We start from the raw sequence: 115,343 nt of genomic DNA, 5'->3' as shown, positions 1-115,343 counted from the left end.
TATTGCAACATCTGCAAGCAGGTATGAATCTTCGGCAGGATCGTAGACATCCTCATCAAGTTCGATGTCTGCATCCCTATATGTTATGGTCACCATGCTTTTAGGAGGTAGCTTTCATTTTAAAGATATGGTTAGCGATCTCCGCTAGTTCGTGCGGTTCAAGGTTTTCGGCTCTCTTGGACATGAACTCATCAGGCAGTTCGGCCACTATCTGCTTGATGTTTGGAACATTTAACAGATGATTACCCTTTATGATAGCATTCCTTAGCTTTTTCCTGCGCTGGAGGAATACTGCGGTTACCAGATCAAGGAAGAATTGAGGATCTTCAACGTGGAAAGAAGACGGCCTTGGAACTACTTTCACAACGGCGGACCAGACTTCCGGAGGCGGTGAGAATGCAGATGGTGGTATCTTCATGATAATATCTGCATCGGCAAAATAATGCGTGTTCACTGAAAGCCTGCTGTAGTCTTCAGTATTTGCTTTAGCCACCATGCGCTGTGCAAATTCATACTGATACATCAGTATCCCCAGTTCAAACTCGTGCTTAAAGAGCTTGAAAGTTATAGGAGATGATATTGAATATGGAAGATTTGCGACAACCTTGTTGAATTTCGGAAGATCCAATTTCAGGACATCGCCCGATATTATCTCTATTTTCTCATTATCAGAAAAGCGGTCTTTGAGGACATGTACAAGTGCAGGGTCGAGTTCGATGACGTAGACCTTACCCGCCTTTTCAAGAAGACGCTCGGTAAGATTTCCAATACCCCCTCCGATCTCCAGCACGACATCTTTTTCAGAAAGCTCCGCTTGATCGACAATGGAATCAAGTGATCGTTCATCGATCAAAAAATGTTGGTCATGACATCCACCGCGGATGCCATATTTTTGTAATATTTTTCGGACCAAGTTAATGACACCTTATAATCAGTCACGCTTCTGTTGCTGCATTGCTGTTGTAAAGAGCCTGTATTTGATGTTATCATCTTTAAGCTCGTCAAGTATGCGGTTTACGATGATCTTTTGTGGAATATGCACTCCACCCACACGATCGTGGAGGTCCTGCAGACCCTTGAACTCACCTTTCTTGCGTTCATCGATTATAGCCCACATCAGCTTCTTTCCGATACCAGGCAGAAGCTCAAGCATGTGCAGTCTTGTTGTTATTGAATGTGCATCGTTGAAGAATTTAACGAATTTCTCTTCCCGATCTTTGACACAGATCTCAAGAACAAAAGGTAGCTCAAGCTGTGCTCCGTGGCTTAGGTCATCAAAGTGGATCCTGTGTTTAACGTGATCAATGACATCCCGATCCCCATCGCCGACATAGACTTTGGACTGTATCTCAGGGTTTGCTCCTTCCTTAGGAACCAGCTCCACAAGAACGAAGTGTTTGTCACCAATTGCCTGTACGAGAGGTTTCTTTTGATATGCTGGGCGTTTGTCAGTATTACTTCCGTACGGAAGGTAGTCAAGAACCCATGCATAATCCTCTTTCTCAGGCGGCGTGCCCCTCTTACTCATAGATATCCTCCAGTATGTTATGGATTAATGTTGAAAACTTACTGTTTCCACTAAAAAAAGTAAAGTATGAGATATAAATTTATTCCATTGCCTCGAGCACAAGAGTCAATATTGCGTCCAGCTCTTCTTCGGTCAATGTGAATCTTTCTTTTGCATAGACTGTCCTGAGCTCATCTCTTGTCAGAGGTGCGATATCAGCAATGTGTATTGCGATCTCAGGCTTCATCTTCTCCATCTCAAGGAGCTTATTAACAAGTTCTCTGGATCGGCTTGCATCCATCTTTGCAAACATGTCCGCATGGTTGATAGCTTTGCGAAGTTCATACCCAAGCTCTTCTTCACGTGCCACACGCTCTTCCATTATATTGTTAAGTATTTCCTTGACCTCAGGAACGGTCAATAATTCTTCGCTCTGAATGTGTTTGACTATCATTAAAATACACTCTTTGGAATTAGTATGTTTAACGTTTTAGTACCTGCTAAATTAATAGCAAATGCTATCTGCCAGATGGACTTCCGCACAGATATAACTATCGACAATAAAAGATCAATTCCAGGCTATTACTAGCCCGGATGTTGAATTTAGTATTTCTGTGGTTTCAAGTGCTGGGACAGGGAGATGACCTCTTTCTTAGAGTTTCCATCTGTTACCTGTAAAAGATAAGCCCTTCCGCGCTTTCCAAGTACCTTACCGGTCTTGCCCTGGAACTTTGCGTTTGGCATTCCTTTCTGTACGCTTGGATCGATATCGATGTGGACCATCTGGCCTTCTTCGAAATCCTGAATTGCCTTGCTTATAGGGGAGAGACCTCGTTCCCTTACTGTCTTCTTCAATTTGTACCTAGTACAGCTACGTTCACCGTGTGATGTTGGCATTGTTTTCCTCCGTTATTTCAGGTCATGGATAGACCTGTATTTGATAAATTTGATATTTGGGCGACTTATATGTCGACCCCGACAACATCCAGTTCTGTAACGAAAGCCTGTGAACCGAGAAGCCCTGTAAGGCTTGGTATGGTCCTTCCTTCGTCACTGGATATCAGTTCCTTTACATACAGGCCGCCTTCACAATGAACTTCGATCATTGCGCAGTCATCTGTTAATTCGTTAAGCTTCATGTCGTGAACAGTTCGCTTACGAACCAGATCAGCCCTTCTGTGTGATACACGCTGTGGTGTTCTCTGTTGGATCTGCGCACCAGTAAGTTCGTTGATGGCAGTCCTGAGTTTATCTTCTGGAATTTGCTCTTTGAATGTAACTTTAAGTTTATAAACTTTATCCGCCTTTACGGTCTTAAGGCTCTCGACAGTACTCTTCGGAGTGAATGTTAACCCTTCCACCTCGATCTTTCCACCTGCACGCTCATTGATCTCTTTTTCAACCTTTGCAAGATCGCATGTGCGGAGCATAGGTTCAACCGCTTCGACCACGAACGGCCTACCGGTTCCAAGCATCAGAGCATCGATATCCTCACGCCCTGCCCCATGGAACTTCGTGTCCTTTGACGTAAGGGCTTCCACGACAGGGTCCTTGATAAGTTCATCAACAGATTCAGGATATTGCTTTCCTGTGAAGTTACAGGTCTCACAGCCCCTCCCTCTGCATGTCCGGCATGGCCAGCGTGTCTGTGGGATGGTACGCACCATTTTCCGGTACCTGCCAAGAATATAGACCGAACGTACCTGCAGATGAACTTTTTCTTCAGCAAGATCGAGCGTCACAAGAATGTCTGGATTTTCGAGTTTGACCTCTTTGCCGGTCCTTTCTGCAATGAGCTTTCCGACCTCACGGTTCATCTCGGATTTGAACTGTTCCGCATAGGTGGTCCCGGATTCGGTCCAGATGATCTCCTCATTCTCGCTCAAAAGCCCGCTCATCTTCGTCCCGACAAGAAAAGTGGAATGCTCATAGTCCTTCAATGCAGTCTCTGCTCTTTCTGCCCATGTATCAAGCTTTTCGAAAAGACCAAGGCACACCCAGCATTTTTCGTCCTCGCCTTTAAGTCTAAGGGATTTGCGTGCATTCACACTTGAAGTGCTCAGGTCTTCCAGTATCCCCTTGTCACCTTCGTCCTTGTTAATGCGGTCCCCTTCCATAGCAAGGGCGAGCTTGATTGCACTCCCTCGTTTGTCATTGGTAAGTCCGGTAGAGAGTTTTGCGAACTGTCTTCCCATACAATGGTCACATATCGGTCCTTCACGGACGATCTTTTTTGCAATATCGAGCACGTTCAACTGATCACTTCCTTCTTCCTGTATTACTGGGATCTACCTGACAAATTCCGGTCTATCTCGTTATTGATAAGTATGATACAATGGTCGGCATGTAGCGGTATCGGACCAAGAGAGATGGTCTTAGCTTCATGTTCTTTTATTAACTGCTCTTCCTCTTCGGTAACTCCCATATGGTCACCAAGAATGAAAACAGCATTGTTCGTAAGGTCAGAAAGCTCGCGGATATCCTCACCATCTTCATGCAGATAGATGAGTCTGCGTCCTGCATCTTTGAACTCATTAAGCAGCGTCCCAAGATTCCCGCTTCTGATGAAAACACCTGGAGTTGAGCGTGCCTCATATTCCCCGGCAGTCTTCTGTAGTGCTTTCTTGATAAGTGAGCCGGCACTCCTTTCATCCGGATTGAGATATCTGACATGCTCACTATCAAAGCGTATGATCTTTCCGGGCTCCGGGTCTCCAAGAAGTAACAGATGTACCTGAACATCCCGCCTAAGGTCATGTGAAAGGAACAGGCATGAATTGATGCACCTACAAAGGATATCCATGCGTCCTGCTGAACCAGGGAGGTCATTCAGGGAAAAGTCACCTGTTGTCAAAGCCTTATGAGCTATTATCACAAAATCTCGCATTTTCTTCAGTATCCTGTCTTGTTTTTTGATGATTACCATGTGTTATTAGATTAAATGCACCCTTGGATAACACAAAGCTTTATTTTATTTAGTTAATTTGTACTGTGGAATGGTTCATAATAATGAATATAGAATAAAAACATATCTACTCTGATCAATATTGAATGCTGATAATTAACATGAATTAAAAGCATTCATTATTTTCAACAAAAAAATGAAGGGACTTCATCTTACCCTGTAAACGATGCCTCTGAACAGGCGACCAAGTATATCGGAACCTGTGATTACTATTTTTTCAGGATCATCATCATTCCAGTAAAGGATCAGGTCATTATCTATGACATCATCTTCGGAGTCTACAGGATAAACCTTCAGTTTATGGAGTACATCCCCTATCTTTACATTAGGGCTCTTTACGATTAGCGGAGTATGGCAATAGCTTAGTGGATGGAAATTATTTTTTTTGTAGATAGCATCTCTTATGAAAGAGGTAGAATCTATTGCCACAACCGGATACCTGTTCTTATCGACCGCTATTATCCATTTTTTAGCTGGAAATGCGATCTTATGAAGCAATATCTCAAAATCCGGAGTACCGACTTCCGGAAAGACCGGTAAGTTGTTAATTGTATCAATTTCGATTATGGTCTTCTCGTCTATGAGCGAACCTTCCTGTTTTATACTAAGATCATCCAGTGACAAGAAATTAAGAGCACCAAGTCCTTCCATTTTATCAATATCGCTTGCATCTGACCTCATGTGTTTCTGAAGCATTATCCTCAGGGATGTTTCTTTGAAATACTCAAGTTTTTCTTTACCAAGCCATCTGTCAAGGATGATTGCAGAAGGTTTTGTAAAAGGATACAATAGCAATATGTATATTTTGACAAGAGGTGTTAAGGAAGCACCCATCTTTAAAGCATTTCTTGTGAAATATGCCTGAGGCATTATCTCTCCAAAGCAAGTGATGAATACTGTCGAGAATATGAACGCAGAGCTACCGACCATAACTGAATCCGTTAAAAGGGTAAGCAGTACATTGACACCCACATTACCCCACAATAAGGTAGAAAGGAGTAAATGCGGATCATTTCTTAGTTTTAAGACCTTCTGTGCATGTATGTTATTAGCTTCAGCTTCGATCTCAAGCCTGAGACGGCTCAGTCCGAAAAGACCAATTGTCAACCCCGAAAAGATCCCTGATTGGACCAGACAAAGAGCGATAAGTATCCAGATGATAATATTATTCATAAATTATTGACCTACTCAAAGTAAGAAAAATTACTAAACAATAATAAGGGGGCACGAAATAAAACTATTTCTATGTAATTGGTGATCTTTAATACCCCCAGCAAATGATAATATCGAATAATTGAATTTGCTAATCGCTTTTAAACTATAATTTAGATCATACTAGGCATTACTACAATTCAAAGAGTTATATTAAGGAATCTCCCTCACGTCATATTTGATCAGAGAGCACTTAGGTACAAAATTAATTTAGCGGGATGAAGAGAACTATATCCCCTTCATTCCCAAATTCAAAAAAATATGGTCAAAGCAGGTGTTTCACTGCTCTGCTACATCTCCTTTAACAAAAAGCATTCTGTCGCCGTTGTCCCCGATACCGAGAACAAGCTGATCATCTTCCATTGAGACGGTTGTTACATTGCTCAACAGGGAAAGATACTGACTATCCAGCGAGTCAGGACCACAATATGCAAGCGTTATTGGACCTGGTGCTAAGGTAAGCTCATTTCCTTCCATTGTGTAGCCACCACTTCCAATGTTGCAGTCTGCTTTAATGGAGTAGGTTCCATCCGATCTCAAGGTAATTTTATAGTTTTCCGGGTCAGGAACTACGGACTGGCTAGCTGGAAAGGTCTCGGTCAATCCTGACCATTGCCATTCGATGTCGATGATCTCGTCAGGAGATGCAACAATTTCTTCGTCCTGTTCGGCCTCAATAATGTCGTCCTCATTATCAATTTCAGTACAACCCACTGCCATAAAGGTACAGGTAAGTACGGCAAAGATAATGAAAATGGATAATAATTTTTGTGTATTCATGATCTGATAACCTCCGGGTTCTCTAAATGTAAATACATCAAGTTACTATTTATAGATTATTTAAACTACAGTTCAATTTGAAGTCTTCAGGTGCTGTTATTGGTATTCATAGCATCTTTCGTGAAAATCAATGAAAAGTACCTCTCCAAAGTAATAGCAAATTTGCCATCTTTAGAGATCTTATGAATTTAGAGAATATTGCAATATTTCGATATGCCTGAACTGTGACACTTATGTGAACCTTACAATACGTTTATGTGCTGTTAAATGCAATATTTCTGCATAGGGGACTTTCCCGATTGAGGATCCCGTCCCATAGAGGAGTAATAATAATGGCACATGATATTGATTATAAGATCCACGGGAATGAAATGCAGCTTGTTGAGATAGAACTTGACCAGGGAGAGACCGTAAGGGCCGAAGCAGGTGCAATGATGTTCATGGGAGATGGCATCAAGATGGAAACGTCCACCGGCGGAGGATTGCTTAAAGGTCTGAAGCGTGCATTCTCAGGAGAGAGCTTTTTTATAACTTCTTTTACCCAGAACGGAAAAGGCAAGGGAACAGTGGCCTTTGGAGCACCATATCCCGGTAAGATCATACCCATAGACCTTGCATCAGAAGGTGGCAGTTTCCTCTGTCAGAAAGACGCATTCCTCTGCGCTGCAGATGGAGTAGATATTTCCATTGCATTCTCGAAGAAGATAGGAGCAGGGCTTTTCGGAGGAGAGGGTTTCATCCTCCAGAGACTCGAAGGCAACGGTCTTGCATTTGTACATGCAGGCGGTACGATAATCAAGAAAGACCTTGCCCCAGGAGAAACATTGAGGGTTGATACAGGTTGTCTGGTGGCCTTCTCAGAGAGTGTTAACTACGACATACAGTTCGTAGGCGGTTTCAAGAATGCACTCTTTGGTGGCGAAGGCATCGTTCTGGCAACGGTCTCAGGACCAGGTACTGTATATCTTCAGAGCCTGCCATTCTCACGCCTTGCTGACAGGATAGCAGCAGCCATTGGCCCTAGTGATTCAAATAGGGGCGAAAAAGGCGGCATTGCAGGCATAGGTGAAAGTGCACTTGGTGGCATTCTCGGTGGCGACAGGAAATTCTAACGGTCTATATGAGGTGAAATAAATGAAAATACTTGCAATTGCTGATATACATGGCAATTTCTCTCATCTGGAAGATATTAAAGAAAAGGCCGGTGAGATCGATGTAGTGGTCATCAGCGGTGACATTACGAACTTTGGCCCTTCCAGCGAAGTGGAACAACTGAATGGTGTTTTTGATGTACCGGTCTTTGCAGTTCCCGGAAATTGCGATCAAAGGGACATCCTCGAAGTACTCGATGATTCGGAAATAGTGAATTTGCACAAAGCTACCGAAAGAATAGGAGAGTTCGCTTTTGTAGGAATAGGAGGTTCCAGTCCAACCCCATTCAATACTCCGTTCGAACTTGAGGAACAGGAGATCGAGGATGCCCTTGAACCCATGTTCAATGCCTGTGAGGGTGAATGTAAGGGTAATATAGTAATGGTCTCACATGCGCCCCCAAAAGGACTTCTGGACTCCATCTCAGGGGACAATGTGGGCAGTGCAGCAGTTGCCAAGTTCATTGACCGCTCAAAGCTGGTTATCTGTGCACATATCCACGAAGCAAGGGGATTTGCCAGATCAGGAGATACATTCCTTGTGAATCCCGGTATGGCAGCAGATGGATATGCGGCCCTTATTGAGCTTGAGCAAGACAACGTGAGCGTTTCATTCATTGAGGTCTGAACAAGGACATCTCATCCAATTTGAAATTGAACGCATGCCCTGACTAGTTTTCAGAGCTCAACTTCCATGAGGTCGGAAGCAATATGCACTTCCCCCTCGAACTTTTCTTTTATGTATTCGAGAGCTTCCTCTTCGTGCCCCTGCATGTGAGGATAAAGATGTGTCAGATACACCCTTGAGATACCGGACCCTTCGAGATATGGTCGCAGCATATCAGGTGTGGCATGATTGGTCATAGGAAAGTCCAGCGGGAAAGAGCATTCGTGAATAAGCAGATCGGCATCTTGTGCCAGCTCCATGATGCAATCACATGGCTCAGTATCCCCTGAATAGACAACGACCTTACCATCGTATTGCACCCGACATCCAAGCGAAGGTACACTGTGTATCCCATCAGCACACTGGACAATGCACCCATCTGTAAGCTCAAATACTTCACCTGCTGCAACTTCCCGAACCTCAACATTGACCTTCTCTTTCATGTACGGATAGATGTCCATGAGCCGCTCTAACCATTCCTGCGTTCCCACGGGCCCATAAATGACCGAATCAAGCTTGTCGCAGAGCCAGTTGGCCTTGAGCAGACACATGACATCCGCCACATGATCAAGGTGCAGATGCGAAAGCACAATGGTATCGATCTCCGTATGCAAGACTCCGCTTTCGAATATCCGATTAAGAATGCCACCCCCGCAGTCGAAAAGCACCTTATTTTCCCCGAACTCCATCAATACACCTGACTGGACCCTGTCCTTCTGTGGTATCGCCACACCTGTTCCAAGAAATGTTATCTTCATGTTCCATTAGAATAAGGCTTAAGTAACTTAACTTTAATTATGGGGTGACCAAAAGCGTAAGGTAGCCATTCTAATTCTCATGCGGGGGTCGCCCAGCTAGGTCAAAGGCGCCAGACTTAAGATCTGGTATCGAAGGATTTCGAGGGTTCGAATCCCTCCCCCCGCACTCATTTTAAAGTATATAGGCATCTAAGAATAAACGAACTCTATAAATATAATCCAATACCTAAAAAAGAAAAAAACACCAATATTAGAAAGTTATTGGTGGTTTAAGCAGAAAGTTTACCGTAAACTTTCAATAATGCTATTGTTTGGAAAAAATCGGAGTATTTAGGTTAATTTTTAAGCAATCATTTTTGCTCTAAGAAATTAAATAAAGTAGATCATTTAACTTTCTTATGAACTCTCTTTGAGATATACCAAAATAATTTTGTTTAGGATATAATATTATAGGAGAGTTTTATCTAAAATTACAAATAATTATATATAGATATAAATCTACAAGCCTTTAAAATAAAGAGGGTGTACCTATTAAAGTCATTACAATAATCACTATATTTTTACTTTTGCTTGTTTTTGGTTGTTTCAATTCAAATGCAGCAGACGTAACGCTTGAATCATCAACTCAAATAGCCACAACCGGTGAAAACTTCACAATCGATGTGTTTGTAGCACCGGATACTGCAATTGCAGGATTACAGTTCGATATTGACTTTGACAACTCAAAAATACAGGTTGAGAGTGTATCTGAAGGCATACTCTTAAGCCAGAATGGAGCTTCTACATTTTTTAACAACGGAAGCATAGACAACAATGCAGGAACACTTTCAAATGTTTACGGTTTGATACTGGCTCCTTCAAGCATCATAGAACCTGAGTCATTTGCAAGTATCACAATGAGTGTAAAGGAACAGGCCACAAGCACATCAACAATTTGTCTGAAAAATGTTATCATAAGCGACCCATCTGGAAATCCCATAGATGTCTTGATCAAAAATACGACTCTGACTATTAACGAAGCCCCTGTGGCAGTTGCCAATGGTCCCTCCGAGGTCAATGAAGGTGACCTAATATCCTTAGATGGTTCTGCTTCATCCGACCCTGAAGAATCCATTGTCTCATATGACTGGGACTTCGGGGATGGAAACACAGGAATCGGAGAGACCACTACTCACACCTATACTATTCCAAATACATACAAAGTGACACTGAGAGTGACGGATAATTATGGTCTCACCGATACAGACACCACAACGGTAACAGTTGAAGAAGCATCTAGTGTGCCACAAGAGGTATTCTACGATAGCTTTGAGCAGGGTGAATGGAACGGGCTATGGACTGAAGACAGCCAAAGAGACTGGTACGATTCAACTCAGCGGTCAACAGAAGGCAGATGGTCTGCTGGAATCGATGGCCGGGCTACGGATGCAACATTAACCTCTATTCCCGTAGATTTGAATGGCAAAACAAGCGCTACAATTACCTTCTCCTGGTATATTGAAAGCTACCTCGACAAAGGAGAATACCTTGCATTTGATGTGTCCACAGATGGAGGAGCTACTTGGAATGAAAAGGCAATATTAAGAGGGAATGTTGACACTGAAAACACTTGGCACGAGGAAAGCATTGCCGTAATCGACATAGACAGCCTCAAGATCCAATTCAGGGGAAAGATGTCCAATTCGCGGGAAGATGCGTTCGTTGATATGGTTAGGGTAATAGCAAAATAAATAGTTATTGAAACTGTTTTCCCATCACTTCAAAACATTGAACAGAACAATAATGCAGTATGTTGAACATACTGAACATGCCCCATGCATTAGATTTTCGTAGTAGAAAATGTGCCATTCCAGGAAATATACTTACATATTTTCGGGCGGGATCAGTAGCATTGACGATCTTGCGGATCATCTGAACAATGAACAAAGGTATTTTCATCACCTTAACGTAGGAATCATTAAAATTGAAAAAAAAGGTAGTGGGTGCAAAATATTGCAATCCACTATTTTATTATTCTTTAAGTGCAAGCAGTGAAAGACCCAGTTTCGTTTCCAGATCCTTTACTTCTTTAGCAGCGTCTTCATTTAAGTCTGCATACTCGATATTCTCATCTGAAAAAGCAATTAGGGCTATACCTAATTTACTTTCCAGCTCATTGATAGCTTTCAGATTTTCGGTGTCAATTTTTGAATAACTCCACATTTTTAAAACCCCCAATAGAATATACATTCGATTAGCTAATATAGGTTGTCTCTGAAAACCCCATATATATAATTAATATTTGATATATTATTGACATAACCAGTGGTCAGAATATTTATATCGATACTCTTATTTTCTCATAGAACAAAGATCATGTCAGGGAAATTTGAAGGAAACGCACGTTTAGTATTTATTTTTTTAAACCGTTTTTCATGGATGGGTCATCGCCACCATCATAGAATACGGGGGTAAAAAAATAATTCATACATCGGATCTGCAGGGACCAAACATTGAAGACCATGCACAATGGATCATTGAAGAAGATCCGGATATATTGATACTGGATGGTCCGGCAACCTACCTTTTAGGTAATCTTCTCAGCAGGACAAACCTTGATCGGGCCATAAATAACCTCACCAGGATCATCAGGGAAAGTGCTCCATATCTCATTATATACGACCACCATCTTTTGAGAGATCCGCTTTACAGAGAGCGTACTGCAAAGGTATGGGAGACGGCAGATGATATGCATGTCAGGATAATGACAGCTGCTGAATACAATGGACTTGTTCCTGTTGTTTTGAGATCAGGGGACGGTAATGTATGATTCGAAAGAGCAGGGCACATCATAAAATTCCGGAGGATACTCACAAAATTATCTTCGAGATTTTAGTGGTTTGCTTTATATTACGTGAACTTCTAATATTTATCAAGGATTATAAAGTAATATATTTAGATATTATTGAGGGAATATTTAGAAAATTCGTTGACAACTGAAGATCTGACAGCCCCATAAAGTCACAAATATTAGATATAATTAAAATTAGAAAATGGAGAGTATTGGAATTGGTTTCATCCACGATCATCCTTGTTCTTTGCCTGATAGCATTTGCAGCTATTCATAGCCTTACCGCAAGCCTACCTTTCAAAGGCATGATCTTGCGAGTAATGGGCCCCGGGTCAGAAAAATATTATATGCTAGCATACAGCCTGATCTCAGTGCTAACAGTATTACCACTCATATATCTGCTCTACAAATATCCGGGGCCAATACTCTACATAATACCATCTCCCTGGCGCTGGTGCATGGTAGGTGGACAGTTGATCGGTGCACTCATCGGAGCCAGAGGTTTGCTGGATGCACCCCACAGATTCAAGATACGTGCACAGCTGTCTGCACCAAAGACTCCTGAAGCAGGTTCCCTGAATATTCAGGGTATTTTCCGATTCATAAGGGACCCCTTCCTGCTCTCAGGACTGATCATTATATGGCTGACCCCTTTTATGACCGTCAATCTGCTCGTCATATACATTTTTTCCACCCTGTACGTGTATCTGGGGTCCCTGCATGTGGAAAGAAGACTGGTTTCACGTTTTGGTGATGAATACAGAGAATATCAAGAACGGGTTCACAGGACAATTCCTCATTTCAAAGGACAATATTAAAAAAGTATTGAATTTCTCTTGACCCCCAATATTCCCGATCAGTGTGAGGAATAACAGGACTTCAAAAACTAAAGAACATGAAGAATGCCTATTTTTCACCTTTACTGTAAAGAATTAATTATATATCTTGGGTCATTAACCACCAAGATTATCTCTTATCAATAAGATGGGTCAGATAAATTCCAACGATTTTTACATTATAACCAGAGGTATAACGTGTCATTTGATAATTTAAATTTAATATTCCCGCTTCAGCGGGCATTAACCGAAGAAGGATATACAACACCTACTCCGATACAGGAACTATCCATCCCCCATCTGTTGGATGGTAGGGACATGATCGGTATCGCTCAGACAGGTACAGGCAAGACAGCTGCATTCATATTACCGATTCTCCAGAATATGTCTGCATCCCACAAGACAGTGAAGTCAAGAAGTCCGCGAGTGCTTGTGCTTGCGCCCACAAGGGAACTTGCAGCACAGATAGGGGATAGTTTTGCCACGTATGGCAAACACACCCGTTACAAGCATACAGTTGTATTCGGAGGAGTTGGACAGACACCACAGGTAAGAGCTCTCTCAAAGGGTGTGGATTGCCTTGTAGCAACCCCGGGCAGACTGCTGGACCTGATTCAACAAGGCCATATTAGGCTTTCCAGTGTGGAGTATTTTGTCCTTGATGAAGCGGACAGGATGCTTGACATGGGTTTCCTCAACGATGTGAACAAAATTGTCGATATGCTGCCAAAAAAGCGTCAGTCCCTTTTCTATTCAGCCACCATGTCCCCGGAGATATCCACACTTGCCAGGAAGATGCTCAGCAATCCTGCACAGGTAGAGGTTACCCCGCAGGCAACAACTGTTGAGCGCATAGAGCAGTTCATCTTTTTCGTGGATACGGATAACAAGAACGAATTACTTTTGCATTTACTAAGAGGTAAGCATCTGGACTGTGTCCTTGTATTCACACGTACAAAGCACCGTGCCAATAAGGTCACTGAGATGCTAAACAAGAGCAATATAAATGCAGGTGCTATTCATGGCAGCAAGTCCCAGACCCACCGCACAAAAACACTTCAGAATTTCAAGTCCGGACAACTGCGTGTACTGGTTGCAACAGACATAGCTGCTCGAGGAATTGATATCGAGGACATATCACACGTAATAAACTATGACCTGCCGAATATCCCTGAAAGCTACGTACACCGAATAGGACGTACAGCAAGAGCAGGAGCTGAGGGAACAGCATACTCATTCTGTGCAGCCGATGAGCGGGATTTCCTGCGTGATATCGAAAAGCTCACCGACATGGAGATCGAGGTCGCTGAGCATAATTACCATTCCGAAAAAGCGAAGAATGCCACGGGGGACGCAGCAAAGCCAGCTCCCAAGCAACAGAGAGGACGAACAGGAAGCGCCGGACCTAAAAGAGGCAGGGGCAAAAAAGGAGAAGGCAAAGGCGGTAGAAGTAGTAGTGCTAATAAAGATAGTAAAAATAAAGGTGGACGATCAGAGAACACCAATGGAGGCCAGGCTAAGAGTACTACCTCCAAGAAAAACTCAGGTCGAAATTCTGGTCGAGGCTCAGGTAAGCCCAAAAGCAGTCAGTAATTGAGCATTTTTTCAGTTCATGGATCTATTCATGAACTGAAAATGCTACTGTCTGCTACTGACCTTACTCCAAAAAAACGAAAATGATCCCAATTAGGTATATCATCCAGTTAGTTATAATTCTCTCCATATGCTTTATGGGAGATATCCTCCATAATTATCTCAACCTTCCGATTCCCGGAAATATACTGGGAATGATGCTATTACTGGTCCTTCTGGTAACTGGTATCCTAAAACTATCCATGATCGAAGATGTAAGCAACTTCCTGCTAAAGCATCTCTCATTTTTTTTCATACCGGCAGCTGTGGGACTGATAACTTGTTTTTCCATACTTGAAGGAAAATGGACTGCCCTGCTTTTCATATCCGTGATCTCGACCTTCATCATTACAGTGGTGACCGGTATGACGGTACAGATACTGATCAAAAGGAGACGATCTGTTGAGTGAACTTGCGCCCTATCTGGTGGGATCGCCGGTCTTTGGCATAGGGATATCCATAATAACATTCTATGCAGGCAACCTACTCTACAAAAAAACAGGTTCCCCCCTACTGAACCCACTAGTACTGAGCATGCTGATGATAATTGGTCTTCTGCTGAGCTTACACATAACCTTTGATGATTACAACAGGGGAGGGCAATACATATCTTTCTTCCTTGGGCCTGCTACAGTCATCCTGGCTGTGCCCCTGTATAAGAAGATCAGTCTTCTTAAGGAGAATGTAATTCCAATACTTGCAGGGATCAGTGTAGGTTCTGCAGCAGGTATTGTAAGCATAATCGTCATGTGCAGGATGTTCGGGCTTGATGAGCTGTTAAGCCTATCCATGATACCTAAATCTGTTACAACACCAATCGGAATAGAGATATCAAACCAGCTTGGAGGTATACCATCCATAACTGTTGCAGCCATAGTATTCACAGGAATAGCAGGTGTTCTACTGAGTCCTCTGGTATGTAAGTTGTTCAGAATAAACGATAAAGTGGCAGTGGGAATTGCCATAGGAACCTCGTCCCATGCCCTCGGTACGACCAAGGCTGTTGAGATGGGGGAGACCGAGGGAGCCATGAGCGGGATGGCAATTAGCATTGCCGGATTGGTTACAGTTTTCCTTGCTCCAATACTGGCCAAGATACTTATGTGAGATAATTTAGTAGCTTTCCGATCTTGATTAAGATAAGTGAAACTGGTTATACCAATACGTTAAATTCATCAACTTATGTTTTTTGTTGGAAACATGCTCATGAAACTTTTTATGATTAAATATATATATGATAATTCGGTTCTAGGAAATAATATCTAGACGAAGTCAAATTCTTTTTTGTTACCAGGTTGTATATCAAAATCAATTAATAGTTTAAAAACATATTATCTATTACCGTACCATGAAAAGTACGGTGAGGCAGTGAATCAGAAGGTAGAACGCCATTGGGTGTGAAGGCCCATAAATATTCAAAGTTTATTTGGCATTTGTAAATCCTTAAGGTCGACCTGAGACGGGGAGAATTCAGTGGGGTAGGGTCGCCCTAAAATTGTCCGATAAGGTCGGCAATTCGATCCCTGATCACTGCCATTTATACTGCTTTTCTACCACACATAAAAGATTGAGAGTCGTAAGTGACGTCAACAAATCGAGATTTCACAATAAATTGATTGAATTTGCAAATATTTTTCCCAATATTTATATCAGATCTAATTTTAGTCTCTTCTATGAAGGGGGACAAGTATATCATATATTATCTTCATTTTATGAAATACACAACCTAATAATGTAGGTATATTTTTATTTTATAGGCTACAGTCAATGAAAAGTGACTGGAAGTATCTATCTGATTCAAGATCCATGTGCTTTTTGTGCTAATTTTGGATGGTAAATTATAGATGCTATTTTAAAGCCGAAACTTTACCCGTGGTTTTTCAATGGAAAAATACAGTAAGCAACAAAAAGAAATAGCAACAATGATCGATTCTGATGACTTTCTGGATAAGTGGAAAGATTGGAATTGGCAATTAAAACATTCAATTAGGGATATAGATACTTTCGAGCGACTGCTTGGAATAAATTTTGAGCCACCTGAGAAAGAGAAGCTCAAAGAAACGCTGGAAAAATTCCCATTGTCTATCACACCTTACTACCTATCATTGATAGATTCTGATGATTTCAGAAACGATCCTATTTTCCTACAATCATTCCCTTCACCGGAAGAACTGATTGTATCGGTGGACGAACTTGAAGATCCTCTTTCAGAGGATACAGACAGCCCTGTTGAAGGTATAACTCACAGATATCCTGATAGAGTTCTTTTCCACATAAGCAATGTTTGTTCCATGTATTGCCGCCATTGCACACGTAAAAGAAAAGTTGGGGATATTGATTACATACCTGAAAAAGAGAAAATACTCGAGGGCATCGAGTACATTAGGAACACTCCACAAATAAGGGATGTATTACTTTCAGGTGGAGATCCTTTAATGTTGTCTGATGATTTTCTGGATTGGATACTTACTGAAATAAATAGCATTCCTCACGTAGAAGTGATCCGTATTGGCAGCAGGATGCCAGTTGTACTTCCATACCGAATTACAGATGAACTTATGGAGGTTTTGAAAAAGCATCATCCTATCTGGCTAAATACACATTTCAATCATCCCAGAGAAATGACATTTTCATCCAGACAAGCGCTTAAAAAGCTTGCAGATGCCGGCATTCCTCTTGGAAATCAAACCGTACTGCTTGCAGGCGTAAATGATTGCCAGAGAATTATAAAGAAACTGGTTCATAAACTGGTTCAAAATCGTGTTCGTCCATATTATCTGTACCAATGTGATCTTTCAGAAGGTCTGTCCCATTTCAGGACACCCATAGGCAAAGGAATAGAGATAATGGAAAATTTGATTGGACATACAAGTGGGTTTGCAGTCCCTACTTATGTTATTGATGCCCCTCATGGAGGAGGTAAAATACCGGTTATGCCCAATTATATCATTTCCTGGTCGACAAACCGTGTGATCCTTCGTAATTATGAAGGTGTTATTACCTCCTACAAAGAGCCGGAATCATACAATCAGATATATTGTGATCGAAATTGTGAAAAGTGTGATCTACAGCTTAAACTTGACGATGCTACAGAGTATAAGGGGATTGGCATTTCCAAACTGCTTGCAGATTATGATGACACCACAAGTCTTGTTCCTGAAGATAATGAGAGGATGGAGAGAAGGACTTGAAGGATACTATTGAGAAGATCGGCAACTCCATTATCCAGCATGGGAGGTATAATGATCGCATATACCTCATGAAATTAGATCCAGAAGATATGCATTCACTTCTGGATAAAATGGATGCTCTTGCAGAAAAGGAAAGCTATTCAAAGATATTCACAAAGGTTCCGGAATCTTTCAAAGAACTTCTTTGTGATAGAAATTATCTTTGTGAAGCGGCCATCCCACGATATTATGATGGGAAACAAAATGCAGTTATCATGAGCAAATTCCTTGATGATAAGAGAAGCATCAACTGTTTGAATGAAATGCATGAAAATGTGGTAACGACGGCTCTATCAAAAAGAAACGATCAGCAGACCAATGTTCCATCTGAATACTCGATCAGAATATGCGATAAAAGTGATATTTCACAGATGGCTGATCTGTATAAAAAAACATTTGAAACCTATCCTTTTCCCATACATGATCCCGATTACCTCTTAAAAACAATAGAGGATAATGTAGTGTATTTCGGAGCTTTCAAAGAACAAAAAATTGTTGCACTTTCTTCTTCTGAAATAGAATACAGCCACTCGAATGTGGAAATGACAGATTTTGCAACATTGCCTGAATTCCAGGGAAAGGGCTTATCTTCATATTTGCTTAGAAAAATGGAAGATGAAATGAAAGCAAAGGGTATCAAAACTGCATATACTATTGCAAGAGCCAGCTCTTATGGAATGAATATTGTGTTTGCAAGATGCGGATATGAATATTGTGGAAGACTTGTAAATAATACCAATATATCTGGCAATATTGAAAGCATGAATATTTGGTATCGAAATTTACAGATCGATTGATATTTATTTTTCGTTCATCTTTTTTTATTATGTGAGAAGCATCTCTTATTTCATTATTACAATTTTGTATCGCTTTTTTGTCTTCATATCCATATTTACTCCGCACCTTGTATTGTTGTGATATTATACAGGACATGAAGATCGACTTTCTGTATGGACGGTCAACTTCTCAGGAAACTCGCCTGAAAATATACGAATTTGCTGTTTTTGTGTATCCTATTCCTTTCCCAAGTTTTTCAAGGTATTCTTTTGTTATCTGGATCTGCTTCTTTGGAATGAAATAGGATCCAAGATTCCTGTCTGTGATGTGATAGCTACCATCTTTTGCATAAACAGCAGCGATGAATTCGTAATCATGATCTATGAATGCCATCCCTGCATCTCCGTGACTATCATTTGCAAGTAGGGTCCCGCCTGTTTTCAGATATTTTTTACATGCCTGCGAAACAAAACCGGCATATTGTGAGATGAGCAGATCATAGCTATTTTCTTTAAGATCAAGGGGTCGGAAATAATCAGATGGTATGAAATGGAACACAGCATCTGCATCATAGGTCTTTTTCTTTGAGATCAGCTCAGCAACTGAATCTTTTTGTTCAAAGAACTTCTTTGCTCGCTTATCACTATCCACATATACGACTTCTGAAATGAAAAAAGAAGGAGTTATATGAACAAAACTTCCCGGGTAAAGAGCTTTATTAATGTTGAATCTTGATATCAGGGATTCAAATAGATCTTCCATCTCAAAGTTTTTGTCAACATAGAATTGTCGGTATAATCCTTGAACATCTACTTTCATATAGATAATGAGAAGTTATAATGTTATAAAGCCGATCATACTTATTTGTAGCCTTTTTTAAAATTGGAGTCATGTATCCGATCTTGCCGTTTTTATGACCACGTCTGCTAAGACCTGTGAAGGGTGTATCAAGGGAACAGATACTTCTTCTTCAATTGAAAGCAAAGAAAGCTCACTGCAACCAAGTATTACAGCTTCTGCACCCTGGTCGATCAGCACATTAATTACTTCTAAGATCTCGTTCCGTGAACTTCCAAATGTGTATCCTGCTTTTATCCCTTGTTCACCATAAATTGAGTTCATGACCTTCTTTTGCAAATCATCATCCGGAATTAATATTTCAATATCATTTATTGCTTTATGATATAGTCTGGTTTCCAGTGTGCCAGTAGTAGCTAATAATCCGATCTTTTTAATATCTGGAAATGTGTTCGAAATGTGTGATGCAGTTTCAGAGATCATGTTTAGTATGGGTATCTTTGTGCTGTTCTGTAGTTCAGAATAAAAATAATGCATAGTATTGCATGGAATTGCTATGAGCTCTGCACCAGCATTTTCTAAGATATGGATAGTTTTTTGTGCTTCAGCTACAGGGCTTTCCCCCATTCCAAAGATCGCTTGCGTACGATCTGGTATATTGGAGTTATTATCTACGATGATCCTTAGATGGTCCTGATCCGTCCTGGCAGGAGTGCTTTTGATCACCTTTAAGAAAAAATATGCAGTTGATTCCGATCCCATACCACCTAAAATACCAACCGTTTTATCACTTGCTTTAGCTGTCATAATATTTCCCCAAACTTCCCCTTTTGCCATATTTCCCAACTCACCCAAATGCTTTAAGGAAAAATATGATCTTGCAAAAGAATGCCTAAATTAAATTTATCCCCATCCCAATGAACATAGTTTTAATTGGGCTATTAGCATAAATTAATTTGTATTTTTATGATTGAAACAAAAACAACATTACCTCAATTTTCGAACCTATCCACCATATGAGAATTCAAACTAAAAGCCTCCAATAATCTCGAATTCTGCTTCATCCAGCATTCCGTGATGTCAATCACTTTTTCCACTCCATCCACTATAACACTGTCAGCAGTTGCTATTACTGCATGTGCTCCCGCTTCCTTGAGATCGAAATCCACATGTTTGGAGGTCCTTGCATCTGCCTTAAATCTGTGATCTTTGGATCTTTTGCGGATAAGCTCTGCAAGTATTCCACTGTTGCTCATCTGAGAGTCAAGAAGGATGGTTGCTGACCTCATTTTCAAAGTCGAGAGTGTTGAGAGCATCTCATCAACTGCCATACAGGTCATATCCGTGATCTTGTGATTACTGAATATTCCACTTGTATCCCGCAGAAATCCATCATCTGCAAACCATAGGGGTTCATTTTTGAGTGCAGTCTCTATGGTTATCAGGACATTATAGCCGTCAACAAAGATATCGCATCCTTTTAATTGGGAGCATTCGAGCTTCTTTTTGCTGCGGTCATCTGCTTTTTTTGGTGAGAAAACAAGTCTTGTGAGTATGTGTCTTTCCGGTTCTGTTAATCGGTGATGATCGCTTACAAAAGTAATTGCACTCTTTTTCTTATATCCTCTGGAGAGAAGATACCTTATGTCCATTGCAGGTTCTGAAAGCTTTTCTTTCAGCTGATCAGGTGGAAGCAGATGTCTATCAGACATTGCAAATACTTTGCTATGAGTAAGATTTATAGATGTCGCACAACAATCTATTATTTTGATGAGTAGATATCTCGAAAAAACTCTGCCTTGTGGGCATTGAACCTGGAAAGCTTTTCGTCTTCGCTCAAAAAGACCGAATCGCTCTCCGAGGCAGAACTTATCAGCTTTGGTATTCGTCATTCTCTCAATGGATGGATCATTATCACCCAAAGTGAACCAGGAGATCGGCCTGGCTGTGGGTACGGATCAGTTGATGATCCCTTTGTTAGAATACGAAGAGAAACTTCCAGTTTTGATAAGCCACATGCCAGCTATCCTTTTTTACAGAGATAACTATGAAAATGCACTGGGAGCGGTCATAAAAGACATAAGACAACTAACCAAACTGGAATGGCTTAAAATAAAATGTCCTCACTGCGGAGAGGAAATGACGCAGTACATAACACCTCAGAAAGAAGTAGATAAGGTGATTATTGAAGGGTCGGATCTTAAGACCCTGTGCAGCTACTGTGAACATATTTTTTTCTGGATCCAAGGACATTCAGACCTCTTCCCCGGAAACTTCCTCACATGAGCATTCCGAATGAATGGTTTGCCAGTACTTTCAACCCCTTTCAGATCAAACTATATCCCAATTTTGAGATCTCCACGAGCATAAAGATAAGGGTAAAATTACCCACAACCAACGGAACGATCATTTTACGGAATGGAAATCCCACTATTGCAAGTGCTATTGCAATCACATCACTTGGAAGAGGGGTCAATGAGTAAAAGAAGATCAGCACCATGGTCAACCTGTCATCGATCCGTTCCATCCATTTTGTCAGGCGAAAAACATTACCTGCATATTTTCCCTTAATACATTGCTTGCTTTTTGTGCCCAGATAGTAGAATACCAGATCTCCAAAGGTAAGACCCAGGCTTGCAACCAATGCGATCCCGATCGAATTTACCCCTCCCAGGGATATTGCGATCAGAGCCGTGTAGAATGTAGTGGAGGTTAATGTGGAAACTCCACCTATCATGGCCAGCAGGAAGACAAAAATGTAAACGTTGCGTACTCCCAGCCTTTCGACTATTTCTCCTGGAGGATAGTAAAAAAGTAGAATTGACCATGAAACTATGAATAGAACAATTAGCCCAAGGATCAGGATATTCCTATTACCAACATGGTGAAGAAACGTCCCAATTTCATGATCATCTCTTTTTGGTGGAACCTGTGTTTCATTTTTTGCCTGCATTGAGCCTCTTAATAATTAGAACATTTCTATGTAAGGTCCTTTCTTTTTTTGTCGCGTGAAAACATCTCTTATTTGATCATTAAAAGCTAGCATTGCTTTTAGCTACTTCCATGCTACATCAAAATATCTTAAGTACTTGTTAACCAGAATATATTCATATCCTTGTGTTTTTTGTTGGAAACATACACATGGACCTTATTATGATTAAATATATATAGGATCATTCGGTCATAGGAAAGAAGATCTAGACATAGTCAGATTCTTTTTTGTTACCAGGTTGTGTATCAAAATCAATTAATAGTTTTAAAACATATTATCCATTACCGTACCATAAATAGTACGGTGAGGCAGTGAATCAGAAGGTAGAACGCCATTGGGTATGAAAGCCCATAAATATTCAAAGTTTATTTGGCATTTGTAAATCCTTAAGGTCGACCTGAGATGGGGATAATATAATGGGGTAGGGTCGCCCAATGATTGCCCGATGAGGTCGGCATATCGGCCCCTGATCACTGCCATTTATATTGCTTTTCTACCACATATATCAGATTGAGAGCCATAGGCTGCTCCAAAAAACATAACTTATATAGATAATTTTGAGAAATTCGTAGTAGAAGATATTTTAAAACAAATCAAAACCATTCATTGCTGTAAGTCAGAATTTGAAGGTATTGTGAAAGTAAAAGTGCTCCCTGCACCCTCTTCACTATCAACCCATATATTTCCGCCATGCATCTCAACATATTGCTTAACCAGGGTCAATCCTAAGCCTGTGCCACCATATTTATTCGTAATTGAAGGATCAGCCTGTTTGAAACTCTCAAAAATCTCATCATGCATATTTTTGGGAATACCAATGCCATTATCAGATACAGATATCTCCATCATATTATCATAATCAATCGCGTTAATCTATATGCTGCCATTTTCAGGTGTGAACTTCAAAGAATTGCTTAGTAGATTATATAATATTTGCCTCATCCTTAATCTATCAGCATACATTTCAATTCTTTCATAACGAGCTTGATTACAGATTTGAATGTTCTTTTTGTATGCCAGATGTTTTACCATCTCTTCAATTTCCAAAAAGAATATCGGCAAGCTTATCTTTTCAGATTGAAGATAAGTTTTCCCATTTTCGATCTTAGCGAGATCAAGAATTTCATCCATCAGTTCCAATAAGTGCCTTCCACTGTTCAAGATATTTTTTGAATATTTGATCTCTTTTTCATTCAGATTACCAAAAGGATTAGTATTTAGAAACTGTGAGAAGCCGATGATCGAATTAAGAGGTGTACGTAGCTCATGGCTCATTTTTGCAATGAAATCTGATTTAATCTGGTTAGCTTCTTCGGCTTGTATCCTTGCATTTATCGCAATTTGAGTATTCTTACGTTCGGTAATGTCCTTGGCATCGATAATCACACAGGGATGACCATCATAGATGAATGACCTACTACTCATTTCCACAGGGATCCTAGATCCGTCTTTGTGAATGGCCTCTGTATCCAATATAAAAGATGTGTTATGTGATTGAACATTTTCATTATTGAGATCTTTTATTTTTAGAGGAGAAACATACAGATCATGAATAGACATGTTCAATAGCCCATCCTTGCTATAACCCAGTGTTAATGAAGTTGTCATGTTTGCATTTATGATCGATCCATCCTCTTCAAAAATGACTATTGAACCATTGGAATTGTCAAAAATATCCTGAAAATTAGTACTAGATTCAGCTAATTTGAAAGATGCACTTTTTATCTCAAGATAAAGGAGATAGGAAAAAACAAAGAGAGAAGCTATTAAAAATATGCCTGCTAAAGATAATTCATATATCCCATACTGATCATATACATTTAGTTTAAAAAAGATTTTTTCAAATAAATTAAAAGTTGTAGAGATAATCCCAACAATAATGGTTAAAACTAAAATAATTAATATATCACGAACAACGATTTGTGGATTGTTATGTGTACCCATTTAATTTCCCAGTCTCGTATATAACAATTATTATACTTATAATAATATGTTAAAGGGGTTCTATTTCTTTTACTAGAGCAAAAACTGAATTAATTACTTCCAAATATTTCGCTTCAAGCAAAGTGATCATGATCAAGAATATAATTGGCTTTAGCACCTGCCCAGTTTACATTTCTGTAAAAAAGATGTTCCAATCGCCTTCTTTATAACTAAAGTATACTTTTATTGACGAATGGATTATGTCGGTTATTTCATTTATTCATTTATCACATTATTTGTTATTGTAAGCCCTATTACCGGAGCAATCACATTTATAACGCTAACCAATGGCCTGAGCTTAAGTGAAAAGAACGTAATTGCAAAAAAATCAGTTACATTGGCATTTTTCATTTCCTTATTTTTCATTTTCACAGGAACCATTATCCTAGATGTTCTTGGGATAAGTCTTGATTCAGTAAAAGTTGCTGGCGGACTATTACTTTTAATGGTAGCTTTTGATATGATGCATGCCAAGATATCAAGACAAAGCATTACCGATAAAGAGATAGATGCATCCTATGAACGTGATGATATCTGGATATTTCCAATTGCAATGCCTATCCTGGCAGGTCCTGCCACCATAACAACAGCCATAATTCTTACAGAAACTGCTGAAGTGGTTCAGCAAAAAATGCTCATCGTACTCGCAGCAGTAATAACATATTCAATAGCCATGGTAACATTTCTCTTTTCCAGGAGAATACACAAAAAAATGGGATATAATGGGATGCTGGTACTTACCAGGCTATTCGGTCTGTTCCTGGGTGCAATTTCAGTAGATATGATCGCCAGCGGCATTTGGGGACTTTATGTGAGCATGGCCTCATTGCCAGTTTGAATATTCCCCCTATCTATTTTAGTTTTCTTCAAAGGATCCCTACATCTTAAAACATACCGTTTTGGTGTCGCTTTCAAGATGAGATACAGCATTTATCAGATCCATAATATCGATGGAACCTATTCATTTTGATCGAATCCGAGCTGTACAGTGACTAATACTGAGTGTTATGCAGGAAGATATTGAATATTGAAAGGCATTTGATCGAGCACATGTGGTGAGTTTAATTAGGAGACCATAATGCTTCCATATAAGCGTAAATGGTTGAATACGTTTGAATTAGAATGAAAACGGAATATACGGCTTTGCAACCCCAACTGCATATTTATTTACATTGGTTTTGATCAAGAATAATGCCCACAGGAAAACATGCACAATGAACTGAAAGAGTCCCCATTGGAAGTAAATTACCTGATCACTAAAAGGATTCCAAATACACCTACAGAACGCTTTAATCCATCCAATCGAACCGGTGACAATTCGTGTTCGAAATTAATAAGCACACAATGATTAAAAAGAAGAACTGCAAGAAATAATATTTTCAAAAGGAACAATCCCAATATTCCATATTCAGACATTGTCTGCATTAAAAAAATATTACCTTCATATCCATATGGCAGTGCAAATACAGTTGTGACACAGACTCCGATAATATAAATAGTACAATATATCGGATATCCCAAAAAAAAGTAGATGATCTTACGTGTCCATACATAACTAACAAAATAAAGTTAGAGCGGACTATATATAATTATATGTATTTGCATATATAATAATCATAATTGTCATTATGAGTATTGAATACCCTCTCGTAAAGCTCGAAAAACAAAAAGGAAGTGTTGTGGGCTCGATGAGATTCGAAGTAATTATCTTCGCTGTTTAAAGGCTCCCAATAGCTATTTCGGAACAAAATTATTATTACGAAACCAGATCAACATGTCAATCTCAACGATTTTTGGATAAAACATAAAGAAGAAGTCAATACGCGGTCACATCTCAGGAATATCACCGCACCAAGAAAGTAAAAAGAGTTTTTATGATAGCACTCATATAAATAAAAAAAGAGTAGTAAGGATAGATGCCCTTACTTCATTTATTCATCTTCATCTTTCCTTCTCTTCCAAATGATGATGAACAAAATACCCAGTATTCCTGCGATCACAGGAATAAACCACATCGAACTTTTTATCCGGCTTTCTACAACTTCATCTGTATGATCTACATCTGCTATAGCTTCCTCATCCACAGGGAATTCCACTGCCATTTCAAATGGCAATGCTGCCACTGAGAATTCAGAGAATCCAGGTGTCATCACTGTGAAGTAGTAATATCCCCCATCTTCTGAAGAAGAAACAACATCAAGTACTTCCCAAACGGTTGAATTATCGCCGCAATGGGTCGCGATGGTTGTGGTCAGGTCAAGCTCGTTCTGCTCATACCATGCAAATGGGACACGAATGTGTACCAAAGCACTTTCAGTACTTCCGGGACTGTTGGTATCGATGGTGAAGAAACCATAGGTCTGTGCACCATTACCAATGAGCAACGTTACATCGGATGAATTTTCCTAGGAGGAGGAGGAACTTTGCGTTATAATCACTCCCATGTCATCGACATTATTTTTCATATCGATGTCCAGTCCTGTGACCATACAGTCCCCTACATCTACATATTCTGTTGTACTGACCTTTACCGTATCGCCTGCCTGAACGCTTCCGACATTTACTGCTTTTGTACCTTCGGAGACAGAGCCGCATGGTTCATTATCTCCCTCCGGGTTTTCCAAAGGTTCATCGGAGTAATAGTTGAAACCACCGCTACCGCCACTACCTCCACCAGTGGATTTTTTAATATCTGTGGTGAAAGTGCCGATCTTAGATGAATTATTGAATCCGAACATATCGTAGCTTTCGACCTTGTAGTAATACAATGTATTTTGCCCGAGGTTATCGAGTGTGATTCTATGGTCCACTATAAATAATGTTTTTGAAACATTCATGGTTAGATTTGCATCCAGTCCATAGTAAACTGTTGAGTTTGCATTCTCGTTCGTATCCCATGTAATAATTGCAGAATTATCAGATAGGGATGCTACGCCTACATTGGTTATTTCCATATCAATAGCATCGATACCATACATCTTCGTATCTGTCATCACAATATTCCCTGCAAGGTCTTCAACGCTCACATTCAGGTAGTAAATTCCTGATGGCAATGATGTGAAGTTCATTGACATGTCATTTCCTGAATAAGATGTGGAATTGAACAGGCCTGTACTGTTGTACAGATAAAATGTGATGTTTGCTATTCCGAGATTGTCTGATGCTGTGACATTACCAAATATCCAGTCCTGTGAATGATTACCAATTTCCAGTGTGGAGGCATCAAATGTTATTTCAGGATCATTAATATCCAGCAGTATCCCACGTGTCTCGGTGTAATTGATATTGCCTGCAAAGTCCCAAACACTTGCATTCATCTGATAGGAACCATCAGCAAGTGAGGTAAAGTTGTAGGAATGAGGAGATACTCCTGAAGTACTGGAACCGACCAGACCACTTGAATTGTACAGGTAGATAGCAGAGCTGTTGATCCAGGAATCACTGAAACTGAGGTTACCAAGGATCCAGTCCTGACTGAAATTACCTGATGGAGTTCCTACGCCATGATCGATTGCTGGTTCAGCAGTATCCAGTAGTATGTGTCTGGTCTCCGTTTTGTTCACATTGCCTGCAAAGTCCCAAACGCTTGCATTCATCTGATAGGAACCATCAGCAAGTGAGGTAAAGTTGTAGGAATGAGGAGATACTCCTGAAGTACTGGAACCGACCAACCCACTTGAATTGTACAGGTAGATAGCAGAGCTGTTGATCCAGAAATCACTGAAACTGAGGTTACCAAGGATCCAGTCCTGACTGAAATTACCTGCATCCGTAGTCTCATCATTGAAATCTATAACCGGCATTGTGGAATCCAGTGTAATAGTCAATGTTGAAGTGGTGTTGACATTTCCTGCAAGATCCTCTACTGTAGAGTTCAGGTAGTAGGTACCATCAGAAAGACCTGTGAAATTAGAGGTCAGACTGTTACTAACTTCTGTGGTATTGGAATCTACCAATCCACTGTTGTTGTACAGTGATATCGTCAGATGGCTAACTCCATAACTGTCCATTGCAGTCACATTACCAAGGATCCAGTCCTGACTAAAGTTGCCTGATGGAGTTCCTACGCCATGATCGATTGATGGTTCAGCAGTATCCAGTAGTATCCCTCGTGTCTCGGTGTAATTGATATTACCTGCAAAGTCCCAAACACTTGCATTCATCTGATAGGAACCATCAGCAAGTGAGGTAAAGTTGTAGGAATGAGGAGATACTCCTGAAGTACTGGAACCGACCAACCCACTTGAATTGTACAGGTAGATAGCAGAGCTGTTGATCCAGGAATCACTGAAACTGAGGTTACCAAGGATCCAGTCCTGACTGAAATTACCTGATGGAGTTCCTACGCCATGATCGATTGCTGGTTCAGCAGTATCCAGTAGTATGTGTCTGGTCTCCGTTTTGTTAACATTGCCTGCAAAGTCCCAAACGCTTGCATTCATCTGATAGGAACCATCAGCAAGTGAGGTGAAGTTGTAGGAATGAGGTGATACTCCTGAAGTACTGGAACCGACCAGACCACTTGAATTGTACAGGTAGATAGCAGAGCTGTTAATCCAGGAATCACTGAAACTGAGGTTACCAAGAATCCAAAACTGACTGAAATTACCTGCATCCGTAGTCTCATCATTGAAGTCTATAACTGGCATTGTGGAATCCAGTGTAATAGCCAATGTTGAAGTGGTGTTGACATTTCCTGCAAGATCCTCTACTGTAGAGTTCAGGTAGTAGGTATCATCAGAAAGACCTGTGAAATTATAGACAAGACTGTTACTAACTTCTGTAGCGTTAGACTCTACCAATCCACTGTTGTTGTAAAGTGATATCGTCAGACTGCTAAGACCATAACTGTCTATTGCAGTTACATTACCAAATATCCAATCCTGACTAAAGTTGCCTGATGGAGTTCCTACGCCATGATCGATTGATGGTTCAGCAGTATCCAGCAGTATCCCTCGTGTCTCGGTGTAATTGATATTACCTGCAAAGTCCCAAACACTTGCATTCATCTGATAGGAACCATCAGCAAGTGAGGTGAAGTTGTAGGAATGAGGTGATACTCCTGAAGTACTGGAACCGACCAACCCACTTGAATTGTACAGGTAGATAGCAGAGCTGTTGATCCAGGAATCACTGAAACTAAGGTTACCAAGGATCCAGTCCTGACTGAAATTACCTGCATCTGTTGCACCATCATTGAAGTCTATCACTGGCATTGTGGAATCCAGTGTAATAGTCAATGTTGAAGTGGTGTTGACATTTCCTGCAAGATCCTCTACTGTAGAGTTCAGGTAGTAGGTACCATCAGAAAGACCTATGAAATTATAGGTCAGACTGTTACTAACTTCTGTGGTATTGGAATCTACCAATCCACTAATGTTGTACAGTGATATCGTCAGACTGCTAAGACCATAACTGTCCATTGCGGTTACATTACCAAGGATCCAGTCCTGACTAAAGTTGCCTGATGGAGTTCCTACGCCATGATCGATTGATGGTTCAGCAGTATCCAGTAGTATGTGTCTGGTCTCCGTTTTGTTCACATTGCCTGCAAAGTCCCAAACACTTGCATTCATCTGATAGGAACCATCAGCAAGTGAGGTAAAGTTGTAGGAATGAGGTGATACTCCTGAAGTACTGGAACCGACCAGACCACTTGAATTGTACAGGTAGATAGCAGAGCTGTTGATCCAGGAATCACTGAAACTGAGGTTACCAAGAATCCAAAACTGACTGAAATTACCTGCATCCGTAGTCTCATCATTGAAGTCTATAACTGGCATTGTGGAATCCAGTGTAATAGCCAATGTTGAAGTGGTGTTGACATTTCCTGCAAGATCCTCTACTGTAGAGTTCAGGTAGTAGGTATCATCAGAAAGACCTGTGAAATTATAGACAAGACTGTTACTAACTTCTGTAGCGTTAGACTCTACCAATCCACTGTTGTTGTAAAGTGATATCGTCAGACTGCTAAGACCATAACTGTCTATTGCAGTTACATTACCAAAGATCCAGTCCTGACTAAAGTTGCCTGATGGAGTTCCTACGCCATGATCGATTGATGGTTCAGCAGTATCCAGTAGTATCCCTCGTGTCTCGGTGTAATTGATATTACCTGCAAAGTCCCAAACACTTGCATTCATCTGATAGGAACCATCAGCAAGTGAGGTAAAGTTGTAGGAATGAGGTGATACTCCTGAAGTACTGGAACCGACCAGACCACTTGAATTGTACAGGTAGATAGCAGAGCTGTTGATCCAGGCATCACTGAAAATGAGGTTACCAAGAATCCAGTCCTGACTGAAATTACCTGCATCCGTAGTCTCATCATTGAAATCTATCACTGGCATTGTGGTATCCAGTATAATAGTCAATGTTGAAGTGGTGTTGATATTTCCTGCAAGATCCTCTACTGTAGAGTTCAGGTAGTAGGTACCATCAGAAAGACCTGTGAAATTAGAGGTCAGACTGTTACTAACTTCTGTGGTATTGGAATCTACCAATCCACTGTTGTTGTACAGTGATATCGTCAGATGGCTAACTCCATAACTGTCCATTGCAGTCACATTACCAAGGATCCAGTCCTGACTAAAGTTGCCTGATGGAGTTCCTACACCATGATCGATTGATGGTTCAGCAGTATCCAGCAGTATCCCTCGTGTCTCGGTGTAATTGATATTACCTGCAAAGTCCCAAACACTTGCATTCATCTGATAGGAACCATCAGCAAGTGAGGTAAAGTTGTAGGAATGAGGTGATACTCCTGAAGTACTGGAACCGACCAACCCACTTGAATTGTACAGGTCGATAGCAGAGCTGTTGATCCAGGAATCACTGAAACTGAGGTTACCAAGAATCCAGTCCTGACTGAAATTACCTGCATCCGTAGTCTCATCATTGAAGGATATGAAAGGGACAGTGTTGTCTATTGTTATCTCAATCACATTGTCCGCAGAGAGAAGTTCAGTTGATTCATTCTCGCATGCTTTCCAGGTAATATTGTAGTTACCATCTGTAAACTGAGTGCTGACAATTACAACAGAAAGGTTGCCCTGGAAGAGACCATCATAGGAAAGAACTTCACCTGTGGTATTGCTTAAACTAAAATTGGAAATGTAAACATCACCATTGTTGTCAGTAATAGATGCATTCACGTAGAAACTACCAGAGATATTGGCATCCGGCTCAGGTGCAATGATAGCCACCATGGGTGCTGTATTGATGGAGGTTATATCGAATTCACTTATCTCAAAACCAGCAAAGTTCTCGTCTATTTGTACGAGGCTCTCACCATCTTCCACTGTGACCCAGAGGTTGAAGTTGTATGATTCGCCTTGTGTCAGACCATCAGTAGTGAAGTAGATGTAGGAGTTACCAATATCGGTGTTTGAATTCAGATACCTTTCTTTCTTTGAATAAACTGCAGGCACTTCAGTACAGTCAATGAAATAGGTAGGTGTTTGTTTTTCAGATTCTGAACTGAAAGAACTGGTCATTGAGAGGAAATATCCACTGCCATTGTACAAGGTAACATTCTTGGTTGCCAGGAGATGGGTTCCTGATAAAAGAGTGATGTCTGAAGTAGTATCAGTGGAATCGTTTGAAACTGAGAAACTGCTAATTTCACTACCATTTGCATCTTTCAGATCGAAATCGAGAATTGTTCCATCAACATCAGTATCAACAGAATTGCTTTGTGAGAAGATACTGTAATTTGCAGCTGTGGTCTCATTTGAATCTACAACGATACCGGCGACCGAACCCACATCATCGCTATTCTCCATATACCTTGCCCATGATGGGGACGCTATAGCAGAGTTCATTTCTTTATAGTAGTACTGAAGAGATGCTTCCTGTATTGATTCCAGAGTGAACTTTCCAATCACAAATGTTCCGGACTCAACTGTTTTGTTAACAGACCAGTTGAAAGAATCACTAAATGTAGAAGATGAATGAGTATAATCAACCTCTGTAAGCTGCTTCCTTACCATATTCCCTTCTGCTGTGGTGAACTTTACAAGGCTTATATCAATATCATTGACCCCTACAGCACCGTTTCCAGTCCTGCGGAACTCGTATATAATGGTGTGGGTACCAGATGATGCAATCGAAATACTGACAGGTTTTGTACCTGTGGACCCTTCATCGTAACTACGCCTATCTTTGCTGAGAGTCCTCATTTTCTCTTCAAGCACACTATCCCCATCGACGAGTACATTGACCCATACATCATTGTTCTTTGCACCTGTAAGCTTCACAATGTTCATGGTGCTCATCAGTGTAAGATTGACATCCGACGTAGATGTGTTGAACTCCACATTGATGCCTTCAACATAGGTCGAGCTGGCGAAATCGAAGTCGATAGTGTTGAGTGGAACTGCGAGAAGGGAGGTTTTTGGCTCTGCAGTAACAACTTCTGCGGGATTGCTCAAAAGGCATGGATAACCACCATTATTAGCACTTGCGATAGCCCATAAAGAAGTGAAATCCCAACCAACATATGTAGCCTGAAGATTCATTTCAGCCGTCGTATTACCTGTACCGCCTGCACTTGTACTTAAACCAGAGGTTTCAGTATCCCAGTGACTTTTGGTAACCGAATCATAATTTTGCCCAATAAGACCGCCTACATTTGCACCATTACCAACTACGCTGCCGGTGGAATAACTAGAATCAACGGGACCAGCGTTTTCTCCAACAAGCCCTCCGGCTCTGCTGTCAGTTCCACCCCCAACAACGCTGCTGGTTGAATAACTCTGAGTAACAGAACCATAATAGTTCCATCCAACGAGACCACCTATATCTACAAACCCAGTAACACTGCCGGTAGAATAGCTCTGGTCAACAGAACCCTCACTATAACCAGTAAGACCACCTACATAATAGGTATTGCTGGTCACATTACCAGTGGAATAACTTTGATTGAGAGAACCTATATTAGCTCCAACAAGGCTACCTGCATAATAACCAGTAACATTCACATTACCGGTAGAATAGCTATCATTAATAGAATTTTGATTTAATCCAACAAGACCACCTGTACACACACCACTATTTATTACGTTGCTGGTGGAATAACTTTGAGTAACGGAACCTTCATTCCATCCAACAAGACCACCTACATAATCAACAGTACCAGTTACATTACCGGTAGAATAACTCTGATCAACATATCCAAAATAAATATTTCCAACAAGGCCACCCACCCTATCGAAAGTACCAGATACATCACCAAGGGCATAACTCAGAGTGATATTCCCCTGAATTCCACCAGCAAGGCCACCTACATCATTTTTACCAGTAATATTGATATCTGTTAACCCAACATTATTAATTTCCGAACCAACATCAATCCATCCAAAAAGTCCAACAAATTCTGTAGTTGGTCTATTAATGTACAGTCCAGTAATCTCATGATCCTGCCCCTCAAAATTACCTGTGAATTTGTTTGTATAATTGCCAATTGGCTTAAATCCCGCACCCGAGTTCCAGCCGCTAGTGACACTGGCATCAATATCGTTGATCAGAATGTAATTGGCTGATGGGCCAGAATTCATGTTCTGAAGTTGCTCAACTGTTGATATCTGATAGGGGTCCCCGGCAGTACCATCTCCGCCTGCAAATGGAGTTGCATTTGCGGGAAAGGACATCGACATAGCAATTAATAACAATAATGAACAAAAAGCGATTCGTTTTATATTTATATTTATTTTTTCCATAGTATTCCCTTATAATTTGTTATATATCTGCATAAATATTATATATGTAAGATTATAGCAGACCATATATATTTATTTAACCTTTTTTAATTCCTGTTGATAGGAGATAGAAAAATCAAGGATTTGATATAAAATATACAAAATAATACCAGCTTCGACTACAAGCTACAGATTTTGATTCCCGAATTTATGGATACAAAAAACTTGGTGACCTAGTTGAGGCAATTAAATTATTTGAAATTGATAAACGTTCGTCAGATAACTCGGGGAATAATTTTTAAAGATATTTTAAAGATAATCGAAATAAGAATAAACACAAGTGATGAGATATCTGAAATCAGCTATAATGAGATTTGAACATGTTCAAAAAGAGTCTCATTCAGGCGAGTATGCACAATACTTGAGTTATACAAAACAAAATATCACTATTTCGTTCTCAATCTTCGACTTCATCGTTCTCTAGGAAAGAAAAGAATGTGTATCTACTAGGTGGGTACAGGAAGTGCCATATTGACTTCAAGAATACCTAAACATCACCTGTACCACTTAGGTGTGATCCAGCTACTACTGGCAGTGCACATCTTGCTGGTGAAACCGCTCACATCTTTGAAATCGATAACAACGGCAAACCTTTGTTTGTGATATCTTTAGACGAAGACTTTGATAGCAATATAAAAGTTATACAACAAAACACCAATTCTAACACTGAATACAGATTAAACTACCTTGAATCTCGCATAGAATCACTAGAAAAATCACTTTTCGAAAATCAAAACCAAAGCTCTTCAACTCGAAAACCAAAAGAATAGAAGTGTGGTGGGCCCGATGAGATTCGAACTCATGATCCTCGCCGTGTAAAGGCGATGTCATAACCAACTAGACCACGGGCCCATTTGTGCAATTAACACATCATTCTCCCTTCGCATGTAAGCAGTAAAGGGGACGTGCAACTCCTTAATGTCATTAGCAGTATATAATCTTTTCGTGAACAAGCAGGGATGCGCATAAATTAATCCCAACGATTAATAAATAGTAGAGTATTATGATGAAATATGACAGATGACAAGGGAACAGATGAGATAAGCACTCTGAGCAAGCAGATAGAAGAATTCAAGGTAGATCTCAACTACAATTCAAAGATGGGGCAGCTCGCTATCTGGATGCCTGAGGGAGGACATGAGATGAGGGTTGTCGCAAAGGATAAGGACAATTCCCTTGAATGTGTTTTTGTCGAGATGCACCATAATGTTGAAGAGGGTAGAGAGGCCTATGACAAACTTGACGATGCCCAGAAGATAAAGGACCTGTTCACCAGAACGGGCTTTGGGAAGATCTGCAAATAAATCTCAACTTAATATCTTAAATCACAACCGATCACTACTACAGATTAACTTATTAGCTATATTTTAATTAAATTCAAAAGTCAACGAGGGAGTATCTCATATGCGGATAGGAGTTTACATCTGTCACTGCGGACTAAATATCGCAAGTGTCATAAACATGGATGCACTACACGAAAAAGTAGAACAGATGAAGGGTGTCGAACTTGTCAAGGACATACAGTTCATGTGTTCCGATGTCGGACAGGATGCGCTTATGGACGATATTGAAGAGCACGACATCGACAGGGTACTCGTTGCCGCATGTACTCCAAAGCTTCACGAGAACACGTTCAAGAAAGTGTTGGAACGGGCGGGACTTAATACATATCTTCTTGAAATCGTAAACATCAGGGAGCAGTGCTCATGGGTACACATGGACCATCATGACATGGCAACCCAGAAAGCCTTCGACCTCATCAAAATGGGAGTTGCCAAGCTCAGCCTCTTTGAACCATTGCAGATAAGAAAGACAAAAGCGAACAAGGACGTTCTCGTCATAGGTGGCGGTGTCGCCGGGATAGAAGCTGCCCTCACGCTGGCGGATTCCGGCACTCATGTCTATATGGTCGAAAAGGAGCCTACCATTGGCGGCAAAATGGCATTGCTCAATGAAGTGTTCCCCACTAATGACTGTTCCATATGCGTCCTCGCACCAAAGATGACCGATGTGCAGAACCATCCGAACATCGACCTTTTCACCTACTCCGATATCAAAGACATCTCAGGATCAGTTGGCAACTTCACAGTAAAGGGCGTTCAAAATCCAAGATATGTAATTATCGACAACTGCAAAGGCTGTATCGATGAATGTTCAAGGGTATGCCCCGTGGACATCTCCAACCCCTTCGACAGCGGTCTGGGGAAAACAAAGGCCATCAACATGCCCATACCGCAGGCCATACCCCAAACAGCATTTATCAACAGCGATTACTGTGTGGGTTGTGGGCTTTGCAAACAGGCCTGCCCTGCAGATGCAATTGACTTTAACATGAAAGCAGAAAAATTCACCTTCACCGTGGGAGCGGTCATAGTCGCAACCGGTTATCAGGGATTCGATGCAAAACGCAAAGAAGAGTACGGCTATGGAGTGTTCCCCGATGTCCTCACCAACATGGAACTGGAAAGATTGCTCAATGCTTCCGGTCCAACCCGTGGAAAAGTGGTCGTGCCCTCGACAAAGGAGACCCCTACAAAAGTCGCATTCATACAATGTGTAGGCTCAAGGGACGAGACCGTTGGAAATCCTTACTGTTCACGCGTCTGCTGCATGTCCTCCATGAAGAACGCACAGATGATCAAAGAGCGCTATCCTGACTCCGAGGTCACCATTCACTATATCGACATACGTGCCGCCGGTGAAATGTACGAAGAATACTACGTCCGTTCACAGATGATGGGGATCGACTTCATTCGCGGAAAAGTAGCAGAGATACAGATAGACACACACGGACAAATGTTACTGAGGTATGAGAATACCCTCGAATGCGCTGTCTGTGAAGAGAACTATGACCTTGTGATACTCGCAACCGGAATGGAACCCAGCAACTCAACTGAACCCATAGCCAGAACATTGAACCTCACAAAACGAACTGACAGGTTCCTTTCCATCGCACACCCGAAGATGCGACCTGTGGATGCACACATAAATGGAGTGTTCATCGCCGGCTGTGCCTCAGGACCAAAAGAGATACAGGTATCCATTGCACAGGGAAGTGCCTCTGCAGCACGTTCCACACGCCTGCTTGCAAGAGGTGAACTCGAGAACGACCCTTTCAGTGCACACGTGGATACAGAAAAATGTATCGGATGCCGTATTTGTGAAGACACCTGTAATTTCAACACCATCAGGGTCATTGATGGAAAAGCAGTTGTAGATGAGATCTCATGCCAGACCTGTGGCTCCTGCAGTGCCTCGTGTCCGGTAGATGCCATCGACATGCCACACAGCACCGATGCCCAGATAAAAGCACAGATAAGGGCAGCCCTTGAAGTAAAGGACGAATTCCCGCTCATCATCGCCTTCCTTTGCAACTGGTGCAGTTACGCATCAGCTGACCTTGCAGGAACATCAAGGATACAATACCCCACCAACGTGAGGATAATCAAAGTGATGTGTGCAGGTCGTGTTGATCCCGACTTCGTACTGGAGGCATTGCAGGGAGGTGCTGACGGTGTCATCGTTGCAGGATGCCGTCTTGATGAATGCCATTACATCATTGGGAACTATGATGCAAAGCACAGGATGGACAATCTCAAGGAAGTACTGGAAGAGATCGGACTCGACCAGAGAAGACTTCGTGTCGAGTGGATATCAGCCGCCGAAGGCGAGAGGTTTGCAAAGACCATAGAGGATTACGTGGATGAGCTGACAGAACTCGGACCGGTGGGTTCAGAGCTTCCAGGAGGAGATACGGATGAGTGATGAAGAAAAGTCCATGACCGTTTCAAAGGAAATGGACATCGAAGGAACTCATGTACTCTACAAACTGATATCCGACAGGTCCTCAAAGACACTCGATTATGATTACAAACGCTGTGTTGGTTGTGGTATCTGCGTAAGGATATGTCCCACCAAGGCCCTTGAACTTGGGCCGATGAAAGAGATAGCAACAGGCCTTGATGCACCGCCGGTGATGATGGACCTTGAGAAATGTACATTCTGTTCGATGTGTGTAAACTTCTGTCCGGTGAACGCACTGGAGATGAGAAGCGAGGGGGACTTTCCTAAAGAGGACCAATATCCACGCCTGGAACAGTTCGTCAGAATGAACGAGAAGTGTGTACCATGCTCGCTTTGTGAAGCAACTTGTCCCGAAGATGCCATCGAGCTGGAATATACATTCCCGAAGAAAGAGGATATCGCACCTCTGAAAGAAAATGCGGAAGGCGAAATAGAGATAGATACCGATAAATGTAATCTCTGCGGGATATGTGCTCGTTTCTGTGATGCGTTCCTGATGCTCGAAAAGGACCCGACAGCAACCGACCCCATGCCTTTTGAACAACTTATAATAGATGAGGACAACTGTGATTATTGTACGCTCTGCCAGGATATCTGTCCCGAGGATGCTATCAAGGTCAAAGGGGAGAAGCCATGTGAAGCCCCTGAAGTATCAGGAAAGGTCACTGTGGATGATGCTAAATGTACCCGTTGTGGCTGGTGTGATGTTGTATGTCCCTATGATGCAGTGGACATGCTCAAACCCTTCGAAGGTGAGCTTATGCTTGTCGAGAGCCACATCCAAAAATGCGATGCGCAAGGCTGTCATGCCTGCTTCAACATCTGCCCGTCCCATCTGTGGTACGTGCCTGATGACGGAAAGAACATCGCGGCTGTAGATGAACTGTGTACCTACTGTGGAGCATGCATTAATGCATGCCCTGAAGATGTTATGAAGGTCTTCCGCACAAAAGTAAACCATACAGAGATCCCTGAAAGTCCCTGGGCAAATGAATGGAAAGATGCAATCGGTTCCCTGTTGACAGAGGAAAGAAAACACCCTGACCTCTCAAGGACCATTGAGGTCGAGAACGAGCCCATGAAGGAGCATGTGGACATCGAGTTCCCCGAGGTCGATAAAAAGATGATGGAAGCGGTCTCGATAAAAATGAAGCTCGCAAAGGATGCTCTTAGTGACCCCAGGACCAGAAGGACACTTAATAAAGGGGAAGGCGATGACATTCACAAGGCTATGAAGAAAATGAAGGATAAAGGGAAACTCTAATCCTTAACTTTATTGTCGAAACAATACTTTTATAACGCCTTACACGTTTTGTTGTCTAGATTATTACATCATTATTACATTGTTATTACATGATCATTGGTGATACTTTTATGAGCAGAAAGATCGACTACCGTGAACTTGGCTTAAAATGCGGACTTGAAATTCATCAGCAACTTGACTCTAAGGAAAAAATGTTCTGTAAATGCCCCACTACGATCCGCAACACGGATGAGTCGAACTTTGAGTTCTTCCGTTATTTGAGACCGACTGCAAGCGAGATGGGTGAGACAGACAAAGCAGCACTTGAGCAGACAAAGGTTAACAGGAAATACATTTACAAGGCCTACGATACCACATGTCTTATTGAAAATGATGAGGAACCGCCAAGGAAACTGAACAAAGAAGTACTTGATATTGCCCTGTCCATCTCAAAACTCCTGCACATGGTACCAGTGGAACAACTCCACATGATGAGGAAGATAGTTGTGGATGGGTCGAACACGTCCGGATTCCAGAGGACAGCATTCCTGGCAAATGGCGGGAATCTGGATACTTCCGAAGGTACGGTGGGCATCGATGTGATCTGTGTAGAAGAAGAAGCTGCACAGAAGATAGAAGATGCTGGCGATTCCATCATTTATTCACTTGACCGACTTGGTATCCCTCTTGTAGAGATAGCCACCAATCCAGACATAATCTCCCCTTCCCACGCCAGAGAAACTGCAGCTAAGATTGGCATGCTACTTCGTTCCACAGGAAAGGTCAAGAGAGGAATTGGAACCATCAGACAGGATGTTAACATCTCCATTGCAGAAGGAGCAAGGGTAGAGATCAAAGGTGTGCAGGCACTCGACCTCATCGAGACAATCGTGGAAAGAGAAGTTGAAAGACAGGCCAACCTTCTCGAGATATGCAGGTCCCTCAATGAAAGGAAGGCCAGTGTTCATGATGAGATCTTCGATGTGACCGAACTCTTCAAAGGCACAGAGTCGAAGGTCATCAAGAGAAGCATCAAGAAAGGGAAGGTATTTGCTGTTCTATTGCCTGGTTTTGCCGGACATGTCGGAATGGAAGTACAGCCAGGAAGACGTCTTGGCACTGAGTTCTCCGACCGTGCAAAAACATCCGGTGTCGGAGGCATATTCCATACCGATGAACTGCCCAACTACGGCATTACTGAGGACGAGGTCACAGCACTGCGCGAATTCGTTGGTGCCGGTGAAAATGATGCAGTTATAATGGTGGCAGATAAAGAAAAGCGTGCAAGGGGTGCAATGGAGAGCGTACTTATCCGTGCCGCTGAGGCACTTGAATTCATTCCCGAAGAGACCCGGAAGGGATTACCTGACGGAAACAGCGCTTATATGAGACCACTCCCAGGTGCTTCAAGGATGTATCCTGAAACGGATGTACCGCAGGTGGAGATAAGCAGGGAATATTTCGAGTCTATCCCTGTACCAGAACTGCTTACTGAGAGAGCAAAACGTTTCAGCAAGGAATATGGACTTAACGAAGAGCTTGCGGAAAAGATCGTATATTCACAAGACCTGCCGCTGTTCGAAGAACTAATCGCCAAATTCAGTGGTGACAAGATAATTACAGCTACTCTGATCGTTCGCACGATCACAGGCACGGTTTCCGAGCTTAAACGTGATGGTGTTGATGTCGAGAAGATCACAGATGAACACTTTAAACAGATGTTCGAGGTCATAGCTTCAGGAGAAGTTGCTAAAGAGGCAATTGAGAAGATTCTCCGCCATGTTGCTCAAAAGCCGAATACAATTGTAAGGGATTCACTGGAAGAGCTTGGACTGACAGGCAGTGATACCGCCGAGATCGAAGCATTCATTGAAAAGCTTGTGGAAGAAAGAAAAGATTTCATTACTGAAAAGGGTGCAGGAGCAGTCGGACCACTCATGGGACTCGTCATGGGAGAATTCCGCGGTAAAGTGGACGGCAAGGTTCTCAGCGAACTATTGAAACAAAAGATTAATGAATTCCTTAATACATAATATCACTATGGTGAAGTGTATATACAATCAAAGAAATTTGATTATCATATCTGCAGTGATACTTTTTGTGGTATTATTGTCACTTCCTCTTGCAGGAGCGATCACCGTAACTGATCAGTACCAGCTTACCGAAGGTACCAATCAGGTAGCTCCTGCATGGAGCCCTAATGGCGATAGGATAGTATATTCTTCTGAGCAGACCATCTGGACAATGAATGCCGATGGTACGGATAAGAAAGAGACATATGACAGTATCGTCTGGGATGGCGAACCTATTTACAGTACCGATGGCAAGCACCTTTATTTTGCATCGGAGCATGTCAACCCATACACCCCTAAATTCATCGGTATCCATGTCATAGACATTGACGGAATGAAACGCACACAGATCACTAAAAATGCTGATATGAGAGCACCAGCTGTGAGTCCTGACGGAAAACAGCTCGCTTATCTTTCAAAACTTTCCGGTAACTACGATATCTGGGTAATGGATATCGATGGAAGCAATCAAACGCAGATAACAGACTCTAATATCGATGAAGGTGTACCTGCCTGGACTCCTGATGGAGAACAGATAGTATATTCACTTGAAGGAAATATCTGGAAAGTCGACACAGGATCGAAGGTTCCGTCCATTCTGAAAGAGAACTACTATAATAGCTACGATCCCGTATTCAATCCTGAAGGAACTATGGTAGCTTTTGTTTTAGAAACGAATGGTGCAAAGGATATCTACGTGATGAACGCTGATGGAAAAAGAACGAAGCAACTTACTTTTTCAGGTTCGGATGAGATGGACCCTGCATGGAGTCCTGATGGGAAAAGTATAGCATATTCGTCAAATAAAGCTGGTGAGTTCAATATATGGAAAATGGAACTTTTAATGACCGAGCAAACCATTCCTCACGAACCTGAATATATCGAAGAGGGAGACATAGTAGAGGAAAAAAATCCCATCATTGAAAAACTGGAAGACTTTGGAAGATCATCACCATTAAGACTAATTATTCTGGCTTTTATTCTGGCTGTCACAATAGTTATCATGATCACTATGTATTTCCTGAAAAGGTTTTGAGGACAACTCATTTCATTCTGTGATTAATGCCCTCGTTGATGTTTATTAGTATTGATACACAACTTTAGCAGATATGCCTAAATAGTGTTTTAATTCGTTTGGAGATAACTACAGGACAAAAACACAAGTACATTTATATACTGACAGTTTCTTTACGAAGCTCTGCTAACATTAACAAGATATGTCTAAAGGATGTATCTAATGGAATTAGAGAACAATACCATAGATCACTTTAAAGGACCAGTTCCAAGTGATCTAAAGCAGGTTTTGTAGCAATCGTAGTACTTCCAATTGTCTTTGTAATGGCTCCTGGATTGAAAACGTTGATAGGCTTTTATAAGACTATGATTGGATGTATGCTTGTTTTTCATTGATAATTCAAAGTATTTCATTTCACATGAATATTCACAAGTTTTCACCATCCGGATCTACGTTTTTCGTAAAATTCCATCCAATTTATGTAATTGGCTCTTCAATTTTGAAAGTTGGTGGAAATTACAGGTACATAGTAATTTTAAAAATGGGATAATTATGGCATTTATAGAAAAATTAAATAACGATAAAGTAAATTTCAAAAACGAGGTCCTATCCGGACTGACGGTTTCATTGGCCCTGGTGCCTGAAGCCGTAGCTTTCTCAATTATAGCGAATGTCAGTCCATTGGTCGGACTATACTCTGCATTCATCATTGGATTAATAACCGCAATATTCGGTGGCAGACCGGGAATGATCTCGGGTGCTACAGGCGCAATAGCAGTTGTAGTTGTGGCTCTGGTTCTCCAACATGGAGTTGAGTATCTTTTTGCTGCTGTAGTTCTAATGGGAATCATTCAAATGACCATTGGAGCCTTAAAACTGGGTAAATTCATTCGGCTTGTACCCCATGCAGTAATGTTCGGATTCGTGAATGGACTGGCTATCGTGATCTTCATGGCACAGCTTGCCCAGTTCAAGGTCGCTGACATCAATGGAATAGAGCACTGGTTAGGTGGACAGGCACTTCTGGTCATGTTAGGCTTTGTAGGATTGACCATGGCCATCATCTATTTGTTGCCACGGTTCACAAAGGCAGTTCCTGCTTCACTGGCTGCGATCATAGTTGTTTCGACCATTGTGATCTATTTCCAGATCCAGACAAGAACTGTTGGAGATATTGCATCCATTGCAGGCGGATTTCCAGAGTTCCATTTACCAAGTGTACCACTGAACTTGGAGACCATAAAGATCATTTTCCCCTATTCACTCATAATGGCGTTGGTAGGATTGATCGAAAGTCTGTTGACACTAACAGTTATCGATGAGATGACCGAGACCAGAAGCCGGGGAAATAAAGAAAGTGTTGCACAGGGTGTTGCCAATCTCGTTTGCGGGTTCTTTGGAGGCATGGGCGGCTGTGCAATGATCGGACAGAGTCTCATCAACATAAATTCAGGTGCAAGGAACAGGATATCAGGTATAGTTGCAGCCGTGGGTCTGTTGCTTTTCGTGTTAGTAGGTTCAACTCTTATCGAAAAGATACCAATGGCAGCATTGGTCGGTGTGATGTTCGTGGTTGCCATAGGAACATTTGAATGGGCATCATTAAAGATATTCAGAAAAGTGCCCATAACAGATTTCTTGGTTATGTTGGTCGTTGCAGGTATAACCGTGATCTACCACAATCTTGCAGCAGCAGTGATCGCAGGAGTCATCATTTCTGCATTGGCCTTTGCCTGGGAAAATGCCAAACTTGTGCGTGCGAGAGAAATAGTCGATGACAATGGGATCAAGCATTACGAATTCTTTGGCCCGCTGTTCTTTGGTTCAGTTGCTGAGTTCCAAAGTAAGTTCGATGTGCTGAACGATCCCGACGAGATAATCATCGATCTTAAAGAATCAAGGGTTGTTGACCATTCTGCCATCGAAGCATTGAACAAGATCACTGAACGCTACGCCAAGGTTGGCAAAACGGTCCATCTGAGACATTTGAGCGAAGATTGCAGGGTACTGTTGGACAATGCATCTGCCATAATTGACGTCAATCACTGGGAAGATCCGAATTATAAAGTGCCTTCCGATATACTGGGATAAGAAGTGGTGGGTAGACTGAGTTTACCCACACTATACTAAAGTTAAATTCAAATTTGGTCTTTCGACCAGGATTATGTCAGTTCGATAATTATGGTCTGATCGGAAGACCTCTTTTCTTATTTTATCACTATTATTATTCAGCAAAGTCATTTCAAGCAGTTCGAACTTTTAAGAAAAGTAAATGTTTATATCTTTAGGAACTTTCATCCCACCATGAGTGCAGGTAATACCAGAGCAAATATCAAAGTTGGAGCGAATGTAGGCATCGTCTTGAAGAACGATCAAAGGTCCGGCAAAATAACTCAAGGCGCTGTAAAGAGAATTCTGACCAAATCTTCAACTCACCCTCACGGAATAAAGGTTCAACTGGAAGATGGTCAGGTCGGAAGAGTAAAAGAGATTCGTTCTTAAAGCAAGAGATAGATATCAGGGAAGAAATAATGATAAGAGATGGAAAGTTAAGGGATGAATGATATCCCTCTATCTTCAAGTCTTACCATCTTTTGAAGAACTTCGCAACTGATATAGATAGACCAAAACAAATTGGGTCGTATTCTAAGATTATATCAGCATCTTCCCTCTTTGCCAGTCATTAATGATCTTGATAGCGATCCTCATTTCGTCCACTTCCCCTTTCTGTTTGAGGCAATTACCCTTTAGACCTATGAGCTCTAAGACCTTTTCGGGACTAGTTTCTTTTATCTCTATATTGTAAAACTCTTCAAGTACAGACTTATTATTATCACAGATGTGCGCAACGATCTTCATGGCCACTCCGATGGGATCTTTCAGGTGACTAGAATCTTTGACACCAAGAAGACCCTGTCTGTACTCATCGTTATCGCCAAAGGGTATGACTCCAGGTGTGTCAATGAAAACTATTCGGGAACCGGCCTTCACAATTTGTACTCCCTTTGTGTGTCCGGATATTGAAGACGTACCAGCTTTGTTCTTCCCGGCCACTCCATTGATGACCGAAGATTTACCGGTGTTTGGGTAACCGAGGGAACCGATCAAAATATTGCGTCCCTGAATGTCAGCGATCTCAAGGATCTTGTGCCTCAACATGGTCGTACCATACCGTTCCTTACTGGAAATAAAGACCGTTGGTGCGACCTTCGATAATCGGGATTTAGCTTTTTGAAGAGTTTCCTTTGATACAAGATCACATTTGCTGAGAACTATTATCAGTGGCTTACCTGAACGTCTAACATCACGCTCGACCTCAAGGTTTCGAGTCTCATCCGGAAAACGAGCATCCACTACCTCAAGAAGAATATCAGCCTGCTTTATGACATCCTTTACCATCAACTTGTAACTTGCCATTACATGTTTTACAACATGAGCCTATAAGGATGTGTTGAGAGGTTCGTTATATTTTACTTATTTTGGAGTAAAAAATGATAGATATGACCTCACATCATAACGCTTGATCACACATCACTCACTACACCTCGCTTGGTCTCATCTCAAAAAATAAAGATAGAAAAGTTCTTGTCAGCCGAGTATACCATAAGTTCATTCCACCTCTTTTGCAAATTACATAGATGCTCAAAGGGATCAATGTCGGGAATTGCACCAGTAATTATGAGTTCGATGTTCCTGAGAGCTTCTTCGCTTCCCACAGTATCTCCTTTACTCAGATATTCTTCAGACAGCAACCTGCAGGATTTACCGATCTTTTCTTCAAGATCGTTACCAAGGAAACTTCCGGGATAGCAACTCAGATCTTCCACAGCCAGTGTACTCATTCCCTCGGTTTCTTTCTGGCTCATGAGCTTTGCCCGCTCATAGGCAAACCTGTAAATGTCTTCCCTCACCCTTTTCCACGTTGGATGGGATTTGGCAGGAGGCAGGTGCTTTATGGCAAGTTCGTTGTCAAGGAGGAAGGAATATCCGAATATTCTTGCATTGATAAGATAATCGATGTCCTCACCCCGTGGCACCATCGGATCGAAAGGAACTTTCATGAACAGGTCCCGATGAATTACCATATTCCCTCCAAAGACGAAAGGAGTCTCCTTGAGCCTTGGGGATTTGCCTATGACCTTATCAAAGGCTTCGTTCATGCAGATATTCTTATCCCAGTATCGGGTCCAGGTGTTTTCAGGGACTCCTACATGATAATCCCCATTGGGCTGGAGATAGTACCCTGCAACAGCATTGATGAACTTACCCTCATGGAACTTCCCTATGAATTCCTTTGCCTTGGATATGAATTGCGGGTCTTCGAAAACCTCATCGTCATCGATAAGAAGTGCAACATCTGAGCCCATTATGTGTGGAACAAAAAGACACATGTTCCTTATGTTGGAATATCCCGTGAGAGAAAGTAGATCACAGTATTCCCCCATGCCATCCTTTTTCAGGTCCTCATGTAACTTTTCCAGATGTGATGGCCCGAACATGCGAACCTTCACGTCAGCATTCGAAGAGGATCTGATGATATCCCTTACCTTCTGCTCGACCTGCTCCACGATCTCCATATTATTTGGAGCCACCAGCACCACCAGTTCAAACTCCGTATCTTCAAGTATTGCCAGACTCTCGATAGCCCTCCCAAGCGTACCCTCAGAGTTCAAAGGCGTGGCATGATCATATACAGCATCACCTTCAAGCCAGCCTACGCTACATTCCCTTCCCCAGTAACTGGGAATGACCATTGTTAGTTTCAAAATTATGTATCCCCCGATATTTAATTTGTTTGAATACTAATAATATTTACGCTAAATTATAAGATGATATAGTATAATGATTTTGTTTTTTGGTTAGTTTTATTTTATTCTTAAATCTGGCAAAATTGAATGAAATGTAAAATTAAACAGCTTAAGTGGGAAATTGAATAGTTGGATAACATTGGATAAAATTCAAAAATAAATAATAAGTCTTTTATATGTTTATGATGTGGGTGGCATGGAGGTGAAAAGTATGATAGATTTATCACAATATCTCTCGGGCGAAAGTCTAACCCTGTTAAGTTTGTTCTGTTCAGATACATCTGGACCAACTAGTCGATCTGGACTCAACCGGTGGAACAATTTCTTGATTAGTGTGGTGGACAAACGAGAAGACTTGCCGCTTGGCGCTTTGAAAAAGTGGTTGTCCGATAATGGCTATTCTGCAAAATTGGTGAGTTACATTCTTAGTCGTTTTGAGGCGGATCTTGAATCGCTTAAACAATCTCGATGTTGCTGAGATATCCTTTTTTTAATTTTTACATTCCTTCTAAAAGTCTCAAATATTAGAGATTTCAAATTGTGCATTAAGTGTAAATAATAGGAAATAAAATGAGGGGATACAATCTAAAAGATATTGATGTCTTTTTTTACAATGGAGGAAATATTTTTGGAAAGAAAATCGGTTAAATCCTCAAAGGTAAAATCAATAGGATATGATGAAGATACTTGTATATTGGAAGTAGAGTTCAACAACAGTTCTATTTATCACTACCATGGGGTTCCTCTTAAGCTTTATAATCGGCTAATGAATGATTCTTCAAAAGGAAGATTTATGAAAAACAAGATAAGATATAAGTACAAAAACAGTTGCATCAAAAAATAATTGAATCGTGAAAGGTACTTAATTTTTACATTCCTAATGCAGAAGTGTTAAAGTTAATAGTGGTTCTATAGCTGTCGTTTATCTTCATTTTTAGCTTATATTTAACCGGATGTCGTTTAAATATAACATTTTCTCTTTTTGTCAAACTTAAAATTAGGAAAAAGAATTATACAGATCCATTACTTAATATGTTCAGTTCGAGGATCATAATTAACTTAGTTATGTTTATTCGATCAAAAATAGACTATGTAGAGGTCCAGATTATTGACTGACCCCTACTTTTAATTGTTCGATGCGGTTTTTTGTTTCACTTATTTCATTGTGTCCTTACTCAATACACGTCCTGTCTCCTCTTCTTTCCTGCTTCTTGTCTCCGTTGCCATCTCTAGATCCATGTCCAAGTCCAAGGGAGTTGTCATTGATACCATCACCATCTTCGTCTATGAAGTTATCACATACATCGTCGCCGTCTGCATCTATTAAATTGTCACATACACCATCGCCATCTGCGTCTATGAAAGAATTCATGCCTGCTCCCCTTTCCTGGCCTACAGCCATGGCAGATACTGCTAAAAGACTGACCAACATGAATGCCACAGCAATCGCACTAAATGTTCTTATTTTCATGATTTTACCTCTTTATATATTCCTATTTGCATATCTCAAGGTTCTGGCTTCTCGTTTTTCTGGTGGTATATCCGGCCTGAACCTGCAATTTCCATATTATCAGGGGAAAATATAAACATACTTTATTTCATGAAACTTTTATGTATACTTTCAGGCAAAATAAATCATTTAATACTTTATTTTGAATTAAATTGCTTTATCATCCTTTAGATAAATTTTTAAAAGGATTAATATGAATCCTTTTGAGAATAGGGTTTCTACAGAGCCCTAATTTCATCTGCAGGAATATCATACACCATTACAACCTCTGATACAAAGAAAAAAGATTAATGATCAGCAGGAGAAAAATAAATGAGAAGAGCGAGAATATGGAAAGGTGTCGCTCCTCTTAAAGTCAATTCAAATGAGATTCAATCTAAAGTTGATTCGATCTCGTGAACCCACTCTACCTCAACTCCCGCATTTGAATGGTGTTTCTTGACGGCTTCTTTATCTGGCGCATCAACAACGCACCAAACCTTATCATCTTCCTTATTAAAAAATATTTCATGGTGCAATACCCCGAATTCATCCCTCGGCTCATTCTGCATTTTGCGAAGCATCTCTGGTGTCATAGAGCCCATTTTATGTTGATCGATATATCTTGTCATTCCATTTCACCCCCCGTTCGTGAAGTGGGTATACTCTACCCCCAAAATTAATTTGAACTCTTGAAATATAGCAGTTTCGCTCTCACATTCTATTTTTTAAAAATATATTAACTTGATCAAAGATACGACTCGAAGATCATCGAGACACATATATATTTCACCTGTCCCGCACCCACACCAATATTTCCTACGACCCACCTATAAATAGACAAATTCATCATAACCCTTATAAACCATTCATGATATCTAATCGCAGGTTCAGATGATGAATGCGGTAATAGGATTAGAAGATGGAACGTTTTTAAAAGGTACCGGTTTCGGTGCTGAAGGTATCGTTTGCGGAGAGCTTGTTTTCACTACTCAGTACACTGGTTATGAGGAATCACTGACAGACCCTTCATATAGCGGTCAGATCTTGATGTTCACATACCCTCTTATCGGAAATTATGGGGTCAATGATGAGACCTTCCAGTCCGACGGTGTAAAGGCCGAGGGCCTTGTTGTAAGGGAAGCATGTCCGTCTCCAAGTCACCACCAATCCATGCGTAATATCTACAAGCTGATGGAAGATGAGGGAAAGCCCGGAATATCCGGTGTCGATACCCGTATGCTTACCATCGGTACTAGAGAGCATGGTACCATGCGTGCTGCACTTATCAATGGCAGTGACGATGGTGAAGAGGCTGTAAGGCTGGCAAGAGCGCAGCCGGATATATCCAGTCTCGACCTGATCTCAAGGGTTACCTGTAAAGAGCCCTACACCATAAAAAGTCAGGTCAATACCGGTGACAAGAAAAATGTAGTACTTATCGACCTCGGAATGAAGAAGAACATTTCTACAAGTCTTTTGAACAGAGGTATTGATGTTACAGTGGTACCAGCTACCACACCCGCTTCTGTAATTCAGGAATTTGATCCTGATCTTTTATTCCTGTCCAACGGACCAGGTGACCCACAGAATGCAAATGCAGCCATAGACGCAGTAAAAGAAATGGCAGGAACTGTTCCTATTGCAGGAATATGCCTTGGTCATCAGATAATTGCAAGGGCACTTGGAGCTGACACATACAAGCTCAAGTTCGGGCACCGTGGAGCAAACCAACCGGTCAAGGACCTCGAGACAGGAATTGTACATATCACGTCCCAAAATCACGGATTCGCTGTGGAAGGAGAGTCCTTCGATGACACCGATGTAACTGTCACACAGGTCAACACCAATGACAGGACCGTGGAAGGTATCGAGCAGAAGGACCTCGATATATTCAGTGTTCAGTATCATCCAGAAGCACATGCTGGCCCAAGAGATACAGAGAAGATCTTCTTTGGCAAAGTAATGAAAGCTATGGGAGGCAGGGTATAATGGCAAAACGAAACGATATTAAGAAGATCCTGCTCATAGGCTCCGGTCCGATAATGATCGGGCAGGCAGCAGAATTCGATTTCTCCGGAACTCAGGCTTGCAGGTCATTGAGAGAAGAAGGATACAAGGTAGTCCTTGTAAACTCCAATCCGGCAACCATCATGACAGATCCGGAAATGGCAGATGCTGTTTACATCGAGCCGCTTGAAGCAAAGATAATCGCCAAGATCATCGAGAAGGAAAGACCTGACAGCATCATTGCAGGTATCGGCGGTCAGACAGGCCTTAACCTTACAAGTGAGCTTGCTGAGATGGGTGTGTTCGAGAAGTTCAATGTGGAACTGCTTGGCACATCCCTTGATGCTATCAAGAACACCGAGGACCGTGAGCTCTTCAAGAACAAGATGGAAGCTATCGGTGAGAAAGTGCCCAGAAGTGTGGCGATTTCCACACTTCAAGAAGCTGAAAAGATCATCGATGAACTCGGATTACCCCTTATCATACGCCCTGCATACACCCTTGGAGGTGCCGGCGGCGGTATCGCATACACAAGAGAACAGCTTCTCGAGATAACCGAAAGAGGTCTGCGCCGCAGCAGGATCAATCAGGTCCTCATAGAGGAAAGCGTTCTTGGATGGAAAGAATTCGAATACGAGGTCATGCGTGACTCCAACGATACCTGTATCGTTATCTGTAACATGGAGAACCTTGACCCGATGGGAGTTCACACCGGTGAGTCCATTGTAGTCACACCTTCCCAGACGCTTAACGATATCGAACACCAGATGCTTCGTACAGCAGCTATAAAGATCATACGTGCTCTCGACATTGAAGGTGGATGTAACATCCAGTTCGCTGCTAAGGATGGCGAATACAGGATCGTAGAAGTGAATCCACGTATCTCAAGATCATCCGCTCTTGCTTCAAAAGCGACCGGATATCCTATAGCAAGGGTCACAGCGAAGATCGCAATTGGAATGACACTTGACGAGATACTCAATGATGTCACCAAGAAGACACCTGCATCCTTTGAGCCTACCATCGACTACATTGTCACAAAGATCCCAAGATGGCCATTCGACAAGTTCGTCACCGCTGACAAGACACTCACCACCGCTATGAAGAGTACCGGTGAAGTAATGTCCATCGGACGTACCATCGAGGAATCCCTTCAGAAGGCGGTCAGGTCCCTTGATATCGATATGAAGTTCGGCAACAAGACATGGGAGCAGGCAGAGGTCATCACCCTTTTGAAGACCCCTACAAGTGAAAGGCTGTTCGTTATCTTCCATGCCCTCAATACCGGAATGAGCATAGAGGAAGTTTCCGAGCTCAGCGGCATTGATGTCTTCTTCATCGAGAAGATAGACAACATCGTCAAGATGGAACAGAAGCTTGCAGCAAAACTCTTCGCAGGCGAGCCTGACATCGCTCTCTTAACAGAAGCGAAACGCCTGGGATTCACAGATGAACGCATCGGAGAACTGACAGGAAAGAGCCGTGAAGAGATCAACGATCTGCGCCGTGCTAACGACCTTATTTCTACATACAAGATGGTCGATACCTGTGCTGCGGAATTCGCTGCAGAGACACCTTACTATTATTCATGCTACGAAACGATGTGCGAGGATGTACCAACCGACAGGAAGAAGGTCCTCATCCTCGGTGCAGGTCCTATAAGGATCGGACAGGGTATCGAGTTCGATTACTGTACTGTCCATGCTGTGACAGCTATCCGTGAAGATGGGATCGAAGCACACATCGTGAACAACAACCCTGAGACCGTTTCAACCGATTACGACACCTCTGACAAGCTGTTCTTTGAACCGCTTACACTAGAGGATGTCATGAACATAATCGAGCGCGAGAGACCATATGGTGTACTGGTGCAATTCGGTGGACAGACCTCTGTCAATCTTGCACTACCCCTCCAGAAGGAACTCGCACGCCGTACTGACCTCGACACCATCATCATGGGAACATCCCCTGAGGACATCGATATGGCAGAGAACAGGGAAAAGTTCAACCTGATGATGAGCGAAATCGGTGTTGCACAACCTGAAGCCGGCTATGCGACCTCACAGGAAGATGCCATCGAGATAGCCAACCGTATTGGATATCCGGTACTCGTCAGGCCATCATACGTACTCGGCGGACGTGCAATGGAGATCGTCTATGAGCAAAATGATCTCGAACGCTACATGAGAGAAGCAGTACGTGTATCCCCTGAACAGCCCGTACTTATCGACGACTTCCTTGAAGGTGCGGTCGAGATAGATGTGGATGCGGTCTGTGATGGCAAGGACGTGCTCATCGGTGCGATCATGGAGCACATCGAAGAAGCCGGCATACACTCCGGAGACTCAGCTTGTGTCATCCCACCACGTTATTTGTCAGAAGAGACCCTTCAGACAGTACGTGATTACACACGCAAGATAGCACTATCACTCAACGTTATAGGACTTATCAATATTCAGATGGCAGAACAGAATGGAAAGGTCTACGTGCTTGAAGCGAACCCTCGTTCCAGCCGAACCATTCCATTCGTATCAAAAGCAGTGGGACTTCCACTTGCCAAGATCGCTGCACAGGTCATCATCGGCCACTCCCTTGAAGACATGGGATATGCACAGCAGGACGAGTTACATGTCGAGCACTATTCCGTCAAGGAAGTACTCTTGCCATTCGACAAATTGCCTGGAGCAGATCCTGTTCTTGGTCCGGAGATGAAGAGTACCGGAGAGGTAATGGGCATAGACTATGATTTCGGACGTGCGTTCTTCAAGGCACAGCTCAGTGCAGATAACCTGTTGCCACTTAGCGGATATGTTTTCATGTCCATAAAAGAAGCAGACAGGGAAGCATTTGTCGATATCGCAAAGAAGATGCAGGATGCTGGCCTTAAGCTCATAGGTACCAAAGGGACCGCGAACTACCTGGCAGAGAAAGGTATCAACATGGAAGCGGTCATGAAGTTGCACGAAGGCAGTCCTAACGTCATAGACATGTTGCGCAGGGATGAGGTCGGACTTATCGTGAACACTCCAACAGGAAGCCAGTCACGAAAGGACGGATTCAATATCCGCCGTGCTGCAGTGGACTTCAAGGTGCCATACATCACCACGATACAGGCAGCAAAAGCAGCCGCTGATGCTATCACATCCATGAAAACAGGTGAGATAACCATCAAGTCCATCAATGAATATCACAAAGAGATCAAGAACTGATCATCAATTACAAGGAAACAATATCATGTCAAAGAAAGTAGCACTTGCGTACTCCGGAGGACTGGACACATCTATCTGTATCCCTCTTCTCAAGGAAGAATACGGATACGATGAAGTAATTACAGTGGCAGTCGATGTGGGACAGCCAAAGGAAGATGTCGCACAGGCAGAAGAGAAAGCACAGAAGATCAGTGACAAGCATTTCACGCTTGATGTTCGCGAAGAGTTCGTGAACAACTATATCTTCCCGCTTATCAGAGCTAACGGCGACTACGAAGGCTATGTCATGGGAACATCCATTGCACGCCCGCTCATCGCCAAGAAGGTAGTTGAGATCGCTGAACAGGAAGGCGCAGTTGCACTTGCACACGGTTGCACAGGCAAAGGCAACGACCAGCTTCGTTTTGAGGCAGTGTTCAGACTCACCGACATGGATGTCATCGCACCCATGAGAGAGATGAACCTCACCCGTGAATGGGAGATCGAATACGCTAAAGAACATGGCATACCTGTGGGAGTCACCACTGCAAAGCCATGGAGCGTTGATGAGAACATCTGGAGCAGAAGCATCGAAGGCGGAAAGCTCGAAGACCCGGGATATATCCCTCCTGAAGAGATATACAAATGGACAACAGCTCCGGAAGATGCACCCAATGCACAGATCATTGAGATCGGATTCGAGAACGGTGTACCGATATCCCTCGATGGCCAGAAGCTCGGCGGTGTCGAACTTATCGAGAAAATGAACGTCATTGCAGGAACACACGGCGTAGGTCGTACCGACATGATCGAGGACCGTGTCCTTGGACTCAAGGCACGTGAGAACTACGAACACCCTGCAGCAACAGTTCTGCTTGCAGCACACAAAGACCTCGAAAAGCTCGTGCTTACCCGTGCAGAGCTCAAGTTCAAGGCAACAGTTGACGCCCAGTGGTCTGAGCTTGCATACTACGGCCTCGTGGACGAACCACTCTACGATGACCTCAATGCGTTCATTGACAAGACACAGGAACGTGTCGCAGGTACAGTAACAATGAAGCTCTACAAAGGTAGCGTCCTCGTTCTTGCAAGAACATCCCCGTATGCCCTTTACTCAGAAGAGCTCGTATCCTTTGACGGCACAAGCATCGACCAGAAAGATGCAGAAGGGTTTGCCAAATATCACGGATTCCAGGCACGCCTGTACAGAAAATTCGTAGTCAAGAACTGATCATATTGCACGTATGCGGATCTCGCATACGAACTTCTTGTTTCTTTTTTCTCTTAATTTGATTCGGATCGTTCTAAATTTAATCCAAGACCATTCCTGCTGTTTAATCTATTCGGTAAAAACATACCCCAAATCGTGAGGCATGGGGTGTCGTACTAAACAAAATATAAGGGTTCGAATCTATCCCTCGCACTAAAAGAAGGGGATATAGGTAAGTAGAAAAAACCGAACTCCCAAAATTTACTGCTGATGCGAACTTAAGTTAAATCATTTCAAAAAGTGAATTATTAATTTAATTTATAGAGTATTTGGTTTAATTACATAAATCAAATGCTTGTTCATAACCTTTAGTCCCAAGAAGAATACTCAATTAAGCATATCATTTTATACTTCTTCATGGCTATATTTATTGTAGCAAAAATAATATCACTTCAGCAATTTATTTAATTTATTGCTAAGGAGGGGAAGATGAGCTTAAAAGAAGAGATTCAAGAAAGGGCTTTCCAAGAAGGTTTCCAGCTTTTTGGTGTTTCAGATATCGAAAAACTGGAAAAGGTTGATTTCCCAACTGATAGAGGAATGATGCGACCATCTGAAGTAATGCCTGAAGCTAAATCTGCATTTGTAATGGGTTTAGTTCTCTGGGATGAAGGTCTAAATGCCGCGATATCATCTGTAAGTACGGGGGATTTCTCTGGAGGGGAAGCTGACTATTACAATCTGTACTATGAAGTAACCGAAACCCGTGCATGGCGTTTGATTTCCTGGTTAAATGAAAAGGGATACAAAGGGGTTCCATCTCATGCAGTTCATGAAAAGGTAGCCGCATATCTTGCAGGATTGGGATTTATAGGACACAATACTCAGGTTATAACTCCTGAATACGGGCCAAGAGTCAGATGGGTAACAGTATTGACAAATGCAGAACTTGAGCCCGATGAACCTTTTGAACGGGATCTGTGTGCAGAACAACCACTTTGTCAGGAACAGTCTTTGTGTGTTAAAAGTTGTCCATATCAGGCGATCATTCCCGGCCCTTCCCAAGGAGTAGAACCCGGGAAGAAAGTCATTTACGATAAATGTGTAGTTTCCCATGAATTTGATAAAGATATTTCTCCTCAAAATGAGAAGTACATACGTCGTATAACAGAAAGGGGATTCATGGAATGTACAATATGCAACCTGGTATGCCCCTACGGGAAATCAGTGGAAGAAAGTATAACTCCCGGCAAAAGGGGCCTTGATTGAAGAGGAACTAATTTTCTCTCATTTCTATTTTTAAAAATTAAATTCGGTCACAAAACTTCAAGCAGCCTTTTTTGCTGCAGGGGTATTGTATATTAAATAACCATGCTCAAATATCCTCTTCTTAATATCCTGAAATGTACTCCTTCCTACTCCAAGCCTCTCAGCTTCTTTCTGAGGTATTCCAAGAATCTTCCTCTTGATCTCTTCTACATCAATAAACTCTTGAACCTTCTTCACATCTAATTCCTGTTCATCAATATTGTTAGCTTCTTTCCCAATGTAAACAACCCCATCAGCATGAACATGCTTTCTTTCAAGAACTCCAATCTCACCATCAAACTTATGCTCAAGATGTTCCACATACTGCATTATTGTCCTACTCAATGGTTTGAAATAATGAGATCCTTCCTTAATCTCTCCTGTTGCATAATCAATAAATGGATCATAAACAGTACTCTGAGGATTATTTGAGAAGGGATAAAGGCTTGACTGCCTTGCCATCATCTTCTGCTACCTGAAATCCAACATGATAGAAATTGAAAGAATTAATCATATCCTTCCATTCCTTGCCTTTGTTAATCGTATCAAATCGATGCAAAACATTTGCAGTTGAAACAGTAAGCCTTGAGATAGCATACAAACCTGAATACTTCTCTTCAATATCTAATTCAGAAATATTCCCATAATGCAATTTGAGAATATCTTCCCAGATCTCAGCCTGCCAATACTCAACATCTTTTGGAAATGGATTAGTTAAATGTCCAAGTCCAATTTTTTGATTGTTTAATAATATGGTAGTATTTTATAAAAGTTATTTATGAAAATTTATTCAATTTCCACAAATTCTACATAATTACTTGAAATTTTAATAGCTGAATCGAACATGTTTCCATCACGATTGATCTTCCTGATGTATTCGAGTTTCTCTTTACCCATATCAGCTTTATCTAATGTTCTAATAACACAACCAATCAAGGCATTGATGTCATTAGTGGCACCGTAAAAAGTACATTTTGGTTTATCACACATTATAGATCCTACAACAAATATAATAAAACGAATGAACATTTGTTCATCTATACAAAATGAATAAGAAATCTTTACCAATTACCATAAACCTTGAAAAAAGGTTTATTGTATATGGTGTACTCCATCTTTAATGTGGTTTGTATCAAATTACATTAAAGCAAATTCTCACAAGCAATTAATGATCATTATTTAGGAAAGATAAATTGTGATAGTTACAATCCCTAAAGAACCGAATTCTTTTCAAATAATCTATTAATTTTTGAGAGAATAAAAAGTAAGAATGGAAAACCAAAACTTGGTCTTCCAATCACGCTTAATTAACTATTAAGTGTAGTAATTAAACTAATTCGCCAAATGCGAATTTACGAGCTACTTTGGTGACCTTGATAGTCACTTCATCGCCAACTGATGCGTTTGGTACAAAAATCACAAACCCATTTACTCTTGCGATGCCATCTCCCTCTCTTGCAATATCTTCGATCGTTACGTCATAGCTTTCGCCAGCTTCTACTGGAGCACTTTCATCATTATTATTGTTAAACAAATATTTCACGTCCTTTAAGTATTTGCTTAAAAAGAAATACAACCGTTTGGTTAAATATACGAAAAAATAGTAAATACGATTAAGGCAATACCATCTAGACTTATAATTTATCAAAGTAGTTTTAAACTCTAAAAGCACACTTACAATGATTAAATACTATATATAGCTTTTTGTCCATAAGCGTTTCAATTTAATACAAAAAAACTAAACAGGTTTATATTTTCACGACACTTAAAAATTTGAAACAATAATTGGTTTTGAAGAATTGTTTTCTTTTTCTTCTTAAACATATCTGGATCATTCCTTCCATCTATGTAGATAGTTATTCCAACCTCCCCCTTACATAAGAATTGAGAGTAAACGGTTTATCATTCTTGGCATTCTGTTTCATGTAATGTAAAGTACCCTTAGAAAAACCCATCTTCTATTAATTTAAATATATTTACAGTCATATAATTTTAATGGCGTGATAGATCCCAATTTCCAGCATTTCCAGGCACATTCCAAATTATACTAGATTATTTTACGTTAATTATTAGACCTTCAGCAATCATCCATTCAAAAAACCATCGAGCCTTCTAATACCTTCCTCGATATTCTCAAGACTGTTCGCATACGAGAATCTGATATAACCTTCCGCACCGCTGCCAAAGTCAATTCCCGGAGTCACAGCTACCCCTGCTTCGTTTAATATCCTGCGGCTCATCTCCAGAGAATCTGAACCGAACTCCCGTGCATCAGCAAGAACATAGAAAGCTCCTTTTGGCTCGTACCCTATATTGAACCCTATATCCTTCAGGCGTTTCAGAAGATACTTCCTGCGCTCATCATAGGTGGCCACCATCTTATCCACATGGTCCTGTGGACCTTCAAGGGCAGCAATACCCGCTTCCTGAACGAAACTATTGGCACAGATGAAGAAGTTCTGCTGTAATTTCTGCAACACCCTCATACAATCAGGCGGAGCTATCAAATAACCAAGTCGCCAGCCTGTCATACAGTACTTCTTTGAAAAACCGTTCAGAACGAACGCATTATCAGTATATTCAAGGATACTGTGGTCCTCGCCCTCATACACAAGTCCCTGATAGATCTCATCCGAAATGATAGGAACATCACCAGCCACCTCAGCGATACCCTGCATCTCTCTTGAAGACATGACATAACCCGTGGGATTTGAAGGACTGTTCACAAGGATGGCTTTCGTATCTTCTTCCATATTCTCGGAAACAAGTTCCGGTGTCAGCCCGAACCCGTTCTCCTCAGAAGTATATGCAAAACTGGGAACAGAGCCAAGAGCGGTTGCAAAATTCGGATAACACGCATAATGGGGGTTCGGAAGCAGCACCTTATCGCCCTGATCCAGAAGGGCCATGAAACTTAGCATAAGAGCCGGACTTGTGCCGGAAGTTACAAGCACTTGTTCGGGAACCAGGTCGAGTCCGAACCGGTTATTATAATCATCGACTATCGCAGTTCTGAGCTCGTAAATGCCCAGACTGTGAGTATATCGTGTCTTGCATGAGGTCAAAGCCTGATGAGCAGCCTCACATATGTGAGGTGCTGTTGGAAAATCCGGCTCCCCGATCTCAAGATGCACCACATCTTTGCCTTCATGTTCCAATTTCTGTGCACTTTCAAGAACTTCCATCACATAGAACGGAGGAATATTGACCGATCTTTTGGATAATGATAAAGGGCTCATATTAACAAAGTCTCCTGATACTAAAAAGAATAATGTATTGCTGGTGAGATGATATTTAAGGATGTCTTTATGTCATCCATTCGAAAAAGACAATATATCAAGGAGAAGGATATCACCCCTCTTCACAATACTCCTTGACATCAGCAATGCATGCCTCGTATAATTTTTCCCTGAGGTCAGGTACAGCAGAAAGAGCCCGGGTCCAGTCCGGCATCAGCACATCAGAAGGATCATGCCTATAATCATCACCAGCATTTCTTATCACACGTGCGAACATATCCACATACGTCTCTTCCTCATGCCTGTTATAATAAAGCCCATTGCAAAGAGCATCCGCATGATATCTTCGGATAAGGTCCTGACCTAATCGTTTATACCTGACATGTATCCCATGGAGGTATGCTTCTGAAATGCGATTATCCGTAGACTCCGTCACAACGCGCATAAATGTTGTGAAAATATCACCCACCATCTTGCAAAGACCTTCGGATCTATTTGCACCTATGTCCTGATGTTTGTGGTCATAATAACCCAGATCGATCTGACAGATCTTTTTTGTTGTAGCGTTCCTGTAAACCTCTGCGAGAAGACCAACTTCAAGCCCCCAGTCAGCAGGAATGCGTATGTTCATGGCAAGGTCACTGGTCATAGCGAACTCCCCTGCAAGAGTATACCTGAAAGCAAGGAAATATCTCAAAATATCTGCTTTAGACTCGGATTGCAAAGTATCGAGCAAAGGCCGGACAAAAAGCCGAAAAACACGCCCATGCATGGCCATACCATCCATATCGATCCTTGCGTAGTAGCCTTTATTGAAAAAGAAATTAAGTTCGGTCTCGACAATAGGATAAAGGAGCTTTGCCGGAAAATCCACCGAATATGTCACAATGTCCGCATCGTGGTAAGCAATAGCATACGAATCAAGAGTTGCTATGCCAGTAGCTATCCATACATCCTTTCCCTTTCCCTTAAAAGATGTAAGATCGATACCTTTCTTTTTCATATCGAAAATGATCTGTTTTATCCGCGGACCATCGCACCATACGATAATATGGGGAAGTTTAAGGTCTTTAAAATATTCGACCACATGCACGTACTGTTCAGTAGATTCAGCCGCCAGAGCGATCACGACCTGACTTAGGTAAGTACATTCATTAAGATCTGTGATTATCTTTTTAAGAGGAGGGTTTTCAACCTCTTTGTAAAGAATAGGAATGATAAGTGAAGCAGGTCTGCTTTCCTTTAGCCCCTCTATTCTTTTAACAAGCTGTTCTTTGTCGATACAAAAATCATGAATCGTTGTAATGTATTCTTGATAAAAATCCATTTAACTCCCCGAATAGCGAAAGCATCCATAATTCAAGAGTTAACTCCCATGTAACTCTTTATAAAGATGCCAACCCCCAGATTGACGATATTAAGGAATATAATGTTAATGACTAGAGTACCTATATATAGGACATACAATATAAGCTTTTATAATAAAGAAAATAACAAATTATAGTATTCAGTATAAGCAGCAGCAACAGACACTGCACACAGAATATTTGCCGGGGGGCGTATTTTGAAACACATCATCTTTACAGATCTTGATGGCACGCTGATAGACCATGAAACATACTCATATGATGCTGCAAGGCCAGCACTTGAGCTCTTAAAAGAGAAAGAGATACCATTGATATTCTGCACAAGCAAGACACGTGCAGAACTTGAAGTATATGTTGATGAACTTGAATGCCACCATCCGTTCATATCAGAGAACGGAGGAGCTATCTTCATACCAAAGGATCATTTCAGCATTGAGCTGAAAGAAGCACGTGAGATCGGTAATTATAAAGTTATAGAATTTGGAACATCTTATACCAGGATCAGGGAAGTTCTTGAAGATATCCGCAAGAAGACCAGTTTTAAGATAACAGGATTTGGCGACCTCGATGCTGAGGGTGTGAGCAAGGACACAGGCCTTGACATCCGATCTGCAAAGCTTGCCAAAATGCGAGAATATGATGAAGCATTCAGGATTGAAGAAGATGAGAATGCAACTGCAAAGGTCATCGAACTGATACACGCTGCCGGACTGAACTATACAAAAGGGGGACGCTACTGGCATATTATGGGAGACAATGACAAAGGAAAAGCTGTCAGGGCTTTGACTGAGATATACAGGCAACAATTCACAGAGATCATCACAATAGCATTAGGAGATAGCCTGAACGATCTTCCAATGCTAAAAGCCGTTGATATCCCATTCCTTGTGCAAAAGCCGGATGGTAAATATGATCCATCGATAATACTTACAGAGATAAGACATGCTGAAGGTATTGGGCCTGTCGGCTGGAACAATGCGATAATGAACCTTATCGGAAAAAACGATAGCATTTGAGCATACTTGAGAATAAAGGGGGTAATTAATTGATACGCGTTGAAAATATGATCTCAAAGGCCTTTTTATTGGGCATAATCGAGATGGTGGACAAAGACGGACTGGAAGAGACAACTGACTGGCTCCAAAAGATAGGGATTAAACTTGCAGAGATCGAAGGACCAGGATTTGAAGGTGCACGTGAAAATGATATCAATTACGTACCACTCTGCCCGTTCTCCAACATGATCTTGGATTTCATCCAGATGTACGGCGAGCGTCCTTCACAGTTCACCGAACTTGTAAATATCTCCAACAGAAAAATGGCGGAAGCTGAGGATGGATGGAAATATCCGGCACTTACAACCGTTACCGGAATCCTTTATCACAGTTATACCAGAAAGCGTGCTGAGCTCGCTGGTGTCGAACTTCTCAATGTAGGCGCAAAATGCCCTCGGACACATAATAATGTGTATAACGAAAAAGCCATTGAAAGGGCTGGGATGAATAAAGAAGAAGTGGACAAATACCTCGAAAGATCGTATTACGTTAGCAAGATCCAGCATCCTGACAAGGAGTGAGACCATTGAATCTGATCGAAGCAGAAAGGCTTTACGAGAACAGTGTGAAGATACTGAAAGACAACCAGCATGAGAAAGGAGGATTCTATGCAAGTCCCCCGGGAACACGTTACCCTTTCATTTACCCCAGAGATCACTCTATAGATATTCTGGGATGTATTGCAGCAGACATGATGGATGAAGCAAAGAAAGGACTTGAATTTGTACTTAATTCCCAAAAGCCTCTTGGAGAATTTTCTCAGAGATATGATGTCGATGGAAATGATGCCAGTTATAAAGACCTTCAGATAGATGGAAATGGTTTGGTCCTTTATTCCATGGGAAAATATTTTGAAGCTACTGGTGGGATGTTCTTTGAAAAACTGGCAGACAAGGATTTTGTTGAAAAGCACTGGGAGACCGTTTCAAAAGCAGTCGAATTCATTCTCATGAACAAGAATGAAGAGGTCGATCTTGTACATACTATAAACAGTATTCACGAATATCCGGCATACGAGCATGGATTTGAGATATATGCAAATTGTGCCTGCTGTGCCGGAATACAAGCTGCGGTGAAAATGGGAGCTGCGTTAGGAAAGGATGTTACCACATGGGAAATGGAAGCTGAAAAGATAAAAGAGGCGATCCTTACCCGAATGTACAGTCCCAGAAGGCGATCGTTCATCAAGTGCATACGTGTAAAAGAAAAGAACAGCAACCCCATTGGTTACGATGCTTTTGCATCCAGTGTCATTGATGTAGATGTTGTCGAATATGCTCCTGCCTACTTTGGTATCATTGAACAACAGGATATTAAGAACCGTTATACTGTCAGAAGGATCCATGAAAATCTCTGGGATAAAGAAATAGGCGGATTGAACCGCTACCCTGAGATGTGGGGCAGGAACAATGGCGGATATGGACCATGGTGTCATTTTACCTGTCAACTGGCAAGCCATTACACTGCCATTGATGACCAGGACATGGCAGAAATGTATCTTGGCTGGGTGGTCGATATGGCTCACAACTATCTCCTGCCCGAACACATTTCAACCATAGAACGTTTCGAGATGTGGCTAGAGGATTATACCAATGCGAAGATACTGAGAGATAGTAAGCTGACCATGATAGAGAATGTACGCAACCATCCAAAATGGAAGGATGGTATGGCATATGTGACCATTCCCCTTATCTGGCCACATGCAGAATATATCAGAGCATACAAAGACTACATTGAAAAATTCGGATAAGACATTTTAATAAGGGCATGCAGACATCATCTTTGTCAGGTAAGGCCTTGCATACCACTGTTTTTCTCTTTTATATTGTCTTAAAGGTCTATTTGGTCGGACCTCTCTGCAACCTTCATATTGCCCAAATGTTTACAGATAATAAGAAAAAGTTCAATCCATTATTTCATCTATTGGAGATATAAGACTGAACTCATCCACATCAAAGAGCCCCATGTCGGTAAGCCGCAAAGAAGGTATTACCGGAAGCGCTATGAAAGAATGTGTGATAAATGGAGCAGGAAGGATACAACCTGTTTCTTTTACTGCTTTATGAAGATCATTGAGCTTCTTTTCAACATCATCCGCAGGCAATGTGCTCAAAATACCTGCAAATGGAAGTTCAAGCTTTTCCACGACCTTGCCATTATTGACCACACATATCCCACCGTTCATGCTGCGTATTGTATTGGCACACAATGCCATATCCGAATGATCGGTACCTGTAACGACAATATTGTGACTGTCATGACCTATGCTTTGCCCGATGGCACCGTTCCTGATGCCCATCCCCTTGATGAAACCTGCACCAATGTTCCCATTCCTTCCATGCCTTTCAATGACAGCGACAGAAAGCACATCATTCTCAACATCAGGCATCAATATGCCATCTTTTTCTGAATGCAATACAAAGGTCTCTTTCTCAGTCACGATAAGGTCAGGAACTACTTTAATGACCCACACCCTGTGATCCTTGTCCGCATTAGATCTTATTTGAAGGTCTGTGGCAGTTACTGTATCGAATTCCACAGTATTGAACACTGTATCCGGATATTCGTACGAAGGCACAAAATTTTCCACTGGTTTGCCAGATGCATAAACCGAATCTATAAGGAATATATCAAGGTCATCCAATACGATAATGTCAGCCTTTCTTCCCATGGAAAGCGAACCGACAATATGGTCCACACGATAATGTTTCGCAGCATTGATCGTACACATGGAAATAGCATCCAGAGGTGAAAGTCCCAGTTCTATCGCCCTTCTGACGATCACATCCATATAACCTTTCAACAGGTCAGATGGGTGCTTGTCATCCGTCACAAAGAAAACATTTTCAAGGGAAATACCATCCTCGATCAGGCGGGGAAGGAATTTATCAAGTGATCTTGCAGCCGAACCTTCCCGTATCATTAGTTTCATCCCAAGACGCAGCTTTTCAAGAGCTTCTTCATATTCGATGGATTCATGGTCAGTGGATATTCCGGCACACATGTAGCCGAACAACTGCTCCCTGGAAAGTGCAGGGCAGTGACCGTCAACGACCAACCTTTCCTTGAGCGCTGCCTGTATCATTGAAAGCTTTGCCTCATCACAAAAGATAACTCCGGGATAGTCCATCATCTCACCAAGTCCGACAACGTTCTCATTGGATATCAGGGATACAATGTCATCAACATTTATGGAAGCTCCAGCAGTCTCAAAGGAAGTTGCAGGGACGCAGGAAGAGACAGCAACAAAAGCATTAAGAGGAAGGGTAGCTGCTTCGTCGAGGACAAGTTCGATACCAGCCTTGCCAAGAACATTCGCGATCTCATGAGGGTCGATCACGACAGAAGTAGTTCCATGTGCCAGTGCCGGTACTGCAAACTGGCTTAAGGTCACCATACTGGATTCAAAGTGAACATGACCATCCATTAGCCCGGGACAGAGATGCTTGCCGGTCACATCTATCATCTCAGTATCATGGCCTTTAAGGGAAGAAACATCCCCGATGCCAACTATATAGCCACCCTTTACCGCAATGTCCCTAGACAGTATCTCTTTTGTGTTGACATTGATCAGAAGACCGCCGAAAAAGATAGTATCTGCCTTGACCTTACCGGTGGCCGCAAAGACCTTGTCCCTTATATCCATAACAAAATTCATGGATTTGCAAAGTATAAGGATATTGCGGCGAAAATGAAAACAGAGCAAGCATTTCATTTCCAGAACTGCTTGTTCTTGGCATAATTCCTTTCAGCTGCCATGATATCCCTGTAAAAGGTTTCCTCATCCACCCGCATCTTCTCAATGACCCTTGAAGCTGTCTCGGGACCAACACCCCTGCTTGCAAGAGCAATAACAGCAAGTTTTCCACTGGCCATTACAATATGGGAATTACGATAGACCTTCTGGATACGTTTCACATCCTCTTTTGCGGTCACTTTATCCTGTTTCCTGACAAGCTTTATCTCATCCTCTTCCCAAGGTTTGAGAGCGGCTATCATTTTTGAATCACACACAGGACATATTATCTCGTCAGGTACGTTCATCACTTTCCTTCGGGACACCCATTTCTTGCAATTGACACAGAAAAGGATGATACGATCATGCATTATCCTGTCCTTTAATGCAAGGACGATGGATCGGTCCGCTTTTTCCGGCGCCACAAGATCACGTTTCATTGCAAATCCCGCACCTCCTATAGGAGTTGGTACAGGACTTGAAAGGATGATAATTTCCTCGGAAGCTATCAGCCCCAATACCTCAGAAGCTTTGTCCACATCGAGCATGTTGTGGAATATCTCACGTATGACCTCCTCATACATGGGCGTGCCCTTGTAGATCTCGAGGAGCTTCTTCATACTGATACGATCATAATCGATCTCACGGCTCAACGCACCGAACTTTCGTGCCACATGAACCATCTTCCATTTCATGACCGAGGTGTTCTTAAGGGTCATCTCGATTATCGGCTCGATGTGTTCAGGCTGTATATCATAGATCATCTCCTGAATATGCAAGGCTTTCATCCGCCTTGGAAGCTGCAATCTTATCCTGTACGGATCGACCTCCTGACCTACACTGCCCCCAAACCGAGCAGCCAGAAGAGAAGTTATCACCTTTCCAAGGGTCTCATTAACATTGTGTCCGAAGCAGGAATTGATTATTACGGCCTCGCCTTCATCTTCGATCACAATTGTATCATTATCGGGAAGAGGACAACCTTTAGAGATGTGTTCACGCACCAGCTCGATGATGGTAAGTGCACTGGGAACATCCACAGGATAGTCTTTCATTAGGTCTTCAACGATCTCATTATCTTCTTTTCCATCGTGGATAAGGAACGAGATCCTGAAACGGATACGACCTACTTCCTGTGCAACATCGAACGGAACAGGGATCTCCTCGCCAACCCAGCTTGGGATCTCGCCCATTGCCTTTATCGGTTCGACCTTTATCCTGTCCTTTTCAGTGTTCATCTCGATAACACGCCACATTTCACCTTTAGTGATGAAGACCGCACCGGGAGATGCGAAGTTCACTACAAATGCCTCATCCAGCACCCCTACAGACCTGCCGGAGACAATATCGAATATCTCGAACTTCCTTTCGTCCGGTATCATGGAAAGGTTGGCATAGTAATACTGCCAGCTTTTCTTTCTCCTGCTGATAGTGTTAGAACCTTCCTCACGCCATACCATACGGTATTCGGTAATCTGTTCGATGACACGTTTTAACTGTTCAAGGGAAAGGTTACGGAAAGGATATGCCCGTGCCAGAATGGAATGTATCTTTTCGATATCCACATCCCCGAAATCGATGACCATTCCTGATATCTGGTTTGCGACAACATCAAGGGAGCCCGTATGAGGTATTATGTCCTCAACTTCTCCCCGTAGAGCTGCTTTGGCTATAGCCATGCTTTCCGCAATATCATCGGCTCCCATTGTGAGGATAGTACCCCGGGATATTTCGTGTATCCTGTGACCTGCACGCCCTACACGTTGCAACAGTCGGGATACCTGTCTGGGAGAGCCATACTGGACAACGTGGTCAACTTTACCTATATCAATTCCCAGCTCCATTGATGAAGTGCATATGAGTCCCGGAAGGTCACCTGCTTTAAAGGATTCCTCGGCTTCGACACGGGCATCCACTGAAAGAGAGCCGTGATGGACACCAATTGATGCTCCGAGCAATTTGAATCCTGATGCGAGAGCTTCGGCGCTTTGTCGTGTGTTCACAAAGATGAGGGTCGAGATATGAGTTTCAACTATCTCCCTGATGCAACGAAGGTGGGATGAGAATTCCGGTTCACACCCTATCTTTCTTCCAATCTCGAGGTCTTCATCTGTGACTTGCGGATATATGATGTTGAACTCAAGAAGGCTTAACATGGAAACCTGTACGATGGATACGGCCCGTTTTGCACCTGCAAGGAAATGAGCGACAACATCGGGATTGCCCACTGTGGCCGACAGGCCGACCCTCTGGAACTCCCCGGATAGCTCAACAAGGCGCTCAAGTCCCACCGATAGCTGAGCACCACGCTTGGATGAAGCAAGCTCGTGTATCTCATCGACAACGACATAACTGACACATTCGAGATTCTTTCTCAAACGCGAACCTGTGAACATTGCCTGGAGGGTTTCAGGTGTGGTTATCAAAAGATCAGGCGGATTTTTGGATTGTTTTTGTCTCTGATATGGAGTAGTGTCCCCATGACGTACCTGAACATCAATACCCAGTTCTTTTCCCCACCACTGAATACGTGATAGCATGTCACGGTTGAGAGCACGCAGCGGTGTTATGTAAAGGGCGGACATGCCGACCCGGTCCTCTTCGCTCTTGCTAAGAATGTGATCGAACATCGGCAACACTGCTGATTCGGTCTTTCCTGACCCGGTAGGAGCTATAAGGAATGTGTGTTCCCCTGCAAGGATGTGAGGGAAGGACATTTCCTGAGGTTGCGTGGGTGCTTTGAATCCCTGTTTTTCGAGAGCCTTTAAAATTGCAGGGTGGAAGTTGTCGAACATGTTATCGAATTTCATTTACCAACCTCCACAGAACGGTTTTTCCTTGACCTTCTTTTGCCGGTACGTGGCTTTGTTTCCTCAAGTTTCCGAATATTCTTCAAAATTCCAAGAAATGTCCCATCAAGTAAGTATATTTCGGAATTGTCTAGCTCGACCGCCCCTGAGGAAAAGATGGGACCTAAGAGATCATCACGGACGGATTCATTAAACGCCACACCGCCACAAAGCTCGTTGAATGCAGGCACTACCAGAACCTCAGGATCAGCCCAATTCGCGCTATCCTGATCAAAGGAAGAACTTTTGAAGTGCTCCACGAATACTTCCTTTTTGAAGTGTGTCTTTAGCCAAACCTGTTCGACCACTGAATAGCCCAGTGCATCCGTAAACCTTACCGTCGGGTGATTGTGAGCCACAATGATCTTTTCTGCAGAGAGGATCTCGACCGCTGGCCATGTGTGGCCATGGAAATAGCCCACGCCATCGATGATGGTACCTCTTGGAGAATGAAGCTTTATGTCACACCCTTTGGGAAGTAAGAATTCGAGACCTCCATCGTGATTGCCAGGAAAGATATCAACCGTTGCTTGCTCTGCAAGGGTACTAATGAAGTAGGGGATCTCATCCCTCTCCTGCCACGAGACCTGCGGAACGTTGTGCTTGATGTCACCGAGAAGAATTATGTGATCAGGAGATGTCTGCTCAACAAGTCCCATTATGCGTTCAAGGCGTTGCTCTATCTGACTGGGTATGGAAAAGCCACTCTTATAAAGATCCCACTCGATCCCCAGATGGATGTCTGCCAGGACAAGAGATGTGAACTCTCCAGATACCACAAGTGCAGGTTCATCAATGATAGGGTCTACTGAGATCTCCATTTTCATGTTTTCCTTTCTTTGCTTAAACTTTCGACCTGTTCCTGAAGTTGTTTTATCATGGATTGCATTTCATGCATTTCTCCATGCATCTGCACAAGCCGGTCATACATAGGACTTCTACCATCCTTGATGGCCTGCTCCTGTGAGAACTTTTGCTTGCTTGGAAATATATAGACATAGGTTAACCACATGCCAATAAGGGCTACAACGATCATTCCTCCAAGGAATAATATGTATTCTGGAAATAGTGTCCTGAACAATGTGTCGTTCGAACTGTAATACTGGATGCGGGTTATCATGATGAAATTCAGGAGGGAAAAGAGGAACATGGTCTCGCCTACGAGAATGAGGAGACCGCCAAGACGAGTGGATGTTGATCTTTGTTGGGGGATCAGGCGGGATAGCATGTTGAGGGTCACCTTTGGAATGTCTATGTGCAATATTTAATATTTATAGAGTTAAGAAGTAAAAATGCTTTCCGATTGAATTTTTAGAATTAATTTACATGTGCAGGTGAATAGATTGGAATTGTAACAAAAGTAGAGATATACACGACAAATTTCGATCTTTTTTCTATTGATGAGGTCTGCTATAATGCTAATTCCCGTGATTGTTGTGTGTTAGCAATTACATTAACAAAGTAACAAAAAATAAAGAAAAAAAAGATAGGTGATGGAAAATATACTTTTTCATTGGGCTTTCTTACCATTATTAGCCCATATACTATAGAATCAGTATTACATCAAGAAAATTTACAAGATCACCCGGATTCATGTCCCAGATGGATATGGAGCTGCTCCCATATTATAACCGTTGTCAACCATATGACCCTGATCAATATCGAAAACTAGAATAGAAACCTCTGTGTTTATTATTCCGATGTCCACAGCATTACCAGTTGGACTACTGATCACAGTATCTTTTAATATGAAAGCTGATCTCCCACTTGCTTGTTCATTTACTGTTACTGTGATGCTTGCAAAAGTTGCTGGCGTTGAGACATCTGCAGCACCTAGAATACACCCATATGTATCACCGAGTAAACCTGAATTCATAGGAGCACCAACAAAAAATGTTCCCATACCACTTTGTTTGAACAGATTGCCTTCGTTCACACCTTCGACCTGGAACTTTGAACTATCGTAAAGTAGATCAAATTGCATTCCTGCAATATCAACATCCGGAGAAACGAAGACATCGATTGTGAAAGTCTCGCCAGGTTCAAGGATCTGTGACGATGGTTGTAAAATTACATCTGTAGCAGCTGCAGAAACGTTACTTAGAACCGCCAACAATGTAATTATAGCAACTATTTTAAAGACGTTTTTTATGCAAATCATATTTTACCCCTCATTTGAAATATATTAGAGGACTTTTATCTAATCAACTAAATTTAAAATCCCCAATTTACCATTGTGTTGTTGCTATATAAACATTGTGAAAAAATCGAATATGTTATGAGTATCATCATTATTATATACTGCCTCAAATTCGATTGATCTTCAATACTAGAGAAGGAAATTGTAACTAGTTGATACTAATGTAATTACAAAAGTAACATCCTTTTACATAATGGTAATTACATTTTTATTAAAATAAAAAAAGGTATGAAAATCCCAGAAGTCGAATATTCAGATATTAAAAAGAAAAAAAAGGAGATGCAGAATCTACATCTCACTTTACTGTTTCACCAAAGTACTGTGCTACGAGGGTAACGTCCTGGACGTTCACTTCACCATCCTGATATACATCCGAATTTGGATTTATGTTTTCAGTACCCATATTCTGCCCCACCAGAGTAACATCCAGAATATTCACCATACCGTCCCTATTCACATCCCACCTTGGATGTGACTCAACGATTATGCTGATGGATTCAGAATCAGCAATATACCCATCAGTCACTTCAAAGGTAATGGTATAGGTTCCTGCCTGACCCACTGATGGTGTCCAGCTGAATATACCTGATACAGTATCAAAGCTTGCACCGCTGGGCAGACCTGTAACTGAGTATGTAAGACTGTCACCATCTGCATCAGAACCACTGGTCACAAAGCTCAAACTACTTTCTCCATCCACTGTTCGATCACCGATTGAGGTCAGTACAGGTGCTGTATCGATCACAACTGTTGTACCGGATACAGTGCGAGGTGCCTGCTCTGAATTTGCATTACTGATCACCACATCAGACAAACCAAGCTCCGCAATGCCTGCAGTGCTACCTGCAGTAAAAGTTATACTTGCCATGGCACCCTCTGAAGATACAGGTGATGCACCCAAGATAGAGCAGTAGACATCTGTAATAATTCCATCCAGGTTGTTAGTCGTACCGATATTGAACAGGGTAGATGCTCCATCCTGACTGAACAGGTCACCTTCTATTACACTGTCTACGGTTACCAGCTGGCCATCGAAGAGAAGGTCAAATTGAGCACCTGTTATCGGCTCTGATGGGTCAATTGAAATATCTATGGTGAAAGGCTGGTTTGGAGCGACTACTTGGGTTGAAGAGGATATCATTATCGAAGTAGCTCCATCATTGGAATCAACAAGCACTTCCCATAATCGAGAAATGAATCCATTATCATTAGAAGCTGTAAATCTGATATCATAGACACCTGATTCTTCCCAGTCAACCGTAGTTGCCATAGCACCTTCTGCAATGATCTCATCATTTTTGTACCAAACCATAGAAGTCATGGATTGGTCAGCAATTACACTGAAATCTGTGGAAGTGCCAAACTCCTGAGATAGTGTAGAAGTTCCCGGAAATATGCTGGAAATAGCTGGCATCACATTTCCTGACCCGCTGTTAATGTCCCAAGTTTTAGTTATTGTGCCACTAGAGTTGGTGCCTTCGAATGTGATCGTATGACCATCCTCATCCGGCACTGTCCATGTGTACTCTAAAGAGTTTTGTGAAACGAGTTCACCATCAACAAACCATTTCATTGTTGTCAGATCTTCATCTGTCCATACCTGGAATTTCTTGGTATCACCCATGTTGAAGGGATTGAACTCAGCTGGAGCAAAACCGGTTACTTGTGGACCAGTTGAATCGTCAAGGATTATTGCTGTTATGGTATATGTTGGAATATTTGGGTCAGAGCGATACCAGGTGGAGTCAGGTATTACTCCTGTAAGTGACAAGGAATCACTGACCTGAGTTGTGACGACTACATCATATTGAGGATATTGCAAACTGTCGGAACTCCTATAGAACTCCACTATTGCTGGTGAACTAAAGCGATCATCTTCAGGCAATGGCAATCTACCCGTATGGATTGTAGAAAATATATTTTTATAATTCCCATACCCATCTACTGTTTGAACTAAATCATTGACAAATAAAACATCTGCATTTGCAATCGCAGAGCCTGTTGAATTTTGTACAATGATATCAGGGTACTTATAAACAGAGATGTTATCTGAACCCCATAGTACATCATATTCAACATTTATAAATTTAGGATCAATCGCCTTATCAGAATCAAGACAGTTAATTGATGCATCAATTATAGTGCTTTTTTTGACAATTACACCATCTAACTCATAAAGTGAAATTTTATTAAACCAAGGGTTAGCAAAGTTTGTGGTGTTTGTAAAAGTTGCATTTATTACAGTTATATTTTTAGCATCACCCATACCAATACCCCCATCTATCTGTGTAAGATTGGTTATTGTTACATCGGATACATTATTCTGTATGATGACCCCCGCACCCTCTGAATAAATATTATTAATTGTAATGTTTGATGCAGAAGGATTATCGTGATAACCTGCCGTTATCAAAATATTGTTACCCCTCACACTATCATATATACTAATATTATTAATTATAGCATCATTACAAGGATGAATATCGAGACCATTATGCCCATAATTACGCACTACTATATTTTCAGCACGTATAAAACGTTCACCACCAGAAATACCTAAACCACTCCAACCAGTGTCATTAATATAAATATCGTGAATATAATTATTGTACCCCTTAGTCAATGAAACCCCTAACCCTGCAGAACCTTCATCCAAACTATCCCCAATATGCTCCACAAAAACATCATATAATTCACTGTTTGATACCGTATCTAATAAGATACCACTCTCTGTTGATTTAGGCAGATTCACTACAGAAATATTATACATTGTTAAATTGTCTGAATTAAAGATGTATAACCCATCCCCACTAGCAGATTGAAGATCTTCTATTTGTATATTATAAACATATGTATCATTGACATTATCTAACCAGAGAGTACGAGTATTTATGGTTGTAATGTTTGAAAGATTTCCAATAGGATGTCCATATATTTGTATTGCAGTGGTATTGCGCACAGTTACATTGTTAAACTCGGGATTATGGAGTATTAGTCCCCCTCTAACTTCTGGCATAGACGATGTGAGATTCCATCCCGTTAAATGAACATTTTTTATACGAAATACATCACTATCATCCCATCCATATAATAGTTTAGTTTGGTCACTGTTACCTGTCAGCCGAACTTCTGAAGCTTCCGAATCAGTAATAGAAACCGTAGAATTTTTTGAATAAATTGCAGCATTGATTGTCCAAATATCACCATTCATTACATTAATAAGAGATTTATCATTTATGTCATTATAAATATCAACAAGATTTACGTATTGTTCATCTTCAACATATATAACATTATAAGCAGCAACATAATCAATATTGGCTGAAACGTTTGGAACTAGAATAAAGACTGAAAACAAAAATAAAAGTAAGCAACGTATATTGAGAGGAAAATTAATTTTTTTAGAGCACATGTTGAATCTCCATATTTTAGAATAATCTTGAAACATTTTATATCACCATGAATTCAATAATAATGCTCATTAATATATATCCCATGGCACCACATTCGTTTTTTTTGAACATACAATCAATAATGATATGAAAATGTCGCCATTATAAGTACACTGAATTTGAACATAAGTAATTAAGTCCCAAGATATAATACAGCACAACTAATCATCCACCCCAATATAATATATAACCATTTCGCCTACAAGGGAGCTGTCAAAACTTTGAAATGGGAAGAATCTGCCTTATGCACATTATTATAAACAACATATAAGCATTAATCACGCAGGGATATGCTGTTGTTTTTTACAGATCTCGAATTCACATATTTATATAGCTAAAGACAAAATATAACCCAGTGAATTTGACAGTTACAACAAACCAAAAACTTAATGTAGATAACCGTTTTGTATTGCTTACACTCGAAATAAGCTCATCAAAATTAATATTGTTTTGAAATAATAAGTATTCAACATAGATCTCTGCAGAATCGATAGAAGTATTATTGACGAAGGTAACATATGAACATATCAATAATTATATCCACATACAAACGGCATGAAGACTTAAAGATTGCAATCGATTCCATATTAAAACAATCAACTATTCCAAAAGAAATAATTGTGGTAGATAGTGCCAATGACATTTACACAAAACAACTTCTAACAATATATTCTGATAATGATAAAGGGATTCAAACTCGATACATCCATAACCCTGTGGACAGCACAAGTATCGCTAAAAACGTTGGTGCTGATGCTGCAAAAGGTGATATACTCTTATTTTTGGACGATGATGTCATATTATATGAACACTTCATTAAAGAAATACTTGAGGCATATGAAACTTATCCCAATGCATCAATAGTACAAGGGAATATAGAAGCTAAAAATACTATAACTAAATCACGGCGATTATGGAACATTATATGGAATAGATATGCTCAAGTATTTTATTTATTTCATTTTACTAATAAAAAAATGAATATTCTTCCTTCTGGTAAAAATACTGCCCCATTAATACGAGATGAATTTTTGAATTGCCAGTGGGCAAGTGGTTGTTGTTTAAGCATAAAGAGTGAAGTGTTTAGTCATTACAGATTTGACAATAAATTAGTTAAATATAGTTATTGTGAAGACGCAGATTTATCATACCGAATTTATAAAAATGACTCAGAATCAATATATCTCGCCCCAAATGCAAAGTTAATTCATAAGGGTTCATTCAATAAAAATTCCCCAGTGAAAGCCGCAGTTATAATGGAAAAAACTTACAATATGTATTTCATGGCTAAAAATCTGGGGAAGACTACTAACTATATTTTATTTTTCTGGAGTGAAATCGGTGCATTCACGAGAGATATAATATATCTTTTTATACATATAAGAAACATGAAAAAATACTACTTATTTCGACTTATGTATAGTTTAAGTGCATATTATATTTGCCTAAGACATATTTCAAAAATAAAACATTTAGACATTGAATATATCAATGAGAGATACATAATATGAGCACTTTGCGTAAAATTGCTAAGAACACTACCGCAATGATTGTAGGCAATATATTTGTGAAAATATTAGCTCTTATTATATCTATATCCTTAGCAAGATATTTAGGAGTGGAAAGCTTTGGCAAGTATACTTTTGTGATTACTTATTTGATGTTCTTTAGTTTTATAAGTGGTTTTGGAGTTGATCAAGTTGTTATACGAGATATTTCAAGAAACTCATCAGTAACTAGTAAGATGATGAATAATGCACTCTTTATTAGGTCAATAACTTCATTTATAGCAATAGCACTATCGGTTATTTTTATAAATTTGCTAGATTACCCCACAGATACTAAATTGTACATAACTATTGCTTCCACCATATTATTATTTCAAGGATTAAGCTACCTTTTTGAGTCATTATTTCAATCAAATTTAAAAATGGAATATTCATCAATTGCCATGATTGTGTCTAAGTCTATTTTTGTGTTACTTGTAGTTGCACTCATTTATAAAAATGGTTCATTAATGCAACTGATTTTATTATTCGTATTTTCGGAAAGTATCAGAACTGTTATAAGTGCGATATACTCCCGCAAATTTACTAAGTTTAATTTTCAAATCGATACACATACATTTAAATATTTAGTAAAAGAAGCACTACCATTCGTATTAGGATCTGCTTTTTATATAATATATTATCGAATTGATATTTTAATGTTATCAATACTCGAAGGTGATAGCGCTGTTGGATTATATTCTGCAGCATATAAGCTAACAGATCCATTACTTTTTTTGCCTGGTGCGCTTGCTTCTACGCTGATGCCAGTAATGTCAAAACAATATATTGGAGAAAGAAAAAACCTCAAAAAGACGTATCGAATGGGATCGAAATATATAGTGATGTTGATGCTACCAACAACGGTTGGATTATATGTGATTTCGGAGAAATTAATCTTATTACTTTATACTGTTGAGTTCTCAAACTCTATCTTTGCATTACAAATACTTGCTGGCACAATAATAGCAAACTCCATAAATTCAATCCAAACTTCTGCATTAGCTGCAACAAATAAACAAAAGTTAAACCTTATAGCAGTTGCGATTTGTTGTGTAATAAATGTGATTTTAAATATAGTTCTTATCCCAAAATATAGTTATGTAGGAGCTGCTTTAGCAACATTAATATCAGTTATTTTATTATTTAGTATAGGGTATTATTTTATATATAAGCATTTGTCAATGCAATCTCTCAACAAAGAAACAATTAAGCCTATTGCAGCATCAGGCATAATGGGATTAGCTTTGTTTGTATTGTTGGAACTTAATCTGATACTTTTAATTGTCATTGGTGTACTCATATATACGATTGCCCTGATACTACTAAAAGGATTTACAAAAGAGGATTTGACAATGGTAAGGAAACTGTTTGGAAATAGATAAATATTGTGTGTTTCAAATACTACCATTGTCATTATTTGTATCGTATTTTCTTATCAACCCGAGTGCTCTAGCATTAATCATACATTTATTTTTTCAAACTCGATAGTCATCCTCTCAACAACTGCATCCCATGTGAAAAACTCTTCCACCTTTTTTCTTCCAGAATTTCCCATTCTTTTCATCAAACTTTCATCCTTCAACAAACATATAATTTTCTCGGCAAGTTGGTCTGGGTTATTTGGTGGAACCAAATAACCAGTTTCTTCATTTATTATTATTTCAGGCATTGCATCTACAGTACTTCCAATACAGGGAAGTCTATGTGCCATTGCTTCTAAAAAAACTAGTCCAAAAGGTTCTGTAAGGGATGGCATCACAAACATTGATGCAACATTATAATAATTTGTCTTTTCACTATGTGACACAAAGCCCTTTACCTCAACACCTTCCATATTGATATCTGGACTAGAGCCTATTATAATCAAACGTACATCCTTTATTTCGGCCTTCACTTGTTTAAATGCTTCTAAAAGTACATACCCCCCCTTTCTTTCAAAATCAATCCCAACAAACAATATTACCTTATTTTCATAAGCCTTTTCTACGTTAGGCACATCATCCAAATTTGTACCTGCATACACCGTAACAACTTTTTCGTCACTTACCCCATAATCGTCTATAATTGATCTTCTTGTATGATTACTGAGCGTAAAAACAACATTTGCGTTGTTATAAGATTTAGTTTCCAACTCTAACCATTTTTCTTTATGTTTAGCGCACAGGAAGTCACACCAATCAGGTATCTCTCTTTCCGCTAATTTCATTGTGAAATCTGTATAAATAAATCGGGGTACATCTTTTATATCTAATATTGCTGGGATCCATCCCGTTTGAAGTACCAAATCACAGTTTGATTTCATATCTTTTAATGATTTATTTGCACTCTTTGTCCTCTTCAAAACATAATATGGTGTCCTAAAACGATAATAAGATACATCTCCATGATATATTTCCTCAATGGGATGAATATATTTATTTATATTTGGTTTTTTCAGAAAACAGTATAAGATATTGTAGTACTTCCAAAAACCAGAGAGTTTATTGTCGATAACTCCAATTAGTTCATGTCTTTTTGATATAGTATCAAACAAATTATAATTAGCCCCTGAAAATCCTTTAAAGCCGCCTGAACTCAAACCTAGAACTTTATACTTTTTTGCCATTAATCTCACTAACCATTCATTTCAAATTTTTTCCCATTTTTGTGTTTTAAAATTATATATTTTGATGACTTTTGCAGGAGCACCAACTGCTACTGAATAAGAATCAACGTTTTTATTAACAACCGAATTTGCTCCAATTACACAATGCTTACCAATAGACACCCCTTTTAGTATAACACTACCCCTCCCTATCCAGACATCATCTGAAATCTTTATTGAAGATGTATTGTATCCTTGTGAATCTATATTATTATTAACATCAATGTATTCATGATCATTATCCCTTATACTCACAAATTCTCCAATCAATGTATTGTCACCTATCTCAATGGAATCCATACATGCAACAAAATTATTACCTGTGAATTGAACATTTTTTCCTATTGATATATTTGCATTTTCTGAACATTCAAACCTACAAAAGTTACCAACATGTGTATTTAGATCGATGGATAAATTAGAATTAGGACCTAATCTCCAGAATACATCTTTTTCTACATTCGTGTGAGAATCAATATAAAATCTAGTGTTATAACCATATAACGTATTTTTGATAATAATTTTAACTTTAAATTTGATTAATGATATTTTAACTTTAAATTTTGTCCAATTTGTTAGCATTTGTTAAGACCTCGTCGTACAAGTTCATATAACAATTTATGATTTTGCCCCACCTATATTTGTTCGCAAATTCTTTTTGGATATGTATATCATTTTCATTATAACCTGAAGAGACCAAAGATAATATATCTGTTATTTTTTCAGTTGTTGGTTCAAAATGATTTAATTGATAACCATCTTGAAGAACAAAATTGTATATTCCCGCTTTGCTCGAAAAAAATACGGGACAATTTGCGCATGCAAAAGCTTCCATGACAGCTAAATTAAATGCATCGAATCTAGACGGATATATTGCAACATCGACATTTTGCAAAAAAAACTTAATGGTTTCTCTATCTACATTACCAAGAAATACAACATTTTCAGTGATATTCAATTTAGTGCATAACTCAAGTAGATATTTTTTATATGGAGCATCGCCTGCAATATATAGCATTGTTTGAGAGTTAAATTTGACATATTTTCCAACTGCTTTTATTAACATATCTACTCCCTTTTCGGGAGGTAGACGACCATGGTAAAATATACAAGTTTTACTCTTATCAATCAGATTCTTTAATCGATAGGACTCAATTTGTTCCAATGGTTGATACCAATAATCATCGAGACCATTGGGAATTACTACATTTTTTTTAATATTATAATTATCTATAAGGATGTTTTGTACAATAAATGAGTGCGTAACAATTCTAGTTGCATAACGTAAAAGAAATGGAATAAATATAACAGATGGTATGCACATTATGTCCAAATGTTTTTCATACTTAAGTCTCATATAAAATTCATTTCGTACATCACCATGATAATGCAATATTAAAGGAAATTTTTTTAATATTGATAACAGATTGATCAAAAACTTTAAATTTGGAAATATATTTGGACTAATTGGAATATGCACCACGTATTTATTACGACTGCGAATAAGTTCTGAAAACGTAATGCTTTTAAACTTGTAACCATAGATCAAATGATCAATATTTTCTTCATCGTCAGTAAATAATAATATATCTTCAAACGGTAAATCATCCATATGATTAATTAATTCTTTAAGTATTGATTTTCCAACTCTTGCAGGAGCATCCTCGTGAGTAGAATAGAAATAAACCAACTCCATACTTTCTTCATCTCCCTATAAATGTGAAATTATCCAATCTACTTTCCTTTTTGTCCAGAAGATATAACATCAATCCAACCCACTTAATAACATTCACACCAATCTACAAAATATACAGTATGAAGTTAATCAATAGCATCTTTTGTGATATCCCCTTTTACAGTATTAAATATATTTTTGACAAAATAGAGGATTTGAAAACATACCAAAGCTACTGCATGTAACACTCCTTCAAAGTATAAACTCCTCATTTGGAATCGACATAACATTTACTATAAAAATCACCTTTATACTCCTTATAACCCATATTTCGAAATTTCGAAGGACTTGACTTTTCTGCCACAATAACTTAATAGAATTTGATCCATAAAGATTTCGTCTAGATAAATAATCATAAATCATTATAACTTTTTGCCACCACATTTTTAAAGTTGTTTCGATTAATTTTTCTCATTAAAATTTGAATATGATACTTGTGTTTGTATGAGCACCGTTAGATGAGCCATAATCTAATCCTACCATTATCAAAAATATTAGCCTTCTTATTTCTTACTGAATTCATTATTATTCTATAAGATCGGACATCTTCTATAATATATGTCATATTGAATTTATTGATGTAAGAAATCGCACGTACATCATCTATATCATTTAATTCTAACATCCAATTAGTAAGTCCCCACACACTAGTTCCCGCTTTGAGGGAATAAGGGCCCTCAAAATAATAATCTGATGACTTTGGACTACTTTTCAGAACTTCAGCCTCAGATATGTTTATCAGTCCATAAGCTGCAATCACTGCACCTCCAGTTGGAATCGCAGGATGAGCATCTGAGGTTGGAAATAGCCTCCAAGTTTCCCCCCCAGTTCCAATCCCATGTGAACCATCTGGAATGTATTTATTTGTCCACACTGATGCTTTATAGGTAACATCTTCCATATACCAATAGTTATCAGTACGCTCTGTACGTCCATGATTATAATATGTTGAAAACGCAACACTTGAAAGTAGAATTGCTATTAAAAATATAGCAGTAAACTTGCTAGCTTTTATGCGAAAATCCACCATGTTTCTCAATGCAATTGCTATAGCAAGTGTAATAAATAGAATCAGAAGATAGATCCCATATTTTTGCTCATAGAGGAAAGGGAGAAATATGAGCACCATGCCGAGAAAGTACCGGTCTTCAAAGGTTTTATCGTCTTTCAGTATCAAGTATAAATAGCCACCAAAGGCAAAGATTAGCGGTGGACCAATATTCCTAACACTAATAAACAAAACATAAACTAGCCAGTCATATCTAGAACCAGCACTTATCATGCTCCTTGTAAAGAAAGGAATCATGAAAACCGAGAGAATACCAAATACATAAATATAATTTAAGTAATTGCGATTTTCCCACTTAAAATTAAATCTTGATATGATTTTTAAAAAAATGAACATCCCTACTAATGGGATTAAGAAATAAAAATAATGATGTGTTGCCATTAAAAAAAATCCAATACTCAGCAGAAGAGGTAATGATCTAGTATAATGCATTTTTTTTAATAATATAAAAATAAATAATGGAAGAAATATTATGAATGGCCCTCTTGCACTGACTTCCCAAGTGCTGAACGTCAATATTCCCTGTGAAACTGAGAAGAAAAAAGCCATAAAATATTTGAATAGAAAATCATTATAAAAAATTCCTGCAAATACATATGCTGTGAATATACTGAACAAACCAAGTATTATAGAAAATATTAGTATTGTTATTTCCATGTCTAAGGAAGTAAGTCCAGTAAGGTTCGCGAGTCCAGATAGAGAAAAAGGGATCGCACTAGCATATGAATAAGGATATAATCCAAAAACTGATAGCCAATTATGCCACCAATTTGCCGTTCCAAAAGTTGTAATCGAATTAGCAAGAGCATGTATAAAATAAGAATCCCAACCTTTTTCATGAGGAATGGAAGGTATCCTTATAACCAGGTTTAACAACAAGAGTAAAATCATTAATGTTACTTTGCTTTTCTTCGATACGTATTGCATATTAGAACCTTGATTTGACTTTTTGCACATAATCATCGATAATCTCACGATGTTTCTTTCTGTAATACTTTCTTACCTCTAACAGATCTATTTTATCCATTCTAGTAAGAGCGCTCCTAATATAGGCATAAATATATGCAATACCCCTATAATAGGGTTTTGTTAAACTATATTTAACAGATTTGAAAATTACATATATTGGATGATAATCTCTATAATAATCCGACTCCCCTCGTGTCATAAACCCTTTCCAAAACCCTTCAGCACTGCTTGTTTTTCGGAGTTCTACTCCTACGATATCATCGTATTTTATTGTGTCCCAACCGTGCAGCATTGCTAACACATTCGATACAGAATCTGCGGAGTAACTTTGAGGAAAACCTCCTGTATCTTCAAAACATTTAGTTCTCCATACCCTCAACCCGCCAATTGGATGATTAGAGCGACCTTGTTCCAGTTTTTTCACCCCATTGATTAGATAGGCAACTGTGCCACTACTAACACCCATATTAGGATTTTCTTCAAATCTTCTAATTATTTTTTCAAAAAAATCAAAATCAAGAACCATGTCTGCATCAATTAAACCAATATACTCAATTGAAATATTATTGGATTTACATTTATCAAGAGTGTTTTTTATTGTACGATCTACAATTTTTGCATAATGAAAACCAAGATCGCGACTTGCAATTTCGCCATCGATTACATCGATCCAATCATACTTTCTTTGCAATTCATGAGCTACTTGTGCAGTACCATCAGTACTACCGTCATTAAAAATAACCCACAAAATAGGCGTTATCGTATTATTGATGATAGACTCCGCTAATTGAGGCAAATTCTCAGCTTCGTTGCGGCACGGTGTCACTATAATATAATTAGTTGAGATCATATTAACCACATGAAGTTATTGGAAGTAGCATAAATATATTTATCAAAATTGAGATATACTATATTAAAGTAGATAAATTTCATAGATTCGTCATTTGTGGAGCAAGAATATTTAAAATATCTTACGGTATACATCATACCCTTTTTCACATATATTATATACCATAGAATTATGAATTTTTGTATATTTCCCGTAATTTTCAACTGATCCACCAAATTGATTTTTAAAGTCCCTTACACTATATTCTTCTTTAGGATTGCCAGCACCACCAAAATCAAACAATGAATAGCCATTATTTAATCCCCAATAAAGAGTATTCCAAACAAGATATTCATTAGGATTTAATCGTAAATAATCCCTATTTTTTGTAGAACAGGCATACCAATCATAAAGAGTATCTTTGTAATTAAGTGATAATAATCCTGCAATAGGTTTTTCATCATACAGTGCAAGATAAATTTTTGCCAGACCTTCAGGAACAAGATGTGAATATATATTATGGAATAACTTTAGATCCCTAACTGATATATGATTTACATTCGAAGTTTCAACAAGCATATTATAAAAATCATCAATTTCTACCATTGATTCGACTTCTTTTATTATGACACCATTCTTTTTCGCTTTCCTGACACCAGTACGTCGATTCTTATGTAAATTGGCCCATAGTTCATCTTCAGAGAGAGTTAGATCAATGAAAATATTCAGATCATCTTCGAATTCAAATCCACATGTAGTCAAAATGTCACGCATATGGGGATTAAAATTAGGATAAATACGAGAATAAAGTGATTTCTTTTTAGAAATATTGTTATACTCATTCAGCAATAATAAAACTGCTTTTTCGCCTCTTTCAGAATCCTCCCAGAGAGGACCTCCCCTAATTGTTGAATGAGATGAGAAATACCCAAGTTTCTTTTTTTCAACAAATTTTACACTTACTATAGATGCAATTATATTATCAGATTCATCGATCACAGCTAAAGAAGATGCATAACAATTAGGAACATCCTGATAAACGTCGAGTATATGGCCTGATTGAAAAATTGTTCCATATTCATTTTTAATGGCAAAATCATTCAGTTTAACCCTATCTGGTTCCACAATACTAAAGTGCATCTCAAAGTCCTCTCTTATCAATATTAATTATACGATCAATAATAAAATTACAAACATCAATATTATGATTTAGCATAACAACTTTTTTTGATTGCCATTCATCTTTCGTATTTTTATTTTGCAAAAACGAAATGGTTTTTTCCAAAGCTTCTCCCCTATCAGGAATGTTGTAAACCAGATCATATTCAGTTTCCAACTCATTCAAATAGCCCCTTTCCGTATTTGAAACATAAATGGAAGGAATACCTAAAACTGCAGCTTCTGAGGCCATTGTAGCGCCTTCGCTTAAACATATAGATGCATAATTAATAATATCATGCAGATCATCGGGATCCAGATCTAACTGATATTCTTTTATTGTATCCCAATCCAACTTTTCAGACGAGATAATGACTCTACCATATTTTTCTAAAGAAGAGATATAGTCCCTTAATTCATCCTCGGTCTCAAAATCAAATCCACTTGCATGAAGATCATGATGAGAAGATAATGCAGATAATCTCAATAGAATATAGCCTTCTTCCAGACCATATTTATCTAAGACACTTTTGTTCGGTTTGAAATATTTTGGATGAAGATAAGCCAATTCGTAATAACCCTTAAAGCGTTCCTGTTTAGGACCAAGGTCAAGATAAAATGATGTTGAAGTGTATATTTTATCCGTAAAAGGTAATGTCAACATGGTGACAAGACCGGCAATCTCAGTATCAGAAAATGCCAGATGGGGCTTTCTCATCAAACTGCTTACATGTGCGGAATATGGAGAACCTGGACTAACAAACACATCCGGTTTGAACTTTCTGGCAATCATATAAAGGCGAAGATCGTTCGCAAGAATGCCAAAAGCTTTTCCAGCCATACTCTTATAGTAAGGACAGACCTCATACTCAAAACCTGCATCATCAAGCATTCTTTTAGTGCTTTCTTTTGCACGAACAAAGATCTTTACCGTATGGCCCATTTCCTGTAGAGAGAGAATGACATTCTTAAAGACATTAACGTCTTTAGGATGACCGATATCAAGCATAATTCTCATATTAGCACCACCGTACTCTCGTAACCATAAATAAAGCTCACTTCAATCTCCTATAAACCCCATACCCAACTTCAGCCATCCTATTCCTCAACTTCCCATGCACCTTCTTATACCTTCCAAAATTGACCTGTTGTCCACCAAAGCGTCTCTTAAATTCCCTGACACCATACGGTTTGTCAGGATGACCGGCACCACCGAAATCGAACACTTTATACTTACCGGCATTCGAGTTCAAGATATTCCAGACAAGAGCCTCGTCCACATAAGGGACATCTGCTAATGAGCCTGCATACCAATCATACACGAGGTCTTTGTAATTAAGAGTTATACGTGCACCTACCGGAACATCGTCCTGTAACGCAATAAAGAAATCTGCCATATCCTTTGGCACAAACTCAGCATAAATAGCTTTGAAAAGTGAAAAATCAGCAACCGGCATTTTTACATTTAAATACGTTTGATGTATCAGATCATAAGAAGCCTTCAGTTCGGCATCATTTTCTACTTTTTTTATCATGATACCGGACTTTTCCGCACGATTAACACCTTTTCTGCGGGATTTGCTTATGTCTGACCAGATCTCCGCTTCATCCCGGTCCAGATCGATAAGGAAATCCAGATGTTGGTCATACTCATAACCGTATGACAAGATCGTTTCTTTGATGTCAGATGTATCCCTTATATTCCTCATCTGTGAATAGACCACTTTACTTTTGACAGAACTACCGTACTCTTTTAGTAAAAGAGACAAGGCTTCCTTTCCCCTTTCCCCTTCCTTCACAAGGGGACCACCCATTATTACACCCCTGCCTGTAAAGCTTCCTGCAACACCACTCATCTCACTGATAATGGATGCCTGTAAAATGGCCAGGACCTCTCCATCATCAGGATCAATTGCAGCCAATGAGAATGGCACATAGCTCTTAGCCTGACGATAAACATTGGCCATGGAAGCTGTCTGGAATATATTACCATAAGGATGCTCATAGACGAATTTATCCCATAATTTAGGGTCAAGTGAATCAGTTATCTCTATCATAAAATCATACCACGGTCAGCTATCGGATCCTCGTCCTCTATACCAGACAATACCGGCCTTTCCGACATTTTTCAGATTTTGCATGAACAATTCCTTCGTCCAGCCAATACTCTCATCACACCAACGATTTGGATGTGCGAGTATACACATCTGAGGTATTTCTTCTTTTCTGACAAGATCGATCACATCATCTGTTGTAGCAATAGTACCACCAGAATATGAAAGAGCATTGGAAGCATTGTCCAGAACATCCTTCACCCTGACATTTCTATCCGCCCAGGTTCTTCCGGTATCCGTAAGATAGAGAACCTTGCTATAATCGATGGATAGATAAGGTTCCGCCACGATCCCGAAATCTCTTATGTCGTGATCTGCCCAAAGATCGCGATTTGACCACGGCGCCAGTGGATTTCCATGCATGCATGCGGTCATTATTGGTTTTACGGCTCTTAGATCACTAAGTTCTGTTTCAAATATCTTGATCGCTGCAGAAGTGTCACCCTTAGCCTTGTCCATAACTTCATAATGAAAACCTATCTCGTGGCCAAGGTCTGCTATTTTGTGCATGAACTCCGGCTTGAATACATCGTCTGTATGCCGGAAATAATAGGTAGAACGAATACCATACTCATTTTCGAGTTGGGCCATATCCAGAGATCTCTGTACAGCCCTATCCACATCATGTCTTAAAATAATACAGTTTTCAACCACATCAGAACTAAAATGATCCAGTACAGGAATTGGATTATAGTCTGTTTCGACTATAGTTTCAAGAAGTTCCCTGTATTTGGATAAAGTAAAATCACGACCCATTTTCCACCACCAGAATTGTAAACATAACGATTTATGATCAACGAATGTAAGTTATTTCAGAGACATAGTTTATTCTTATCACATATATAATATATGACTCATATATTAATGATATTATAAAGTGAATATTAGTATATTATGCACAAACTAGAAATAGATTGAACAGCACATACTTTGACAGAGTATTCATCAAAAAATATAATATGTGAGGATTAATTCACTTTTTGAATATTTCATACAGTTTGAATCTAAAAATAATATGTGAGATTTATGATAAAAAGCGATAAAACCCTACTATTCATTCTTATGACCCTTGCGCTCTTCATAGGTGCGACCATAGAGCTTAGTGAAGGTTCAACGACCATAGGTGTAATATTGCTTCTGGCTGCTGTCGCTGCGATCACACAGATTAGATTGTCAGAAAGAAAAGATATTCGAGTCTCTAAAATTTACATATCAATTGGTGCATTGATAGTCTTTGCAACCCTATTCTACAACTTCAGAGCTACCAGTTCCCTCGGCACCCTCGATTCAATGACATTTTTCTTTGGAGCATCACTAATAGCATATGGTACAGACAGACCACAACTTCGACACCTTGGAGAATTTGGTGCTTATATATCAGGCGTGTTCACCGCACTCTACTTAGTATTCTATTCATTGTTCGGAATGTTGAACATTGGATTTCTCCACTTATTCGATCACTACTTAGTATTAGTACCAACAGTAACGATCATCCAGTTGTTCGGAATACCAGTTGATGTCGTAGGTATCGAAACGGTCAACCTCGCAGGAGTTGAAAATCTTACGATAATCATTGGAGGTCCATGCTCAGGGCTCTATTCTATGTTCCTTCTAATTGGGATCGTTGCTGGTTACAGCCGAATAGAAAAAATGAAATTAGATCAAACACTCAATCTACTTGGATTTGCAATAATTGTAGCATATGTATCAAATCTTGTACGTGTTGTAATTCTCTACCTTGCAGCATATTACTATGGGTTGGAAGCCATGAGAATTGTCCACACCCACCTTGGCTGGATAATCTTCGCATTCGTAGCAGGCATGATAATGTACATAATGGACCTGAAAAGCAGACGTTGAGGTGAAAGCTCAGATCCTGCTATTCATTCTTTTTTTGAAGACGATGAATCCGATAGCTAACATTGTCATTACAGCACCCATGTAACCAACAGTGATCAGCCCTACCTCCAAAGGATCAAAATCCCGCCTTCCAAAGACATCGACTACAATAATGAAGAAAAGTACAGCCGAATAAGCGATAAAACTGAAAAAAAGTGATAACTTCCAGCTGCTGAACTTTTTCATTAAGATCGTTTCTATCATCTTAATTCACCTTACCCAAAATATTTCTGACCCTTATATCCATATCAGGATGAGTATTAAAAAGGGACAGGTGTATATCATAGAATTCTTCCAGAGACAACAAATTCAATGGAAACATATGCACATGCCCCGGATTTAGAGGTATAGGGTAGTGCTTGATATATTCCTGCACATGTTCCAACGTCTCAGCAAGCAATTGAGGTTCATTCGTTAGTTCCACCGAAACAGCATCCGCCAATAGTTCCCTTGAAGGAGATAGTGTAAGCTGGGCTATCAAAGATGAAGGAACTGCAACCAGCCCCATGCCAAGAAATCGAATAAATCTCGGTGCTGGGTCGAAGTCCTGTCCAAATCCACCCAACAAAGCACCCCATAGTGCAAGAGTGGACACAGATGCAAGTGAACCTGCAAATAGAGCAACTATCGTATTCATAGGAACATCATCGTTCAGGACATGGCCGAACTCGCGTGCAAGCATAACTTCAAGTTCGGAAGCATCGAACAACCCCATAGCACCACTGGATACAGCAATATCGAAGTTCCCCCTGGTTCCCACTGTGAAGATAATTGGATGATGATGATTGAACATATACATATCCAGAGAAGGGACACCAGCCTTTTTTGCAAGGTTTTCCAACGTACCTACCTTTTCGGCTTTGTACCATTTAAGCAATATTTTACCACTATATCGGTATAGACCATAACTTAGAAGTATAAAGAGAAGAAGCACACTTCCAAAACCGATAGGGCCTAAGAACAAAAACGCCACTACAGGAGCAGGAATACAGATCAATGCAAAAAGAAAGATTATCTTCAACTTGTTTTTAATGAATATCCCTCACTGCAGCTATGCTAAATGCGATATCCATAAAGTATCACATGGTTTAAAAAGTTTCTAGTGAACTACCACCTATTAAAATAGGTGGCTTCCTGCTTCATAGCCCAGACCAACGTCCGTGACTCCACAGGCTCTTCCCATAGTCCCTACGGTGCTTAAATTCAAAATATTGATCGCAGCATTAATATCCCTATCAAGCTCAAGTCCACACTCAGGACATTTGTGTACCCTGACCGATAGACCTTTCTTGACAATGTTCCCACAGCTACTGCATTTTTGTGATGTGTTGTAGGGATTAACCAATTCGACATACTTGCCAGCCTCTTCCACTTTGCTTTTTGCCATCTGGATCAGTTGACCCCATGCAACATCATGTATTGATTTTGCGAGATGATGATTCTTGACCATGTCCTTGATACTCAGATCCTCGAACACTATCCTGTCAAACCGGTTGACAAGAATCCTGCTCAACTTATGGTTAAAATCAAGTCTTTGATTACGTATCTTTCTGTGAACCTTAACAACTTTAGTTTTTTGCTTGAGCCTATTCACTGAACCATTCTTCTTCTTACTCAGTCTCTTTTGTTGAACTGCAAGGGATCTTTCCGACTTGCGGTAATATGCAGGAGAATCGTACTGTTCCCCATTGCTCAACGTGACACATGAGTTAAGTCCAACATCGATCCCCATGGATGTAGCCGGATCGATCTTTTCAGGACTTGCACCCATGTCAACAGAAAAGACTGCATACCATTGATCCACTTCACGTTTGATGGAACATGTCTTGATCTTGCCCTCTACTTCTCGGTGCTGTTTGATCTTAATATTTCCAATCTTGGAAAGTTTCAATTTCGTTCCTTCTATCTTGAAACCCGATTGATGGTACGTGAAACTGTTATACCTGTCCTTTCCTTTGAACCTTGGGTACCCTGGTGTTTCACCTGTTTTGCACCTTCTGAAAAAAGCATCGAATGATTTTCCAAGTCTTCGCAATACATCCTGTTTGATCTGTGAAAATACTTCGGTATTGAATTCAAGATACTTGACCTGAGTGATCTGGTCAAATGTCGTTAATCCCTGGTTGCATCTGTCATACGCATTCCTTCTGTCTGCAAGAAACTCGTTATAGATGTATCTGCACACATCCAGAGTTTGGACCAGAACTATCTCCTGTTCTTTGGTCGGGTACAGACGGAATTTGTAGGATTTCCGCATATTGCAACATACGTTTTGATACTACTAATATATATCAGAAACAAGAGCAAATAACTGTTTACGCAATTCATCCACCTGTTTCATCTTGCAGTTACACTGCAAGACATCCAGATTGATCTGGATGTTTTCTATGAAATGAAACTCCCATTAAATCTTCGATTTAATTCGAGATTGAAACCGGTGGTCTTCTTGCTTATATCCAATAAATATAGAAAACAGTTATATCATTTAAAAGAATAGTGTCCACAGATGTTCAAATCGGATAAATGTATTTATATGCAAGATCTCATAGCAGCTATTGCCTTTGCAATGCTTGCAGTGATCTTCATCCTTGTCCCACCTCTAAATGAAACTCCACTGAGAATAGTCTTTGCCCTGCCCTTGATATTTTTCATACCAGGTTATGTATTTATCGCCATGATGTTCCCCAAAAGGGGAGATATCAGTAACATCGAACGTTTTACATTGAGTGTTGGATTCAGTATTGCTATTACTGTCTTTGATGGTTTCGCAGTGAGCCTTACACAATGGCTCTTCCGACCAAACTCAATATCAATATCATTACTTCTGTTAACGATCATTTTTGCCGCACTTACATATATTGCCAGACGAAGACATCTGGAAGAAGACCAATTCACATTTTCAGTTCACGAATTCATAGAGTCCATCCGGTCAGATGATGAGAATATTCCGAAAAAGGACCGCATCCCTCCCGAGATAGAGAAAGCACTGATAATAGCTCTTGTAGGATCCATTATAATAGCCGCAGGGATGCTCGCCTACGCAAAGGTTACACAGGAAGAGGAACAGTTCACCGCATTATATATACTCGGATCTGAAGGGATGGCTGAGAACTACCCAACTAATGCATCCCTTGATGATCCCATTACAGTTACTGTTGGAGTAGAGAACTATGAGAAGCAGGATGTGAACTACATACTTCAAATGCGGCTTGATGGCGAAGTTATTCAAACGGTGAACGTTACATTATCTGATGAAGAAAAATGGGAAGATGACCTGACATACCAGCCCGAACAGATACGTATTGGCAGATCAAAGCTTGAATATGCTCTTTTCAAAGAAGAAGTATTATCCAATCCATATCGATCGGTGCATCTGTGGATCACACATGATTACTCGGCCGAATATTTGCAAGAACTGGCAGAAGAAGAGGAAAAAGAATCACCAGACATTCTTCAGGTGCTTGAGAATTATGACATGGAGCAAAACACCGGCTGGAGCTTTGAGACCACCGATACGAACGTCAATGGGACATACGTTGAAGGAAAAGGAATATTTGATTCCCAGGCATTTGTATTCAAGCTTCCATACGAAAGAAAATTACCATTCTACAATGACCAATATTATGATATTTCTCAGAACATCAGGTCAGATCAAAAGGGAACTGTTGTGCTTTCACTGTTTGTGAAGGATACATATACCCAATCCATTGGAAATGGTGCAGAGACGCAGCTCAAACAAATACTTATCAACAATATTTTGGTATGGGAGAATGGGATCGGAGGGAATGATGATTGGCAACACGTCTATTTGCCAATAATATTGAACGATGGAAACAATCTCATAACATTAAGATCGATGCAGAAAGGCAACACTGATGTCCATCCAGTAGAAATATTATGGGATGAAGTAATAATACTTCCAATCTCGGAATTTTCACCTTACGTCTCAGAGAACGGACTTCTCGAATTCGACCTTCCACGATCAGAAATGTTGCCATTGCCAATACGCGTAAATACAACTGATTTTGAAGTCCAATGGAATGGTACAGATATTGGAAGCGGTATCGACCACTATCTTGTTGAATATAGTAGTAATGGAACAAACTGGCAGACATGGTTATCCGAATCAAAGGGAACTTCCGCAACATTCACAGGTATTGAAGGAAATAGCTATTATTTCCGAACACAGGCAATAGATGGAGCAGGTAACTGGGAGATTGCCCATGAAAACCCAGATACGAATACCACCATTGACCTTACTGGACCGGAATTTGAGCTGGAGATATCGCCAAATCCATCAAATGGTCCAACCTTGATCATTGTGAGATCAGAAGAACCACTGGCAGGAGTTGAGTGCCTGGTCACAACTAATGACTTCCAGAACCAGAGGTCGAAAGTGAAAATGACCTCAGATGATTCATACATCTGGTCAGGCTATTTCGTAGCAAGTAATGACAATACCTACACGTTGGAAGTTACGGCAACAGATCTTGCTTATCATCAAACAACAGCCATAGATAACCTTATTGTTGATACATCACTCGAAGATCTGATACTGGAGATCTCTGAAAAAGAAACTGCTAACGATGTGAAAATTAAGATTACCTCATCAGTTGGTCTAAAAAATGATCCGACCATCGAAGTAGTAAGAAATGGCAAGTACATCCTGCTATCTGGACCTGAAATAAAGGATAATACTTACACATACCAGACCAATATCAATAGCTCCATAAGCGATGGTAAAGCTTATGTTTATGTTACTGTTTACACAGTAGGCTCTGAAAAATTGACGATAAATGGTGACTTTATTATTAATCGCAATTGATCGTGACAAACGATGGTGTTGACAGTAATCATGTCAACATATTGATTTTTTTGACACATGCAGAATGGTTTTAAAGTTTATTTTTGAAAATGCAGTCACACAATTACTGGAAGTTATCTCAAACAAATCTATCATAATGAGTACGATGATGACTTCTTACAATTATTCATAATGTTTATATATAATATGATACAATGTAAGATTAAGTCGTTAATTAAATACGGTGGTACACATATGAATGGAAAAATAATAATATACTTATTAATAGCCATTGTGGCTATGGCAGGAATGGCAGGAACCGCAGCAGCAATGCCTGCTGAGATAGACATCACCCCAGCAGATATTGCAATCATACCTGATGGAACAACAGTCAAAACAGCAACTGTATTGGTCTATGATATAGACTATCCATTACTGGGAAACCACAGTCGTGTTATTACAGTTCAAACAGACAACCCTAACCTTCAGGCAAGAGTTGTTGGAAATGGTGTAGATACAGGATGGACGAACACAGCTAGAGCTACAAGCTTAACATACACTGCTACCGCAACTAACACATATCCATTCACTCTTGAATTGAAAGGTACAGAAGCAGGTTCAATAACCGTATATGACAATGAAGGAAACGTCTGGTCCGTCGATGCTGGACATGATTTTGCATCAGCAAGCGACTCAGTCGAAGTACCAGAATTCCCAACAATCGCACTCCCAGTAGCAGCAATTATTGGTCTGGCATTCTTCCTTCAGCGCCGCAAAGAAGAGTAATTCAACTCTTCTTATATACTTTCTTTTTTTCTTTAATTCACACAACCCCAGAATACATTCCCTAATTCTACACCATTCATCGGCCCTACTCAAACCTTTATATCCTCGAAAGCCAATCTACCAGCGATCAGATATGGAACTTGAGAAGCTACTTGAAAAATTATCTAATGCACATGGAATATCAGGGCATGAAAACAACGTCAAACAGATAATGGAAGACGAGATCACGCCATACGTTGATGAGACCAGAACGGACAAGATGGGAAATCTCATCGCCACTAAAAAAGGTGATGGACCTACTATCATGCTGGCAGCACACATGGACGAGATAGGCCTGATGGTGCAATACATTGATGACAATGGCTTCCTGCATTTTGTGACGATCGGCGGCTGGTTCGACCAGACACTCCACAGCCAAAGGGTTGCAGTCCACGGAACCAATGGACAGCTAACAGGCGTTATCGGCTCAAAACCCCCGCATGTTATGAAAGAGGAAGACAGAAAGAAACCGGTCAAGGCAGAGGACATGTTCATTGATATCGGAGCAAAGGACAAAGAAGATGCCATGAAGATGGGAGTGGACGTAGGAACCGCCATATCCATGGACAGGGATTTTGCAACCCTCGCCAACGGTCTGGTCACATGTAAAGCATTCGACAACAGGGCAGGAGTAGCAATGCTCATTGATGCCATGAAGCAGATATCCGAAACAAAAATAAATGCAACCATATATGCCGTAGGGACAGTTCAGGAAGAGGTTGGGCTCAAAGGTGCACGCACATCTGCCTTCGGACTTAACCCGGATGTCGCCATTGCAGTAGATGTCACATTCCCCGGAGACCACCCCGGAATAAGCAAGAACGATTCTGCACTTGAAATGGGAAAAGGTGCCGTTATCACAGTCGTTGATGCTTCCGGCAGAGGACTTATTGCTGACAGGACAGTAGTAAAATGGTTAAAAGAGACCGCTGAAGAGAATGAAATACCCTACCAGCTCAATGTCGGTGGCGGCGGAACTACCGATGCGACCGCGATACACCTCACAAGAGAAGGTATCCCGTCAAGCACAATTAGTGTACCTACAAGATACATCCACTCACCAGTTGAGGTACTATCCCTTGAGGATCTAAGATCATGTGCCAACCTCATAGCAAAGGCTGTTCAGAACATCGACAAGTATTTCTGATAAACATATCAGAATACTTTTTTCTTTTTTAAAAAATAATTTGTTTTGTATTTCTTTAGAATTGACGTACGCCAATGCATCATCGAATTTTCTAATCATAACGATATACAGGCGACTATATCGCATATACAGATCTACCCACACCAAAAAGACTAAAAACAATAGGAGTATTATTTTGGCTGTTATAGTCAGCGGCATGCATCTATAAATAATATCTTTATTATTAGTGATAAATATATAGATCGCTGATGAGAAAGGATAGATCATTAAAACTGAAAAACTAAAAAATAAACTGAGGGATTGCATTGTTTGAAAATATCCGGTTTTTGGACACAACATTGAGAGACGGTGAACAAACACCTGGTGTCGCACTGAAAACAGAAGAGAAGGTCTGGATAGCACGTAAGCTTGATGAGCTGGGAGTGGACATTATCGAAGCAGGCTCAGCTATCACTTCCGAAGGGGAGCGTGAGGCAATTCGTGCCGTATCAGCAGAAGGGTTAGACGCAGAGATCTGCAGCTATTGCCGCATTATGCAGCAAGACGTGGATTTCGCATTAGAATGTGATGTGGATTCAATTCACCTTGTGGCACCGGTATCTGACCTACATATTAGTGTGAAGCTGAAAAAAGACAGGGCAGCATTGAAGGAAATGGCATTAAGTGCCGTGGAATATGCAAAGGACCATGGTCTTATAGTGGAGCTTAGCGGAGAGGATGCTTCGAGAGCAGATTTAGACTTCCTGAAGGACCTGTACAAGTCCGGTGTGGAAGTAGGTGCTGACAGAGTGTGTTTCTGTGATACTGTGGGACTGCTTGTGCCTGAAAGAACAACCGAGATATTTAAAGAGCTATCATCATCCATTGACGTGCCGGTGGCTGTCCACTGCCACAACGACTTCGGACTTGCAGTATCGAATACAGTAGCAGCCCTCAATGCCGGTGCAAGAGAAGCACATATGACAGTGAACGGCATAGGAGAAAGAGCAGGGAACGCAGCCCTTGAAGAGGTTGTCATGGTCCTTGAATGGCTCTACAAGCGTGATACTGGCATTCAGACCAATGAACTTTACAAGGTCTCAAGGCTTGTCAGTCGTCTCACAGGCCTCGCTGTTGCACCGAATAAATCACTTGTAGGCGGAAATGCATTTACCCATGAGGCAGGCATCCATGTTCACGGATTGCTCGCGGACACTTCCACCTATGAACCAATAAGCCCGGAAAGTATCGGACGTGAAAGACAGATCGTCCTTGGAAAACATGCAGGAAAGAGTTCCGTTACACTTGCACTGAAAGAACAGGGATTGGATGTGAATAAGTCACAGCTCAATGAGATCGTCTCACGTGTGAAAGAACTAGGCGACCACGGAAAGCGTGTTACCGATGCTGATCTTCAGACAATTGCAGAAACTGTGCTTGACATATACCAGGAATCAAAGGTCAAGTTAGAGGATTTCACTGTCGTATCAGGGAACAGAGTAACTCCAACCGCTTCTGTAAGGTTGACAGTCGATGGAAAAGAGGTCGTTGAAGCGGCTATCGGAGACGGACCTGTGGATGCTGCCTTTGAGGGAATTCGCAAAGCTGTATCCGGTGTTGCTGATATACGTCTTGAGGAATATCACGTAGATTCCATTACAGGCGGTACAGATGCACTTGTGGAGGTACTGGTAAAACTTTCAAAGGATGGAAAGATGGTCACCTCACGAGGCGCACGAACAGACATAATTATGGCATCTGTAGAAGCAGTGATAAACGGTATCAACCAGCTTATACAGGATTAAGAACAAGTAATTTATGAACAATAATTGAAAGATGTCGATATATAGTTTGATGGTCAGTATAGATATCAACAAACACATATCGATAATATCTTACCGATCAACAAAGGAAAAGATAGCATGACCGGAAAAGCAGAAAGAATGACAGGCGCAAGAGCATTCGTCGAGTGCCTGTATCGGGAAAACGTCGAAATAATTTTCGGATATCCGGGAGGCGTGCTGCTCCCTATCTATGATGAACTTTATGATGCACACCTGCACCATCTGCTCGTCAGACACGAGCAGGCAGCAGTCCATGCAGCAGAAGGATACGCAAGAGCTACAGGTAAAGTCGGTGTATGCCTCGCAACATCAGGCCCGGGAGCAACTAATCTTGTCACAGGTATTGCGAACGCATACATGGATTCAATTCCAATGGTAGCTTTCACCGGACAGGTACCAAGCTCAATGTTAGGCAATGACGCCTTTCAGGAAGCTGACATCACAGGCATTACGATGCCCATCACAAAACACAATTATCTCGTACAGGATGTAAAGGACCTGCCAAGGATCATCAAGGAAGCATTTCATATTGCTTCCACAGGCAGACCCGGACCAGTACTTGTCGACATTCCAAAGGACATTACAACAGACGAGCTTGATTTTGTATATCCTGACACGGTCGAACTGCGTGGATACAAACCAACATTCAAAGGCAATGCACAGCAGGTAAAGAGAGCTGCATCTGTCATTAAAGGTGCGAAAAGACCCGTGATCTATGCAGGCGGCGGTGTGATAGGATCGGAAGCAAGCAAAGAACTGCTGGCATTTGCCGAGAAGCTCAAAGCACCTGTTACGACGACACTTACCGGTATCGGAGGATTCCCGAACGATAATGAACTTTATCTCGGAATGCCTGGAATGCACGGCACGAAATATGCGAACTATGCAATTCAGGAAAGCGATGTTCTCATAGCAGTAGGCGTACGTTTCGATGACAGAGTAACCGGAAAGACAACATCTTTCGCACCGAATGCAAAGGTTATCCACATTGATATCGACCCTGCGGAAATCTCAAAGATCATAAAAGTAGATGTCCCGATAGTCGGCGATGCAAAGCAGATCCTGGGTGCACTGCTTGAACATGTTTCCGAATGCGATACCAAAGACTGGCTCAACAAAATTGCCACATGGAAGAGGGATTTCCCGTTGTTCTATGTCAACAGGAATGATGTCATCAAGCCCCAGTACATCCTCGAACAGATAAGCGAGGTATGCCCTGATGCGATAATTGTCACTGAGGTCGGACAGCACCAGATGTGGGCTGCCCAGTATTTCAACTACAAAGAACCTCGTACATTCATATCCTCAGGCGGACTCGGAACAATGGGCTATGGTTTCCCGGCAGCCATCGGTGCCAAGCTCGGCAGACCCGACAAGATCGTTGTCGATGTTTCCGGTGACGGTTCGTTCCAGATGAACTCACAGGAAATGGCAACCATTGTCCAGAACAACATCCCCATAATCATTGCAATTTTCAACAATGGTTATCTTGGAATGGTCAGACAATGGCAGGCATTGTTCTTCGAGCACCGGTATTCACACACCACCATTGAGAACAGTGTTGACTTCGTCAAGCTGGCAGAAGCATACGGTGCAATGGGAATACGCGTAACAAAGCCATCCGAAGTGAAAGCTGCAATCGAAAAAGCAGTTGAGGCCAATGGGCCTGTACTTATCGATTTCGTCATCGAACGTGAGGAGAATGTATCCCCTATGGTCCCGGCAGGTGCTGCAATAAACGAGATACTCGATCTGGAGGACATACAATGAGACACACACTTGCAGTCCTGGTAGAGAACAAATACGGAGTACTGGCAAGGGTCTCCGGGCTCTTTTCGCGCCGTGGTTTCAATATTGACAGCCTTGCAGTAGGGATCACTGAAGACCCTACGACTTCAAGGATGACCATCATTGTTAGCGGTGATGATCACGTGCTTGAACAGGTCATGAAACAGCTTAACAAGCTCATCGATGTCATTCGTGTGATAGACCTCAGTTCAGAAGAGTTCGTTGAGAGAGAACTGGCCCTCATTAAAGTTAATGCCGATGCCAGCAATCGTGCAGAGATAATACAGATAGTCGATATCTTCAGGGCAAGGATAATCGATGTTGCCTCAAAGTCAGTGACCATCGAAGTTACCGGTGACGTTGAAAAGATAAAGGCAATTCAGACCTTGCTTAAGCCATTCGGTATCAAAGAGATGGCAAGAACCGGAATAGTAGCTCTTAACAGAGGCTCAAAGAGCCCATAATCGATCATTCATATTTAATATTTTCAGAATAAGGAGAAATAAACATGGTAGAAATGTTCTATGACAAAGACGCCGATCTTGGCGCACTTAAAGGTAAAACAATTGCTGTAATGGGCTATGGTAGCCAGGGTCATGCTCAGGCACAGAACCTTCACGACTCCGGCCTTGATGTCGTTATCGGCCTCAGAGAAGGAAGCCGCCGCTGGAAACAGGCAGAAGACGATGGTCTTAAGGTCATGACCGTAGCAGACGCTGCAAAAGCTGCAGATGTTGTCCAGATCCTCCTTCCTGACGAGATCCAGTCAAAAGTATATTATTCAGAGATCGAGCCAGGACTTGAAGCAGGAAATTCCCTTGTGTTCTCACACGGATTCAACATCCACTACAACCAGATCGTACCATCAAAGGACCTTGATGTTTACATGGTAGCACCAAAGAGCCCAGGTCACCTTGTAAGAAGGACATACAAGGAAGGAGCTGGCGTACCAGGTCTTATCGCAATCTATCAGGATGCAAGCGGAAATGCACGTGAAATGGCACTCGCACACGCAAAGGGTGTAGGATGTACAAGAGCCGGTGTCATCGAGACAACATTCCGTGAAGAGACCGAGACCGATCTTTTCGGAGAGCAGGTCGACCTTTGTGGCGGTGTCGCAAGTCTTATCAAGACATCCTTTGAAGTTCTTGTCGAAGCAGGATACCAGCCGGAAATGGCATACTTCGAGACACTACACGAGCTCAAGCTCATTGTTGACCTCATCCACGAGGGCGGTCTTGAGAAGATGTGGTATTCAGTATCCAACACCGCAGAATATGGCGGTCTTACAGTAGGCCCACAGATCATCAACGAAGAGTCCCGTGAAGCAATGTACGTTGCACTCGAGAGGATCCAGAACGGTGAGTTTGCACGTGAGTTCGTCCTTGAAGGACAGACAAACCATGCTGTACTGACCTCAATGGAGCGCCTTGAAAGGGAACACCCTGTCGAGGTCGTTGGTAAGAAGCTCAGGGCAATGATGCCATGGCTTAACAGCGAACTCAACGAAGAGTAAGCTTGTGAACTGCCACCTATTAAAATAGGTGGCTTCCTGCTTCATAGCCCAGACCAACGTCCGTGACTCCACAGGCTCTTCCCATAGTTCCTACGGTGCTTAAATTCAAAATATTGATCGCAGCATTAATATCCCTATCAAGCTCAAGTCCACACTCCGGACATTTGTGCACCCTGACCGATAGACCTTTCTTGACAATGTTCCCACAGCTACTGCATTTTTGTGATGTGTTGTATGGATTAACCAATTCGACATACTTGCCAGCCTCTTCCGCTTTGCTTTTTGCCATCTGGATCAGTTGACTCCATGCAACATCATGTATTGATTTTGCGAGATGATGATTTTTGACCATGTCCTTGATGCTCAGATCCTCGAACACTATCCTGTCAAACCGGTTGACAAGAATCCTACTCAGCTTATGGTTAAAATCAAGTCTTTGATTACGTATCTTTCTGTGAACCTTAACAACTTTAGTTTTTTGCTTGAGCCTATTCACTGAACCTTTCTTCTTCTTGCTCAGTCTTTTTTGTTGAACTGCAAGGGATCTCTCAGACTTGCGGTAATATGTAGGAGAATCGTACTGCTCTCCATTGCTCAATGTGACACATGAGTTAAGACCGACATCGATCCCTATGGATGTAGCCGGATCGATCTTTTCAGGACTTGCACCCATGTCAACAGAAAAGACTGCATACCATTGACCCACTTCACGTTTGATGGAACATGTCTTGATCTTGCCCTCTACCTCTCGGTGCTGTTTGATCTTAATCGTTCCAATCTTGGAAAGTTTCAATTTAGTTCCTTCTATCTTGAAACCCGATTGAGGATACGTGAAACTGTTATACCTGTCCTTTCCTTTGAACCGTGGGTACCCTGGTGTTTCACCTGTTTTGCACCTTCTGAAAAAAGCATCGAATGATTTTCCAAGTCTTCGCAATACATCCTGTTTGATCTGTGAAAATACTTCGGTATTGAATTCAAGATACTTGACCTGAGTGATTTGGTCAAATGTCGTTAATCCCTGGTTGCATCTGTCATACGCATTCCTTCTGTCCGCAAGAAACTCGTTATAGATGTATCTGCACACATCCAGAGTTTTGACCAGAACGAGCTCCTGTTCTCTGGTCGGGTACAGACGGAATTTGTAGGATTTCCCCATATGCACCTATATGTCAACAAGATATATATGCGTTATGAACCTATAGGTACAAATGGGGTCTACAAGTTCAGCCGTATACGAAATTAACTATCATATAGTTTGGTGTACTAAATATCGAAAACAGGTGCTCACCGGTGAACTGAAACAATTTTTAGACGACCAGTTAAGGACGATCGCTGATTCTAAAGAATGGGAAGTCATCGAGCTTGAGGTCATGCCGGAACATATACACATGTTCATATCAGCTCCACCGTTCATTGCACCGACAGATATCGTTAAAATCTTGAAAGGCGTATCTGCAAAAAGAACATTTGAAAAGTTCCCCGAATTGAAAAAACGAAAATATTGGGGGAACAAGTTATGGTCTCCAAGTTATTATGTAGGTACTGCTGGTAAAGCATCAGCGGAAACGATTGAGCAATACATTGACGGAACGAAGAACCAGAAAAGTGTACGCAATTCATCCACTAATTGAAACCGGTGGTCTTCTTGCTTATATCCGATAAACTAAATACTTTTTCAGGGCATCATGTCCTGAAAAACCTTCTTTTTATGTGATCCTTATGTCAACTACAATAGAAACCATTCTTAACCGACGAAGTGTCAGGGAATACACCGATGAACCCGTCAGTGAAAAGGATATCAATACAATCCTTGACTGTGCCAGATGGGCACCATCGGGTCTTAACAACCAGCCCTGGAAATTCATTGTCATACAAGATGAGAACACCATCAATAACCTGGCACAATGCACACATTACTCAAGCATTGTACTAGGATCAAAAGTATTGATCGCAGTTTATCTTGACAATGCCGAAATGTACCACCATGACAAAGATGTAATGGCCATCGGAGCATCAATACAGAACATATTGCTTACCTGTGTCGAACTTGGACTTGGCTCAGTATGGCTTGGTGAGATCCTCAAACAGGCAGAAAAGGTAAATTCTGTTCTTGAGGTCCCGGAAAGTTATGAGTTTATGGCATTGATAGCTATTGGAAAACCTGTGGAAAAGGAAAGAACGTCCAGCAGGAAAAGTATTGCTGAGCTTACTTTCGAAAACAAATTCAGCAAGAAGTGGATAGGTTCGAACTGAACCCTCCACCGATATCTTCACGTCCATACATAAATAAAGAACATCAATGATGGGAATATCAAGCAACAATAGTTGCCAGCTTATTTTTTCCTGTAACTGCTTCGCATCTGTGCTGCGACTTCACATTTACGATTGGCACAATATTCCTTCGCATCCTTGCCCTGCTCTTTGACGCGCAATAATCGCCATCCACATCCTTCACATACCTTATCGGTGATGGTTAGCCTGCCGTTCTTTGGAACAGACTGAGTATGACCACAACGTTTTGTGCACCCAAGGAAACGTGAGTCCTTGGTGGTGATCAAAAATGTCTGACCATCGCAGGCAGGACACGCACCCACAATTTCCGGTGGATAACATTCCTTTTCCATATCGCATGAAAAGCACGGACCTATGCCCACAGCCCAGAAATATTTGCTTCCCACCTTCAAAACAGCCGCTCCGCCTTTCTTGCACGTCCGTGACCTCTGCACGGCCAAAGCACCTGTTTTAGGCAAAGGGAAAGTGTTCTTGCACTGCGGATAACCTGTACAACCTACAAACCGACCTTTGTCCGTACTGACTATACGAAGCACCCGTTCACATTCACTGCATTTACCAACATGGTTCTTCTTATCCGCCTCGACCGCTTCATCTGTAATGGTCCCTGCTATACGAGTGACCATAAGATCACGATTGCTCAAGAGCTGGGAATACATCTCCTTGATAAGCGAAGTGCCTTCTTCAAGGGCCAGCTCGAACTTCTTGTTGCCATCTTCAACATCCTGTATGAGAGATTCTATACTTGAACGAATATCAGGTTTGACAAGGATGGGGACGGAACTGTTCAGCGCATCCATCAAAGTAAAACCAGTGTCCAGTATGGCAATGGTCTTTCCCTTGACCTCGAAATAACCACGTTTCTTGTTGGTCTCTATATGGCTTGGAGCAGTTGCTTTGGTACCGATTCCATGCTTATCCATAAGCGTAAGAAGTTCGGCCTCAGTGAGCCTTTTCGGCGGTGTGGTCTGTGACTTTATATTAGTGATCTTCTTGACAGCGAGAATCTCATTCAGATCGAGTTCCGGTAATATCTTGTCCTGTGGTTTCTCAAAAGGATAAACAGCAAGCCATCCGGCGTTCTTCTGTATGGAACCTGTAGAATCAAACAGTTCACCCTCCATGGTGATCTCGAAACGTGTCTTTTCAAATATTGCCGGTGGAAGTAAGTTCGCAATGAAATGTCTTACAATAAGATCATATACATCCCATGCACGCGGCATCTTGACAGCTCTTTCGATCTCCATGCGTGAACCTGCCTTGATGGGATGAATAGGCGGGTGGTCATGACCGTCCTTTTTGCCATTACGAGGAACAATGGCCTTTTGTGAGAGTAACAACAATGCAAAATCCTGATAATCACCTTTAGTAAAGCCTTTGAGTATGCTGGCAAAATCCATGTCATCAGCATACATGTTCGTCTCTGTCCTCGGATAGCTGGTAAAGCCTGAAAGATAGAGCTGTTCAGCGATCTCCAGAGCCTTATCAGGACTCACGTCCAGGAATTTCGATGCACGCTTTAAGAACTCATTGGTGTTGAGCGGGAAAGGAGGATTTGTATTCATCTCCTTTACTGTCTTTTTAGAAATGACCGCAGTCTTGCAACCTTTCAGTTTCTTAAAGATCACATCCGCTTTTTCTTTATCATAGATGTGACCACCGCGATGCACACCTGTAATATCAGCACCCTTTCCAGTGAACACTCCCTCTATCTTCCAGAAATCCCGGGAATCGAACTTACGAATAGCAAGTTCACGTTCATAAACAAAACCACAGGTAGGCGTCTGACATGGTCCTATAGAAAGAACACCCTTGGTCCTTGCCCTTTCCCGCACCGAAAGGGTCACAAATCGAGTAAAGGATGCACCCATCTTGAGATCAAGGATCTGTCTCGCCTCTGCGGACATCGCCATGTTCTCATCAGGCTCCACAAGTTCATTAAAAGCCTTTTCGATCTCACTTTTGGAAAGAGAGGAAAAACGTGCACGTTTAACTGTTGAATTGCACACTTTCTCTGCAATGGACTTCGCCTCGAACCCTATATTCTCCCCTTCCCGATCAAAATCGCAAGCAAGCACAAGAAGATCTGCACCTTTGGAGATCTTCAGGATAGCACTGCCAAACGATGCTTTGTTAATCTTCTTCACAGGATCGGTATCCAACAGAGCAGCAGGGTCAACATCCCTCCAATTGCTGAACTCTTCAGGATAATCATAGCCCATGATATGACCTGCAAGTCCCATGATCTTCCAGAGAGAACCATCCCTCTGGAACTCATACACAGAAACACCATCCACGATGCTTCTTTTCGCTGAACCTCCGGACAGGATAGTAGATATCTGTGCAGCGGCCTTGTTCTTCTCGGTGAATACAACTGTGGTCATGGATAATTGGGTGAATAAAGTAGTTCAAATAGCGATACTATTCATAAAAAAGGTATGCCCACACATAGCGCTAACACTACATTAAAGTTATCTGATACTAAAAATGATGAAATTATAGAAACCAAATAAAAATCGAGGTGAACAAAAGGTTCACCTTACTACCAGAACTTCCACAGGAGAATGACGTAATACATTTTCCGCCACACTTCCAAGAAGCAATCTTGTCAGACCGGTCTTACCGAGAGTTCCCATTACGATCAGGTCGATATCATTATCCTGTGCATATCTGAGGATCTCTTCAGAAGGATGACCTTCAAGCAGAACAGGTTCTGCATCCACACCATTTATTTTGGCGAGTTCGACAACCTCATTAACTGCCTTTGTACCCTCTTCCTTCATTATATCAAATGGTACTTCCCATCGCATCATCCTTGAGCCGATAGGCATGGAAGAGGCGGGATGTGTCGGAAGGACACAAACTGCATAGATCTTTGCTCCAAGTAGCCCTGCCAGGTTCATTCCTGAAAAAATAGCATTCTTTGCATTATCAGAACCGTCGGTAGCTATCAATATTTTATTATAACTTTTACCTGCCATGTAATACCCCCAGTATAACATAGGTGCTCTTTGAAAAGACATTCACCCAAGTAAAATATACTTTTTAATAGTATATTATATTTACTAAAATGTCCTGAGAAAGTTCAGCCACAGGAATATGAAACATATATATGCACCTGTGCTGTATTGCAACTACAAACGAGACTTGAAATCATAATATCTTAAGGTACAGACCATTTTGCCGGAGTAACTATGACATTAATGGAAGATGCAAGGAAGGGACTGATCACCCCTGAGATTAGAAGTGTGGCCGAAGTTGAAGGGATAGATGCGGACCTTGTAAGGTCCTGTGTTGCAAAGGGACTTGTGACCATCCCGAAGAACATAAAAGGTAAATCCCGTGCATTCGGTATCGGGAAATACATGAGCGTTAAGGTAAACGCCAATATCGGAACCTCAAGGGATTTCGTGAATATCGATGAAGAGGTCGATAAAGCAAAAACAGCGGTTGAATACGGAGCAGATACCATTATGGACCTGTCCACCGGAGGCGACCTCGACCTTATACGTTCAAGGATAATGGATGCTGTGGATGTGCCTATTGGTACAGTGCCAATATACCAGGCAGCAGCATCCCATAAGACTGTGGTCGATATGACATCTGATGACATGTTCAATGCTGTTCGCAAACATGCTGAAGATGGGGTCGATTTTGTCACTATCCATTCAGGTGTCAACTACAATGCATTGGAAAGGCTCAAAAAGGGTGACAGGATTACAAATGTTGTCAGTCGTGGCGGCTCTTTCACCATTGCTTGGATGATACACAATGAACAGGAAAATCCGTTCTATTCCGAATATGACTACCTTGTGGAGATTGCTAAGGAATACGATCTGACCATAAGTCTTGGCGATGGTATGAGACCGGGCTGTATCCATGACGCATCCGATGCACCAAAGTTCATGGAGTTCATAACACTCGGAGAACTTGTCAGCAAAGCAAGGGAATCTGATGTTCAGACCTTCGTGGAAGGTCCCGGACATGTACCTTTAAACGAAGTTGAGCTTAGCGTAAAGGCAATGAAAGAATTGTGCCACGGTGCACCCCTTTATCTGCTTGGTCCTCTTGTGACCGATATTGCACCAGGTTATGACCATATAACCGGAGCTATCGGAGGCACACTGGCAGGAATGTACGGAGCGGATTTCCTTTGTATGACAACACCGGCAGAACATCTTGCATTACCAACCATAGATGACATACGAGAAGGCGCTATTGTCACAAATATCGCTGCACACGCTGCCGATCTTACCCGCGAGGGACAGAAAGAAAAGGCACGTGAGCTGGATGACAGGATGGCACATGCACGTGCTGAACTCGATTGGGAAACCCAATACGAAGTTGCCATTGACAGTGAAAAAGCACGCAAGATCAGGGAAAGCCGAAATACAGGCACTGATGCGTGCTCCATGTGCGGTGAACTCTGTGCCATGAAGATAGTCAAGAGTGCACTTGAAGAGAGCAGACAGAAAGACAATTGATCATTCTGTAGCTCTTTCTTTTTTTCAATTACTATTATTTAAGACCTTTATACTTTCTTTTTTTGAACTATTGCTAATTTTATAGGACCCATTTGTCAAAATGTCGGAAAGTATATATAGAAACATGTGCATAGAAAATCTTGTCGATAAATAGACAGGACTGTGCATCACATGGAAGAACAGGTATTGAACAACCAGACCGAACAAAAAATGAAAGACATACCCGATAAGGTCATGGAAACCATTGGCCTGAAAAAAAGCTATTATCTGTCCGACATGGAAGTACCGATCCTTCATGATATCAACATCACTGTGAAAAAAGGAGAGTTCATTGCGATCATGGGACCATCGGGTTCTGGCAAAAGCACTCTTATGAACCTGCTTGGATGTCTTGACAGACCAAGTGAAGGATAGGTCCTTGTCATGGGCAAGGACATAAACAGTATCTCCGAGAGTGAACTTGCAAAGCTTCGGGGATTAGAGATCGGTTTTGTTTTTCAGAACTTCAACCTTGTTTCAAGACTTACAGCTTTACAGAATGTCCTTTTACCAACACACGCAAACCGCAGAATTGATGTCAACGTGAACCAACGTGCGAAACATCTTCTGGGACTGGTAGGACTGGATGACCGTATGGAACACAGACCTACTGAGCTTTCAGGTGGACAATCACAGAGGGTCGCTATCGCAAGAGCCCTCATCAACGAGCCTGCCATCATTCTGGCAGATGAACCTACGGGGAACCTTGACTCGAAGACAAGTGTCGAGATAATGGAACTCTTTTCCGAGCTTCACAGGAATGGAAGCACGATAATAATGATAACACACGATCCTGAGACATCGGCATATGCTGACAGGACCATCCATGTGAAAGACGGCTATATTGAGAATAATTAAGGTGATGACATGGGAAATGATAATTCGAGAATAACGAAGGAAATAACGGCCTTTGCAGTTATGATGGTCCTTTTGATTATGGTAATGCCTTCCGCATCTGCACAGGAGAGCAGTGTAACAAGCCTGGATATCAGCGTTCAGAAATACGAGCCATTTCCGGCAGAGATAGGTCAATATGTGGATGTGTGGGTGAAGGTGGAGAACTTTAGGTCAGGACAGTCCGATGACGTGACAATAAAACTTGTTCCTGAATATCCTTTGTCCCTTGATTCTGAAAAAAATGCTGAGAATAATATCGGCATACTTTCACCAGATAGTGCATCTGTGCAGGAGTTCCGCCTGTATGTAGATGAGAATGCAAAACCCGGGACAGCTTCTTTTGATGTGTATTACAGAGGCATGGACAACAGTCCCTGGATAAAGGACACTTTTAAAATAAAGGTAGGATCCACCACATTTGATAGTAAAGGTACTATTGAGCTTACTGAGACCACATCCACCCCAGATATGTTCAGCCCCGGAGATAAAGGTACGATAAGTTTTAAATTGACAAATACAGCATCAGAGAGTACGATTAATTTCGAGGGAGAGGATTACGACACTAATGCACGTATCCAGTCAGCAAGTCTTGCAGGTACTGACAGTATCAAGGTCACCAGCGGTGTTCAAGAAGCCGGGATAATCGGACCAGGTAACTCGGTCACCCTTACATTCAATGTAGAGGTTCCGGAAGATGTCCAGGAAGGGACATACTACCTTGACCTTGCAATCATTGGTAATTCATATTCTTATAACAACATCTGGAGAGTACCTGTCACCATTGACAGTTCATCCATCAAGATGATACCCTCAAAGTCCATGATATTAACTAACAGTGAAGGGAAGGTACAGTTCGATGTTGCGAACCTTCACCAGAACACCATCTCTTCAGTGAGTGTCAGACCAGTAGCTGAAGGGGTAAAATTCTCCCCTGCAGAGTATTTTATCGGCTCGATGAAACCGGATGAGCTTTTTACAATTGAATTTACCGCTGTTGTGGAAGAGGAAAGAGAACGATCTTCGCTTACCCTTGAAGCAGAATACAGGAACGGGTTTAACGATCACACAACTTCTGCCAATGTGGGCAACCTTGAGGTAGTTGAAGAAAAGACAGATACCAGCACTGGCAGTACAACTATTGCTTTCGTACTTTTGATAGTGGCAGCAGCAGGGATTTTCATTTACAAGAAAAGGAAACAGGATTAAACGAAGTCAGATGCACTATCAAAAGGAGATAATATAATGGTCGATCTGAAGCAGTCACTTGAAATCGCATTGGGAAGCATTTTTAGCTCCAAGCTTCGTTCCACGCTTACAACTCTGGGGATCGTGATAGGAGTAGCTGCTGTCATCGCCAATGTTTCCTTAGGTGCGAGCTTTAACCAATATTTTGATGAAGAGATAGGAACTATCGGTTCTAATTTCATCTATGTGGGTGCAAATGAGCCAAACACGTTCTTTGATAACGAACTGGAAGTTGTCAGGAAAACCCCGGGAGTTCTGAGAGCTTCTCCCATCAATGAACAGGTAGCTGAAGTCACTTATATGTCAGATTCGCGGAGAGTGTCAATAACGGGAGTCACAGGCGACTATGATGAGGTCGCCAACATTGGACTTAGTGAAGGGAACTTTATCAAAGACAATGATCAGTATGTGGCTGTGATAGGTTATGAGGTATCTGATGGTACTTTTGACCGGAAGTTATCGAATAAGAATTCGATAGATATTACATTCCGAACACGTGATGGGGGAGAGATAACACAGACGTTCCAGGTCAAAGGTATTGTCCAAGAATCAGAACCAAGCTTCATATCAGGAGGAATGGTTCCCGACAAAAGGATATTCATTCCAATATCGACCATGAACGAGATCCTCTCGGTCAATGATTATTCCACCATCTTCGCCGAAGGGGAATCGATCGAGAAGGTTTCCGAAACATCCGAGGAGATAGATAAGAGACTCGGAAGATATCTGGGAATCTCATCAAGGGATATGGAGGAAGATGACATCAAGCCGTATTTCATTGTGGACCAGCAGGAGTTGCTTGAGAATGCAGGCGCCCTTTCAAGTGCCCTTTCCGGACTTCTGACTGCAGTTGCATTTATTTCCCTTGTTGTTGGTTCCATCGGGATCATGAACATTATGCTGGTCACAGTTACCGAACGTACATCGGAGATAGGTTTAATGAAAGCTATAGGGTATTCCAACTTCGATGTCCTTACGATGTTCATCGTTGAATCAGCGGTCGTGGGAACTATAGGTGGTGTCCTTGGCGTGATACTTGGTTGTGCTGGAGCTTATGGAGCTGCAACGTTCATGAACCTGCCAGTGGTGCTTCCTGCATCAAAGATATTCGCAGGTTTTGTTGTATCCATATTCGTAGGTCTGATAGCCGGAGCATATCCTGCGAACAAGGCTGCTAAGATGAAGCCGGTCGATGCATTGAGACATGATTGAAAGAACGAAACTATAAAATGCTAAGGTGAAGATAATATGATCGATAGCTGGATATTCTTCCCGGTACATATTTTGTTGTTCCTGCTATTTGCAGGGATTGCGATAGGAAGTACCATTTTCTGGATATGGATGCTTATCGATTGTATTATGAACGAGCCATCGCATGGAAATGATAAACTTTTATGGGTTATTATTATAGTATTCGCACAATTATTAGGTGCACTGATATATTTCATATTCAGAAGAACAAAGCGCAATGCGGTTTCTGATGCAGCGGATGTATGATACGAATATTATCGGTATAAAGGAGAATGTTCCACATGGGTCTAAATGATATAACAAAATGGATACGTGATCTCTTCGGAGTGGTCACTAAAAAACAGACCTATCTGAATCTGACGTACCTTTTGTTCACATTCCCCCTCGGAACAGCCTATTTCATATTCCTTGTTACCGGACTTTCCATGGGTTTAGGTCTTTCTATAACCCTTATCGGACTTCCCATCCTGCTTTTGATGCTCGTTGCATGGTGGGAACTTGCCGCTTTTGAAAGGCAACTTGCGATCTGGCTTCTGGGAGTGGACATACCACCCATGGAGAATCGTTGTGTAGGAAAACAGAAGAGCTTGGAGAAGATAAAGAGCTATATCCTAAACCCTGTGACATGGAAGGGACTTGTGTTCCTTTTCATTAAGTTCCCATTGGGCATATTTACATTGATAGTTTCCTTCACATTGATAGGCATCACTCTTGCTTTTATTGCAACACCCTTTGCCTACAAGCTTACCGACATCGGTTACAGTATTGGGACCAGCACGTTCGTCATCGATTCTTTTGCTAGTGCTTTGATGATGATGTTCTTTGGGATGATCTTTGGGATAATTTCACTGCATTTTATGAATTGGATGGCAAAACTTTCAGGAATTCTTGCAAAGAACCTGCTTGGAAATGCAAATTCATATATGACCAATGAAAACGATTACACCAGTTTTGACGATATCGAACTGGATGAAGAAGAAACTGTAGGATCCATCGAGAAGGTCGAAACCGTGGATGCAGAATATATCGAAGAATACGACATCGGTATTCAACGGGAATAATGAACGTTGAGTTGAAAAATAGAAACGAAATGATCAGAGTTTCATCTTTTCGAGCCGTCCGTAGAAATCAAGGATATGATTGGTAAGTTCACTGTCAAGATTCAGACTGAAGGTGCGGATCTGTTTCCCAAGACGCTTTTCAATGACGATGTTGGCTTTGAGAAGGGGTTCGATCACCCTGGCAACACTTGAGTGGGACAGACCGGTCTCTTCCGCAATACCGGAGAGATAAGTAGATTCCCCTTTATGCTGAATTAGGTTCTTTAGAACTGTTATCTGTGCAGTCTTTCCAAATATTTTCTCAAGAGCGTCCATTGACATCACCCTTAAATATACGATAATAATTTATAAGGCTTTCTCATAATTGGCTATTAGTACAATATATAAATAGACCTTATCATATTTAGAAAGGCTTTAATAATATCATCCATTTATGTTTAAATACATTTGAAAGTAGTGGTATATATGGAAAAAGAAACGCTTGAAAAAGACATACTGGGACTTCTCGAACAGCAGCCTGAGATCAATGCAAAGGACATAGCAGATCAACTTTCTGTTTCTGAGGACATAGTGGCCAAGACCATTGAGAGCCTGTCGGATACAAGACAGAAGGTCCTTATTGTAGATGATGAACCAGATGCTGTCATTGCTACCAAGAGAGCCCTCGAAGCAGACGGATACAATGTCATTGAAGCAAACAACGGAGCCATGGTCTTTGATGTGCTTAAGTCCGATATACCCGATGTGATCCTTCTTGACGTTATGATGCCTGATATGGACGGCTTTGAAGTATGCAGAAGATTGAAAGAAGAACCTCTCTATGAGAACATACCTGTGATCATGCTCACAGCAAAGGGAGAGATCAATGACAAGGTTGAGGGTCTGGATATTGGCGCTGATGATTACATGACCAAGCCATTCAATCTGAAAGAGCTGAAGGCAAGAATAAAGACTGTGTTGAGAAGAACACAGGACTAACTATTTTAACGCACTTTTCGTGCTGACCTCATATGTTCGCCACAAAAAGCAGATGGAACGTTATCATTGTTGTAATGATAACGATGCTTTTCATTTCTTCCATCCTTTTTCTGGGCATCAGGGCAAATACAGAGGTAGAAGACCTTTTTGTTGAGATGTTCACCCGGGAACAGACCAGCCAGGCACAACAGATATCGACCGGCATCACTACATTCCTGAACGAAAAGGTCACAATGCTTGAGATTATCTCAAGGAACCATTATAATATCCCCGATGATAATTTCAATACCATTTTTTCGATAGTGTATAATGAGTCTGAAGGCTTCCATGCCATCGAATACGTAAACAGTACAGGCATAATAGTCTCGGGATATCCTGAAGAGAATGTGCCCATTGGATACGATCTTTATGAGAATGATAAGGCTGCTGCTTTTGAAAAAATAAAAGACACAGATGAGACCTACATCACCAATCCACTCACTACTTTAGAGGGTGAACTTGCGCTCTATGTTTGGATACCCCTTTATCTTGATGATGGCAGTTTCGAAGGGGCGATAGTTGCTATAATCGAGATGGATGAGATCACGAAGCAGACCATAAAAACGGAATATGAATCGGGATATGTTTATCTCATCGATGATAATGCAAAGCTGCTTTACGATAGTTCCGATGATCACCTGGTAGGAAATAATTATTTCAATATCATAAACGAGCCTGACCACAGGCGTCTTGATATCATCGGTATGCAGACAGAAGGACTTTCAGGTAGCGGACAGTTTTCCGAAAGGAACAAGAATGGTTTCCTCGAAGAGAAGATAATCTCTTATGTGCCTGTGAACTGGTATAACCAGCAATGGTCCGTGGGCGTTGTTACTCCCTTGTGGTATGTTGGATCACTTATCCAGTCGGTCTATGTCAAGCAGGGCATTTTTGCAATGATCTCCATCGCATTCATCCTCTTCATCAGTGCATTTATCGCCCTGATCCTGTTCTCCTGGAACAAGACCCTTGAGGATGAGGTGAAAAGCAAGACATCGGAGCTGGAAAGGTCGAACGATTATCTCCAGAACGCTAACAAGAAATTAAAGGAACTTGACCGTCTGAAGAATGATTTTGTTTCAATGGTCTCCCATGAGCTAAAGACACCTCTGACAGCCATGAAGACCTCCAGCGAGTTCTTGAGGGAAAGCGAATGCAGCAGGGAGATCAAGGAAGAGATGCTGGACCTTATTATAAGGAACATTGACAGACAGGCGAGAATGGTCGATGACCTGCTGGATATTTCCCGCATAGAATCAGGAAAGATGAAGTTCATACCCGAGGATGTGAACATCAAAGAGATAATCGAGATCGCCCTTCATAATGTACAAAAATATGCCAATGATAAGAGCATAAAGATCATGGTGAACTGCCCCGAAGATGTGCCGGTGATCAGGACGGATAAGGACAAGCTCATAAGGGTCTTCGTGAACCTGCTGACAAATGCGATCAAGTTCACCCCCGAAGAGGGAGAAGTGAGTATCATCGTGGAAGATCATGATAATCATTTGCAGACAAGTATAAAGGATAATGGCATAGGTATCTCCAGGGAAAAACGTGATAAGATATTCGATAAGTTCTATCAGGTGGACAGCACTGCCACAAGAAAGGCAGGTGGCACGGGGCTTGGGCTTGCGATCATTAAGGGCATCATCGATGGACAGGGCGGGAACATTTACCTTGAGAGCGAGACAGGCAAGGGCAGCACATTCACTTTCAGATTACCGAAAGAGCTGAAAGAGGACGATTTCACCGAGATAGAGGGAGCTTAAGTGAGGAACATGAAAGTAAGAACAGCATTATTGATGGCCTTTGTCGTTTTAGTGGCGATCATTTGCAGCGGATGCACCTCCATTGAACTTGAAGGAGTGAGCGTGGAGGATGGAGACATTGAAGAATATGCTGAGCCGATAGCAGAAAATACCCTTCAGGGACTTAATGAGAAGAACTATACCAAGTTCTCTGCTAATTTCAACCCAACGATGAAAAAGGCCATTCCTGAAGACCTGTTCCTGGAACTTACGGACATTGTTCATGACGAGGTTGGGAATTATACTTCCAAGGAACTTGCCGAGATAACTGTTACTGAAAGACATTCGGCCGTTGTCTATAATGTAGTATTTGAAAATGAGCCGGAAGGTGCTATTTTCCGATTGATATTCATAGAGAAGGACGGAGAAAGAGAACTTAAAGGCATGTGGATCGATTCTCCAAAGATGCGAAAACGATTGGCCCTTGAAAGATAAAGTCCCTCACTTTATTCTTTCCAAAAACTCCTGTCCTTTAATCCCATTTGATCTAATTTCATATTATAGCATGCAATATCATACCATTTTTTCAAATTCCACAATCCGATCTTGCTCAGATCTTAAAGCCGATCTTCAATATCGCTCGAAAGATCAGACTGATAATTAAGCATCAGTATCAAATTGAAAAGGAGGAGTTCAAGGCAGAGTTCTCACCCTACCTCGATACACGAAGGAGGAGTTAAATGTACACCAGTCAAGAACTTTGAGCTGGAAGGGGAGTATGGTGGTTTGTGTGTGGTTCAAGGGGTAGTAACTTATCCGTTTTTCAAGAAACTGCCCAAAGTTCTCGTCCGATGTACAATTCTCTAAACACATGAATAATACTTAAACGTTTCTATGAATCGACAGGTTCATTTATATATTGTTTTAATAATAACTTCACCCACATAAAACTCCCGTAACCCCCGTTAAACTTATAGCCCATCAACTCTATTTAAGCTCTGTAGCACCTGATAATCGACTTATAGTTTCTCAGGTACTATTATAATTCAATATGGGCTCGTGGTCTAGCTGGTTATGACGTTGCCTTCACACGGCAGAGGTCGGGTGTTCGAATCTCCCCGGGCCCATCTGGTTTTTCTGATTCGCTGCATGGCGGTTTTTCTAATTCAATGATCCTTTGTTCCAGTGAAGCTAGTCTGGTTTCGAGAGCTCACATTTTTGTGATTTTATTTCCTCAAACTCCTCCCCCAGTTTTCCCTTTCCACAATTTCCCGGGCATACATCCCCCCTAGTAATGGTTCTAACACGAACAAGAACAAAATCGTCATAATAGCAACGGATTCGCTCCGTATACCATAGCCTCCAAATAACACATTGTAAACAATTACTAAACCATTTATTGCAGAAATCAACAAAATAATCTTCAAATTTTTAGTGTTGTCGCATCCGACTGAACGAGCATAAATGTAGAAACTTACCAGTACGGCTACTAGCAACACTAGCAATAATACT

At 41.0% G+C, this 115,343-nt stretch carries 98 protein-coding genes, 3 tRNA genes and 3 pseudogenes (2 of these 104 running past the window's edge); 51 read left to right on the top strand and 53 right to left on the bottom strand.

Translation table 11 applies throughout. From position 1 onward, the window contains the following. The 9 genes from PBV53_RS02485 to PBV53_RS02445 all read right to left on the bottom strand — a co-directional run. Positions 1-96, bottom strand: partial view of a HemK2/MTQ2 family protein methyltransferase gene (locus PBV53_RS02485; RefSeq protein WP_270095591.1) — the 5' portion only. The gene continues 513 nt to the left of window position 1, outside the view; 96 of the gene's 609 nt are visible here — the first part of the coding sequence; the start codon lies at positions 94-96; its stop codon lies off the left edge, out of view. Between the two features lie 4 nt (positions 97-100). Further along, positions 101-913, bottom strand: a complete 813-nt coding sequence (gene rsmA, locus PBV53_RS02480; RefSeq protein WP_270095590.1) for a 16S rRNA (adenine(1518)-N(6)/adenine(1519)-N(6))-dimethyltransferase RsmA — start codon at positions 911-913, stop codon at positions 101-103. 18 nt (positions 914-931) lie between these two features. Further along, positions 932-1,528 (bottom strand): DUF655 domain-containing protein, encoded by a 597-nt coding sequence (locus PBV53_RS02475; protein ID WP_270095589.1) that lies wholly within the window; start codon positions 1,526-1,528, stop codon positions 932-934. A 79-nt stretch (positions 1,529-1,607) separates the two neighbouring features. After that, complete coding sequence (locus PBV53_RS02470) at positions 1,608-1,961, bottom strand: RNA polymerase Rpb4 family protein (RefSeq protein ID WP_270095588.1); 354 nt, start codon at positions 1,959-1,961, stop codon at positions 1,608-1,610. A 149-nt stretch (positions 1,962-2,110) separates the two neighbouring features. Then, the gene (locus PBV53_RS02465) at positions 2,111-2,404 is read right to left on the bottom strand and encodes a 50S ribosomal protein L21e (protein ID WP_011499005.1); all 294 of its coding nucleotides are present in this window, start codon (positions 2,402-2,404) and stop codon (positions 2,111-2,113) included. Positions 2,405-2,469: 65 nt separating this feature from the next. Next, complete coding sequence (locus tag PBV53_RS02460; protein WP_270095587.1) at positions 2,470-3,762, bottom strand: tRNA pseudouridine(54/55) synthase Pus10; 1,293 nt, start codon at positions 3,760-3,762, stop codon at positions 2,470-2,472. 23 nt (positions 3,763-3,785) lie between these two features. Further along, a complete protein-coding gene (gene trmY / locus PBV53_RS02455) occupies positions 3,786-4,394 on the bottom strand; it encodes a tRNA (pseudouridine(54)-N(1))-methyltransferase TrmY (protein WP_270095767.1) in 609 nt (202 codons plus the stop codon). A gap of 225 nt (positions 4,395-4,619) precedes the next feature. Then, positions 4,620-5,645 (bottom strand): DUF21 domain-containing protein, encoded by a 1,026-nt coding sequence (locus PBV53_RS02450; protein WP_270095586.1) that lies wholly within the window; start codon positions 5,643-5,645, stop codon positions 4,620-4,622. A gap of 318 nt (positions 5,646-5,963) precedes the next feature. Next, positions 5,964-6,464 (bottom strand): META domain-containing protein, encoded by a 501-nt coding sequence (locus PBV53_RS02445; protein WP_270095585.1) that lies wholly within the window; start codon positions 6,462-6,464, stop codon positions 5,964-5,966. A 332-nt stretch (positions 6,465-6,796) separates the two neighbouring features. Here PBV53_RS02445 and PBV53_RS02440 point away from each other — a divergent pair, with 332 nt between their 5' ends. Then, positions 6,797-7,576, top strand: a complete 780-nt coding sequence (locus PBV53_RS02440) for a TIGR00266 family protein (protein ID WP_270095584.1) — start codon at positions 6,797-6,799, stop codon at positions 7,574-7,576. A 22-nt stretch (positions 7,577-7,598) separates the two neighbouring features. Then, positions 7,599-8,243: a metallophosphoesterase gene (locus tag PBV53_RS02435; protein ID WP_270095583.1), complete on the top strand. Its 645-nt coding sequence runs from the start codon at positions 7,599-7,601 to the stop codon at positions 8,241-8,243. Between the two features lie 50 nt (positions 8,244-8,293). Here the strand turns inward: PBV53_RS02435 and PBV53_RS02430 are convergent, their stop codons facing one another. Then, positions 8,294-9,040: an MBL fold metallo-hydrolase gene (locus PBV53_RS02430; protein ID WP_270095582.1), complete on the bottom strand. Its 747-nt coding sequence runs from the start codon at positions 9,038-9,040 to the stop codon at positions 8,294-8,296. An 81-nt stretch (positions 9,041-9,121) separates the two neighbouring features. Here PBV53_RS02430 and PBV53_RS02425 point away from each other — a divergent pair. After that, a tRNA-Leu gene (locus tag PBV53_RS02425) sits at positions 9,122-9,206 on the top strand. A gap of 400 nt (positions 9,207-9,606) precedes the next feature. Next, on the top strand, positions 9,607-10,770 hold the full coding sequence (locus PBV53_RS02420; RefSeq protein WP_270095581.1) for a PKD domain-containing protein: 1,164 nt from the start codon (positions 9,607-9,609) through the stop codon (positions 10,768-10,770). A 280-nt stretch (positions 10,771-11,050) separates the two neighbouring features. Here PBV53_RS02420 and PBV53_RS02415 read toward each other — a convergent pair whose 3' ends face one another. Beyond that, positions 11,051-11,242, bottom strand: coding sequence for a hypothetical protein (locus PBV53_RS02415; protein WP_270095580.1), 192 nt, complete (start codon positions 11,240-11,242; stop codon positions 11,051-11,053). 334 nt (positions 11,243-11,576) lie between these two features. Between PBV53_RS02415 and PBV53_RS02410 the strand changes: the two genes are divergently transcribed. The 7 genes from PBV53_RS02410 to ablB all read left to right on the top strand — a co-directional run bounded on the left by PBV53_RS02410 (position 11,577) and on the right by ablB (position 18,365). Beyond that, the gene (locus tag PBV53_RS02410) at positions 11,577-11,849 is read left to right on the top strand and encodes a hypothetical protein (protein WP_270095579.1); all 273 of its coding nucleotides are present in this window, start codon (positions 11,577-11,579) and stop codon (positions 11,847-11,849) included. A gap of 239 nt (positions 11,850-12,088) precedes the next feature. Then, the gene (locus PBV53_RS02405; protein ID WP_270095766.1) at positions 12,089-12,688 is read left to right on the top strand and encodes a methyltransferase family protein; all 600 of its coding nucleotides are present in this window, start codon (positions 12,089-12,091) and stop codon (positions 12,686-12,688) included. Positions 12,689-12,904: 216 nt separating this feature from the next. Further along, positions 12,905-14,299, top strand: a complete 1,395-nt coding sequence (locus tag PBV53_RS02400) for a DEAD/DEAH box helicase (RefSeq protein ID WP_270095578.1) — start codon at positions 12,905-12,907, stop codon at positions 14,297-14,299. 137 nt (positions 14,300-14,436) lie between these two features. Then, positions 14,437-14,748 carry a CidA/LrgA family protein gene (locus tag PBV53_RS02395; RefSeq protein WP_270095577.1) on the top strand — a complete coding sequence of 104 codons (312 nt, stop codon included), beginning with the start codon at positions 14,437-14,439 and terminating at the stop codon, positions 14,746-14,748. Then, a complete protein-coding gene (locus PBV53_RS02390; RefSeq protein WP_270095576.1) occupies positions 14,741-15,445 on the top strand; it encodes an LrgB family protein in 705 nt (234 codons plus the stop codon). The genes PBV53_RS02395 and PBV53_RS02390 overlap by 8 nt, the downstream gene beginning before the upstream one ends. A 776-nt stretch (positions 15,446-16,221) precedes the next feature. Further along, entirely contained in the window at positions 16,222-17,529 is a 1,308-nt protein-coding gene (gene kamA / locus PBV53_RS02385) for a lysine 2,3-aminomutase (protein WP_270095575.1), read from the top strand. Then, positions 17,526-18,365 carry a putative beta-lysine N-acetyltransferase gene (gene ablB / locus PBV53_RS02380; RefSeq protein ID WP_270095574.1) on the top strand — a complete coding sequence of 280 codons (840 nt, stop codon included), beginning with the start codon at positions 17,526-17,528 and terminating at the stop codon, positions 18,363-18,365. The genes kamA and ablB overlap by 4 nt, the downstream gene beginning before the upstream one ends. 169 nt (positions 18,366-18,534) lie before the next feature. Here the strand turns inward: ablB and PBV53_RS02375 are convergent, their stop codons facing one another. The 3 genes from PBV53_RS02375 to PBV53_RS02365 form a co-directional block, all read right to left on the bottom strand. Further along, positions 18,535-19,164: a hypothetical protein gene (locus PBV53_RS02375; RefSeq protein WP_270095573.1), complete on the bottom strand. Its 630-nt coding sequence runs from the start codon at positions 19,162-19,164 to the stop codon at positions 18,535-18,537. A gap of 69 nt (positions 19,165-19,233) precedes the next feature. Next, complete coding sequence (gene cuyB / locus PBV53_RS02370; protein WP_270095572.1) at positions 19,234-19,950, bottom strand: cysteate racemase; 717 nt, start codon at positions 19,948-19,950, stop codon at positions 19,234-19,236. Positions 19,951-20,135: 185 nt separating this feature from the next. Then, positions 20,136-20,855: a DUF434 domain-containing protein gene (locus PBV53_RS02365; protein WP_270095571.1), complete on the bottom strand. Its 720-nt coding sequence runs from the start codon at positions 20,853-20,855 to the stop codon at positions 20,136-20,138. Between the two features lie 187 nt (positions 20,856-21,042). On the opposite strand from PBV53_RS02365, the gene PBV53_RS02360 reads away from it, so the two are divergent. Then, entirely contained in the window at positions 21,043-21,429 is a 387-nt protein-coding gene (locus PBV53_RS02360) for a hypothetical protein (RefSeq protein WP_270095570.1), read from the top strand. Positions 21,430-21,469: 40 nt separating this feature from the next. Here the strand turns inward: PBV53_RS02360 and PBV53_RS02355 are convergent, their stop codons facing one another. The 3 genes from PBV53_RS02355 to PBV53_RS02345 all read right to left on the bottom strand — a co-directional run bounded on the left by PBV53_RS02355 (position 21,470) and on the right by PBV53_RS02345 (position 24,079). Continuing rightward, positions 21,470-22,096 carry a VTT domain-containing protein gene (locus PBV53_RS02355; protein WP_270095569.1) on the bottom strand — a complete coding sequence of 209 codons (627 nt, stop codon included), beginning with the start codon at positions 22,094-22,096 and terminating at the stop codon, positions 21,470-21,472. A gap of 642 nt (positions 22,097-22,738) precedes the next feature. Continuing rightward, positions 22,739-22,984, bottom strand: coding sequence for an ATP-binding protein (locus PBV53_RS02350; protein WP_270095568.1), 246 nt, complete (start codon positions 22,982-22,984; stop codon positions 22,739-22,741). Between the two features lie 24 nt (positions 22,985-23,008). Next, positions 23,009-24,079 (bottom strand): sensor histidine kinase, encoded by a 1,071-nt coding sequence (locus PBV53_RS02345; RefSeq protein ID WP_270095567.1) that lies wholly within the window; start codon positions 24,077-24,079, stop codon positions 23,009-23,011. A gap of 232 nt (positions 24,080-24,311) precedes the next feature. On the opposite strand from PBV53_RS02345, the gene PBV53_RS02340 reads away from it, so the two are divergent. Continuing rightward, the gene (locus PBV53_RS02340) at positions 24,312-24,956 is read left to right on the top strand and encodes a MarC family protein (protein WP_270095566.1); all 645 of its coding nucleotides are present in this window, start codon (positions 24,312-24,314) and stop codon (positions 24,954-24,956) included. 1,093 nt (positions 24,957-26,049) lie between these two features. On the opposite strand, the gene PBV53_RS02335 is transcribed toward PBV53_RS02340, so the two are convergent. Together PBV53_RS02335 and PBV53_RS02330 are read right to left on the bottom strand one after the other, a co-directional pair. Continuing rightward, positions 26,050-26,502 carry a PGF-pre-PGF domain-containing protein gene (locus PBV53_RS02335; protein ID WP_270095565.1) on the bottom strand — a complete coding sequence of 151 codons (453 nt, stop codon included), beginning with the start codon at positions 26,500-26,502 and terminating at the stop codon, positions 26,050-26,052. Between the two features lie 21 nt (positions 26,503-26,523). Next, positions 26,524-33,768: an Ig-like domain repeat protein gene (locus PBV53_RS02330; protein WP_270095564.1), complete on the bottom strand. Its 7,245-nt coding sequence runs from the start codon at positions 33,766-33,768 to the stop codon at positions 26,524-26,526. Between the two features lie 239 nt (positions 33,769-34,007). Between PBV53_RS02330 and PBV53_RS02325 the strand changes: the two are divergent. Next, a pseudogene (locus PBV53_RS02325) lies at positions 34,008-34,118 on the top strand (OST-HTH/LOTUS domain-containing protein); the annotation flags it as partial. Between the two features lie 533 nt (positions 34,119-34,651). On the opposite strand, the gene PBV53_RS02320 reads toward PBV53_RS02325, so the two are convergent. Continuing rightward, positions 34,652-34,728, bottom strand: a tRNA-Val gene (locus PBV53_RS02320). Positions 34,729-34,889: 161 nt separating this feature from the next. On the opposite strand from PBV53_RS02320, the gene PBV53_RS02315 reads away from it, so the two are divergent. From PBV53_RS02315 to PBV53_RS02285, 7 genes are all read left to right on the top strand, one after another. Further along, positions 34,890-35,180, top strand: a complete 291-nt coding sequence (locus PBV53_RS02315; RefSeq protein WP_270095563.1) for a hypothetical protein — start codon at positions 34,890-34,892, stop codon at positions 35,178-35,180. Positions 35,181-35,280: 100 nt separating this feature from the next. Further along, positions 35,281-37,641 (top strand): CoB-CoM heterodisulfide reductase HdrA2, encoded by a 2,361-nt coding sequence (hdrA2, locus tag PBV53_RS02310; RefSeq protein WP_270095562.1) that lies wholly within the window; start codon positions 35,281-35,283, stop codon positions 37,639-37,641. After that, a complete protein-coding gene (locus PBV53_RS02305) occupies positions 37,634-38,944 on the top strand; it encodes a 4Fe-4S binding protein (RefSeq protein WP_270095561.1) in 1,311 nt (436 codons plus the stop codon). Before hdrA2 ends, PBV53_RS02305 begins: the two co-directional genes overlap by 8 nt. A 110-nt stretch (positions 38,945-39,054) precedes the next feature. Then, positions 39,055-40,956 carry a Glu-tRNA(Gln) amidotransferase subunit GatE gene (gatE, locus tag PBV53_RS02300; protein ID WP_270095560.1) on the top strand — a complete coding sequence of 634 codons (1,902 nt, stop codon included), beginning with the start codon at positions 39,055-39,057 and terminating at the stop codon, positions 40,954-40,956. 67 nt (positions 40,957-41,023) lie between these two features. Further along, positions 41,024-42,031 carry a TolB family protein gene (locus tag PBV53_RS02295; RefSeq protein WP_270095559.1) on the top strand — a complete coding sequence of 336 codons (1,008 nt, stop codon included), beginning with the start codon at positions 41,024-41,026 and terminating at the stop codon, positions 42,029-42,031. A 531-nt stretch (positions 42,032-42,562) separates the two neighbouring features. Beyond that, a complete protein-coding gene (locus tag PBV53_RS02290) occupies positions 42,563-44,101 on the top strand; it encodes a SulP family inorganic anion transporter (RefSeq protein WP_270095558.1) in 1,539 nt (512 codons plus the stop codon). Between the two features lie 213 nt (positions 44,102-44,314). Beyond that, positions 44,315-44,512 (top strand): YwbE family protein, encoded by a 198-nt coding sequence (locus PBV53_RS02285; protein ID WP_270095557.1) that lies wholly within the window; start codon positions 44,315-44,317, stop codon positions 44,510-44,512. A 150-nt stretch (positions 44,513-44,662) separates the two neighbouring features. On the opposite strand, the gene PBV53_RS02280 is transcribed toward PBV53_RS02285, so the two are convergent. After that, a complete protein-coding gene (locus PBV53_RS02280; RefSeq protein WP_270095556.1) occupies positions 44,663-45,427 on the bottom strand; it encodes a GTPase in 765 nt (254 codons plus the stop codon). 143 nt (positions 45,428-45,570) lie between these two features. After that, a complete protein-coding gene (locus tag PBV53_RS02275) occupies positions 45,571-46,776 on the bottom strand; it encodes a glycosyltransferase family 2 protein (RefSeq protein WP_270095555.1) in 1,206 nt (401 codons plus the stop codon). A 640-nt stretch (positions 46,777-47,416) separates the two neighbouring features. Here PBV53_RS02275 and PBV53_RS09640 point away from each other — a divergent pair. Continuing rightward, on the top strand, positions 47,417-47,662 hold the full coding sequence (locus tag PBV53_RS09640; RefSeq protein ID WP_369123342.1) for a KTSC domain-containing protein: 246 nt from the start codon (positions 47,417-47,419) through the stop codon (positions 47,660-47,662). A gap of 327 nt (positions 47,663-47,989) precedes the next feature. Here the strand turns inward: PBV53_RS09640 and PBV53_RS02270 are convergent, their stop codons facing one another. Together PBV53_RS02270 and PBV53_RS02265 are read right to left on the bottom strand one after the other, a co-directional pair. Continuing rightward, a complete protein-coding gene (locus PBV53_RS02270) occupies positions 47,990-48,289 on the bottom strand; it encodes a hypothetical protein (RefSeq protein ID WP_270095554.1) in 300 nt (99 codons plus the stop codon). Between the two features lie 410 nt (positions 48,290-48,699). Further along, complete coding sequence (locus PBV53_RS02265) at positions 48,700-48,939, bottom strand: nickel-binding protein (RefSeq protein WP_270095553.1); 240 nt, start codon at positions 48,937-48,939, stop codon at positions 48,700-48,702. 262 nt (positions 48,940-49,201) lie between these two features. Between PBV53_RS02265 and carA the strand changes: the two genes are divergently transcribed. The 4 genes from carA to PBV53_RS02245 all read left to right on the top strand — a co-directional run bounded on the left by carA (position 49,202) and on the right by PBV53_RS02245 (position 55,984). Further along, positions 49,202-50,299 carry a glutamine-hydrolyzing carbamoyl-phosphate synthase small subunit gene (gene carA / locus PBV53_RS02260; protein WP_270095552.1) on the top strand — a complete coding sequence of 366 codons (1,098 nt, stop codon included), beginning with the start codon at positions 49,202-49,204 and terminating at the stop codon, positions 50,297-50,299. Then, the gene (gene carB, locus PBV53_RS02255; protein ID WP_270095551.1) at positions 50,299-53,526 is read left to right on the top strand and encodes a carbamoyl-phosphate synthase large subunit; all 3,228 of its coding nucleotides are present in this window, start codon (positions 50,299-50,301) and stop codon (positions 53,524-53,526) included. The genes carA and carB overlap by 1 nt, the downstream gene beginning before the upstream one ends. Positions 53,527-53,551: 25 nt before the next feature. Continuing rightward, complete coding sequence (locus PBV53_RS02250; protein WP_270095550.1) at positions 53,552-54,736, top strand: argininosuccinate synthase; 1,185 nt, start codon at positions 53,552-53,554, stop codon at positions 54,734-54,736. 468 nt (positions 54,737-55,204) lie between these two features. After that, positions 55,205-55,984, top strand: coding sequence for an epoxyqueuosine reductase (locus PBV53_RS02245; RefSeq protein ID WP_270095549.1), 780 nt, complete (start codon positions 55,205-55,207; stop codon positions 55,982-55,984). A 57-nt stretch (positions 55,985-56,041) separates the two neighbouring features. Here the strand turns inward: PBV53_RS02245 and PBV53_RS02240 are convergent, their stop codons facing one another. The 6 genes and pseudogenes from PBV53_RS02240 to gpgS all read right to left on the bottom strand — a co-directional run bounded on the left by PBV53_RS02240 (position 56,042) and on the right by gpgS (position 60,589). Continuing rightward, a complete protein-coding gene (locus PBV53_RS02240; protein WP_270095548.1) occupies positions 56,042-56,488 on the bottom strand; it encodes a hypothetical protein in 447 nt (148 codons plus the stop codon). 321 nt (positions 56,489-56,809) lie between these two features. Continuing rightward, positions 56,810-57,013: a hypothetical protein gene (locus PBV53_RS02235; RefSeq protein WP_270095547.1), complete on the bottom strand. Its 204-nt coding sequence runs from the start codon at positions 57,011-57,013 to the stop codon at positions 56,810-56,812. A gap of 337 nt (positions 57,014-57,350) precedes the next feature. Further along, positions 57,351-57,557 carry a TRAM domain-containing RNA chaperone gene (locus tag PBV53_RS02230; RefSeq protein WP_270095765.1) on the bottom strand — a complete coding sequence of 69 codons (207 nt, stop codon included), beginning with the start codon at positions 57,555-57,557 and terminating at the stop codon, positions 57,351-57,353. Positions 57,558-57,879: 322 nt separating this feature from the next. Beyond that, positions 57,880-57,981, bottom strand: a pseudogene (locus PBV53_RS09695) (CRISPR-associated protein Cas1); the annotation flags it as partial. Positions 57,982-58,107: 126 nt separating this feature from the next. Beyond that, entirely contained in the window at positions 58,108-59,262 is a 1,155-nt protein-coding gene (locus tag PBV53_RS02220) for a pyridoxal phosphate-dependent aminotransferase (RefSeq protein WP_270095546.1), read from the bottom strand. A gap of 112 nt (positions 59,263-59,374) precedes the next feature. Continuing rightward, positions 59,375-60,589 (bottom strand): glucosyl-3-phosphoglycerate synthase, encoded by a 1,215-nt coding sequence (gene gpgS / locus PBV53_RS02215; RefSeq protein WP_270095545.1) that lies wholly within the window; start codon positions 60,587-60,589, stop codon positions 59,375-59,377. A 237-nt stretch (positions 60,590-60,826) separates the two neighbouring features. Here gpgS and mpgP point away from each other — a divergent pair, with 237 nt between their 5' ends. From mpgP to PBV53_RS02200, 3 genes are read left to right on the top strand one after another with little or no spacing between them, the layout of a single operon-like run. Further along, a complete protein-coding gene (gene mpgP, locus PBV53_RS02210; protein WP_270095544.1) occupies positions 60,827-61,645 on the top strand; it encodes a mannosyl-3-phosphoglycerate phosphatase in 819 nt (272 codons plus the stop codon). Positions 61,646-61,674: 29 nt separating this feature from the next. Beyond that, positions 61,675-62,205 carry a hypothetical protein gene (locus tag PBV53_RS02205; RefSeq protein WP_270095543.1) on the top strand — a complete coding sequence of 177 codons (531 nt, stop codon included), beginning with the start codon at positions 61,675-61,677 and terminating at the stop codon, positions 62,203-62,205. A 5-nt stretch (positions 62,206-62,210) separates the two neighbouring features. Then, a complete protein-coding gene (locus PBV53_RS02200) occupies positions 62,211-63,434 on the top strand; it encodes a glycoside hydrolase family 15 protein (RefSeq protein ID WP_270095542.1) in 1,224 nt (407 codons plus the stop codon). Between the two features lie 153 nt (positions 63,435-63,587). Here PBV53_RS02200 and ade read toward each other — a convergent pair whose 3' ends face one another. From ade to PBV53_RS02170, 6 genes are all read right to left on the bottom strand, one after another. Continuing rightward, positions 63,588-65,330 (bottom strand): adenine deaminase, encoded by a 1,743-nt coding sequence (gene ade, locus PBV53_RS02195; RefSeq protein ID WP_270095541.1) that lies wholly within the window; start codon positions 65,328-65,330, stop codon positions 63,588-63,590. 65 nt (positions 65,331-65,395) lie between these two features. Next, on the bottom strand, positions 65,396-68,230 hold the full coding sequence (locus tag PBV53_RS02190) for a DEAD/DEAH box helicase (protein WP_270095540.1): 2,835 nt from the start codon (positions 68,228-68,230) through the stop codon (positions 65,396-65,398). Continuing rightward, positions 68,227-69,090 carry a metallophosphoesterase gene (locus tag PBV53_RS02185; protein WP_270095764.1) on the bottom strand — a complete coding sequence of 288 codons (864 nt, stop codon included), beginning with the start codon at positions 69,088-69,090 and terminating at the stop codon, positions 68,227-68,229. Before PBV53_RS02185 ends, PBV53_RS02190 begins: the two co-directional genes overlap by 4 nt. A 2-nt stretch (positions 69,091-69,092) precedes the next feature. Next, positions 69,093-69,530 carry a hypothetical protein gene (locus PBV53_RS02180; RefSeq protein WP_270095539.1) on the bottom strand — a complete coding sequence of 146 codons (438 nt, stop codon included), beginning with the start codon at positions 69,528-69,530 and terminating at the stop codon, positions 69,093-69,095. Between the two features lie 330 nt (positions 69,531-69,860). After that, complete coding sequence (locus tag PBV53_RS02175) at positions 69,861-70,430, bottom strand: cohesin domain-containing protein (RefSeq protein ID WP_270095538.1); 570 nt, start codon at positions 70,428-70,430, stop codon at positions 69,861-69,863. Between the two features lie 334 nt (positions 70,431-70,764). Continuing rightward, positions 70,765-73,881, bottom strand: coding sequence for a putative Ig domain-containing protein (locus tag PBV53_RS02170; RefSeq protein WP_270095537.1), 3,117 nt, complete (start codon positions 73,879-73,881; stop codon positions 70,765-70,767). 558 nt (positions 73,882-74,439) lie between these two features. On the opposite strand from PBV53_RS02170, the gene PBV53_RS02165 reads away from it, so the two are divergent. After that, positions 74,440-75,432, top strand: coding sequence for a glycosyltransferase family 2 protein (locus PBV53_RS02165; RefSeq protein ID WP_270095536.1), 993 nt, complete (start codon positions 74,440-74,442; stop codon positions 75,430-75,432). Beyond that, positions 75,429-76,853 carry a flippase gene (locus tag PBV53_RS02160; protein WP_270095535.1) on the top strand — a complete coding sequence of 475 codons (1,425 nt, stop codon included), beginning with the start codon at positions 75,429-75,431 and terminating at the stop codon, positions 76,851-76,853. The genes PBV53_RS02165 and PBV53_RS02160 overlap by 4 nt, the downstream gene beginning before the upstream one ends. A 77-nt stretch (positions 76,854-76,930) precedes the next feature. Here the strand turns inward: PBV53_RS02160 and PBV53_RS02155 are convergent, their stop codons facing one another. The 9 genes from PBV53_RS02155 to PBV53_RS02115 form a co-directional block, all read right to left on the bottom strand. Continuing rightward, complete coding sequence (locus PBV53_RS02155; RefSeq protein ID WP_270095763.1) at positions 76,931-78,076, bottom strand: glycosyltransferase family 4 protein; 1,146 nt, start codon at positions 78,074-78,076, stop codon at positions 76,931-76,933. Between the two features lie 21 nt (positions 78,077-78,097). After that, positions 78,098-78,697, bottom strand: a complete 600-nt coding sequence (locus tag PBV53_RS02150; protein WP_270095534.1) for an acyltransferase — start codon at positions 78,695-78,697, stop codon at positions 78,098-78,100. Continuing rightward, positions 78,672-79,811: a glycosyltransferase family 4 protein gene (locus PBV53_RS02145; protein ID WP_270095533.1), complete on the bottom strand. Its 1,140-nt coding sequence runs from the start codon at positions 79,809-79,811 to the stop codon at positions 78,672-78,674. The genes PBV53_RS02150 and PBV53_RS02145 overlap by 26 nt, the downstream gene beginning before the upstream one ends. 493 nt (positions 79,812-80,304) lie before the next feature. After that, entirely contained in the window at positions 80,305-81,846 is a 1,542-nt protein-coding gene (locus PBV53_RS02140; protein WP_270095532.1) for a hypothetical protein, read from the bottom strand. Between the two features lies 1 nt (position 81,847). Then, positions 81,848-82,738 (bottom strand): glycosyltransferase family 2 protein, encoded by an 891-nt coding sequence (locus tag PBV53_RS02135; protein WP_270095531.1) that lies wholly within the window; start codon positions 82,736-82,738, stop codon positions 81,848-81,850. A gap of 111 nt (positions 82,739-82,849) precedes the next feature. After that, positions 82,850-83,878 carry a lipid II:glycine glycyltransferase FemX gene (locus PBV53_RS02130; RefSeq protein ID WP_270095530.1) on the bottom strand — a complete coding sequence of 343 codons (1,029 nt, stop codon included), beginning with the start codon at positions 83,876-83,878 and terminating at the stop codon, positions 82,850-82,852. Then, positions 83,859-84,893 (bottom strand): DUF354 domain-containing protein, encoded by a 1,035-nt coding sequence (locus PBV53_RS02125; RefSeq protein ID WP_270095529.1) that lies wholly within the window; start codon positions 84,891-84,893, stop codon positions 83,859-83,861. Before PBV53_RS02125 ends, PBV53_RS02130 begins: the two co-directional genes overlap by 20 nt. 37 nt (positions 84,894-84,930) lie before the next feature. Then, positions 84,931-85,932, bottom strand: coding sequence for a lipid II:glycine glycyltransferase FemX (locus tag PBV53_RS02120; RefSeq protein ID WP_270095528.1), 1,002 nt, complete (start codon positions 85,930-85,932; stop codon positions 84,931-84,933). Positions 85,933-85,947: 15 nt separating this feature from the next. Beyond that, complete coding sequence (locus PBV53_RS02115; protein ID WP_270095527.1) at positions 85,948-86,745, bottom strand: polysaccharide deacetylase family protein; 798 nt, start codon at positions 86,743-86,745, stop codon at positions 85,948-85,950. 270 nt (positions 86,746-87,015) lie between these two features. On the opposite strand from PBV53_RS02115, the gene artC reads away from it, so the two are divergent. Continuing rightward, positions 87,016-87,849 carry an archaeosortase C gene (gene artC, locus PBV53_RS02110; protein ID WP_270095526.1) on the top strand — a complete coding sequence of 278 codons (834 nt, stop codon included), beginning with the start codon at positions 87,016-87,018 and terminating at the stop codon, positions 87,847-87,849. 9 nt (positions 87,850-87,858) lie between these two features. Here the strand turns inward: artC and PBV53_RS02105 are convergent, their stop codons facing one another. The 3 genes from PBV53_RS02105 to PBV53_RS02095 form a co-directional block, all read right to left on the bottom strand. Continuing rightward, positions 87,859-88,092 (bottom strand): hypothetical protein, encoded by a 234-nt coding sequence (locus PBV53_RS02105; protein ID WP_270095525.1) that lies wholly within the window; start codon positions 88,090-88,092, stop codon positions 87,859-87,861. Position 88,093: 1 nt separating this feature from the next. Next, positions 88,094-88,765, bottom strand: coding sequence for a M48 family metallopeptidase (locus PBV53_RS02100; RefSeq protein WP_270095524.1), 672 nt, complete (start codon positions 88,763-88,765; stop codon positions 88,094-88,096). 240 nt (positions 88,766-89,005) lie between these two features. Further along, a complete protein-coding gene (locus PBV53_RS02095) occupies positions 89,006-90,145 on the bottom strand; it encodes an RNA-guided endonuclease InsQ/TnpB family protein (protein WP_270095523.1) in 1,140 nt (379 codons plus the stop codon). A 249-nt stretch (positions 90,146-90,394) separates the two neighbouring features. On the opposite strand from PBV53_RS02095, the gene PBV53_RS02090 reads away from it, so the two are divergent. The 7 genes from PBV53_RS02090 (at position 90,395) to ilvC (ending at position 99,791) form a co-directional block, all read left to right on the top strand. Beyond that, positions 90,395-92,713, top strand: a complete 2,319-nt coding sequence (locus PBV53_RS02090) for a DUF8471 domain-containing protein (RefSeq protein WP_270095522.1) — start codon at positions 90,395-90,397, stop codon at positions 92,711-92,713. 279 nt (positions 92,714-92,992) lie between these two features. Continuing rightward, positions 92,993-93,478, top strand: a complete 486-nt coding sequence (locus PBV53_RS02085) for a PEF-CTERM sorting domain-containing protein (RefSeq protein WP_270095521.1) — start codon at positions 92,993-92,995, stop codon at positions 93,476-93,478. A gap of 133 nt (positions 93,479-93,611) precedes the next feature. After that, complete coding sequence (locus tag PBV53_RS02080) at positions 93,612-94,664, top strand: M42 family metallopeptidase (protein WP_270095520.1); 1,053 nt, start codon at positions 93,612-93,614, stop codon at positions 94,662-94,664. Between the two features lie 305 nt (positions 94,665-94,969). Next, the gene (locus tag PBV53_RS02075; RefSeq protein ID WP_438941550.1) at positions 94,970-96,448 is read left to right on the top strand and encodes a (R)-citramalate synthase; all 1,479 of its coding nucleotides are present in this window, start codon (positions 94,970-94,972) and stop codon (positions 96,446-96,448) included. A gap of 117 nt (positions 96,449-96,565) precedes the next feature. Further along, on the top strand, positions 96,566-98,257 hold the full coding sequence (locus PBV53_RS02070; RefSeq protein ID WP_270095519.1) for an acetolactate synthase large subunit: 1,692 nt from the start codon (positions 96,566-96,568) through the stop codon (positions 98,255-98,257). Next, entirely contained in the window at positions 98,254-98,739 is a 486-nt protein-coding gene (ilvN, locus tag PBV53_RS02065; protein ID WP_270095518.1) for an acetolactate synthase small subunit, read from the top strand. Before PBV53_RS02070 ends, ilvN begins: the two co-directional genes overlap by 4 nt. A 44-nt stretch (positions 98,740-98,783) precedes the next feature. Continuing rightward, the gene (ilvC, locus tag PBV53_RS02060; protein ID WP_270095517.1) at positions 98,784-99,791 is read left to right on the top strand and encodes a ketol-acid reductoisomerase; all 1,008 of its coding nucleotides are present in this window, start codon (positions 98,784-98,786) and stop codon (positions 99,789-99,791) included. Positions 99,792-99,810: 19 nt separating this feature from the next. On the opposite strand, the gene PBV53_RS02055 is transcribed toward ilvC, so the two are convergent. Further along, positions 99,811-100,950, bottom strand: coding sequence for an RNA-guided endonuclease InsQ/TnpB family protein (locus PBV53_RS02055; protein ID WP_270095516.1), 1,140 nt, complete (start codon positions 100,948-100,950; stop codon positions 99,811-99,813). A gap of 52 nt (positions 100,951-101,002) precedes the next feature. Here PBV53_RS02055 and tnpA point away from each other — a divergent pair, with 52 nt between their 5' ends. Further along, positions 101,003-101,425, top strand: a complete 423-nt coding sequence (gene tnpA / locus PBV53_RS02050) for an IS200/IS605 family transposase (protein ID WP_270095515.1) — start codon at positions 101,003-101,005, stop codon at positions 101,423-101,425. Between the two features lie 88 nt (positions 101,426-101,513). After that, complete coding sequence (locus tag PBV53_RS02045; RefSeq protein ID WP_270095514.1) at positions 101,514-102,047, top strand: nitroreductase family protein; 534 nt, start codon at positions 101,514-101,516, stop codon at positions 102,045-102,047. A gap of 80 nt (positions 102,048-102,127) precedes the next feature. Here the strand turns inward: PBV53_RS02045 and PBV53_RS02040 are convergent, their stop codons facing one another. Further along, complete coding sequence (locus PBV53_RS02040; RefSeq protein WP_270095513.1) at positions 102,128-104,470, bottom strand: DNA topoisomerase I; 2,343 nt, start codon at positions 104,468-104,470, stop codon at positions 102,128-102,130. A 150-nt stretch (positions 104,471-104,620) separates the two neighbouring features. Beyond that, positions 104,621-105,067: a universal stress protein gene (locus PBV53_RS02035; RefSeq protein WP_270095512.1), complete on the bottom strand. Its 447-nt coding sequence runs from the start codon at positions 105,065-105,067 to the stop codon at positions 104,621-104,623. Between the two features lie 213 nt (positions 105,068-105,280). Here PBV53_RS02035 and thiC point away from each other — a divergent pair, with 213 nt between their 5' ends. The 6 genes and pseudogenes from thiC to PBV53_RS02005 all read left to right on the top strand — a co-directional run bounded on the left by thiC (position 105,281) and on the right by PBV53_RS02005 (position 111,063). Beyond that, the gene (gene thiC, locus PBV53_RS02030; protein ID WP_270095511.1) at positions 105,281-106,570 is read left to right on the top strand and encodes a phosphomethylpyrimidine synthase ThiC; all 1,290 of its coding nucleotides are present in this window, start codon (positions 105,281-105,283) and stop codon (positions 106,568-106,570) included. Between the two features lie 210 nt (positions 106,571-106,780). Beyond that, positions 106,781-107,467 (top strand): annotated as a pseudogene (locus tag PBV53_RS02025) (ABC transporter ATP-binding protein). Positions 107,468-107,476: 9 nt separating this feature from the next. Then, positions 107,477-108,712, top strand: a complete 1,236-nt coding sequence (locus tag PBV53_RS02020; RefSeq protein WP_270095510.1) for a COG1361 S-layer family protein — start codon at positions 107,477-107,479, stop codon at positions 108,710-108,712. Between the two features lie 36 nt (positions 108,713-108,748). Continuing rightward, positions 108,749-109,963, top strand: coding sequence for an ABC transporter permease (locus PBV53_RS02015; protein ID WP_270095509.1), 1,215 nt, complete (start codon positions 108,749-108,751; stop codon positions 109,961-109,963). 36 nt (positions 109,964-109,999) lie between these two features. Beyond that, positions 110,000-110,248, top strand: a complete 249-nt coding sequence (locus tag PBV53_RS02010) for a PLDc N-terminal domain-containing protein (RefSeq protein WP_270095508.1) — start codon at positions 110,000-110,002, stop codon at positions 110,246-110,248. A gap of 35 nt (positions 110,249-110,283) precedes the next feature. Next, positions 110,284-111,063: a sensor domain-containing protein gene (locus tag PBV53_RS02005; RefSeq protein ID WP_270095507.1), complete on the top strand. Its 780-nt coding sequence runs from the start codon at positions 110,284-110,286 to the stop codon at positions 111,061-111,063. Between the two features lie 33 nt (positions 111,064-111,096). Here PBV53_RS02005 and PBV53_RS02000 read toward each other — a convergent pair whose 3' ends face one another. Beyond that, positions 111,097-111,378: a MarR family transcriptional regulator gene (locus PBV53_RS02000; protein ID WP_270095761.1), complete on the bottom strand. Its 282-nt coding sequence runs from the start codon at positions 111,376-111,378 to the stop codon at positions 111,097-111,099. 150 nt (positions 111,379-111,528) lie between these two features. Between PBV53_RS02000 and PBV53_RS01995 the strand changes: the two genes are divergently transcribed. The 4 genes from PBV53_RS01995 (at position 111,529) to PBV53_RS01980 (ending at position 114,958) form a co-directional block, all read left to right on the top strand. Then, positions 111,529-112,041 (top strand): response regulator transcription factor, encoded by a 513-nt coding sequence (locus PBV53_RS01995; protein ID WP_270095506.1) that lies wholly within the window; start codon positions 111,529-111,531, stop codon positions 112,039-112,041. A 32-nt stretch (positions 112,042-112,073) separates the two neighbouring features. Then, entirely contained in the window at positions 112,074-113,852 is a 1,779-nt protein-coding gene (locus PBV53_RS01990) for a sensor histidine kinase (RefSeq protein WP_270095505.1), read from the top strand. Positions 113,853-113,861: 9 nt separating this feature from the next. Continuing rightward, positions 113,862-114,326 carry a DUF3887 domain-containing protein gene (locus PBV53_RS01985; protein ID WP_270095504.1) on the top strand — a complete coding sequence of 155 codons (465 nt, stop codon included), beginning with the start codon at positions 113,862-113,864 and terminating at the stop codon, positions 114,324-114,326. 558 nt (positions 114,327-114,884) lie between these two features. Next, a tRNA-Val gene (locus PBV53_RS01980) sits at positions 114,885-114,958 on the top strand. A gap of 99 nt (positions 114,959-115,057) precedes the next feature. Here PBV53_RS01980 and PBV53_RS01975 read toward each other — a convergent pair. Further along, positions 115,058-115,343, bottom strand: partial view of a hypothetical protein gene (locus PBV53_RS01975; protein WP_270095503.1) — the 3' end only. Its footprint extends 329 nt past the window's final position; 286 of the gene's 615 nt are visible here — the last part of the coding sequence; the start codon falls outside the window, past its right edge; its stop codon occupies positions 115,058-115,060.

This window comes from Methanococcoides alaskense, assembly GCF_027594145.1.
GTDB classification, from domain to species: Archaea; Halobacteriota; Methanosarcinia; order Methanosarcinales; family Methanosarcinaceae; genus Methanococcoides; species Methanococcoides alaskense.
This window is presented reverse-complemented; position numbering and strand designations above follow the sequence as displayed.

Excerpts from the sequence above, each read along its gene's own strand:
- PBV53_RS02175 (WP_270095538.1), bottom strand. The coding sequence starts at position 70,430 with ATGATTTGCATAAAAAACGTCTTTAAAATAGTTGCTATAATTACATTG.
- PBV53_RS02080 (WP_270095520.1), top strand. The coding sequence starts at position 93,612 with ATGGAACTTGAGAAGCTACTTGAAAAATTATCTAATGCACATGGAATA.
- artC (WP_270095526.1), top strand. The coding sequence starts at position 87,016 with ATGATAAAAAGCGATAAAACCCTACTATTCATTCTTATGACCCTTGCG.
- PBV53_RS02015 (WP_270095509.1), top strand. The coding sequence starts at position 108,749 with ATGGTCGATCTGAAGCAGTCACTTGAAATCGCATTGGGAAGCATTTTT.
- PBV53_RS02145 (WP_270095533.1), bottom strand. The coding sequence starts at position 79,811 with ATGGAGTTGGTTTATTTCTATTCTACTCACGAGGATGCTCCTGCAAGA.
- PBV53_RS02375 (WP_270095573.1), bottom strand. The coding sequence starts at position 19,164 with ATGAAAGTAGATGTTCAAGGATTATACCGACAATTCTATGTTGACAAA.
- PBV53_RS02020 (WP_270095510.1), top strand. The coding sequence starts at position 107,477 with ATGGGAAATGATAATTCGAGAATAACGAAGGAAATAACGGCCTTTGCA.
- PBV53_RS02185 (WP_270095764.1), bottom strand. The coding sequence starts at position 69,090 with ATGGAGATCTCAGTAGACCCTATCATTGATGAACCTGCACTTGTGGTA.
- PBV53_RS02170 (WP_270095537.1), bottom strand. The coding sequence starts at position 73,881 with ATGTGCTCTAAAAAAATTAATTTTCCTCTCAATATACGTTGCTTACTT.
- PBV53_RS02445 (WP_270095585.1), bottom strand. The coding sequence starts at position 6,464 with ATGAATACACAAAAATTATTATCCATTTTCATTATCTTTGCCGTACTT.
- PBV53_RS02435 (WP_270095583.1), top strand. The coding sequence starts at position 7,599 with ATGAAAATACTTGCAATTGCTGATATACATGGCAATTTCTCTCATCTG.
- PBV53_RS02070 (WP_270095519.1), top strand. The coding sequence starts at position 96,566 with ATGACCGGAAAAGCAGAAAGAATGACAGGCGCAAGAGCATTCGTCGAG.
- tnpA (WP_270095515.1), top strand. The coding sequence starts at position 101,003 with ATGGGGTCTACAAGTTCAGCCGTATACGAAATTAACTATCATATAGTT.
- PBV53_RS02315 (WP_270095563.1), top strand. The coding sequence starts at position 34,890 with ATGACAGATGACAAGGGAACAGATGAGATAAGCACTCTGAGCAAGCAG.
- PBV53_RS02265 (WP_270095553.1), bottom strand. The coding sequence starts at position 48,939 with ATGACAAGATATATCGATCAACATAAAATGGGCTCTATGACACCAGAG.
- PBV53_RS02235 (WP_270095547.1), bottom strand. The coding sequence starts at position 57,013 with ATGTGTGATAAACCAAAATGTACTTTTTACGGTGCCACTAATGACATC.
- PBV53_RS02345 (WP_270095567.1), bottom strand. The coding sequence starts at position 24,079 with ATGGGTACACATAACAATCCACAAATCGTTGTTCGTGATATATTAATT.
- PBV53_RS02395 (WP_270095577.1), top strand. The coding sequence starts at position 14,437 with ATGGGAGATATCCTCCATAATTATCTCAACCTTCCGATTCCCGGAAAT.
- PBV53_RS02150 (WP_270095534.1), bottom strand. The coding sequence starts at position 78,697 with ATGCTAACAAATTGGACAAAATTTAAAGTTAAAATATCATTAATCAAA.
- PBV53_RS02430 (WP_270095582.1), bottom strand. The coding sequence starts at position 9,040 with ATGAAGATAACATTTCTTGGAACAGGTGTGGCGATACCACAGAAGGAC.
- PBV53_RS02355 (WP_270095569.1), bottom strand. The coding sequence starts at position 22,096 with ATGCAGGCAAAAAATGAAACACAGGTTCCACCAAAAAGAGATGATCAT.
- PBV53_RS02190 (WP_270095540.1), bottom strand. The coding sequence starts at position 68,230 with ATGAAATTCGATAACATGTTCGACAACTTCCACCCTGCAATTTTAAAG.
- PBV53_RS02035 (WP_270095512.1), bottom strand. The coding sequence starts at position 105,067 with ATGGCAGGTAAAAGTTATAATAAAATATTGATAGCTACCGACGGTTCT.
- thiC (WP_270095511.1), top strand. The coding sequence starts at position 105,281 with ATGACATTAATGGAAGATGCAAGGAAGGGACTGATCACCCCTGAGATT.
- PBV53_RS02285 (WP_270095557.1), top strand. The coding sequence starts at position 44,315 with ATGAGTGCAGGTAATACCAGAGCAAATATCAAAGTTGGAGCGAATGTA.
- PBV53_RS01995 (WP_270095506.1), top strand. The coding sequence starts at position 111,529 with ATGGAAAAAGAAACGCTTGAAAAAGACATACTGGGACTTCTCGAACAG.
- hdrA2 (WP_270095562.1), top strand. The coding sequence starts at position 35,281 with ATGCGGATAGGAGTTTACATCTGTCACTGCGGACTAAATATCGCAAGT.
- PBV53_RS02135 (WP_270095531.1), bottom strand. The coding sequence starts at position 82,738 with ATGATCTCAACTAATTATATTATAGTGACACCGTGCCGCAACGAAGCT.
- gatE (WP_270095560.1), top strand. The coding sequence starts at position 39,055 with ATGAGCAGAAAGATCGACTACCGTGAACTTGGCTTAAAATGCGGACTT.
- PBV53_RS02125 (WP_270095529.1), bottom strand. The coding sequence starts at position 84,893 with ATGAGAATTATGCTTGATATCGGTCATCCTAAAGACGTTAATGTCTTT.
- PBV53_RS02305 (WP_270095561.1), top strand. The coding sequence starts at position 37,634 with ATGAGTGATGAAGAAAAGTCCATGACCGTTTCAAAGGAAATGGACATC.
- PBV53_RS02095 (WP_270095523.1), bottom strand. The coding sequence starts at position 90,145 with ATGCGGAAATCCTACAAATTCCGTCTGTACCCGACCAAAGAACAGGAG.
- PBV53_RS02165 (WP_270095536.1), top strand. The coding sequence starts at position 74,440 with ATGAACATATCAATAATTATATCCACATACAAACGGCATGAAGACTTA.
- PBV53_RS02115 (WP_270095527.1), bottom strand. The coding sequence starts at position 86,745 with ATGGGTCGTGATTTTACTTTATCCAAATACAGGGAACTTCTTGAAACT.
- PBV53_RS02010 (WP_270095508.1), top strand. The coding sequence starts at position 110,000 with ATGATCGATAGCTGGATATTCTTCCCGGTACATATTTTGTTGTTCCTG.
- PBV53_RS02365 (WP_270095571.1), bottom strand. The coding sequence starts at position 20,855 with ATGTCTGATAGACATCTGCTTCCACCTGATCAGCTGAAAGAAAAGCTT.
- PBV53_RS02465 (WP_011499005.1), bottom strand. The coding sequence starts at position 2,404 with ATGCCAACATCACACGGTGAACGTAGCTGTACTAGGTACAAATTGAAG.
- gpgS (WP_270095545.1), bottom strand. The coding sequence starts at position 60,589 with ATGGATTTTTATCAAGAATACATTACAACGATTCATGATTTTTGTATC.
- trmY (WP_270095767.1), bottom strand. The coding sequence starts at position 4,394 with ATGCGAGATTTTGTGATAATAGCTCATAAGGCTTTGACAACAGGTGAC.
- PBV53_RS02470 (WP_270095588.1), bottom strand. The coding sequence starts at position 1,961 with ATGATAGTCAAACACATTCAGAGCGAAGAATTATTGACCGTTCCTGAG.
- PBV53_RS02140 (WP_270095532.1), bottom strand. The coding sequence starts at position 81,846 with ATGCAATACGTATCGAAGAAAAGCAAAGTAACATTAATGATTTTACTC.
- PBV53_RS02270 (WP_270095554.1), bottom strand. The coding sequence starts at position 48,289 with ATGAAAATAAGAACATTTAGTGCGATTGCTGTGGCATTCATGTTGGTC.
- PBV53_RS02045 (WP_270095514.1), top strand. The coding sequence starts at position 101,514 with ATGTCAACTACAATAGAAACCATTCTTAACCGACGAAGTGTCAGGGAA.
- PBV53_RS02005 (WP_270095507.1), top strand. The coding sequence starts at position 110,284 with ATGGGTCTAAATGATATAACAAAATGGATACGTGATCTCTTCGGAGTG.
- PBV53_RS02475 (WP_270095589.1), bottom strand. The coding sequence starts at position 1,528 with ATGAGTAAGAGGGGCACGCCGCCTGAGAAAGAGGATTATGCATGGGTT.
- PBV53_RS02290 (WP_270095558.1), top strand. The coding sequence starts at position 42,563 with ATGGCATTTATAGAAAAATTAAATAACGATAAAGTAAATTTCAAAAAC.
- PBV53_RS02330 (WP_270095564.1), bottom strand. The coding sequence starts at position 33,768 with ATGTCCTTTCCCGCAAATGCAACTCCATTTGCAGGCGGAGATGGTACT.
- ilvC (WP_270095517.1), top strand. The coding sequence starts at position 98,784 with ATGGTAGAAATGTTCTATGACAAAGACGCCGATCTTGGCGCACTTAAA.
- PBV53_RS01985 (WP_270095504.1), top strand. The coding sequence starts at position 113,862 with ATGAAAGTAAGAACAGCATTATTGATGGCCTTTGTCGTTTTAGTGGCG.
- PBV53_RS02250 (WP_270095550.1), top strand. The coding sequence starts at position 53,552 with ATGTCAAAGAAAGTAGCACTTGCGTACTCCGGAGGACTGGACACATCT.
- PBV53_RS01990 (WP_270095505.1), top strand. The coding sequence starts at position 112,074 with ATGTTCGCCACAAAAAGCAGATGGAACGTTATCATTGTTGTAATGATA.
- kamA (WP_270095575.1), top strand. The coding sequence starts at position 16,222 with ATGGAAAAATACAGTAAGCAACAAAAAGAAATAGCAACAATGATCGAT.
- PBV53_RS02155 (WP_270095763.1), bottom strand. The coding sequence starts at position 78,076 with ATGGCAAAAAAGTATAAAGTTCTAGGTTTGAGTTCAGGCGGCTTTAAA.
- PBV53_RS02160 (WP_270095535.1), top strand. The coding sequence starts at position 75,429 with ATGAGCACTTTGCGTAAAATTGCTAAGAACACTACCGCAATGATTGTA.
- cuyB (WP_270095572.1), bottom strand. The coding sequence starts at position 19,950 with ATGACAGCTAAAGCAAGTGATAAAACGGTTGGTATTTTAGGTGGTATG.
- PBV53_RS02360 (WP_270095570.1), top strand. The coding sequence starts at position 21,043 with ATGGATGGATCATTATCACCCAAAGTGAACCAGGAGATCGGCCTGGCT.
- PBV53_RS02085 (WP_270095521.1), top strand. The coding sequence starts at position 92,993 with ATGGCAGGAATGGCAGGAACCGCAGCAGCAATGCCTGCTGAGATAGAC.
- PBV53_RS02120 (WP_270095528.1), bottom strand. The coding sequence starts at position 85,932 with ATGATAGAGATAACTGATTCACTTGACCCTAAATTATGGGATAAATTC.
- PBV53_RS02340 (WP_270095566.1), top strand. The coding sequence starts at position 24,312 with ATGGATTATGTCGGTTATTTCATTTATTCATTTATCACATTATTTGTT.
- PBV53_RS02000 (WP_270095761.1), bottom strand. The coding sequence starts at position 111,378 with ATGGACGCTCTTGAGAAAATATTTGGAAAGACTGCACAGATAACAGTT.
- PBV53_RS02450 (WP_270095586.1), bottom strand. The coding sequence starts at position 5,645 with ATGAATAATATTATCATCTGGATACTTATCGCTCTTTGTCTGGTCCAA.
- PBV53_RS02055 (WP_270095516.1), bottom strand. The coding sequence starts at position 100,950 with ATGGGGAAATCCTACAAATTCCGTCTGTACCCGACCAGAGAACAGGAG.
- PBV53_RS02280 (WP_270095556.1), bottom strand. The coding sequence starts at position 45,427 with ATGGCAAGTTACAAGTTGATGGTAAAGGATGTCATAAAGCAGGCTGAT.
- PBV53_RS02415 (WP_270095580.1), bottom strand. The coding sequence starts at position 11,242 with ATGTGGAGTTATTCAAAAATTGACACCGAAAATCTGAAAGCTATCAAT.
- PBV53_RS02090 (WP_270095522.1), top strand. The coding sequence starts at position 90,395 with ATGTTCAAATCGGATAAATGTATTTATATGCAAGATCTCATAGCAGCT.
- ilvN (WP_270095518.1), top strand. The coding sequence starts at position 98,254 with ATGAGACACACACTTGCAGTCCTGGTAGAGAACAAATACGGAGTACTG.
- PBV53_RS02245 (WP_270095549.1), top strand. The coding sequence starts at position 55,205 with ATGAGCTTAAAAGAAGAGATTCAAGAAAGGGCTTTCCAAGAAGGTTTC.
- carA (WP_270095552.1), top strand. The coding sequence starts at position 49,202 with ATGATGAATGCGGTAATAGGATTAGAAGATGGAACGTTTTTAAAAGGT.
- ade (WP_270095541.1), bottom strand. The coding sequence starts at position 65,330 with ATGGATATAAGGGACAAGGTCTTTGCGGCCACCGGTAAGGTCAAGGCA.
- PBV53_RS02220 (WP_270095546.1), bottom strand. The coding sequence starts at position 59,262 with ATGAGCCCTTTATCATTATCCAAAAGATCGGTCAATATTCCTCCGTTC.
- PBV53_RS02105 (WP_270095525.1), bottom strand. The coding sequence starts at position 88,092 with ATGATAGAAACGATCTTAATGAAAAAGTTCAGCAGCTGGAAGTTATCA.
- carB (WP_270095551.1), top strand. The coding sequence starts at position 50,299 with ATGGCAAAACGAAACGATATTAAGAAGATCCTGCTCATAGGCTCCGGT.
- PBV53_RS02440 (WP_270095584.1), top strand. The coding sequence starts at position 6,797 with ATGGCACATGATATTGATTATAAGATCCACGGGAATGAAATGCAGCTT.
- PBV53_RS02240 (WP_270095548.1), bottom strand. The coding sequence starts at position 56,488 with ATGATGGCAAGGCAGTCAAGCCTTTATCCCTTCTCAAATAATCCTCAG.
- PBV53_RS09640 (WP_369123342.1), top strand. The coding sequence starts at position 47,417 with ATGTCTTTTTTTACAATGGAGGAAATATTTTTGGAAAGAAAATCGGTT.
- PBV53_RS02040 (WP_270095513.1), bottom strand. The coding sequence starts at position 104,470 with ATGACCACAGTTGTATTCACCGAGAAGAACAAGGCCGCTGCACAGATA.
- PBV53_RS02350 (WP_270095568.1), bottom strand. The coding sequence starts at position 22,984 with ATGATGGAGATATCTGTATCTGATAATGGCATTGGTATTCCCAAAAAT.